This window comes from Tunturiibacter gelidiferens (assembly GCF_014201335.1).
Classification (GTDB): Bacteria; Acidobacteriota; Terriglobia; order Terriglobales; family Acidobacteriaceae; genus Edaphobacter; species Edaphobacter lichenicola_E.
In genome coordinates this window covers 228,118-343,460 of record NZ_JACHEB010000004.1, presented here as the reverse complement: position 1 = coordinate 343,460, position 115,343 = coordinate 228,118, and the positions used below count along the sequence as shown (strand labels likewise).

General features: G+C 56.5%; 98 protein-coding genes, 3 tRNA genes and 1 pseudogene (2 of these 102 only partly in view). 50 read left to right on the top strand and 52 right to left on the bottom strand.

Annotation, left to right across the window (positions count from 1 at the left end):
- A protein-coding gene (locus tag HDF14_RS10290; protein ID WP_183976135.1) for a S41 family peptidase crosses the window boundary here: on the top strand, window positions 1–1,222 show its 3' portion. 392 nt of this gene lie to the left of the window's left edge; 1,222 of the gene's 1,614 nt are visible here — the last part of the coding sequence; its start codon lies off the left edge, out of view; it ends in the stop codon at window positions 1,220–1,222.
- A gap of 72 nt (window positions 1,223–1,294) precedes the next feature.
- Here HDF14_RS10290 and HDF14_RS10285 read toward each other — a convergent pair.
- Window positions 1,295–1,369: transfer RNA gene (locus HDF14_RS10285), tRNA-Gly, on the bottom strand.
- A 101-nt stretch (window positions 1,370–1,470) separates the two neighbouring features.
- Between HDF14_RS10285 and dinB the strand changes: the two genes are divergently transcribed.
- The 9 genes from dinB to HDF14_RS10240 all read left to right on the top strand — a co-directional run bounded on the left by dinB (window position 1,471) and on the right by HDF14_RS10240 (window position 10,970).
- Window positions 1,471–2,538, top strand: coding sequence for a DNA polymerase IV (gene dinB, locus HDF14_RS10280; protein WP_183976133.1), 1,068 nt, complete (start codon window positions 1,471–1,473; stop codon window positions 2,536–2,538).
- A 269-nt stretch (window positions 2,539–2,807) separates the two neighbouring features.
- The gene (coxB, locus tag HDF14_RS10275; protein WP_183976124.1) at window positions 2,808–3,800 is read left to right on the top strand and encodes a cytochrome c oxidase subunit II; all 993 of its coding nucleotides are present in this window, start codon (window positions 2,808–2,810) and stop codon (window positions 3,798–3,800) included.
- A 24-nt stretch (window positions 3,801–3,824) separates the two neighbouring features.
- Window positions 3,825–5,507: a cytochrome c oxidase subunit I gene (gene ctaD / locus HDF14_RS10270; RefSeq protein WP_183976122.1), complete on the top strand. Its 1,683-nt coding sequence runs from the start codon at window positions 3,825–3,827 to the stop codon at window positions 5,505–5,507.
- On the top strand, window positions 5,508–6,119 hold the full coding sequence (locus tag HDF14_RS10265) for a cytochrome c oxidase subunit 3 (RefSeq protein ID WP_183976120.1): 612 nt from the start codon (window positions 5,508–5,510) through the stop codon (window positions 6,117–6,119).
- A gap of 21 nt (window positions 6,120–6,140) precedes the next feature.
- On the top strand, window positions 6,141–7,001 hold the full coding sequence (locus HDF14_RS10260) for a hypothetical protein (RefSeq protein ID WP_183976118.1): 861 nt from the start codon (window positions 6,141–6,143) through the stop codon (window positions 6,999–7,001).
- A gap of 10 nt (window positions 7,002–7,011) precedes the next feature.
- Entirely contained in the window at window positions 7,012–7,767 is a 756-nt protein-coding gene (locus HDF14_RS10255) for a c-type cytochrome (RefSeq protein ID WP_260698165.1), read from the top strand.
- 81 nt (window positions 7,768–7,848) lie between these two features.
- Window positions 7,849–8,499 carry a ubiquinol-cytochrome c reductase iron-sulfur subunit gene (locus HDF14_RS10250; protein ID WP_260698164.1) on the top strand — a complete coding sequence of 217 codons (651 nt, stop codon included), beginning with the start codon at window positions 7,849–7,851 and terminating at the stop codon, window positions 8,497–8,499.
- A complete protein-coding gene (locus HDF14_RS10245; protein ID WP_183976112.1) occupies window positions 8,487–9,983 on the top strand; it encodes a cytochrome b N-terminal domain-containing protein in 1,497 nt (498 codons plus the stop codon). Before HDF14_RS10250 ends, HDF14_RS10245 begins: the two co-directional genes overlap by 13 nt.
- Window positions 9,984–10,139: 156 nt before the next feature.
- Window positions 10,140–10,970, top strand: coding sequence for a cytochrome c oxidase assembly protein (locus HDF14_RS10240; RefSeq protein WP_183976110.1), 831 nt, complete (start codon window positions 10,140–10,142; stop codon window positions 10,968–10,970).
- Between the two features lie 126 nt (window positions 10,971–11,096).
- Here the strand turns inward: HDF14_RS10240 and HDF14_RS10235 are convergent, their stop codons facing one another.
- Together HDF14_RS10235 and HDF14_RS10230 are read right to left on the bottom strand one after the other, a co-directional pair.
- Entirely contained in the window at window positions 11,097–11,435 is a 339-nt protein-coding gene (locus tag HDF14_RS10235) for a hypothetical protein (protein WP_183976108.1), read from the bottom strand.
- A gap of 978 nt (window positions 11,436–12,413) precedes the next feature.
- The gene (locus HDF14_RS10230; protein WP_183976106.1) at window positions 12,414–13,154 is read right to left on the bottom strand and encodes a hypothetical protein; all 741 of its coding nucleotides are present in this window, start codon (window positions 13,152–13,154) and stop codon (window positions 12,414–12,416) included.
- Between the two features lie 958 nt (window positions 13,155–14,112).
- Here HDF14_RS10230 and HDF14_RS10225 point away from each other — a divergent pair.
- On the top strand, window positions 14,113–15,801 hold the full coding sequence (locus HDF14_RS10225; protein ID WP_183976104.1) for a hypothetical protein: 1,689 nt from the start codon (window positions 14,113–14,115) through the stop codon (window positions 15,799–15,801).
- A gap of 131 nt (window positions 15,802–15,932) precedes the next feature.
- A complete protein-coding gene (locus HDF14_RS10220; protein WP_183976102.1) occupies window positions 15,933–16,769 on the top strand; it encodes a Ku protein in 837 nt (278 codons plus the stop codon).
- Window positions 16,770–17,102: 333 nt separating this feature from the next.
- Here HDF14_RS10220 and HDF14_RS10215 read toward each other — a convergent pair whose 3' ends face one another.
- Genes HDF14_RS10215 through HDF14_RS10205 form a run of 3 tightly spaced genes read right to left on the bottom strand, consistent with a single transcriptional unit; the run spans window position 17,103 to window position 19,243 of the window.
- Window positions 17,103–17,984: a hypothetical protein gene (locus tag HDF14_RS10215; protein WP_183976094.1), complete on the bottom strand. Its 882-nt coding sequence runs from the start codon at window positions 17,982–17,984 to the stop codon at window positions 17,103–17,105.
- Between the two features lie 15 nt (window positions 17,985–17,999).
- Window positions 18,000–18,893, bottom strand: coding sequence for a DUF2092 domain-containing protein (locus HDF14_RS10210; protein WP_183976092.1), 894 nt, complete (start codon window positions 18,891–18,893; stop codon window positions 18,000–18,002).
- 44 nt (window positions 18,894–18,937) lie between these two features.
- Window positions 18,938–19,243, bottom strand: coding sequence for a hypothetical protein (locus HDF14_RS10205; protein WP_183976090.1), 306 nt, complete (start codon window positions 19,241–19,243; stop codon window positions 18,938–18,940).
- A 599-nt stretch (window positions 19,244–19,842) separates the two neighbouring features.
- Here HDF14_RS10205 and HDF14_RS10200 point away from each other — a divergent pair.
- Window positions 19,843–20,139, top strand: coding sequence for a hypothetical protein (locus HDF14_RS10200; protein ID WP_183976088.1), 297 nt, complete (start codon window positions 19,843–19,845; stop codon window positions 20,137–20,139).
- A 171-nt stretch (window positions 20,140–20,310) separates the two neighbouring features.
- Here HDF14_RS10200 and HDF14_RS10195 read toward each other — a convergent pair whose 3' ends face one another.
- The 5 genes from HDF14_RS10195 to HDF14_RS10175 all read right to left on the bottom strand — a co-directional run bounded on the left by HDF14_RS10195 (window position 20,311) and on the right by HDF14_RS10175 (window position 27,399).
- Complete coding sequence (locus HDF14_RS10195; RefSeq protein WP_183976086.1) at window positions 20,311–21,510, bottom strand: hypothetical protein; 1,200 nt, start codon at window positions 21,508–21,510, stop codon at window positions 20,311–20,313.
- Complete coding sequence (locus HDF14_RS10190; RefSeq protein ID WP_183976084.1) at window positions 21,462–23,003, bottom strand: Dyp-type peroxidase; 1,542 nt, start codon at window positions 23,001–23,003, stop codon at window positions 21,462–21,464. The genes HDF14_RS10195 and HDF14_RS10190 overlap by 49 nt, the downstream gene beginning before the upstream one ends.
- A gap of 11 nt (window positions 23,004–23,014) precedes the next feature.
- A complete protein-coding gene (locus tag HDF14_RS10185) occupies window positions 23,015–23,875 on the bottom strand; it encodes a hypothetical protein (protein ID WP_183976082.1) in 861 nt (286 codons plus the stop codon).
- Window positions 23,876–23,946: 71 nt separating this feature from the next.
- Window positions 23,947–24,615, bottom strand: coding sequence for a flavodoxin family protein (locus tag HDF14_RS10180; protein WP_183976080.1), 669 nt, complete (start codon window positions 24,613–24,615; stop codon window positions 23,947–23,949).
- Window positions 24,616–24,687: 72 nt separating this feature from the next.
- Window positions 24,688–27,399 (bottom strand): sulfatase-like hydrolase/transferase, encoded by a 2,712-nt coding sequence (locus tag HDF14_RS10175; RefSeq protein ID WP_260698163.1) that lies wholly within the window; start codon window positions 27,397–27,399, stop codon window positions 24,688–24,690.
- Window positions 27,400–28,755: 1,356 nt separating this feature from the next.
- Between HDF14_RS10175 and HDF14_RS10170 the strand changes: the two genes are divergently transcribed.
- From HDF14_RS10170 to HDF14_RS10155, 4 genes are all read left to right on the top strand, one after another.
- Complete coding sequence (locus HDF14_RS10170; RefSeq protein WP_183976079.1) at window positions 28,756–29,997, top strand: PP2C family protein-serine/threonine phosphatase; 1,242 nt, start codon at window positions 28,756–28,758, stop codon at window positions 29,995–29,997.
- Window positions 29,998–30,025: 28 nt separating this feature from the next.
- The gene (locus HDF14_RS10165) at window positions 30,026–30,895 is read left to right on the top strand and encodes a 5'-3' exonuclease (RefSeq protein ID WP_183976078.1); all 870 of its coding nucleotides are present in this window, start codon (window positions 30,026–30,028) and stop codon (window positions 30,893–30,895) included.
- 67 nt (window positions 30,896–30,962) lie between these two features.
- Complete coding sequence (locus HDF14_RS27530; protein WP_183976077.1) at window positions 30,963–31,076, top strand: SOS response-associated peptidase family protein; 114 nt, start codon at window positions 30,963–30,965, stop codon at window positions 31,074–31,076.
- Between the two features lie 377 nt (window positions 31,077–31,453).
- Complete coding sequence (locus HDF14_RS10155) at window positions 31,454–31,921, top strand: hypothetical protein (protein ID WP_183976076.1); 468 nt, start codon at window positions 31,454–31,456, stop codon at window positions 31,919–31,921.
- Window positions 31,922–32,303: 382 nt separating this feature from the next.
- Here HDF14_RS10155 and HDF14_RS27185 read toward each other — a convergent pair whose 3' ends face one another.
- From HDF14_RS27185 to HDF14_RS10140, 3 genes are read right to left on the bottom strand one after another with little or no spacing between them, the layout of a single operon-like run.
- Window positions 32,304–33,473, bottom strand: a complete 1,170-nt coding sequence (locus tag HDF14_RS27185) for a DUF3631 domain-containing protein (protein ID WP_183976075.1) — start codon at window positions 33,471–33,473, stop codon at window positions 32,304–32,306.
- A 31-nt stretch (window positions 33,474–33,504) separates the two neighbouring features.
- Complete coding sequence (locus HDF14_RS27525) at window positions 33,505–33,666, bottom strand: helix-turn-helix domain-containing protein (RefSeq protein WP_183976074.1); 162 nt, start codon at window positions 33,664–33,666, stop codon at window positions 33,505–33,507.
- A complete protein-coding gene (locus HDF14_RS10140; protein WP_183976073.1) occupies window positions 33,663–33,839 on the bottom strand; it encodes a helix-turn-helix domain-containing protein in 177 nt (58 codons plus the stop codon). Before HDF14_RS10140 ends, HDF14_RS27525 begins: the two co-directional genes overlap by 4 nt.
- Before the next feature lie 61 nt (window positions 33,840–33,900).
- On the opposite strand from HDF14_RS10140, the gene HDF14_RS10135 reads away from it, so the two are divergent.
- Both HDF14_RS10135 and HDF14_RS27520 read left to right on the top strand, forming a co-directional pair.
- The gene (locus HDF14_RS10135; RefSeq protein WP_183976072.1) at window positions 33,901–34,587 is read left to right on the top strand and encodes a hypothetical protein; all 687 of its coding nucleotides are present in this window, start codon (window positions 33,901–33,903) and stop codon (window positions 34,585–34,587) included.
- Window positions 34,565–35,593 (top strand): annotated as a pseudogene (locus HDF14_RS27520) (tyrosine-type recombinase/integrase); the annotation flags it as partial. The gene HDF14_RS10135 and the pseudogene HDF14_RS27520, both read left to right, overlap by 23 nt.
- 209 nt (window positions 35,594–35,802) lie before the next feature.
- On the opposite strand, the gene HDF14_RS10125 reads toward HDF14_RS27520, so the two are convergent.
- The 3 genes from HDF14_RS10125 to fbp all read right to left on the bottom strand — a co-directional run bounded on the left by HDF14_RS10125 (window position 35,803) and on the right by fbp (window position 37,274).
- A tRNA-Ala gene (locus tag HDF14_RS10125) sits at window positions 35,803–35,878 on the bottom strand.
- A 119-nt stretch (window positions 35,879–35,997) separates the two neighbouring features.
- A complete protein-coding gene (locus HDF14_RS10120) occupies window positions 35,998–36,261 on the bottom strand; it encodes a hypothetical protein (protein WP_183976071.1) in 264 nt (87 codons plus the stop codon).
- Window positions 36,258–37,274 (bottom strand): class 1 fructose-bisphosphatase, encoded by a 1,017-nt coding sequence (gene fbp / locus HDF14_RS10115; protein ID WP_183976070.1) that lies wholly within the window; start codon window positions 37,272–37,274, stop codon window positions 36,258–36,260. The genes HDF14_RS10120 and fbp overlap by 4 nt, the downstream gene beginning before the upstream one ends.
- 65 nt (window positions 37,275–37,339) lie before the next feature.
- Between fbp and HDF14_RS10110 the strand changes: the two genes are divergently transcribed.
- Window positions 37,340–38,638: a M24 family metallopeptidase gene (locus HDF14_RS10110; RefSeq protein ID WP_183976069.1), complete on the top strand. Its 1,299-nt coding sequence runs from the start codon at window positions 37,340–37,342 to the stop codon at window positions 38,636–38,638.
- Window positions 38,639–38,662: 24 nt separating this feature from the next.
- On the opposite strand, the gene HDF14_RS10105 is transcribed toward HDF14_RS10110, so the two are convergent.
- Window positions 38,663–39,256 (bottom strand): TetR/AcrR family transcriptional regulator, encoded by a 594-nt coding sequence (locus tag HDF14_RS10105; protein WP_260698161.1) that lies wholly within the window; start codon window positions 39,254–39,256, stop codon window positions 38,663–38,665.
- A 131-nt stretch (window positions 39,257–39,387) separates the two neighbouring features.
- Between HDF14_RS10105 and HDF14_RS10100 the strand changes: the two genes are divergently transcribed.
- Window positions 39,388–40,161, top strand: coding sequence for an SDR family oxidoreductase (locus tag HDF14_RS10100; protein WP_183976068.1), 774 nt, complete (start codon window positions 39,388–39,390; stop codon window positions 40,159–40,161).
- A 61-nt stretch (window positions 40,162–40,222) separates the two neighbouring features.
- On the opposite strand, the gene HDF14_RS10095 is transcribed toward HDF14_RS10100, so the two are convergent.
- The 3 genes from HDF14_RS10095 to HDF14_RS10085 form a co-directional block, all read right to left on the bottom strand.
- Window positions 40,223–42,139 (bottom strand): CocE/NonD family hydrolase, encoded by a 1,917-nt coding sequence (locus HDF14_RS10095; RefSeq protein ID WP_183976067.1) that lies wholly within the window; start codon window positions 42,137–42,139, stop codon window positions 40,223–40,225.
- Window positions 42,140–42,249: 110 nt separating this feature from the next.
- Entirely contained in the window at window positions 42,250–42,681 is a 432-nt protein-coding gene (locus tag HDF14_RS10090) for a hypothetical protein (protein WP_183976066.1), read from the bottom strand.
- 48 nt (window positions 42,682–42,729) lie between these two features.
- Entirely contained in the window at window positions 42,730–44,595 is a 1,866-nt protein-coding gene (locus tag HDF14_RS10085; RefSeq protein WP_183976065.1) for a M14 family metallopeptidase, read from the bottom strand.
- 147 nt (window positions 44,596–44,742) lie between these two features.
- Between HDF14_RS10085 and HDF14_RS10080 the strand changes: the two genes are divergently transcribed.
- Window positions 44,743–45,420 (top strand): O-methyltransferase, encoded by a 678-nt coding sequence (locus tag HDF14_RS10080; RefSeq protein ID WP_183976064.1) that lies wholly within the window; start codon window positions 44,743–44,745, stop codon window positions 45,418–45,420.
- Between the two features lie 79 nt (window positions 45,421–45,499).
- Here HDF14_RS10080 and ispF read toward each other — a convergent pair whose 3' ends face one another.
- Together ispF and ispD are read right to left on the bottom strand one after the other, a co-directional pair.
- Window positions 45,500–46,111 (bottom strand): 2-C-methyl-D-erythritol 2,4-cyclodiphosphate synthase, encoded by a 612-nt coding sequence (ispF, locus tag HDF14_RS10075; protein WP_183976062.1) that lies wholly within the window; start codon window positions 46,109–46,111, stop codon window positions 45,500–45,502.
- A 43-nt stretch (window positions 46,112–46,154) separates the two neighbouring features.
- Entirely contained in the window at window positions 46,155–46,871 is a 717-nt protein-coding gene (gene ispD, locus HDF14_RS10070; protein ID WP_183976574.1) for a 2-C-methyl-D-erythritol 4-phosphate cytidylyltransferase, read from the bottom strand.
- A gap of 99 nt (window positions 46,872–46,970) precedes the next feature.
- On the opposite strand from ispD, the gene tilS reads away from it, so the two are divergent.
- Window positions 46,971–48,014 carry a tRNA lysidine(34) synthetase TilS gene (tilS, locus tag HDF14_RS10065; protein ID WP_183976060.1) on the top strand — a complete coding sequence of 348 codons (1,044 nt, stop codon included), beginning with the start codon at window positions 46,971–46,973 and terminating at the stop codon, window positions 48,012–48,014.
- Between the two features lie 360 nt (window positions 48,015–48,374).
- Entirely contained in the window at window positions 48,375–50,297 is a 1,923-nt protein-coding gene (gene ftsH, locus HDF14_RS10060) for an ATP-dependent zinc metalloprotease FtsH (protein WP_183976051.1), read from the top strand.
- Window positions 50,298–50,437: 140 nt separating this feature from the next.
- Here the strand turns inward: ftsH and HDF14_RS10055 are convergent, their stop codons facing one another.
- The gene (locus tag HDF14_RS10055; RefSeq protein WP_183976049.1) at window positions 50,438–51,319 is read right to left on the bottom strand and encodes a manganese catalase family protein; all 882 of its coding nucleotides are present in this window, start codon (window positions 51,317–51,319) and stop codon (window positions 50,438–50,440) included.
- Window positions 51,320–51,432: 113 nt separating this feature from the next.
- Here HDF14_RS10055 and HDF14_RS10050 point away from each other — a divergent pair, with 113 nt between their 5' ends.
- The gene (locus tag HDF14_RS10050; protein ID WP_183976048.1) at window positions 51,433–51,798 is read left to right on the top strand and encodes a DUF4260 domain-containing protein; all 366 of its coding nucleotides are present in this window, start codon (window positions 51,433–51,435) and stop codon (window positions 51,796–51,798) included.
- A gap of 14 nt (window positions 51,799–51,812) precedes the next feature.
- Here HDF14_RS10050 and HDF14_RS10045 read toward each other — a convergent pair whose 3' ends face one another.
- Window positions 51,813–51,956, bottom strand: coding sequence for a hypothetical protein (locus HDF14_RS10045; protein WP_183976047.1), 144 nt, complete (start codon window positions 51,954–51,956; stop codon window positions 51,813–51,815).
- 57 nt (window positions 51,957–52,013) lie between these two features.
- Between HDF14_RS10045 and lptE the strand changes: the two genes are divergently transcribed.
- Both lptE and holA read left to right on the top strand, forming a co-directional pair.
- Entirely contained in the window at window positions 52,014–52,523 is a 510-nt protein-coding gene (gene lptE, locus HDF14_RS10040) for an LptE family protein (RefSeq protein ID WP_183976046.1), read from the top strand.
- Window positions 52,523–53,668, top strand: a complete 1,146-nt coding sequence (gene holA / locus HDF14_RS10035) for a DNA polymerase III subunit delta (protein WP_183976045.1) — start codon at window positions 52,523–52,525, stop codon at window positions 53,666–53,668. The genes lptE and holA overlap by 1 nt, the downstream gene beginning before the upstream one ends.
- A gap of 85 nt (window positions 53,669–53,753) precedes the next feature.
- Here the strand turns inward: holA and HDF14_RS10030 are convergent, their stop codons facing one another.
- Window positions 53,754–54,311, bottom strand: a complete 558-nt coding sequence (locus HDF14_RS10030) for a PEP-CTERM sorting domain-containing protein (RefSeq protein ID WP_183976044.1) — start codon at window positions 54,309–54,311, stop codon at window positions 53,754–53,756.
- Window positions 54,312–54,599: 288 nt separating this feature from the next.
- Here HDF14_RS10030 and sseA point away from each other — a divergent pair, with 288 nt between their 5' ends.
- Both sseA and HDF14_RS10020 read left to right on the top strand, forming a co-directional pair.
- The gene (sseA, locus tag HDF14_RS10025) at window positions 54,600–55,439 is read left to right on the top strand and encodes a 3-mercaptopyruvate sulfurtransferase (protein WP_183976043.1); all 840 of its coding nucleotides are present in this window, start codon (window positions 54,600–54,602) and stop codon (window positions 55,437–55,439) included.
- A 33-nt stretch (window positions 55,440–55,472) separates the two neighbouring features.
- Complete coding sequence (locus HDF14_RS10020) at window positions 55,473–56,372, top strand: Fpg/Nei family DNA glycosylase (protein ID WP_183976042.1); 900 nt, start codon at window positions 55,473–55,475, stop codon at window positions 56,370–56,372.
- 167 nt (window positions 56,373–56,539) lie between these two features.
- Here HDF14_RS10020 and HDF14_RS10015 read toward each other — a convergent pair whose 3' ends face one another.
- Window positions 56,540–56,821: a hypothetical protein gene (locus tag HDF14_RS10015; protein WP_183976040.1), complete on the bottom strand. Its 282-nt coding sequence runs from the start codon at window positions 56,819–56,821 to the stop codon at window positions 56,540–56,542.
- A 113-nt stretch (window positions 56,822–56,934) separates the two neighbouring features.
- On the opposite strand from HDF14_RS10015, the gene HDF14_RS10010 reads away from it, so the two are divergent.
- On the top strand, window positions 56,935–58,002 hold the full coding sequence (locus HDF14_RS10010) for an AI-2E family transporter (protein ID WP_183976038.1): 1,068 nt from the start codon (window positions 56,935–56,937) through the stop codon (window positions 58,000–58,002).
- Window positions 58,003–58,488: 486 nt separating this feature from the next.
- On the opposite strand, the gene HDF14_RS10005 is transcribed toward HDF14_RS10010, so the two are convergent.
- From HDF14_RS10005 to HDF14_RS09990, 4 genes are all read right to left on the bottom strand, one after another.
- Window positions 58,489–60,828, bottom strand: coding sequence for a Tex family protein (locus HDF14_RS10005; protein WP_183976036.1), 2,340 nt, complete (start codon window positions 60,826–60,828; stop codon window positions 58,489–58,491).
- A 175-nt stretch (window positions 60,829–61,003) separates the two neighbouring features.
- On the bottom strand, window positions 61,004–63,847 hold the full coding sequence (gene polA, locus HDF14_RS10000; RefSeq protein WP_183976034.1) for a DNA polymerase I: 2,844 nt from the start codon (window positions 63,845–63,847) through the stop codon (window positions 61,004–61,006).
- 73 nt (window positions 63,848–63,920) lie between these two features.
- Window positions 63,921–65,015, bottom strand: coding sequence for a tRNA preQ1(34) S-adenosylmethionine ribosyltransferase-isomerase QueA (gene queA, locus HDF14_RS09995; protein WP_183976032.1), 1,095 nt, complete (start codon window positions 65,013–65,015; stop codon window positions 63,921–63,923).
- 108 nt (window positions 65,016–65,123) lie between these two features.
- Window positions 65,124–65,774 (bottom strand): lysophospholipid acyltransferase family protein, encoded by a 651-nt coding sequence (locus HDF14_RS09990; protein WP_183976030.1) that lies wholly within the window; start codon window positions 65,772–65,774, stop codon window positions 65,124–65,126.
- 137 nt (window positions 65,775–65,911) lie between these two features.
- Between HDF14_RS09990 and HDF14_RS09985 the strand changes: the two genes are divergently transcribed.
- Window positions 65,912–67,408 (top strand): outer membrane beta-barrel protein, encoded by a 1,497-nt coding sequence (locus tag HDF14_RS09985; protein WP_183976028.1) that lies wholly within the window; start codon window positions 65,912–65,914, stop codon window positions 67,406–67,408.
- A 32-nt stretch (window positions 67,409–67,440) separates the two neighbouring features.
- On the opposite strand, the gene HDF14_RS09980 is transcribed toward HDF14_RS09985, so the two are convergent.
- The 4 genes from HDF14_RS09980 to HDF14_RS09965 form a co-directional block, all read right to left on the bottom strand.
- Entirely contained in the window at window positions 67,441–68,682 is a 1,242-nt protein-coding gene (locus HDF14_RS09980; RefSeq protein WP_183976026.1) for an ABC transporter permease, read from the bottom strand.
- Window positions 68,675–69,607, bottom strand: a complete 933-nt coding sequence (locus HDF14_RS09975) for an ABC transporter ATP-binding protein (RefSeq protein ID WP_183976024.1) — start codon at window positions 69,605–69,607, stop codon at window positions 68,675–68,677. Before HDF14_RS09975 ends, HDF14_RS09980 begins: the two co-directional genes overlap by 8 nt.
- Window positions 69,608–69,724: 117 nt before the next feature.
- Window positions 69,725–70,123 (bottom strand): ester cyclase, encoded by a 399-nt coding sequence (locus tag HDF14_RS09970; RefSeq protein WP_183976008.1) that lies wholly within the window; start codon window positions 70,121–70,123, stop codon window positions 69,725–69,727.
- Window positions 70,124–70,197: 74 nt separating this feature from the next.
- Window positions 70,198–71,430, bottom strand: coding sequence for an MFS transporter (locus tag HDF14_RS09965; RefSeq protein ID WP_260698160.1), 1,233 nt, complete (start codon window positions 71,428–71,430; stop codon window positions 70,198–70,200).
- A gap of 101 nt (window positions 71,431–71,531) precedes the next feature.
- On the opposite strand from HDF14_RS09965, the gene recG reads away from it, so the two are divergent.
- Window positions 71,532–73,928, top strand: a complete 2,397-nt coding sequence (gene recG / locus HDF14_RS09960) for an ATP-dependent DNA helicase RecG (RefSeq protein WP_183976006.1) — start codon at window positions 71,532–71,534, stop codon at window positions 73,926–73,928.
- 52 nt (window positions 73,929–73,980) lie between these two features.
- Here the strand turns inward: recG and HDF14_RS09955 are convergent, their stop codons facing one another.
- Together HDF14_RS09955 and HDF14_RS09950 are read right to left on the bottom strand one after the other, a co-directional pair.
- A complete protein-coding gene (locus tag HDF14_RS09955) occupies window positions 73,981–74,427 on the bottom strand; it encodes a response regulator (RefSeq protein ID WP_183976004.1) in 447 nt (148 codons plus the stop codon).
- A gap of 656 nt (window positions 74,428–75,083) precedes the next feature.
- Window positions 75,084–76,058 carry a PhzF family phenazine biosynthesis protein gene (locus HDF14_RS09950; RefSeq protein ID WP_183976002.1) on the bottom strand — a complete coding sequence of 325 codons (975 nt, stop codon included), beginning with the start codon at window positions 76,056–76,058 and terminating at the stop codon, window positions 75,084–75,086.
- A gap of 325 nt (window positions 76,059–76,383) precedes the next feature.
- On the opposite strand from HDF14_RS09950, the gene HDF14_RS09945 reads away from it, so the two are divergent.
- The 3 genes from HDF14_RS09945 to HDF14_RS09935 all read left to right on the top strand — a co-directional run bounded on the left by HDF14_RS09945 (window position 76,384) and on the right by HDF14_RS09935 (window position 77,793).
- On the top strand, window positions 76,384–77,040 hold the full coding sequence (locus tag HDF14_RS09945) for a peroxiredoxin (protein ID WP_183976000.1): 657 nt from the start codon (window positions 76,384–76,386) through the stop codon (window positions 77,038–77,040).
- 46 nt (window positions 77,041–77,086) lie between these two features.
- Window positions 77,087–77,162, top strand: a tRNA-Cys gene (locus HDF14_RS09940).
- A gap of 451 nt (window positions 77,163–77,613) precedes the next feature.
- Window positions 77,614–77,793, top strand: a complete 180-nt coding sequence (locus HDF14_RS09935; protein ID WP_183975998.1) for a hypothetical protein — start codon at window positions 77,614–77,616, stop codon at window positions 77,791–77,793.
- A 142-nt stretch (window positions 77,794–77,935) separates the two neighbouring features.
- Here the strand turns inward: HDF14_RS09935 and HDF14_RS09930 are convergent, their stop codons facing one another.
- From HDF14_RS09930 to HDF14_RS09920, 3 genes are read right to left on the bottom strand one after another with little or no spacing between them, the layout of a single operon-like run.
- Entirely contained in the window at window positions 77,936–78,751 is an 816-nt protein-coding gene (locus HDF14_RS09930; protein WP_183975996.1) for a YsnF/AvaK domain-containing protein, read from the bottom strand.
- A 42-nt stretch (window positions 78,752–78,793) separates the two neighbouring features.
- Complete coding sequence (locus tag HDF14_RS09925) at window positions 78,794–79,234, bottom strand: YsnF/AvaK domain-containing protein (protein WP_183975994.1); 441 nt, start codon at window positions 79,232–79,234, stop codon at window positions 78,794–78,796.
- Between the two features lie 46 nt (window positions 79,235–79,280).
- On the bottom strand, window positions 79,281–80,489 hold the full coding sequence (locus HDF14_RS09920) for an OmpA family protein (protein ID WP_183975992.1): 1,209 nt from the start codon (window positions 80,487–80,489) through the stop codon (window positions 79,281–79,283).
- A 427-nt stretch (window positions 80,490–80,916) separates the two neighbouring features.
- Between HDF14_RS09920 and HDF14_RS09915 the strand changes: the two genes are divergently transcribed.
- The 5 genes from HDF14_RS09915 to HDF14_RS09895 all read left to right on the top strand — a co-directional run bounded on the left by HDF14_RS09915 (window position 80,917) and on the right by HDF14_RS09895 (window position 87,320).
- Window positions 80,917–81,393, top strand: a complete 477-nt coding sequence (locus HDF14_RS09915) for a DUF1348 family protein (RefSeq protein ID WP_183975990.1) — start codon at window positions 80,917–80,919, stop codon at window positions 81,391–81,393.
- A 59-nt stretch (window positions 81,394–81,452) separates the two neighbouring features.
- Window positions 81,453–81,917, top strand: coding sequence for a DUF4126 domain-containing protein (locus HDF14_RS09910; RefSeq protein ID WP_183975988.1), 465 nt, complete (start codon window positions 81,453–81,455; stop codon window positions 81,915–81,917).
- Window positions 81,914–83,320, top strand: a complete 1,407-nt coding sequence (locus tag HDF14_RS09905; RefSeq protein WP_183975986.1) for an FAD-containing oxidoreductase — start codon at window positions 81,914–81,916, stop codon at window positions 83,318–83,320. The genes HDF14_RS09910 and HDF14_RS09905 overlap by 4 nt, the downstream gene beginning before the upstream one ends.
- A 61-nt stretch (window positions 83,321–83,381) precedes the next feature.
- Window positions 83,382–83,807 carry a helix-turn-helix transcriptional regulator gene (locus HDF14_RS09900; protein WP_260698159.1) on the top strand — a complete coding sequence of 142 codons (426 nt, stop codon included), beginning with the start codon at window positions 83,382–83,384 and terminating at the stop codon, window positions 83,805–83,807.
- A gap of 180 nt (window positions 83,808–83,987) precedes the next feature.
- On the top strand, window positions 83,988–87,320 hold the full coding sequence (locus tag HDF14_RS09895) for a TonB-dependent receptor (RefSeq protein WP_183975984.1): 3,333 nt from the start codon (window positions 83,988–83,990) through the stop codon (window positions 87,318–87,320).
- A gap of 37 nt (window positions 87,321–87,357) precedes the next feature.
- Here HDF14_RS09895 and HDF14_RS09890 read toward each other — a convergent pair whose 3' ends face one another.
- From HDF14_RS09890 to HDF14_RS09865, 6 genes are all read right to left on the bottom strand, one after another.
- Complete coding sequence (locus HDF14_RS09890; RefSeq protein ID WP_260698158.1) at window positions 87,358–88,371, bottom strand: tetratricopeptide repeat protein; 1,014 nt, start codon at window positions 88,369–88,371, stop codon at window positions 87,358–87,360.
- A gap of 74 nt (window positions 88,372–88,445) precedes the next feature.
- Window positions 88,446–89,066, bottom strand: a complete 621-nt coding sequence (locus HDF14_RS09885; protein ID WP_183975980.1) for a hypothetical protein — start codon at window positions 89,064–89,066, stop codon at window positions 88,446–88,448.
- Complete coding sequence (locus tag HDF14_RS09880; RefSeq protein WP_260698157.1) at window positions 89,032–91,332, bottom strand: tetratricopeptide repeat protein; 2,301 nt, start codon at window positions 91,330–91,332, stop codon at window positions 89,032–89,034. The genes HDF14_RS09885 and HDF14_RS09880 overlap by 35 nt, the downstream gene beginning before the upstream one ends.
- 63 nt (window positions 91,333–91,395) lie before the next feature.
- On the bottom strand, window positions 91,396–93,312 hold the full coding sequence (locus HDF14_RS09875) for a CRTAC1 family protein (protein ID WP_183975979.1): 1,917 nt from the start codon (window positions 93,310–93,312) through the stop codon (window positions 91,396–91,398).
- 378 nt (window positions 93,313–93,690) lie between these two features.
- Window positions 93,691–93,918: a hypothetical protein gene (locus tag HDF14_RS09870; RefSeq protein WP_183975978.1), complete on the bottom strand. Its 228-nt coding sequence runs from the start codon at window positions 93,916–93,918 to the stop codon at window positions 93,691–93,693.
- Window positions 93,915–94,121: a hypothetical protein gene (locus HDF14_RS09865; RefSeq protein ID WP_183975977.1), complete on the bottom strand. Its 207-nt coding sequence runs from the start codon at window positions 94,119–94,121 to the stop codon at window positions 93,915–93,917. Before HDF14_RS09865 ends, HDF14_RS09870 begins: the two co-directional genes overlap by 4 nt.
- A gap of 308 nt (window positions 94,122–94,429) precedes the next feature.
- Between HDF14_RS09865 and HDF14_RS09860 the strand changes: the two genes are divergently transcribed.
- The 4 genes from HDF14_RS09860 (at window position 94,430) to fdhD (ending at window position 99,850) form a co-directional block, all read left to right on the top strand.
- The gene (locus HDF14_RS09860) at window positions 94,430–96,640 is read left to right on the top strand and encodes an alpha-N-acetylglucosaminidase (RefSeq protein WP_183975976.1); all 2,211 of its coding nucleotides are present in this window, start codon (window positions 94,430–94,432) and stop codon (window positions 96,638–96,640) included.
- Between the two features lie 3 nt (window positions 96,641–96,643).
- Window positions 96,644–97,831 (top strand): acyltransferase family protein, encoded by a 1,188-nt coding sequence (locus tag HDF14_RS09855; protein WP_260698156.1) that lies wholly within the window; start codon window positions 96,644–96,646, stop codon window positions 97,829–97,831.
- A 99-nt stretch (window positions 97,832–97,930) separates the two neighbouring features.
- Entirely contained in the window at window positions 97,931–98,875 is a 945-nt protein-coding gene (locus HDF14_RS09850; protein ID WP_183975975.1) for a carbohydrate kinase family protein, read from the top strand.
- 33 nt (window positions 98,876–98,908) lie between these two features.
- On the top strand, window positions 98,909–99,850 hold the full coding sequence (gene fdhD, locus HDF14_RS09845; protein ID WP_183975974.1) for a formate dehydrogenase accessory sulfurtransferase FdhD: 942 nt from the start codon (window positions 98,909–98,911) through the stop codon (window positions 99,848–99,850).
- A 73-nt stretch (window positions 99,851–99,923) separates the two neighbouring features.
- Here fdhD and HDF14_RS09840 read toward each other — a convergent pair whose 3' ends face one another.
- The 3 genes from HDF14_RS09840 to HDF14_RS09830 are packed head-to-tail and all read right to left on the bottom strand — an operon-like array spanning window position 99,924 to window position 103,325.
- On the bottom strand, window positions 99,924–101,519 hold the full coding sequence (locus tag HDF14_RS09840; RefSeq protein WP_183975973.1) for a Do family serine endopeptidase: 1,596 nt from the start codon (window positions 101,517–101,519) through the stop codon (window positions 99,924–99,926).
- A 34-nt stretch (window positions 101,520–101,553) separates the two neighbouring features.
- Window positions 101,554–102,930: a M56 family metallopeptidase gene (locus tag HDF14_RS09835; RefSeq protein WP_183975971.1), complete on the bottom strand. Its 1,377-nt coding sequence runs from the start codon at window positions 102,928–102,930 to the stop codon at window positions 101,554–101,556.
- Window positions 102,930–103,325 carry a BlaI/MecI/CopY family transcriptional regulator gene (locus tag HDF14_RS09830; protein WP_183975969.1) on the bottom strand — a complete coding sequence of 132 codons (396 nt, stop codon included), beginning with the start codon at window positions 103,323–103,325 and terminating at the stop codon, window positions 102,930–102,932. The genes HDF14_RS09835 and HDF14_RS09830 overlap by 1 nt, the downstream gene beginning before the upstream one ends.
- Window positions 103,326–103,512: 187 nt before the next feature.
- On the opposite strand from HDF14_RS09830, the gene HDF14_RS09825 reads away from it, so the two are divergent.
- The 5 genes from HDF14_RS09825 (at window position 103,513) to HDF14_RS09805 (ending at window position 109,144) form a co-directional block, all read left to right on the top strand.
- Window positions 103,513–104,025: an SRPBCC family protein gene (locus HDF14_RS09825; protein ID WP_183975967.1), complete on the top strand. Its 513-nt coding sequence runs from the start codon at window positions 103,513–103,515 to the stop codon at window positions 104,023–104,025.
- Window positions 104,022–104,981, top strand: a complete 960-nt coding sequence (locus HDF14_RS09820; RefSeq protein ID WP_183975965.1) for a TIGR01777 family oxidoreductase — start codon at window positions 104,022–104,024, stop codon at window positions 104,979–104,981. Before HDF14_RS09825 ends, HDF14_RS09820 begins: the two co-directional genes overlap by 4 nt.
- Window positions 104,982–105,012: 31 nt before the next feature.
- Window positions 105,013–107,076, top strand: coding sequence for an EAL domain-containing protein (locus HDF14_RS09815; RefSeq protein ID WP_183975963.1), 2,064 nt, complete (start codon window positions 105,013–105,015; stop codon window positions 107,074–107,076).
- 160 nt (window positions 107,077–107,236) lie between these two features.
- Window positions 107,237–108,598 carry an ethanolamine ammonia-lyase subunit EutB gene (locus HDF14_RS09810; RefSeq protein ID WP_183975961.1) on the top strand — a complete coding sequence of 454 codons (1,362 nt, stop codon included), beginning with the start codon at window positions 107,237–107,239 and terminating at the stop codon, window positions 108,596–108,598.
- Window positions 108,599–108,688: 90 nt separating this feature from the next.
- Window positions 108,689–109,144 carry a hypothetical protein gene (locus HDF14_RS09805; RefSeq protein ID WP_183975959.1) on the top strand — a complete coding sequence of 152 codons (456 nt, stop codon included), beginning with the start codon at window positions 108,689–108,691 and terminating at the stop codon, window positions 109,142–109,144.
- 22 nt (window positions 109,145–109,166) lie between these two features.
- On the opposite strand, the gene HDF14_RS09800 is transcribed toward HDF14_RS09805, so the two are convergent.
- Window positions 109,167–110,171 carry a phospholipase D-like domain-containing protein gene (locus HDF14_RS09800; RefSeq protein WP_183975957.1) on the bottom strand — a complete coding sequence of 335 codons (1,005 nt, stop codon included), beginning with the start codon at window positions 110,169–110,171 and terminating at the stop codon, window positions 109,167–109,169.
- A gap of 86 nt (window positions 110,172–110,257) precedes the next feature.
- Complete coding sequence (locus tag HDF14_RS09795; RefSeq protein ID WP_221304625.1) at window positions 110,258–112,087, bottom strand: ABC transporter ATP-binding protein; 1,830 nt, start codon at window positions 112,085–112,087, stop codon at window positions 110,258–110,260.
- A 204-nt stretch (window positions 112,088–112,291) separates the two neighbouring features.
- On the opposite strand from HDF14_RS09795, the gene eutC reads away from it, so the two are divergent.
- Entirely contained in the window at window positions 112,292–113,083 is a 792-nt protein-coding gene (eutC, locus tag HDF14_RS09790; protein ID WP_183975955.1) for an ethanolamine ammonia-lyase subunit EutC, read from the top strand.
- Between the two features lie 73 nt (window positions 113,084–113,156).
- On the opposite strand, the gene HDF14_RS09785 is transcribed toward eutC, so the two are convergent.
- On the bottom strand, window positions 113,157–115,343 hold the 3' portion of the coding sequence (locus tag HDF14_RS09785; RefSeq protein WP_183975953.1) for a carboxypeptidase-like regulatory domain-containing protein. Its footprint extends 1,743 nt past the window's final position; only the last 2,187 of its 3,930 coding nucleotides appear in the window; its start codon lies beyond the right edge, outside the window — the gene reads right to left on this strand; its stop codon occupies window positions 113,157–113,159.

The window sequence follows — 115,343 nt, the reverse complement described above, 5'->3', positions numbered from 1 at the left end:
CTTTGAAGGAACACCCTCCTACAAAGCCGGCATTCGTCCCGGTGACGAGATCCTCACTGTCGACGGCAAATCGACTGAAGGCATGGACTCCGCGGCAGTCGCCACCCTCCTCAAAGGCTCGCGCGGCACCCACGTCTCGGTCACAATGGTTCGCGAAGGCGCTGCCCGTCCCCTGGTCTTCGATCTCGTTCGCGACGAAATTCCTCGCCCCTCGGTCGATCTCGCCTTCCTGATTAGCCCCGGCGTCGGCTACATCCACGTCTCCAGCTTCATCGAAACCACCAGCCATGAAGTCGGCGACGCCCTCGATAAGTTCGGCGACATCCACGGCCTCGTCCTCGATCTGCGAGGTAACCCCGGTGGCCTGCTGAATGAAGCCGTCAATATGTCCGACAAATTCCTGCAAAAGGGACAGATCGTCGTCTCCCAACGCGGTCGCGCCTTCCCTGACCAAGTCTATCGGGCAACTCGCGGCGAAGAGGGACCGAAGTTCCCCATCGTTGTTCTGGTTAACCGCAATACTGCCTCAGCCGCCGAGATCGTCTCTGGAGCCCTGCAGGATCACGACCGCGCCCTCATCGCCGGCGAAACCACTTTCGGCAAAGGCCTCGTCCAGACCGTCTTTCAGATCACCGAGAACACGGGTCTCGCCCTCACCACCTACCACTACTACACGCCTTCAGGCCGCCTCATTCAACGCAACTACGACCACGTCTCGCTCTACGACTACTACTACGTGCGCGATGACTCCGCCAAGGCCAAGGACAAGAGCAATCTCGAGGTCAAACTAACCGATTCCGGTCGCACCGTCTACGGCGGCGGTGGCATCACCCCCGACGAGAAGATCGACAACCTCAAGTCCAACCACTTTCAGGACAGTCTCCTCATCAAATACGCCTTCTTCAACTTCAGTAAGCACTACCTGGCCAGCCACACCGTCACCAAGGACTTCCAGGTTGACGACGCGGTCATGCAGCAGTTCAAAGCCTTCCTGAAGGACAACCAGATCGATTACACCGACTCGGACATCGCCGGCGTCAGCGACTGGATCAAGCAGAGCATCAAGAGCGAGCTCTTCACCTCGCAGTTCGGACAACTGGAAGGCCTCAAGGTCCGCGCCGAATGGGATCCCCAGATTGCCAAAGCGGTTACCTTCCTGCCCGAAGCCCAGACCCTGGAAGATCACTCCAAACTGGCGCAAAAGAACACCGCCAGCCGCTAACTTCAACTCATCTTCAACAGAAAAGGCGTTCAAGCAGATAGCTTGAACGCCTTTTCTATGTCTCAAAGATTCTGGAGCGGGAGACCGGGATCGAACCGGCGACATTCAGCTTGGGAAGCTGACGTTCTGCCACTGAACTACTCCCGCATCGAGTCTCATTATACGCAAAAAAATCAGCCCAGACTTTCACTCGTCCGTGGTCCGCGCTCTTCGAGATCAACCCCTGGGCCTATCATTGGGGCTGGATCATGGTTCGCAAAATCGTTCACGTAGATATGGATGCGTTCTATGCCTCGGTCGAGCAGCGGGATGATCCGGGGCTGCGCGGACGACCGGTCGTCGTCGCATGGCGCGGCAACCGCTCCGTGGTTTGTGCTGCCTCCTACGAGGCGCGACGCTTCGGTGTGCACTCTGCAATGCCGGCCACCCGCGCCGAACGGCTGTGTCCCGAAGCGATCTTCGTGCCTCCAGACTTCACCCGCTACCGCGCCGTCTCCCGAGCAGTCCGAGAGATCTTCCAACGACACACCGATCTGATTGAGCCGCTCTCGCTCGACGAAGCCTATCTTGACGTCACCGAAAACAAAACCGGCCTGCCCACGGCTACGCGAGTCGCCATCACCATCCGGCAGCAGATTCGCGACGAACTAAACCTGACCGCGTCCGCAGGAGTAGCACAAAACAAATTCCTCGCCAAGATCGCCTCTGACTGGCGCAAACCGAACGGTCTCTTCGTCATTCAACCCGATGACGTCCAAACCTTCCTTCCTCCACTCCCTGTCGCACGCATTCCCGGCGTAGGAAAGGTCACCGAAAGCCGGCTAAAACAGATCGGCGTTCAAACAATCGCTGATCTGCAAGCCCTCGAGCTAACTCACCTCGAAGCGCAGTTTGGCCGTTACGGAATGCGCCTCTACGAGCTCGCTCGCGGTATCGATCACAACAAGGTAGTTCCCGACAGGCCCACCAAATCCATCTCCGCCGAAGATACCTTTGAACGCGACATCCTGCTCTCAGAGACCGAGGAGTTGATCCGCCGCCTCGCTGGAAAGGTATGGACGGCCTCCCGCAAAGACACCCGCGTCGCACGCACCGTGGTTCTGAAGCTGAAGACGAGCGCCTTCATCATTCTCACGCGCAGCCTCACCCCCTCGATCCCCCCCGGGTCATGCGAAGAACTCACCGCAATTGCTCTACTACTGAGAGAGCGCATCACCCTCGAACCCGCCCAGCGCTTTCGTTTAGTTGGGGTCGGCCTCAGTAACTTTCGAGACGCGGAAAGCCTCCAACCGCCCCTGTTCGAGGACGGCGAATGACCTCCAAAATTTCTTTTATAAAGCTGCCGCCATTTTGGGGCCTCCCCCATCTAACGCGGTGAAAGTAATAAACAAAACAAAATGTTCGCTGGTTCTGATCAATATCGACCCGATTGGTTTAATATCATTTCAGACCCTTGGCTTTAGTTATGCTCCTCCAACCTGTTGCGTATAGAGGTCTTACTGCCGTGTCTCTTTCCACCAGACGTTCGCCCGCAGACATCAGCAGAACCAACTCAAGGTCTGCACGTATCTGGCGCAGTGCGGTCATGTCTTTGATTGCGGGCACGGCTTCCGCACAATCTCCCACGAACATCTTTGACCCAGCCGGCACTCCTGCGCATACAGCCTTCGGCCTTTCGATCTTGGTCCTTTCCGTCACACTGGTCATCTTTCTCATCGTCGCTGGCTTGTTGCTCTATGCCCTCATCCGCTTCCGGCATCGGCCGACTGACTCCAATCGGGAACCCGCTCAAATCTACGGCAGCAATCAGATCGAACTCTCCTGGACCGTCATCCCGATTCTCATTGTGGTAACGCTCTTTCTCACCACCACGCGCGTCATCCTTGTCACCGAGGCAATTCCCAAGCCTCCAAGCGCGATGGACGTAACCGCCATCGGCCATCAATTCTGGTGGGAATATAACTACCCCAAACTCGGCGTCGTCACAGCCAACGAGCTGCACGTTCCCATCAGCGATCCATCATCGCCAACGCCAACTTATCTGACGATGTCCTCAGCCGACGTCTCCCACAGCTTCTGGGTGCCTCGTCTCGCTGGCAAAATGGACCTGATTCCAAATCGCGTCAACACCATGTGGATCGATCCCCAGGCCACAGGCCTCTATCTTGGCCAGTGTGCGCAATACTGCGGAACCCAGCACGCAAAGATGCTCCTCCGTGTCTACGCGCAAACCCCACAAGACTTCGCCACCTGGATCGAGCAGCAGAAGAAGCCCGCGGTACAGGACTTCCCTGGAAACGCCGCTGCAGCAGAGGGCCAGACCGTCTTCATGAAGAACGCATGCATCAACTGCCACGCCATCAAAGGAACAGTCGCCACCGGCCGCTTCGGACCTGACCTGACTCACCTTGCCAGCCGCGACACCATCGCCTCCGGACCGATCCAGAACACCCCCGAAAATCTTAGGAAGTGGGTCAACGATCCAAACACCCTGAAACCCGGTTCGTTGATGCCGGCAATGCATTTGAACGATCACGATCTCGACGTCATCACCGCTTATCTCACTCAGCTTCACTAACCCATTACCGGAAAGAAGCGAAGTATGACCACAACTCCTGTATTGGAAGCAGTCGACGAGACACTGGAGACCCAGGGTAAGCCGCCCCTCAATGTCATCTACGAGTGGCTGACGACCGTCGATCACAAAAAAATCGGGCTGATGTACATCTGCTACGCGCTCCTATTTCTGGTCATCGGTGGCTTCGAAGCGGTCCTGATGCGGATTCAGCTCGCCATTCCCAACAATCACTTTGTATCGCCTCAGGTCTTCAATCAGCTCTTCACCATGCACGGCACCACCATGGTCTTCTTCATGGGAATGCCGATCCTCTTCGGCATGGGAAACTATCTCGTCCCCCTCATGATCGGCGCGCGCGACATGGCCTTCCCGCGGCTGAACGCCTTCAGCTTCTGGGTCTCCGCCTTCGCTGGCTTCCTTCTCTACTTTAGCTACATCGGCGGCAGCGGACTCTACGCCGCAGGTTCTGCGCCTGATGTCGGGTGGTTCGCCTACGCTCCTCTCACCTCAAAGGTCTTCTCACCCGGCCACAGCACCGACTACTGGACCCTCGCCGTCTTTCTCAGCGGCATAGGAAGCATCGGCACCGCGCTCAACATCGTCACCACAATCCTCTGCATGCGCTGCAAGGGCATGAAGATGAGCCGCATGCCTCTGCTCCCCTGGCTCTATCTCGTCATGTCCGGCCTCGTCTTCGTTGCCGTCAGCCCGCTCACCGCCGCGCAGATCATGCTCACCTTCGATCGCTACCTCGGCGCACATTTCTTCGATACCCAGGCCGGCGGCTCGGCCATCTTATGGATGCACTTCTTCTGGATCTTCGGCCACCCCGAGGTCTACGTACTCGTCCTTCCAGCCTTCGCCTTCGCCAACGAGATCATTCCCGTCTTCTCCCGCAAAGCCATGTTCGGATATCCCGCCATGGTTGCGGCATCAGTTGCGATCGGGTTCATCAGCCTCAGCGTGTGGGCGCACCATATGTTCACCGCGGGCCTCGGTCCAGCCGGCAACACCTTCTTCGTCTTCGCAACCATGGTCATCTCGGTGCCAACTGGGATCAAAATCTTCAATTGGCTAGCGACTATATGGGGCGGCAAGATTATCTTCGCCGTCCCTATGATGTTCATGGTCGGTTTTCTCTTCCAATTCCTCATCGCTGGTCTTACCGGCATCATGCTCGCAGCAGCTCCCTTCAACTGGCAGCTCAGCGCGTCCTACTTTGTCGTCGCTCACTTCCACTATGTTCTGGTGGGAGCAATCGTCTTCTCTCTCTTCGGCGCCTTTTACTATTGGTACCCCAAGGTCACCGGCAAGATGATGGACGAAACGCTCGGCAAGTGGCACTTCTGGCTCTTCCTCATCGGCTTCCATCTCACCTTCGACTTCATGCACATCCCCGGCATCCTCGGCATGCCGCGGCGTATCTACACCTACGAAGATGGACGCGGCTGGAACACCTTGAACCTAATCGTCGGTATCGGAGCGATCTTCCAGTCCGTAGGCACCCTGATTTTGGTCTACAACATGATCCGCTCCTACTACAAAGGCAAAGAGGCCGGCCACGATCCGTGGGATGCCTGGACGCTGGAATGGTCCGTACCTTCTCCACCGCCGTCCTACAACTTCGCCATCGAGCCCACCGTCAACAGCCGCCGGCCACTATGGGATCTGAAGCACCCTGAAGATCCAGACACGGACTACGAATAAATGACAACCATCACGACAGCAAGCAGAATCCCAATCGATGGACCCGTCGAAACTCCGTGGAAGCTGCCTTATCGCGGCAACGTTGGCATGGCCTGCCTGATCATCGCCGAGTCCGCGATCTTCATCATCTTTGTCGTCGCCTACATCTACTACATCGGCAAGAGCCTCAGCGGCCCAACCCCCGCCCAGGTACTCGAGCTTCCCATCTTCGGCACCATCTGTCTGCTCTCGAGCAGTATCTTCGTTCACCTTGCCGTCAGCTCTCTGCGCAAAGAGAACTACCGCGCCACCACGCTCCATCTCGCGATCACCGTTCTGCTGGGAACCATCTTTCTGGCCACCACCGCCAAAGAGTGGTATCACCTCATTCACGACGAAGGCCTTACCATCAAGACCAACCTCTTCGGCACGACCTATTACTCTCTGGTCGGCCTTCACGCGACTCACGTAGTAGTTGGCCTTATCATGCTCTCTCTCACTCTCGCATTTTCTCTTGCAGGTCGCGTCAAGGAAGAGCATTCGGAAAAACTCGAAGTTCTCTCCCTCTACTGGCACTTCGTCGACGCTGTCTGGGTCGTCGTATTTCTCGTCGTCTACGTTTTGGGCAGATAACTTCAGCAAAGGAGGAGCACGATGCAGGAAGGACAGTCCACGCAAGGCCACGAACACGAGCACCGATCCGACACCGTCATCCTCCCGGCTCCGACACCCTGGCCCTTGGTGCTCGCGCTCGGTCTCGCCTTGCTAATCACCGGCATGGTCACACACTGGGTGATCAGCTTGCTAGGACTGCTCCTTACACTCCGGGCAATCGTCGGATGGTTCTTCGACATATTCCCGCACGAACTTCACGTCGCCGTCCCCGTTCAGACCGGCGTCATGAAGATCTCGAGCACCCGCACCACCCGCGAGCAGCTCCCCGTCAGCGCTGAGCATCGCCAGATCCTTCCAGTTGAAACCTTCAGCGTCGTCTCCGGCATCAAGGGCGGCATCGTCGGCGGCTTAGCAATGATCGTTCCCGCTGCCCTCTTCGGCCTCCTCAAATATCACAGCATCTGGTACGCAGTAAATCTCCTGGCGGCGGGTGGCTTCGTCAGCTGGGCATCTGCCAGCACCGCCTTCCTCTGCCAGTTTCATCTCGAAGGGCTCCTCGCGGCCACCGGCATTCACGCCTTCACCTCGGTCCTCATCGGTCTCCTCTACGGAGCCATGCTGCCGATGTTCCCGAGAAAGCCAATCCTCACCGCCGGCTTCGTCGCTCCGTTACTCTGGACTGGCATCCTCTACTCGGCACTCGGAATCATCAGCCCTGTCCTCAACGCCCGCATTAACTGGCTGTGGTTTGTCATCTCACAGATCGCCTTCGGCCTTGTCTGCGGCTTCATCGTAAACCTGCAGGTCAAGGTCCGCACTCCGCAGTTTCGAGCTCTGCCGTTCGCCGTTCGCGCCGGACTTCACAGCGATGTACCTCTCACGAAAGACGAAGACCTATGAGCGAAAACAAATGAGATCAGCCCCTCACAGACTCGCAGTGTTCGGCACCCTCATGCTATCGGCTGCCTGTATTGCGACCATCGGCTGCAGTCGCATCCACGGTCGCCCCGGACCCGGCCCCGAAGTCATTCGTCCCGACGAGGTTCTCGACTTCCCCACTCTCTATAAAGAGAACTGCGCGGCCTGCCATGGAGCCAACGGCAAAAATGGCTCAGCCATCTCTCTCGCCAACCCCGTCTACCTCGCGATTGCCGGAGAGCAGACCATACAACAGACCGCCGCAAAGGGTGTCCCCGGTGGCCTGATGCCCGCCTTCGCCAAAAGCTCCGGCGGTTCCCTAACCGATCGCCAGGTCTCCATCATCGCCCAAGGCCTCCTCCAGCAATGGGGCACACCAGACCTTCTCGCCGGAGCAAATCCTCCGCCCTACTCAGCCACGTTATCCCCTAACGCCGACCACGGTCAGCAAGCCTACACAGCAGCTTGCGCACGTTGCCACGGAGCAGACGGAGAAGGCTCCACGGGCGATCTCAAAACCGGCGCCGGTAAACTGGGCTCCATCGTCAATCCGTCCTACCTCGCTCTCATTAGCAATCAGGATCTTCGCAGCATCACCATCGCTGGCCGTCCTGACGAAGGCATGCCCGACTGGCGCTCAGTCACCACGCAGCCCCTCACCGACCAGCAGATCACCGACATTGTTGCCTGGCTCGCCTCCAAACGAATCGCCGAACCAGGCCAGCCGTATCACTCATACCAACCATGAAAGACAAAGAGAGAATGAAGTGCACCGCAGGAGCAGGAAGCCATGATACCCAGTGAACAGCTCCCACAAACCGATCGCACAATGACCGAGCCCACAGCAGAACCGGTGAAAGACCCGAGCATTGCCGCAGGCCACTCGCGTCGCACCTTCCTCTTCAAGCTCGCTCTCGTGGTCAACGGAGCGGTAGGCGTCGTCCTCGCCATCCCAATCGTTGGCTACCTCCTCGGCCCTGCGTTGAAAAAGACCTCCGCCGACAACTCCTGGATTAACCTCGGCCCGCTCTCGAACTTCCCTGAAGGGGAAACCCGCCTAGTCAGCTATCGAAACCCCATCACGACAGACTGGGACGGTCAGACCGGCGACATCCCCGCCTGGGTCCGCCGCGTCTCCGGCGACACCTTCCAGGTCTTCGCCATCAACTGCGCCCACCTCGGCTGCCCCGTCCGCTGGTTCGCCCAGTCCAAACTCTTCCTCTGCCCCTGCCACGGCGGCGCCTACTACGCCGACGGCTCCCGCGCCTCCGGCCCACCCGAACGCGGCCTCTTCGAGTACCAGCACAAAGTCTCGAACGGCACCCTTATGATCAGCGCAGGCAGAATGCCGACCCTCGCAAACGAGGCAAAGAACGTTACTCCTCTAACCCAGATTGAGACACACATCCAAGGCAGTCCCGCAGGCAAGCTCTCCGCGATCGATCAACCCCAGCCGAGGTGCAGCTCATGCCAGACCTAAAGCAACGCGGCCTCGATCTCTACAACTGGTTCGAAGCGCGCCTCGGACTCGGCACTCCCCTCATCGAAGTGGCCGAACACGAGGTCCCGAACAACACCGCCAGTTGGTGGTACGTCTTCGGCAGCGCCGCAACCGTAATCTTCGTCCTCCAGGTCATGACCGGCGTTCTTCTCGCGCTCGTGTACGCACCGACCGCCAGCAACGCTTGGAACAGCCTCCAGTTCCTCGACCATAACGTCCACCTCGGCTGGTTCCTCCGTGCCATGCACGGCTGGGGCTCGGACTTCATGGTCGCCATCGTCCTCATCCACATGGTGCAGGTCTTCCTCTTCGGCGCCTATAAATTCCCCCGCGAACTCACTTGGATCATCGGCGTCTTTCTCCTCCTCCTCACGCTCGGTATGGCCTTCACCGGCCAGGTTCTGCGCTTCGATCAAGACGCTTACTGGGGTCTCGGTATCGGCGCATCCATTCTCAGCCGCGTCCCACTCATAGGCGGCCCTCTCGTAGGTCTCATGCTCGGCGGACCCATCATCGCCGGCAACACACTCTCCCGCTTCTTCGCCCTCCACGTCTTCGTTATCCCTGGCATCCTGATCGCCATGGTCGGCATGCACGTCTGGATGGTCCTGCGTCTCGGCATCAACGACTATCCCATGCCCGGCCGCCTCGTCAACAAAAAGACCTATCTCGCTGACTATAAGGAGATGGAAAAGAAGACCGGCATCCCCTTTGTCCCCGATGCCGCCTGGAAGGACGCCGCCTTCGCCGCAGCGATCATGCTCGCCGTCATCGCCTGTGCACTTTGGTTCGGTCCCTTCGGCCCCTCCGGCCAACCAGACCCAACCATCATCGAGACCGCGCCCAAGCCCGACTACTTCTTCCTCTGGCTCTACGCCGTTCTCGCCTATCTCCCGCCTGCCCTCGAAACTCCCGTACTCTTCATCATGCCGGTCATCGGTATCGCGGCTCTCATTCTGCTCCCACTCCTCTCAGGGGAAGGCGAAAAGCATGTATCACGCCGCCCCGCCGCCGTCCTCATCGTCAGTGTCATCGCCGTCTCCCTCGGCGTCTTCACGCACCTCGGCACCTACACGCCGTGGAGTCCCATCATGAACGCCTGGAGCAGCGATCCCATCCCTGTGTCCTACCTCCACAACCGCACCCCGCTCGAACGCGAAGGCGCAATCGTCCTCCAGAACAAGCAGTGTCGCAATTGCCACTCCATCGGTGGTGAAGGCGGCCTCCGCGGTCCCGCACTCGACACCGTCGCCACCCACATGACCGAAGACCAGATCATTCGTCAGGTCCTGCAAGGCGGCGGCAACATGCCCGCCTACGGCAACGCCCTCAACCCCTCCGAGACCACCGCGCTCGTCAAGTTCCTTACCACCCTGCACGGCCACGACCTCCAACCCGCCGTCGATGCTTCGCGCCGCGTCGTCTCAGCCGCTACAGCCACGCCTCCAACGAATAAGCAATAACCTCAGCCACAAACAAGACCCGACCCGTCGTCCCGAACGAAGCGATTCACAGTCTCATCGTGAATCGCCTGGTCGAACGATCCCCTGTTCCTCGAACCACCAATCTCAACCGACCGCACACAGCACGCGTCCCCGCTTCGATCTATCCTTACCCTAATGTCTCCTGAATACCGGACCATCTTCAACGACTGGTCCCTTCCGATCTTCCTCACCACGGCGCTGTTGCTCACGGCCATCCTCTACACGCGTGGCTGGTTCGCCATCCGCAAGACAAGACCCGCGCTCTTCCCCACCTGGCGCCTCGTCACGTTCAACCTCGGCATCGCCACCATCTGGGTCTCCATCGCCTCACCAATGGACGGCTTCGCCGACGCCCTTCTCAGCGCCCACATGGTCGAGCATCTCCTCCTGATGTCCTTCGTCCCGCCGCTTCTCCTCCTCGGCTACCCGCAGGTTCCTCTCCTCCGCGGGATCCCTCACGTCATCACCGTGCGCCTGCTCGCTCCATTCCTGCGGATGAAATGGCTCCGCACCCTCGGCCACTTCCTCACGAAACCCGTCGTCGCGTGGCTCGCGATGAACCTCACCTTCCTCGTCTGGCACATCCCCACCGCTTACGACTTCGCCCTCGAGCACGAACACTGGCACGAGTTCGAACACATCTGCTTCCTCGCAACGTCGATCCTCTTCTGGTGGCCGCTCATCCGTCCCTGGCCCACCACGTCCCGCTACCCTGGCTGGATCATGCTTCCCTACTTGGTCCTGGCAGACATCGTCAACACGGCACTCTCCGCCTTCCTCGCCTTCTGCGACCGCCCCGTCTACACCTACTACCTCGAGCGCCCAAACCCCTTCCACATCGATCCAATCGCCGACCAGCGTGCAGGAGCCGTCATCATGTGGGTGCTGGGTTCGCTCATCTTCCTCGTTCCCGCGATCTTCGTCACCTTCCGCCTTCTGCATCAGGAGAAGACCCGCAGGGCATAGATGCGAGCCCCGCAGATGCGGCAACTCAGACGCTGACGATAAGGATCAGAAAGAACCGAAGACCTGACGACAAACCGTCACATTAGAAAGAAAAGCCCCCTTCGCGGAAGGGCTTTCTTGCAACACCTACTGCAGCTTCTGTAGGGCCTCCACACGAACGATTTTGCACTCCACCTCTTTATTCTGTGGCGTCTTAATCTTTGCCTTGTTGCCGTCAATCTTGTAAGTCACGTCTGTGCCAACCACAAAGTCGGTTGCGTTCATAGATTTACTCGGGTCAGTCCGACAGGTATAACTTTTGCCCTTGGCGTCAAAAGCAAGATCATAGCCCTGATGTTTGTGCTCCGTATCTTTGACCCCATAGGGTTGGGAATCTTTGAGAGTCGTCGTACCTTCGAGTTTATTTCCGGCAAACGCGGACAGGCTGGTTGCGAAGAGAAGGGCAGCCGCTAGACGTTTTTGCATGATTCACCTCGAAGACATTGTAAGCAGTTGTCATGGAGATTGAGAAAAAGCGGCCAGAGAACCCGATCGCAATTTCGTGCCTTATTGCCTCAAATTTTATTTTGGGATTGGTTTCTATGGTGGAGCTGAGCGGGATCGAACCGCTGACCTCCTCGTTGCGAATTCAGGCTCCCCACCGACAGCGAACGAGACCGAGCAAGATGAAGTGACATAAAGAGGCTGTGTTCACTAGGATTTCAGGCATAAACGGTTAAGTCTCGGGCGCTCAAACGATGCTGAGAGACACTGACCGATACCGGTAGGGACGACACGGTTACGACACAAAGAACGACACAATCTTGGCTGACTCAATTTTGCAATTGACCCCAGCGCGTCGAAAGGGGGATCTGCTGGCTAGTCTTGCCACCTCACCGAAACAACATCGAGAAAACGATTCGCCCGTATTCGGCAATGGCGTCTTAGTTGTCCGACCGGGAGCTGTAATGAGGCAATGACTAGTTTTTAGCGGCCAAAATTTTTTGGGGGAAAGGCTCGCCTCGGAGTCAACACGAACTCCATAGAGAGCGTCTGGGCCGTATTGAAGTGTGGCCTAGATGATGTCTATCATCACGCTAGCCCGAGCACCTTGACCGCTATGTTCAAGAGTTTGCCTTCCGCCTGAACGATGGCAATGTGAAACGTCACACGATGGACAGACTCGATAGCTTCATCACGGCAACATCTGGAATGCGTCTCACTTATGAGAGGTTGATGGTATGAAAGACAACCCAGACACGCCAGAGGTCCCAGACGAGCTAAACAAGATCGTGGACAACGTACTAGCTATCGCCCCAAGCCTAAAAGCAAGGGTGCTAAGAAACGAACGCGCAAGAAAAAAGCGTTCGAGAAGCAAGCAAAACCCACCTGATAACGGTGGGTTTCTTATTGGAGAGGTGGGGTCATGGAGACAACAATCAGTATGGAGTTGAATTGCTTTGTTTAGCGTATTTCGTTGTGATGTGGGCATCTAATTGTGGCGGCTGGTTGACCGGGCATCGCGTAAAAGCACTCGTCAGTCCAATAACGATTCCCAGCGTCATCAAAGTATTCGTACCGCATAGCAACAACAAATTGCCCGGCAAAACCTTGGGGAGCTTCTTCGCGGCTAACGATCACCTTCGAGTCTGGCTGACCCTGCATGATGATGCTCTCATTCAGTTGGTCTCCTTCTAGATCGGCTTGATCCAAGGGTCTGTTTCCAAGGTTTACTTTGAACCACTTATTGATCTGCTCGAAGGAGCCATCGTTCAAGAAAATCCGTCCGGTTTCTTTCAGGCGCAGCGCGGGAGATTTTCCATAGTTCCAGAACGACACCGCGGTAGCCAATCTCCCACCTACAACGGAAACTGAATTGATTTTCGTAGGGGTAGTGGCGACGTAGGGCCTTTCATCGGCCAGAAATTGCTTGCGCGTGAGCTTGGCTATCGTTTGATTGGAGCAAGCCTGCCAGAAGGTCAATCCCGCGTAAATGATCACAAAGAAGAGGGTAAATACCTCTATTCGGACCTTCAGATTCTCTCGGGTGGAACTCTCTTTCTTTTCGGTGGCTGCGGCGTCCTTTACTTCTGGTGGAGAATCCACGACTATCTCTCCACGAACATGCAAATCACCAGAGACTTTACGTTTCTGATCCTTTCCGCCGTCTTGGTTTGGGCCGGAATTGCCGTGATGATTGCTCATTTATGTCCAATGCTCTGACATTGGACGCCCTTGAATCTCAGCATAGGTAATGTCTCCTAAGCCAAATCGTATCAGCGATCTAGCGGCCAAGGGAGTCAAGTATATAAATCCCCAATTTTGGAGCGCCAAATATGTTTGATGCTTTTCGCCAGTTATGGATAAATAAGGACAAATAGCCACTTCGGCATGCCAACACTTCCTATAACATTTTCCAGGTATATTCGTCTTCTGTTCGTCTATACTCTTTCCATTAAACGGATCTGGAAACTCCCAACCGAGCAAAGTCTCGCGGATCAATGCTCATCATGCAAGAGGCTGATCCGACCAACAGACAAAATGCGTTGACCTCGGATTACTCACGATGCCTTCATTGTGGTGCCGTTTACGCCACAGTAGACATGTGGGGAAAGAGTAGAGCCGTGGCCACCAGGTGAGCCTATGCCCATCGTGAGGATGTTCTTCCAAGAAACGATGATGCGATATAGCGTGTGCTTCCTCCAGGGAAACACGCTCATCGACAACCATTGGAAGTTCCCTGACCCAGAGAAGATCATCGGTCTTATGGAATCAGCCAACTGCCGGTTCAAAGACATTCAGTTGGTGAGGCAGCAACTGAAAGAGCGGAAGCCAGGATCAATTGATATCGAGTTGAGCCAGGAACAGTTCGATAGGCTTAGGAGTCGCAAACAGAGAGTTCAAAAGTAAGCACTGAACATGAGAGGACAGCGAGTGCCAAGCAAGATCAAAACTCCGAAGCAATACAAGCCAATGGGATTTGGTGACAGAGACGACAAAGGATCTGTTGAGGCTCATCTCAGAGCCAAGGCTGAGGCAAGAGAGATGCGTCAGTACAACACACGGATCAAGGAGCTTGAGGCGGAAGACGGGTATATCCTGAGTGTCCAACTGCACATGCCCGACGACGATTTCCTTACTCTAAAGAGAGCCTCACAATATTATGAAGAAGATTCTCTTATTCATCGCCAGCCTTCTATTCGTTGCGCACATCTACGCCCAGGCGACGACCTACACAGACACGATCAAAGCCCCGTCGAGGAATGTCGTGACTTCTCGACAGAGCAATGTGCTGGAAGCCAGCCTCTTTCCAGGATCAGACATTGGCGCCCAGGTAAACAACGCAATCCATGCCCTCCCGGTACCGTGCGGGAAGATCACGGTTGCACCGGGAAATTACTCGCTATCGACCAAAATCCAAAAGCCACGATGCGTTGTTCTGGACTTTAATGGATCCACTTTAACCTCAACCATCACCAGTGGGGCGAGCATCTCCACCGGCAGCAATTTCGGGACGGACACAACCATTTATGCGTGGGGAAGTATCAAAAACCTCAAGCTGTATGGACCAGGACTGATCGCCGGGACAGTAGGAATTTGGCTTGGCGGGGATCGTAATGGTGTATATGCGCCGACCGGGAATAACGACTTCCTGGATTCCTACGAGAACATTAACATTGAAAACTTTGAATCTGGCATGGACGCTGGAGTGGCTTTTCAAGATGCTTTCTATTCGGACTCTTTGAGTGCCAACAAGTACGGATACAAAGTAGACGGACAGTTCGGCGGCGAGAACATGAATATGTTCGGGATGCAGATTCTGAACAACGGCACCTATGGCTTCTATGCCCCGAATATGCCAGCCAGTGAATACGTCTGCATGTCATGTTCGATTGACTATAACGGCACCGGCCAATCTGGGCAGGCTGGTATCTATATTCTGAATGGTCGCTTGACGTTGCTGGGCGGACACATGGAGCAATGCGGCGGGTACTTTATTGATGGCCCAACTTCTACCACGGTTCAACAGCAGCTCAGCATCAGCGGAATGACGTTCGTTGCCAGTGGGAAATCAACTCCCAGCGAGAGCGGCTGCCCCGCTTTTACTGCGGCTGATCCTGCCTACATTCACGTAACGGGATACAATTCCGGAATTAATATCGGGCAAGGCGTAGAGATAATCCGCAATCACACGTATACCTCGTTCATCAACTGGCAAGCAACTGGAGCAGCTAACGAGCTTCACGTCGAGCCTTACTCTGATCCGCTCACTCCCACTGGAGTCGGCCTCCAGACTATTGGCCCAGGACAGAATACCGCTATTGGTGGCCTTCAGATACCGATCTATGCCCAGTACATCTCAACAAGCCAATACTTTAGTTCGATTACAGTCGGATCGGCAGTAGGAGGTGCTTTTCCCGCAACTGGCGACATCTTCGCTAGTGGGTTGCTCGGCACGAATATCAATACAGGCGGCAGAGTACCTGGCACGTCAGCCTTTCCCTTTAGTGGCGGGTACATGGGCTTTAACTCAGCAAATAACGGCGACGTGGATTTCTACAGCCCATACTCAAACCCCGCTACCTCTGGAGAGGCTTACGACTTCTTTCTGAACTACAGAACCTCGTTCTCAAAGATACTCAGTATCGACCGTTCAGGATCAATAACAGCCAACGGAGCCATCTTCCAGAAGGGCAGTATCCAGATAGGCGTTCCAGGTGCAGCATCCACAGTCTTCTCCTTCGCCACAGCACCATCTGGCAGATGTACTGCTGGCGATATTGGCATGAATCGTGCTGGCATCCCTAACTCCCTGTATATCTGTCAAGCAGGCACTTGGGTAGGTAAGTAACCGTAAGCAACGAGCATCATGCAAGCTGGCAGGCTGCTGTGGAGCGCATTGAGGAATTGATGGGGGATCAGTCCGTGTGACGCGGGCTTAACTCTCCGCATCATATTCTCAACTATTTGCTAGGAGATGCGATGCCAACTCGTCCCACATGGTCTGGATCGATTCAGATTTCTCTTGTTTCCATCTCGGTCAATATCTTTCCTGCCACCAATCCTGGACGACAGGTCGAATTTCACCAGATTGACCGCAAGACGCATAAGCGCGTCCACCATCAGATCATTGATGAGAGTGGTGAAGTTGAGAAGGCTGACATCGTCAAAGGGTTTGAGTACGCGAAAGACAAGTACATCGAAATAGACCCTGATGAACTGAAGGCCCTGCGTATCCCAACCGCGACCACAATGCAGATAAAGCAGTTTGTCAAAGCCGACGAGATCTCTTCTGCTCTTTATGATCGACCCTACTTCGTCACACCTAAGGATGAAGTTCAGGCGAAGGCCCTGAGCATTATGCGAAAGGCTCTTGCTCAAACAGACACCTTGGGCATCGGAGAAATTGCCTTCAGCGGACGTGAGCATCTGGTGGCTATAGCCGCCCCGCTTGATCCTAAACAAAAGGGGCTTATGCTCTACATGCTTCGCTATGATGATGAATTGCGTGACCCCAAATTAACCCTTTCAGGCGTGAAGGAAGCTTCTGTAGATGCCGATGAACTTGCACTGGCAAAACAGCTGATCGCCAAAAGCACATCAAAGTTCGATTTGTCCGCATATCAAAACGACTATGAGTCAGCCGTCAAGAAATTGGTCGATGCAAAACGGAAAGGGAGGTCACTTCCCGAGCCAGAACCGGTGACGACCAAGACTAAGGTGGTCAACATTATGGACGCGCTTCGGAGCAGTCTGGCTAAAGATAAACCCACAAAGGCGACCTCAAAGGTTGCACGTAAGAAGAGAAAAGTTGCCTAGTATTACTGGTGAGAGCAATGTGCGGACGATACGAAGCTGGACAGAAACAGAGATCGCTGAGGCGCTCCATGTCTCCGCTACGCTTGAAGATCATTACTTCGGCCCGAATGTCGAATGCGCTCCGGGCTCGATTCAGCCTGCATCTGTGTTAAGGATGGTGAGCGTCAGATAATCGAGAAGCGTTGGGGATTCAAATTCCCCGACCGACTCGCCTTCAATGCGGTTCGTGTTCCCAAAAATCAGTTTGCGACAAGCCGGTTACGATGCGCAGTCTCTGAGGCTGAGCATGCCCGTCTAGATGACCAGATTGCGGGGCTCGGCGCGAGTCTCAATTTATGGAGCGGAAACCACGCGATAGTAGACACCGTTTGCGCCGTAGGCTGGTTGTAGCCATGTATTGCCACATAGGTAGTAGGTGTTACCACCTACATTGGGCGTTGCGCAACCAGTTGGCGCTGCCGCAACGATCTCTCCCATTGAATAAGCGTTTGCGGCTCCTGCCGCAACACCAGCGTTGTAGGCATTGCTCGTCGCAGCGGCGTTGTTCGCCGAAGCAACTGTCGCGCCTGTCGCCACGCCGGCGGCATAAGCGTTGGATGCTGCCGCACTGGAATTTGCAGAAGCGACCGCCGCTCCAGCAACTGCACCGACAGCCACTCCAACGGCTACTGCACCAGCGGTTGACCAGCCGCCGCAGTTGTAGCAACCAGTCGAGTAAGAGTTGACGACTACCGGCGGATGGTACGCCGCGGTCGACCCCCCATAATAATGATCACTTGCGTATACAGTTGAACCCGACGAGGTGGTCCCCACAGTTCCAACGCCAGCATAGTGCGTTGCCGAGCCACCATAACCATTCGTGGCAGTCGTAGTACCAGACCCCTCGGCATGATATGCGCTGCCGCCATAACCATTTGACGCAGTCGTTCCCTGCCCAGCATAGTGAGTTGCGCTGCCACCGTAAGCGTTGCTCCCACTCGTTGTGCCTGACCCTTCGGCATGATATGCAGAGTCGCCTTCTTTGTTTTGGTACGAGGTGCCCTGTCCGGCTGTATGAGTCGCCTCTCCGCCGTATCCACTTGTGCGGGTCGTTGTATCCCCAGCATGTGCAGTTGAGCCACTGCCATATGCATTCGCATGAGCCCAGGCAAAAGCTGGCTCACATGGCATCAAGGTGATCGTTGCGCATAATAGACCTGCTATTAGGTTCTTCATGAAGTCGCTCCTGCCTTACGGATTTGTCGGTGCAGTCACGGGCTTAACGGCATTATTTGAGCTCGGGCTGCCCGGCAATATGTTCGGACTGGCGAACGGAATGCGTTTGGCACTTGCGGCCGTCGAACTGCTGAATGCGTCATTTGGGACAGTCACATCAAGCTTCCAGTCGCTGAACACAAGCACATGTCGCAAATGCAACGGATCATCATCATAGATTGCGCGCAGCAGTCGCGGCAATTTATCTTCGGCCCCGATCCACGCTTCGATAAAGACTCCTCCACTGTCGTAGGCGACAATGTCCGTGGTTGTCCCGCCCACAATGTGGGACTGCCCAACGTAGAACGCCACACTCAGGCCCTGCGCGATGTCCTTGTACGGGTCCGTCACGATCACGTCATCGAACGGAAAGTAGACAGCGGCGGAATGGTATGCCGTCTCGAGCATTGCGTCCACCGTGGCCGGCGCTGCAGCGACGGCGACAAGGTTCTCTTTCGGTGCAAAAGCCATCATCGTCTTGCCGTTGTAATAGAACTCTGAAGCAGGGCCGTCAAAGAGGGTCAACACGCGAAGCTTGTCAGGGCGCTGAAGAAGTACCTCCGATTTGGTGCCATAAGCCAGGGGAAATCCTAAGCGACTCGGGTTTTCATAAGTCACGATCGCAGTGAATGACATTGAGTGGGCCGCAGCAAGTCGGGCGCTGGCAGCCTTCAGAATGTCGAGCGCCTTGGGTTCGAGTGACGGTGTTGTTTGTGCCTTTGAGGACAACGGGGGTGGCGATACGCTATCTGTAGCGGACTGAAGCGCCAAATTGCGTAGAGCCTGGGCATCCGCGATGCGCGTCGTTACGGCTACCACGCCAAATGCGAAAACAAGCCGAATTGAACGGCTGAGTGATAACGTGGTCATACTGTCCCCTCTAGAGTCTGTGTGCGAAGGCCGAAGCGGTTGTGTTACGGAATCATTCCGCACTCGAACATCTTGTTGGCAATCGGAGCTGCAACTTTGTTAATAAATATCGTCCGCATCTGCGGATCACTCTTAAGAAACTGAATTGCGCGTTGTTCTGCCGGTGTCGGGGGCGCCTTTTGCTCCTTCTGCACCCACAATTGTTGGCACGTAGAATTCTGGTATTTCGCAATAACCTTGTTTGCAACCTGATCCAGAATGGGGTGCTGGTCTTGAGCCCGTCCTTCTATCCGAACGGCACACGTAAAGAGTAGACAAATTAATGGCATGAAAATCAATTTTTCTTTCATTTCTTTCCTCTCTAACTCGCTCTAGTAACTAATTGTTTGACCACTGTGCTTTGGTTCGCCAATGGGATCGGTGTGGTGTGCAGCTAGAATTCTTTAGGCTGACCGGAGGACCGCTAGGGCGCTTCGCGAATATGTCGACGGTGACCTCGACTAGGTTGAGTGATCATTCTCAGACTTATCCGGAACATGCCACAGGTAGAAGCAATCAGTAAGCCAATCCGACTCCCATTCGCGTTGCACGGCTTAGCCGCTGCAACATATGGAGTTACCGAAATGCGGGATATGCGCGAACACCATCTCCGTTGCCTAAGCTCCGACCTGTCGGAGGAGACTCCGAGGGGTCGGAGGCTGTGACGAGGTCGGAACCGGGCAGCCGCTTCAGATAATACTTCCCGTGTGCTGAAGTGACTTGGCATGAACTTGGATAAAGTGCTTCGCTTACAGTAAGACGGTCGGCGCTCGGCCCGAATCTCGAATCGACGTGCAAACCGATAAATGTCTTTCATTGATATCGCGCGGGTCTAGGTTGGTATAGCCTCTGATCAGACGACTCGGCTAGATTCTGATCGAGAGGTCAATCGTCTTCCTGGAGAACGGAAATGAAATCTGTTTTGGTGACGATGTCGATTTGTCTCGCACTGGGTCTATCTGCGAACGCACAGTGCGTCAAAAATGCGCGTGGCAAGACCGTTTGCAGCGACGGCACGACGGCGGCGGCTGCCAACCCAAACACCGGTAAGGCTGCGGTGGCTCAGAAAAATCAGAACGGTGTAACGACCACAAAAACGACTACAGGCGGTACAGCCAAAACGAAAAACGGAACAGGCGTAGCTCAAGGCCCCGGCGGCACGACGTGCGCTAAGACTAAGAACAACGCAGCCTGTAAACCCAACTGAAATTAGAAGCGTTACAACATCACCAAGAGATGGTTTATCTCCGTGTATGTCTCATCGGCGGAATATTGCGATGATTTCCTGAATATGTGCGCAACGGATCTCATTTGCTTCCATGTGCTCGTGACCCTCTTCATCGTCCCCATTGTGCCGTAACGAAAGCACCATTTACCTTCAATTTTGACTTCCTGTGCCGGCCGCCCGCCAGCGGGCTTCCTTGCTCGCAGCCTCAGCACGCCAACGAGCGCGATTAATGCTCCCGACTGGGCGGCTATCCGAAGTTGAGTGTCCTGTCACATCGAAGTATGTCGCGTGGCTTGCAGCCTGAGGAAGTTGCGAGTTGGGGATGAGAGTAAGCCTTGCGACTCTATGGAAAGGAGCCTCAGATTCATTCCACACCAGGCTTGCATTCTCAATCCAGAAGTTTGCGTCATAACGCTTGCCCCAGTAGGTCATCCTTTGGGAATCGAGAAATTGAACCCCAAAATCGAAGCTACTCATGTTGCTATCTTCCTTTAGATGACGAATAAGCTCGTCCTGGAGAGCTTTCGGATTGCTCTTCTGTAAGGGATTCGCTGAGTTGGTTTGAGATGGTGTCGCCGAATATTCCACAACGTCAATCGGTCCGTGGCGAAACGGCACGTTGCTCCAATAGCGAAGTTGTTGGTATGCCTTGATGGCTTGGTGCGATTGTATTTGTGCCAACATAATCGCCCTCAATGCTCTCAGCTTGTCCTTGAGCGAGAGAGACCATAGGCCAACGCCCGGGTTCGATGCCGTCAGTACCTTCATGACCGCAAGAAATGCTTTTGAGTCATTGATGGGCAACGGACGCGCGTTTTGTAGTGAAAAATCTTGACGGCCGGCGGTCGTGGAAAGAGCTGTGCCACCCTGCGTAAGGTCGACCGAAAACGATAGCGACCGAACGTCAGGCTTGAAATCGGAGTTGATCTTGGGATCAGCGTTTCCGAAACGTACAATGGCGGGATACACACCGGGCTTTGCAAAGATGCCTTTCGCAAGCCGTGCAGCTAAAGCAGGCTCATTTCCTAGGGCATGGTCCAACACTTCAAACTCAGCACCTACGCAGATACCTTTTGGATGAGTTCCTCGACCGAGCGGTCGATTTTGTTGGGCCGCGGACTTTGCCTGCAGTGAGAGAACTCTTTGAGTGATCTCGTCGATGATCGCCTGTTCTTCACCAGGATCGCGCTCAGCGTCGCTGCCTGTCACTCCGAAACATCTGGTTAAGAACAACATTGACATCTCCTTTCGCAAACCACCGCGGTGTCCTCGCCCTTTTTTAGAAAAGTAACCGGTGAACCTTACAAACTGGATATGAACTTGAGGGCGGTGACGCTGGGGAGAAAGCAATATGCTGCAGCCTTGGTCGAAACGAAGGTTGAAAGCCCCGTCACTTTGATCGGAGGCAAGCCGTTTTTCTGAGGGATAACGAAGATGCTCTCCTCCGGGTCTTGAGTCCCAACCATGGGGTCTTTCGACTTGGGATTCAGCCGCACCGACCCGGCAAACTCCGCTTTGTTAACCCATTCGCCAAGCACAAACTCATATTGGTTCTCAATGTTGGAGTTAATGAAATATCCGAGCAGTCCGCGCTTGATGCCGTCGTATGGCTGAGAGGGGTCGAACATCGGTCCGTAGGGCAGACCACGACGAATTAGCCGGTGAGTATTATTGCTGCCGCCCGGCTGGCCTTGGCCTGTGACCGGCTGGCCGCGGGGATTGATTCGTCGCATATGTGCGCCAATAGGGCAGTGCAGCCCTTTGGGGTCTCCCGAACCATCGGGGTTCACATATTCGAAGTTATTAAATTGATCCGCAGCGATGCCTTCAGGAGGTCTGTCCGTGTCGGGTGACAGCGCAAGCGGCACCCCGTTGCGCCACCTGCCGCACATCTTGGCGGCGAGGAGCTCCGGATCAATCTTTTCCTTATTTGATTGCAAGAATTCCTCGAAGCCGACCACGTCTGTCTCGATCATCTTGAACACCGCAAAACTGCCGTTCAATCCAAGTTCGTGCGGCTCCGGCACGAAGTAATTTTCAGATTCGTTCATCAGCACAAACAGCCAAGGTTCGCAGGGCTGCTGATGGTCAAGAGAGTATCGTTCAGGACCGCCGCGAATGGTGGTCATACTGATTCCGTCGGTATAGCCGAAGTGCACCTTGGCAGTAGGGACAGGTTGACCGTCTTTCATCTCCATCAATGCCGCGCCGTCCTGCCGCCATACCTCCCTGAAGGCATCACCTTTTGAAAATAGGGCGGCGAGCTGGTCGCTGTAGGTGGCCATCGCTTCGGGACTGATGGCGTGAAGGGTGACGAGAACATGATCCGTGCCTGTACCAAAGCCTCCGACCCAGTGCTCTGGAGCGCTTGGCCCAATGTCACCTACCAGCGCGGCACGTTGAGCGGCACCGGCAGTGAATGCTCCGAAGGATTTGAAGGAGAGTGTTGGCACTCTGTCTCTGATCTCCAAGGCAATCATTCCCGGCCACGTTATTCCGACGTTGAGGCAGTAGTCGGGTTTGCGACGAGGTTTTTCTTCAGGATCGTCCTGTGGTCCCGGTTCAAAGCCTATATGCCAGTCCCGCGCGGTTGTGATCTGTGGCGCGTCCGACTCGTCGCCACTGATGAAGCGGCCAAACAGTTTACGTGCAGCAGCCGGATCGCCGACCTCCAACAAAAAGTGCCTCACCATTGGCATTCGATAGCCGCGCAGGATAAGTCCCTGGACATCGGGAAGATTCAGCGCGGACGCAGGTGGAACGGCATGGTTCTTCTCCTCGTTTTTCGCAAAGAGATTATGCAGGAAGCCGCCTCCCGCTTTCGTGTGCACAGGATTGTCCATAGTGTCCTTCTTTAATGTGTAGTGCCGACTTTAGCCGTTGGATCGCTCTGTCTATCCGCAACCAGAGCATGAATATCTTGCACGCTGAGCCCAGGATAGGCTTTGTAAAACCCAATAGGATTGAGATTAATCCCTTTCCCAAAGTCAATGAATTCCTGAACATACTTTCTGCACGGAGACGGTGGTGGGTCTTTGGTGAATTTGAATACGAGATCGAAGACGGGTCCTATAAATTTAGTGAAATCGGCGATGTATGTGTCAAAGGAGCCGTCGTATACGGTAAAGAAACCTACCTCGAGGTTCCCTAAAGGAACGAATTGGGCGAAGTGAGGTGTACCAACGGCGGCGAGATCCTTTTGGGTCTTGTGCGATCTCGCACGCAGGAGCAACTCTACCTCCACGTAGGCAAGCTTCGACTTGATGGGAAGGATCAACAGAAATGGGTTGATTACTCCAGCCGCTTCGACAGCAGCGTCCGACGCCAAGGCTTTAATCTCCTTGACGGTCGCATCTGGATACGCGCTGAAGAGCGTTGCAGCACCGAGAAGGTGTTCTGCGGCCCATTCAACAAACGCATTTGAATTAGCGGAGACTGGACTAGGTGGAGGATTCGATACATGCTGGAAGATCGTATCGAATAAAGAACCCGAGTGCGTGGCGAAATCCGTCATGAGCTGACCGAATTCGCCGTCGAAGTCGCCGAGAAAAAAAAGCCTGTCTCTAAGTACCGTGAAGCGCGAATAGTGGACAGTGCCGATCGCATCTTCAACTTTGAACAGATCCGTCATCAACGGCGGCAACTCTTCTGACACAGCTTTCGCATCTGCAGGCGACTTTAGGGGAAAGCTGAGGGTGAAGTGGTTCTGACTCATCGCTTGATCTCCATTTCTGATGTGCATCATGTTCTTGCCTGTCTGATTCCCGAGAAAGCGGGTGACCGCCGCTAGGAAGCAGTAACGAACAACTGGCTTGCCAACTCGTTCGCGAAAGCCCTGGCGTCTTCAAGCTGGAACTCCCGAAGATTCGTTGGCTTGATCTTCACGCCTAAATATCGAGACCGATACTCGCCCGATCCGAAATAACTGAGAAGCGAAAGCATCGACCGTACCTGGCCACCTTGATAGACAAAGTGGATGCCGCCTTTAAACAGACCGCCGCGCTTAGTTGCCAATCTTTTTACACTATTGAAGTTGTGCCGCCAATAGCGTCGACATAGAACCGCTATGGCGAATGGTTTTCCCGCCAGGACCCTGGCTGCCGCATCGGACTCCAAAAACGAGCGGACCGGTACGCTCATGGACATCCACCATGTGGGTGAACCGATGCAGACAAGATCGTACTCCCGCTCCGTGGTTCCGTCCGGAATACGGATGGACCCTGTCGCCCGGCGGAGTGTGGCCGGTATCATTTTAAAGACGTCGAGGTAAGGGTCAGGCATGGGGAATTTATCGAACCGATGTGCGTAGCGGCGATCTGTAAATTCAATCTGTGCCACAGTGACCTCAACATTTCGATCGCGCAACGCCCCGGCCATGGCTTCGACGACTCTGTGGGTTTGGCGCGTAAAGCTGTAATAGACGAACAGAACCGACGGTTTTTTATCCTGGTCCATCTGATTCCTTCCATGCTTCACGCCGTCTTCAGCAGTTGCCCGCAAACCTCGAACAAGCGGGACATTGCGACTTTAGTCTGAATCCTTTTGGATAGTTTCTGCAGCTGTAACTTTCTCCGGCTCCGAAAGTTGCGACGGGCCAACTCTGATAGTGAGTTTGTCGATCTTGCCGGTGAAGCGGAACGGGAGCTCGTAGCTTGGATCAATCGGGGTACGAGTATCCACGCCGACGTCGAAAGTTTCAAAGAATGTCACCACAAGAGGAATTGTGTGTGGAATTGTCTTTCGATCGAGGACCTTGCCATCAACCGATAACACGCCGGTGCCTCCCTTCCCTGGACCTGGCCCATCGTATTTGAAGTCAAACACAAGTTGGTGTTTGCCGGCACTTATGGTGCTGCCTTGCCAGAGGTAGCGCTTCAGATCCAGCAAATTATAAACAAACACTGGTCGGCCCTTACCTATCCCCAGGATCGCAATCGCAAAGACCGCAAGAACAGCAAGCGCCCCAAACGCCATGATGGTCTGACCGAATCGTAGTGCAGAGATCGACCACTTTCTTCTCATGGCAAGCCATGTCAGAAATAGTCCGATGAGGAATAGCAGAACTCCTCCGGCCTTGATGAATCTTCCAACGTTCCACCAATTGAAGCTTCTGCACAGGTAAAGGCCGTAGCCACCGAAGCGTCCGCCCATAGTGACGATCATTCCCTCTGCACCACCTTCGGGAATGGTCAAGTCTGCAGTCATGGTGTAGTCCCGGTCCAGAATGCTCGGCGCATTTCCAGGTGGAATGCCGGAGACCTCACCTGTGTACGTGAACTCCGTCTTGCCGGCTACCGTGCTTGGACGTGGTGTGACGATACGACTGAACGCTCTGTTGTCCATCGGGAACACGTTATATTTCGCAGCCTCGCTCAGGAAGAGCGCCTGCATCTCTTTGAGCTTGTCGGGATATTGGGCAGCTACGTCGTTGAATTGAGAATAATCCTGGCTGATGTTGTAAAGCTCCCATTTATAACCGTTGACGACATCGGGTAGTTTGCCTAGTCCCATTTCCCACGGGCCCGCAGGCGGCGTCGTACTAGCGATCCATCCGTCGTGATAAATTGCGCGGTTTCCTGCCAACTCAAAGTATTGGGTGTCGCGCTTCGATGGCGCCTCAGCATTTGCCTGGTCGAAGGTATAGGCCAAGCTCACGCCTTCGATGGGCTTCTGCTTTATTCCGTCGACTTCTTCAGGCGCTTGGATGCCAGTGGCTTCAAGGATCGTTGGCACGATGTCGATGACATGATGAAACTGTGTGCGAATCCCGCCAACGTCATTGATGTGGCCGGGCCATGAGATCGCCATACCTTGCCTGGTGCCGCCGAAGTGCGAGGCGATCTGCTTGGTCCACTTGAAGGGAGTATCAAACGCCCAGGCCCACGGCGCGGCCATGTGCGCGTAAGTCTTGTCAGAACCCCAGTCCCGATAGCTCAGCGCCTGTACGACTTCAGGAAGACTGAGGATCCCGTTATACGCAGTCATCACATTGGGTGTGCCCTGGAGACTGCCTTCAGCGCTGGTCCCATTGTCTCCGTCGATGTAGATAATCAGGGTGTTATCGAGCTTGCCTTCGTCTTGAACTTCCTGGATGACACGACCAGCTTCATAGTCTGTGTATGCGGTGTAAGCGGCAAACGCCTCTGCCTGCCGCGCGTAGATTTTCTTTTGTATGGCGGTAAGCGAATCCCATCTCGGTAAACTATCGGGCCATGGCGTGAGCTGAGCACCTGCCGGGATTACACCCAATCGCTTCTGGTTGGCGAAGATCTGTTCTCGCATCTTCTCCCAACCCATGTCGAACTTGCCCTTGAATTTATCGAGCCATTCCTTCGTCGGTTGGTGTGGGGCGTGCGAGCCGCCGGGCACGTAGTACATAAAAAACGGCTTGTCGGGCGCCGACGAATTCAGATCGCGCATGTGCTTGATCGCTTCATCCGCCAAGTCGGTGGTCAGGTTGTAACCCGGCTTATTCACCCACGGGAAGACCTGAGTGTGATCCCGAAACAAAAATGGAGTCCATTGATCGGTCTCCCCGCCCATAAACCCATAGAAGTATTCGAAACCCAGACCCGATGGCCATTGGTCGAACGGGCCCGCAGGGCTCTCTTCGAAGACAGGGGTATTGTGATTCTTGCCGAACCAGGAGGTGGAGTAGCCGTTTCCCTTGAGAATCGTACCGATGGTTGCGGCGTCTTTCGGAATAATGGTGTTGTAACCAGGGAATCCCGTGGAGAGCTCGCCAATGATGCCGGTGCCTACCGAGTGATGGTTGCGGCCTGTAATTAGCGCGGCACGGGTCGGGGAACAAAGAGCTGTGGAATGAAACTGCGTATAGCGCAGCCCCGCTCTTGCGACGCGGTCAAGTGAAGGAGTGGGGATTACACCGCCGAATGTCCCCGAGACCCCGTACCCTTGGTCGTCCGTCATGATCAGCAGGATATTGGGCGCACCCTTAGGCGGCACGATACGCGGTGCCCACCAGGGTGTCGACTCCACAGCGCTCTGCTTGATCACCCCGCCGAACGGCGGATCTGGCCGCGGCAACTGCTTTCCGTCGATTGTCGTTGTAGCGCTGGGCGAGCCCAAATCGCCAGTGACTTGCTGGCCTGAAGCCATCGCAGCCGGAAATATGGCTGCGAATGCGGCGAGCTTAGAAATAGTTCGTATCGCCTTAAATACTCGGTTTGACCATTTTGGTGAATCGAGCACGGGAACTTCGCTGCGACGCACGAACATGTTTGTCTCCTAGCTTTAGCCCCTAAATCTCCTTGCAGTTTTTAGCAAAAACATGCACGGGGGTCGCCGTTCTCATGTGACAGAGAGAATATTTCATGAGAACAGCACGTAGAAGACCAATTCACCGATGCCTCCAATGAAATGCGTAAGCGCCTAGTGGCCTCTATTTAGAGGTGTTCGGGTGCGGCCAAAGAGCGTCCGTCATTTTCATCAACTCCGATAGATCGGAGTTGACTCCGACCTGTCGGAGGGAAGAGTTTCTAGAGGAGTGTTTTGTCTCATGCCAATTGACGCCAAATCGCCGAGTCACTCATTGAGCCGTGATTGGCAACCAGAAGTGAGCTTCGTGTCAATGAAAAAGCTGTTCGACACCATTCCAAGCTAAACCCGCCGTCGCCCCTCGGCCCGGGGACTAAAGGATTGATCATCCTCGTCGTCTCTTTCCTGACTGGAAAGCAAATTCTGCAGATGTCTCTTCTTATCGGGTTAGCAGGTGTACCATTCATTCAAAATCCTGCTAAATATCGGGGAGTCATCATCGTGCGACGATCAAATCGCGTTGCTTTTCTTCTGGTGAGTCTTTTGTTTTCCCGATTTGCTCGCCCTCAGGTGCTTCACAAAACACAGCCTTCAGGCAAGGCAGTTCAGATCACACTAGGTGAATCCGAGGTGCCGCTCTATGGGCCGTGGAAGTTTACGGTTGGCGATTCGCCGGTAGATCCGACCGCCGGCCAGATGTTGTGGGCTCGGCCTGATTTCGACGACTCGAAGTGGGAGACGGTCGACCTGGCGCCTGCCAACGGGCGCGTCGACGTGATGCGGCTAGGATTTTCCGGCACTGTAAAAGGGTGGACTGATCGCGGCCACCGCGGATACTTCGGATATGCCTGGTACCGTATCCGGGTCCGAGTGACCAACAGCAATTTCAGCAGCCCGCTCGCGCTGTCGGGACCGAGTTACGTAGATGACGCCTACGAACTCTTTACTGACGGCACTCTTCTAGGCAGCTTTGGCGATTTTAGCGGCAGATACCCAAAGATCCTTGCAAGCCGACCGATATTTTTCAACCTGCCTTGGACTCCAGCAGCTCTTGCGGACTCCCCGTCAGAACACACCCTCGCTTTTCGTGTATGGATGGCATCGTTTACGGGCGCAACTCAGCCAGACGCGGGAGGTATTCATACAGCACCGGTCATCGGCACTACGGGAGCGGTTTCAGCAGCAAATCACTTGGGCTGGCTCCAACTATTCCGGGCGTACGTCTCGACTATGGTCGAGGGATCTCTCTTCCTGCTTTTAGCGGTAATAGCCTTCAGCCTCTCAAGATTTGATCGCTCCGATTTGGTCTACAGGTGGATGGGAACGATCTTTTTGTTGATCTTTCTGAATTCGGTGATCATTGTCGCCGAAGCATTTGGTCAGCACCTGGGCGCACTGACTGGCGAGTTTCTGATTGACGTCGTGGTCGGCCCGCTGATCATAGGTGGATGGGCGATCGTCTGGTGGATTTGGTTTCGCCTGGAGCATGATTGGGTTCCCAAAGCTGTCGCACTTCTCACCCTTGCTTACATGCTCTCTGCGGCGATAGGAGAGAGCTTTCTATATCCCTACGTATCAATTCATGCGGCCCAGTGGTTTTCGTGGTCCTCTATTGCCGTGAAGCTGGCCCTGTTTGGATTGATGCTTTTTATTGTTCTTTGGGGAATTCGTCGCCGCTCAGCGGGAGCCTGGCTCGTGCTCCCAGCCGTTCTTTTGTTGATGATTGGCCGCTTCGGATTTGAGCTTCAACAGTTACACATCGCGGTTCGATACATGATCTTTGGCGTCAGGATTGGATTGAGTCAGATTTCAAGCCTGCTCATGATGGTGGTGTTGTTTATCCTTCTTTTTCGCAGACTAAGGCAGTCAATACAGCGTCAGCAAGAACTCGCACTTGATGTAAAGCAAGCTCAAGAGGTTCAACGCGTTCTCCTGCCAGAGACAGTCCGACTGCCAGGCTTATCGATCGAAAGCGATTATCGTCCAGCACGCGAAGTCGGTGGCGATTTCTTTCAGGTCATTCCGAATACGCAAGATGGCTCCGTACTTATCGTCGTCGGGGATGTTGCAGGGAAAGGGCTACAGGCGGGTATGCTGGTAGCGATGATAGTTGGCACGATCCGCACAGCCACGGAAACGAGTGTAGAACCGATCAACGTCCTAAATGCTCTTAATCGTCGTCTCTTTGGTCGAGGAGGCGCGAATGCTACTTGTATCGCACTGTCTATCGAATCTACGGGTGAGGTGACCTTGGTCAACGCGGGAGGAGTGCCTCCCTATCTCAACGGCAAAGAGCTTCCGCTGGAGGGAGCTTTCCCACTTGGAATGATTGCCGCACCGGAGTTCACGGTGTCTCACCTCAAACTCGGGCAGGGCGATTCATTGATGCTCATCTCTGATGGGATCACAGAAGCTCGCAACGAAGAAGGTGAACTGTTCGGATTTGGGCGGGTATCGGCGCTATTACAGAAACGTGTTTCAGCCGCGGTCCTTGCAAGTGAAGCCCAAAGCTTTGGACAAGAAGATGACATAAGCGCCGTAACGATCACATGTGCCTAATGGTTCCTTATGAATTTAAAGGAGCGTTATGGAAGTACACCTGATTGATGGAACCTACGAGCTCTTCAGGCATTTTTATGCACTTCCATCTGCTAGAGATAGCGAAGATCGCGAAGTAGCCGCCGTGCGCGGCGTCATTGGTTCAATTTTAGGCATGATGCAGGCCGGTCGGACGTACATCGGCGTCGCGACGGACCATGTGATTGAATCATTCCGAAACCGAATGTGGCCCGGATATAAGACCGGGCAGGGTGTGGACCCCGAGCTGTTATCTCAATTCCCGTTGCTGGAAGAAACCCTGTGCGCGCTCGGAGTGACGGTGTGGCCGATGGAAGAGTATGAGGCCGACGACGCGCTGGCGTCGGCAGCCTTCCTCGCACGGGAAGACATTCGAGTTGAGCGTGTCGTCATCAGTACCCCGGATAAAGATCTTGCTCAGTGCGTTCAGGGAACGCGGGTTGTTCAACTTGACCGCCGCCGGCGTCTAGAGCGGGATGAACAGGGAGTCATACAGAAGTTCGGAGTCAAACCAAGCTCTATTCCAGACTACCTCGCCTTGGTGGGCGATACAGCGGACGGCTATCCTGGGTTGCCAGGATGGGGTGCAAAGTCCGCTGCAGCCGTCCTATCGCGATTTGGCAAGCTGGAAGCCATCCCACCTTGCGCCCAGGATTGGCATGTGACCGTCTCTAATCAAAGAAGCCTATCCGACGTTTTCAACAGTAAGCGTGAGCTGGCCCTTCTCTTCCGAGACCTTGCTACACTTCGGACTGATCTTCCCCTCTATGCAACCGTTGACGAGCTGCTTTGGAGGGGACCAACGTCAGCCTTTCCTTCCATGGCAGACCGCCTGGATAAGGCTAAGTTCTCGATGAAGCATGTTAAGCGTTCGCGGTGAGACTATAAGCCCTAAGCTCCTAAGGTCACGTCCAGAGGATTGGTAGGAAGGAAAGTAAAGCCTTGAAATGGCTGGCCTGTGGGGACCGTGGAAGAATCCGAAGACTGGACAGTGGGAAGATACGCTCGCAATCATCACTGATGATCCTAATGCGAAGATGTCTGAGATTCATGACCGTTAGGCCGTCATCCTGGAGCCGCGTGAATACCCCGAGTGGTTGAATGAGAGCGAGAGAACACCTCTTCAGCCATCGAAGCTCGCCACAACCCACTGTCATCATCAACAACACAAATGGGACCGATAGTGGAAATCCGGGGTTCCAGGAAGGCGCGCGAAATGCTCAGGCACGAGCCTCTGCTCGTGGGTCGACCAGCTCCAGTATGTCGGTGATCGACGCCCATTCTTCACAAATCGTCTTCGCCTATGCCGTCGGCAAGGCTGGGAGCGCACCAACCAGATCCAGAGCACCGCCGAGGCGTGCGCGAAACACTTGAAGGAGTTCATCGAAAAAGCCGAAAAAGTGAGCGCCCGATATCCGAGGGACTAGAGGTGTGCGGAATGGCTCTCCTATTTCAAAAAACGGATGAAGTTGATAAACGAGTCAGGGAGGAAGTAAGACGCGTATCGCGGAGTGGAGGCGTTCTTCTCATCCTTTATTTATCCGTGACCGGAACAATAGCATTCGTTTCCGGTGACAGTCTCGCCTCTTATGGGAAGGACCATCTTTTTACTATTGGTCTGGTATTCGCGGTTTGGTCGTGTTTTCCCTTTTTTCAAGAATTCCGTATCCGCACGAAAGAGATCAACTGCAAGGTGTCGGCGGTCGAAGACGCGGTAATTGCGTCGAGGGAACGTGCGTCGGAAATGCTAGAAATGCTTCGCGCAACGGATAGCAAGTTATATGATGTCTCGGGCAAGCTTCAGGGATTGGATGTGCCCGATGACGTCACATATTCGACAGGCTGCATACGAAAAGGATTGCGGGCCATCGACGAGAGATTGGGTCGTACTCAATCTACTAAATGAAGCCCCTTGGTCAATCGCTTTTTGCAGCTAGTTTTACTTTTCATCGGTCACGGTGTTGTTGCCGAACATGCCTGAGCCTCAAAACGCCAGAGAACACCTTTTCCACATTCTTGATGTCTGGAATCGTGCTCTCCCATTTCACGCCCATGTATTGAAGACCCAAGAACCAGAAATCGAGAGTCTGCCACATATCAGTTCCGCAATTCGCAGAGAACTGAGCAAAATCAGAGGCTTAGATATCCGAGTTGGCCAAAAACAGGCTCTAGGTGGAAACACTCCCATCGCATTGGCATACAGGACAAGGTTTGAAGGTACAGAACTGCCGTCCGCGAAATGGGGTTACAGCCGTCACAACCGTCACTTTTAATTGGATAGAGTGTGTTTACTGCGATAGATCATGCGTCTCATGACTATCCTGACGGAGCAAAGGGTTTGTGACGATTGTGACCCCTGTGACCCCTGTGACCCCATTAGCAACCCGCGGGCAGTAACTATCCCAGGACTGTATAAACGCGTCACGCTCGTAACCCTTACGCGTATCTGTCCCAATACGTATCGTCCCATGAGGTGTAATGTGATACTTCTTCAGTTCCCGCGCCAACGATTGCGCGTCCATTTCACTCCCTTTAAAATCAGCCCAGGGATGGCCTTCCATCTCGCATAAAGCTGAAGCGAGATCAGCGGAAAAGATCTTCGAAATGCTCCCCTCTTCAAACACATCACGAATGTCTAGGAGTAGTTGGACCCCGATGGAATTGTCCCGGGACTCGGTTGAACTGAAGAGAATTTCCAAGGCGGTCCGTGTCTCCATAGGCCATTCGCCTCCTGCATAGTCGGCAATTGCAAGAAGAGACTCGCTTATGTCCTGTTGACGATCAGTCAGGCATTCTGGAAAGAGTGGTCGAGCATTTCTCAATTCTTCCACTATGACAGCCGTTGCCCATTCCTCAAGGGCGCGCTCGATCTCGTTAGCGGGTGACTTCACCTCACGCTCTCGGAATCTTTGGACGGTCTGAGAAGCACCTTTACGTCGCATAGAGATCACAATGGAACGGCTTGCGACTGTATCCGGTATTTCCCCGATTCCAGCGATAGCTTTCGCACAAAAGACTCGAAATTCCTGCAAGTCAAAATTAGCCCCGCTGCATTTAGGGAAGTTTCCACCTCGTCTGAATCCCTCATTCAGAATTCCTCGAACAACCTCCGCCATTTCTTTGTTACCTTGAAACACAACGTCTATCTCGTCGAGCAGGAGCGTGGGTTTCTCCTTGTCCACGGTCCTTACCAATGCTGGAGCGGTCATCCCTCCCGTCTTGCAAGGTTTGGAAACCACACTTTCGAGAACTTCCAGCAGGCGGCTCCTGCCGCAGCCTTTTTCCGGGGCGGTGATGTGGAGGTATGGGGTGTAATCGGCCGCCTCAATCGCCCAAGTGTGCACTATCCAAACTGCTAGAACAGTTTCTTGGGCCCTATTTATCATGACGTATTTACGCAACCATTCCCTGCACTTATTCAACAAATTCTCCGTACTCAGCTGGCTTTGTTCGATCACAGAGCCCCCAGCGTGGGATAGCGCGAAGCTTCTAAAGGCGCTGTATATCAGAAGGCTCAAAGAGCAATCGACGGCAGACTCTCAACGGATGGAGCTTGCCATCTCTTACCCATTTCCGAACCGTATGTGGCGATACAGCCATTTGCTCCGCCACAGATGCAAGATTGAGCAGTTTCGGCGAATTTTCGTTCATTTCGCTACCATCTTCGCCAACCTAGCATTAACAACTTGATCTGGAATTTGCCATCGGCCGTCGTATTTTTTGGCTTCGATTGCACCAGAATAGAGAAGATCGTAGACATATTTGGTCGTGCATTTGAGACGTTTTGCGGTCTCAGGAACTGTCAAATAAATTTGATTTTTCATTGTGGTGCCTCCTCTGATTGCTGTTATATTTTCCTTCTTGGCTAGATACAACAACAACTTTATGAATCTAGATACACGCTTGACCATTTCGCGATTCTTAACTCTAGCCAAGCCCGGCCAAGCAAGGCTTGTGGCTGAGGAGGTGCGGGGGAAGATCGCGAAAGGGTATGTGATCGTTGATAATCCGTCGCTGATGGCTGAGAGGTTTGCGAATTGGCCAAACACGCCCTCCGGAGTGCTCAAGTTCACCCAAAAGTTCGGCCCCTTGTTGAGTACCTCCATAGTCAAAGGAGAATTCGTAATCGAACTCAAGAAATGGTATGGGTGGCATCGACTTTTTCGAGACACGTGGAATATGACCACTCCTGCCAAGCTTCCTACCCTCGAATCGATGGGCATCAGCGATATTGGTGAATTGGGTCGGTCAGTTCGATTAGGCGAACAGAGCTTCCTCACCTTCAATTCTGGGAGTGCGGAACTTCTTGTAAAGGACATGTGGACGCTGCTGGACGTCTGCCTTGCCACTATCCCAATGGAACGGCTCCGCATTTGCAAAGCTCCCGAATGCCAAAATCCCTATTTTGTCGCCCATCACATGAAGCAGACGTTGTGCAACGCAGTTGTCTGTAAGCGATGGAACATAAATCGCCTCAAGTTGGAATATTGGGATCGTGAGAAAGATACGATCTTGTCCGAACGTCAACGGAAGCGAAAGGAAGAAAAAAATGTCCCTAAAAAAGCGCGGTAAAACATGGCACACGCATTTCTTTGTTGACGGGCAACGATTCCGGCAGTCGCTTGAAACAAGTGATTGGCGCGAGGCACAAGCGAAGGAGAAAGTCCTCATCTCCGCTGCGCAGTCCGGTAAACTCTCAGCAACCAAGAATGCCGTGGCCCAACTTACCTTTGCCGACGCCGCAATTCAGTTTCTTGAGGACAGGCTGTCCCACCTCGCCCCTTGCAGCATTCAAACCGAGCGCGAGAGAGCGAAGGCAATCAATCGCCATTTGGGGAAAATTCAGGTCAGCCGAATCACGGTTGCGGAAGTACAGTCATATATTCGCGACCGGAAGACGGCAGGGATCGCGAACGCGACCGTGAACCGCGAACTGGATATTATCCGGGGTGTGCTGAAGAAGGCGAAGCGGTGGCATCATTTCTCTGACGATATTCACCCTCTCCCTGTACGTCAGAACATCGGCCGCGCCCTGACGCACGATGAAAAATTGCATCTTCTCAAGGTCGCCGCTGCTCGCCCTGAGTGGCAAAATGCGGCCTGGGCCGCCACACTCGCGCTAAATACCACGATGCGCGAATGCGAGATAAAACAATTGCGCTGGCGTGACATTGACTTGATCGAGCGCACCTTGACTGTTCGGCGAAGCAAGACGGATGCCGGGGAGCGCATGATCCCTTTGAATGCGGACGCTTGGAACGTGGTTCTCGCGCTCTATCGGCGTGCCCAAACCCTCCGTGTTCTCCAGGCGAACCATTACGTCTTCCCCGCCTGTGAAACCGCCCAGATCGACGCGACACGTCCTCAGAAGAGCTGGCGCACGTCATGGAGACACCTCACCCAAGTGATTTTCTGTCCCTCTTGCAAACGACTCCAGAAACCCGCCGACGTTTGCTCCAATCAAGAGTGCAACACAGCTATCAAAGGTTCGAAAAGCCCTTTGGCAGGTTTGCGCTTCCATGACCTTTGCCACCACGCCATTACAGAGCTTGCGGAGTCCCAGGCCAGCGATGCCACCGCAATGTCGATTGCGGGGCACGTCTCCCCAAAGATGCTTCAGCACTACTCGCACGTTCGTCTTCAGGAGAAACGAACCGCGCTCGATTCCCTGTCGATGGCTAACCCGATAGCAAATGATTTTGGGGGCAAAAGGGAGGGTTACAACACAAACAACGACACAAATGAATCGGTAAACTTTCTACCCATGCGGCAGGTTATTGGTTTCTATGGTGGAGCTGAGCGGGATCGAACCGCTGACCTCCTCGTTGCGAACGAGGCGCTCTCCCAACTGAGCTACAGCCCCCCACCAAACCCGCATCGCACACCGCTTTCGCAGGCACAACACGGCCGAAACAACATCTCCGAGTGTATCAGCAACAACCCTTACGACTCAACCGCGCGTCCTGGCCGAAACGCCCGGCATCACTCTACTGACACGCCCACCCGCCCTGTTACGGCCGTACCCGCAGCCAGTGGCTTCTCCACCACATGCCACACCTCACCCGCTTCGATCACCACGCCAAGCACCGGCACCACCAGCTTAGCTCCGCTACGAGCCACGGCCTCCAACACACCCACATTGCCAGCCCCAAACTCCGTCCTATTCAGCGCCATCTGCCATCGCTGCCGTCCCGCCACACGCGACTCCTCACGAATATCAATCACCTCTGCGACAAAGAGTTTCACTTCACCCCCACCGGACTCACCGCCGCCACCAGCGCCTCCATCTCGCGCTTGCTCCCTACACAAAACGGCGTCCGCTGATGAATCCCCTCCGGCTTGATATCCAGAATCCTCCCAGCACCACTTGTCGCCATCCCACCCGCCTGCTCCGCGATAAACGCCAGCGGATTCGCCTCATACAACAACCGCAGCTTGCCCTTCGGCTGCTTCAACGTTGGCGGATACAAAAACACTCCCCCCTTCAGCAGCGTCCGGTGAAAATCCGCCACCAGGCTCCCGATATAGCGCGAGCTGTACTCCTTCTGCAATCCCCCCGTCCGCAGCATATCCACATACCCGCGATACTCCTCCGGCCAGCCCGCAGCATTCGCCTCATTCACCGAGTAGTAACTCCCTTGCTCCGGCATCGTCATCTTCTCGTTGCTCAACACAAATGCCCCGATCGTCGGATCGAGCGTGAACCCATGCACGCCGTTCCCAGTCGTATACACCAACACCGTCGAAGGCCCATACACCACATACCCCGCCGCCACCTGCCGAAACCCCGGCTGCAGAATCGACTCCTCGAGCGTGCCCAGCTCTGCCGGCATCCTCCGCAACACGCTGAAGATCGTCCCCACATTCACATTCACATCGATATTGCTCGAACCATCCAGCGGATCGAACACGATAATGTACTTCCCAGTCTCCGCATCCCGGTTGAACGTCACCGGCTCCTCATCCTCTTCACTCACCAGCGCGGCAACGCTATCGCGCAGCCCCAGGCAATGCAGCAGCGCCTGATTCGCGTACACATCCAGCTTCTGCTGCTGCTCCCCCTGCACATTCTCCGCGCCAAACGCACCCAGCACATCGCTCAACCCCGCCGAGCGAATCTTCGCCTCGACCATCTTCGCAGCCAGCGTAATCCCACTCAGCAACCAGCTGAACGTCCCCGACGCCTCCCGCCCCGTAGCCTTCAGGGCAGCTTGCTGTTGCTGCAAAATATGCTGTTGCACCGTCGTAATCATCGCCATCGCGCCAATTCCTCACCATCAATCTTAGTTCAGCCCACTAACTCTCCCGTACACTATTCCCACCGATGCCCACACGCCGCCGCTTCCTCCTAGCCGCCGCAGCAGCCACTCCCGCCCTCACGCTCACCGCACAAGCTCAGCAATCAGAGAAACTCCCTCCCGCCATCGCCGCCCTGACAAACCGCCGCGCCGAAGCCGTCCCCATCACCCTCGCCGAGCGCGAGCAGCGCCTCGACCGCGCACGCGCCCTCATGCACCAGAACAAAATCGACGCCATCGTCATCACCACCGGCACGTCGCTCACCTACTTCACCGGCCTCCGCTGGGGCCAGTCCGAGCGCTTCTTCGCATGGACCCTCCCCGCAACTGGCGCTCCCTTCATCGTCTGCCCCGTCTTTGAAGAAGGCCGCGTACGCGAACGCATGGAAGCCAAACCCGCCACCCTACCCTCCGCCTCCACCACCCGTGTCTACACCTGGAACGAAGACGAGGACCCCTACCAACTCCTCGCCAAAGCCCTTAAGGAATCGGGCCTCGCCTCCGGGAAGATCGGCATCGAAGAACGCACCCAATTCGTCTTCGCCGACGGCATCGCCCACACCAGCCCCACCCTCACCACCACCAGCGCCACCCCCATCACCTACGGCTGCCGCAGCATCAAAACCCCCGCCGAGCTAGCTCTCATGCAGCTCGCCAACAACATCACCCTCTCCGTCTACAAAGCCTGCTACGAATCCGCACAACCCGGCATGACCAACCGCCAGTTCTCGCAACTCGTCGACACCGCCTACACCCGTTGCGGTGTCACCGGCGACGCCAGTTGCCAGGTTGGCGAGTACTCCGCGCTCCCCCACGGCTCCCTGCAACCGCAGATCATCCGCGAAGGCGAGATCATCCTCATCGACGACGGCTGCACTGTCGAAGGCTATCAATCCGACATCTCTCGCACCTTCGTCCTCGGTGACCCGACAATCGCCAAACTCGACAAAGCTCGCAAGGTCTTCGAAATCGTTCTCGAAGCCCAATCCGCCGCGCTCGCCACTGCACGTCCCGGCGTCCAATGCCAGGCCATCGATGCCGCCGCGCGCGACCTCATCACCGCCGCCGGCTACGGCCCCGACTACAGACACTTCACCCATCGCGTCGGCCACGGCATTGGGATGGACGGCCACGAATGGCCTTACCTCGTTCGCGGCAACGCCACGCCCCTCGCTCCCGGTATGTGCTTCTCCGACGAACCTGGCATCTACCTTCCCGGCGAATTCGGCGTCCGACTCGAAGACGACTGGCACCTGACCGAAGAAGGCGGCAAGATGTTCACCGCACAAAGCCCGTCCCTAGAACATCCCTTCGCCAACGCCTGACTCTTCGAAGCTAAACGGAAGCGGTCACACCAAGCCCTTCCGCACTTCGTTTAAGATCTCCTCCGCAAACGGACCATCCTCCACAGCACGAGCGAGAATCAGTGCCCCCACCATCGCCGAAAGTGCCCGAATCGAATCGCCCCGCGCCGCCCGCTTAGAACTCCACGGAAAGTGCGATGCCATGGCCTCCACGATCGCCTTCAACCGCAGCGTAAAGGGCCCCTTCACTTGCGGCTCGCGACGAATCTCAGACGCGAGTGCAGCCATAGTGCACTCTCCGCCGCCTGCATTCATGTGAGCCTTACTCAAATAGCGCCGCACATACTCAGCCTTGCCCTTAGCCGATGCCTCAGTCCCCTCCAGTCCATCGAGTGTCTTCTGCATCCCATGCAGCACGCTATCTGCCATCAACGCTTCCTTCGAATCGAAGTGGTTATAGAAAGGCCCATGCGTCAAACCCGTCGCCTTCATGATTTCGCTCACGCTCACACCTGAAAATCCGTGCTCGCGAAATAGCCGCGCCGCTTCATTCAAAATCCTCTCGTGTTTCTCTGCCGTCTCGGCCGCCGGATATCTCATCACACCACCTCCAAAATCCTCACTCTTGACATTATTCATGATAAGCATCATGCTTACAAGAACGTTATGCATGACAATCATCATGTATAAAATATTAGCTCTGAGTCGCCACCAACTCAAACGGCCCATACTCAAATTCAGTGACCTCGAAGGTAAAGGAGTAGGAACCAATGAAACTCGCAGGAAAGAAAGCTCTCATCACAGGCGGAAACAGCGGCATCGGCCTCGCCACCGCTCAGCTCTTCATAAAAGAAGGCGCAGAAGTCGCCATCACAGGCCGTGACCAGAAGACTCTCGACGAAGCCGTCAAGCTGCTCGGGCCAAAAGCGAAAGCCTACCGCGCCGACGTCACCGACTCGGCTGCTCGCAAAGACCTCTTCGCCAAAATCGCCAAAGACTTCGGCCATCTCGACATCGTCTTCGCCAATGCAGGAATCGCGGGACAGACCAAAACTGGCAGCACCGACGAAGCCGTCTTCGAAAACATCATCCGCATCAATCTCACCGGAGCCTTCTTCACCGTCGAAGCAGCGGTCCCACTCCTCAACGATGGCGCCTCAATCATCTTCAACGGCTCCGTCATCGGCACCCTGGGCCAACCCGGCTACGCCGCCTACGCTGCCAGCAAAGCCGGACTCCGCGGCATGGCCCGCTCCATCGCCGGCGATCTAGCCCCACGAAATATCCGCGTCAACGTCGTCGCACCCGGCGCTACGGAAACCCCCATCTGGAGCCGCAACGAACGCTCCGCAGAAGAAGCCGGTGAGCTCGCAAAGCGTATCGCCTCCACCATTCCCCTGGGTCGCTTCGGCAAAGTAGAAGAGCTCGCAAAAGCAATCCTCTTTCTCGCCTCCGATGACTCCTCCTACGTCAACGCTGTCGAGTTTTTCGTAGACGGTGGATCCGTAGGCACGCCCTTCGGTGGACCAGCGTTCCGCGGTTAAACACAACGGGCGATCGCGAAAACTCTCACGATCGCCCGTCAGTTCTACGACTTCCCAGCAATCAGTGCTGCGGCACCACCAGCACCTCAACTCCACTCGCCGCGCCAGCATTGCGATAAACACTCTCCGTCGCCTTCACAAACTGCCCCGGCTTCGCGAAGGGTATATCGACGAACGTCTGCGGATTCCGATCGACCAACGGAAACCACGAGCTCTGCACCTGCACCATAATTCGGTGCCCCGTGCGGAACGTGTGGTTAACATCCGGCATCTCCGAGTTCACCTCCACCATCTTCCCTGGCGTCAGTGCCGTTGGCTTCTCCCAGCTATCGCGAAACTTCGCGCGCATCGGCTCGCCCCGCACTAACTGCTCATATCCGCCCATCAAAATCGGAGCCGCTCCCAACACTCGCTTGCCGACAGCATCGGCAGGCGGATCGGGATAATCATTCGGATAGACATCAATCAGCTTCACCACAAAATCCGCATCGGTCCCGGTAGAAGCCACCTTCAACTTAGGCCGCACCGGCCCCGCGATCGTCACGTCTTCGGTCAGCGGCTCGGTCTCGTAGGTCAACACATCCGGCCGCCGCGAAGCGAACCGCTGATCGTCGTCCATATACCGTTGCGGCACCGTATCCGTTGTGTAACCCACAAACGGCACCGGATGCGCCGGATCGCTCACATACTCATCCACTCCTGTGTTCTCTGAAGGAGCCTCGAAGCTCAACTTGCCGCCATCACGAAAGTAAAGTGTCTTCGCCGACGCAGACTTAGGTGGCCACGCATCATATTTTTTCCAGACATTACTGCCCGTCTCAAATACATAAGCCTTCGGCAATACCCCGCCGTCGTGCCCCTTCAGATAGTGTTCGAAGAACGGAAACTGAATCTGCTCCCTGAAAAACAGAGACGTCTTCGAATTAAAAGTCACATCTCCAAGACGATCACCGTCTGCTCGAGCCCATCCACCATGCGTCCAGGGACCAACCACCAGCGTATTCACTGACCCCGGATTGAACTCATCGATCGCATGAAACGTCTTGAATGGCCCCGAAAGATCCTCCGCGTCAAACCAACCGCCGACAGTCATCACCGCTGCATGAACATTCTTCATATGTACAGACAGATCGCGCTTCTTCCAGTAATCGTCATACGTCATATGCACCAGCTGGTCGTGGAATAAAAAGTTCGATCCATCGAACCTCTTATCCAGATTTTCCAACGGTCCTGCCTTCAAATAAAACTTGTAACTGTCAGGTCCACTAGGCTCCGAATACTCTCCCTTATCGGGTAATGTCGGATTTTTCTGCGGCTTGAAGAAAACATAAAACCCATAGTTGGCCGACAACATAAACGTGCCGCCATGGTACGCATCATCGTTGAAGAACAGATTCGTCATCGGAGCCTGTGGACTCGCTGCCTTGATCGCCGGATGCGAATCGATGATGCTCGCCGACGTATAGAAACCCGGATAGCTGATCCCCGTAATCCCCACCTTGCCGTTATTGTTCTCCACATGCTTCAGCAAAAACTCAACGGTGTCGTACATATCCGTCGACTCATCCACATCCTTGTTCGACTTCTTATCGTCGATATGCGGATTCATCTCCTGAAACACGCCCTCACTCTCAAACCGCCCGCGCGCATCTCCACAGACGAAGATATAGCCCGACTCCAGAAGCTCCCCGCTCGGCCCCAAACGCTTCGGCAGCTGATCTTCGCCATACGGTGCGCAGCTATACGGCGTCCGCGTCATCAGAAACGGATACGGCCCCGCGTCCTTAAACGCGCCAGCCAGCGGCGTATACACCGACACGAACAACTTCACCCCATCCCGCATCGGAATCCGATATTCAAACTTTGCGTAGTGGGTCTTGATGAACTCCTCTTGACTCGACGCCGGAGCAGCCTGCCCAAGCACTCCTCGACCAACCATCATCAACAAACAAAGCACCAGCACGATCTTGCTTCTCATCAATCCCTCAAAGGAAAAAACAGAATAGAGAGAGTCTATAGCGACCACCCACTTCTGACATACGATATTTCATATCAGCGGAGTCACCCCAATGTTGTCTTGCTTCACGGTCAAGACATTCGATTCGCCGCAGACAACGCCTCAAATGCCGTTCCCGAAGCGATCGTCGCAGCTGCTTCGCTATCGGCCGACTTCCCCGCAGCAACCGCCGCCGTTTTACGAAAAACCGTACTCTCAGTCTCCGACTTGAACCACCGCGCCCCGCCGAAACCAACAATAATCGCCGTGCTCAACTCAGAAAGCCTCAGCACAACCGGCGGTGACGGCGTCATGTTGCCCGTCAGAGCAGCCGTCTGCGTCGCAAGCCAGGCGCCAACGGCGGCAACCAATCCAACCAGCACAACACCGATGTATCCGGGGCGAAAGATACCCTGTTCGATTGTCGGCAGATGAAGCCCGGAGTCGCCAATGAACACATTCACGAAGCCGCCCAGCGCTCCGCACACCGCAATAATCACAAGATCGACCACAAGATCGTGCATAGCTCACCTCGTCCTCAAAGGCCACCATCTTAGAACATCAACCAGCAATCACCGCGCCACTGGCACTCCATCAAGACTCAGCAACCGCCCCACCGGATATTGCCCAACCCGGTTCGCTGCAAACCACGGTGTGCGGTCATAAAAAAACTCCAGCCGCGCATACGAGTTCCCCGCAAACGCCGGATCGCTCGCCACCTTCTTCTCAAACTCCGCCTTCAGCTTCGGATCCTTCGCCATCATCTCCCGCGCCAGCGACTCCAGCACGTAAGCCTCGCCATACTCCTTCTGTTCGAAGATCGAATCGAAGAATCCCCACTGCAGTGCAGAGTCAGGCGCCGCCGGCTCCAACCACTCCAGCGCCACCTTCGACAGCCGCTGATTCAGCTTCACCACCGCCGACCCCGCAGGAAAACTCATCTTCTCCCGCACCACCACGCAGCTTCCATACTTCCCTGGATCGTGCGCCGCTTCGCCATTGAACGTCGGATGCCGTCCTTCAAACGGAGGCTCCTGCCACGCCATCCCCGCACACTGATACGTCTCCACATCCCCCGTCCACGCTGCGGTCGTGCGCTCCATCTCCACCTGGTGCGCGGCCAACACATCAATCACCTTCGTCCACTGCACCGGAATAATGTAGGCGGCGGGCACCTTAGTATCCACCGTCACCTTGAAGCCCTTCTGGAACGGCAGCGAAACATTCCACGGCTCATGCGAATACTCCACCCGCATCGCGCCCGAAATCGCACTCAACTCCCGCGTGTACTTGTAACCGCGAAACAAAAACGGCGTCGTCTCCCCACCCCAACCCAGAGCCAACGGGTACCTCACATTACTCAACGGATGAGCCCCCAAATCCTCAGCTTCCTTATCCGCCGCGGCATTCAGCGCGATCACCTTATCCGCATCGCGATTCATCAACTCCATCAGCCCCGCAAGAATCTCGTAGTTCCCCGTCACACGAGTCTTGTAATCCTTCAACATATGTAACTCGACCAGCATCCCTGGCCGGCCTTCCAAAATCACATATCCCGTCGAAAACCGAGGCGGATCATCATTGAACCCGAGCCCATCTGCCGGATCGTTGTCGTTCACAAGATTGATGTACGTCGGCGAAGCCAGATGTCCATGCGCATCCACATACTTCTCAAGCATCGGCGTCGCTACTTCATCCACCCACTTCACCGTGCCGCTCGGCACATTCGGCCCATCGTCGATCGTGAACGTCACGTCGTACTGGTAGTCCGCGCCGTCGGTCACATGGTCATCTACAAAAAAATCCGGCAACCAGCGATGAAACATCGCCATAAACGCTCTCGTCTCCGGCGTGTCTGCCTTCAGATAGTCGCGGTTCAAATTCAGGTTCGTCCCATTCCCCCGCCACCCCATCTCCGCCGGCCCGTCCTGATTGATCCGGTTGTACGCGCTCCTTCGTTCATGTCCATCCGCGTTGTAGATCGGAATAAACACAAACACTGCCCGCTCCAACAGGTTAGCCTTCGTCTTCGCGATCACCATATCCCGCAACACCGCGAGACAAGCATCCTTCCCGTCCATCTCCCCTGCATGAATCGAGTTCTGCACCAGCACAATCGGCCTTTTAGCCGCATGAATCGCCGCCGGATCGAACACTCCATCTCGCGAGACCACCACCACATCAAGCTCTCGCCCCTCGCCTGTCTTCCCAAAAGGCTCAATCCGCACCTGCCCCGGCGCGGCCGCCTGCACACGCTTCAGATACGTCATCGTCTCCGCGTAATCCGGCGTAGTCGCATAGCAGGTCTTCTCAGCCGGCGTAAGCCACTCCGCATCGCCACCAGGCAAGCAACTCGCAACCTTACTCGCACGAGGCTGCAAACTCGCATCGCTCACCGTCTGCCCGTTCGCCGCTCCACTCAAAGCCAAAGCTGCCATCAAACCCAAACCGCATCCCGAACAAATTCGCATCCTGACTCCCCGTGCTAACAACTCTCTACGAACACGCTAGCATCTCCACGAGCCCAAGCCGACCGTCAAAACACAATTTGCCCGCACGGCCGCTCGCCCTTATCCTCACACCATATGAATCAGGATCTCTGGACCTCCGTCGAACGCTACCTCACAAACACTCTCGTCCATCCCGATCTAGCACTCAACGAGGCAGTCGCGGCCAACACACGCACCGGGCTTCCCGCCATCGACGTCTCTCCCAACGAGGGCAAGCTCCTTCATCTGCTGGCGCGCATTCAGGGCGCGAAGCGAATTCTCGAAATCGGAACCCTCGGCGGATACAGCACCATCTGGCTGGCCCGCGCTCTCCCGCCCTTCGGCCGTCTCATCACACTCGAGCTCGACCCAACACACGCCAGAGTTGCCGCCGAAAACATCGAGCGCGCCGGCCTATCCTTACTCGTAGAAATCAGGGTCGGCAGCGCACTCGAATCCCTCGCCCGCCTCTACGCCGACAAGACCGATCCCTTCGACCTTATCTTCCTCGACGCCGACAAGCCCAACAACCCAAACTATCTCGAATGGGCACTCAAACTTTCACGTCCCGGCACCCTCATCATCGGAGACAACGTCATTCGCGATGGCCAAATCCTCGACGCCACCAGTACTGACGCCAGCGTTACCGGAACTCGAACTTTTCTCGAACACCTCGGCAGTCACCCAGGCCTCGACGCAACCGCGCTCCAGACCGTCGGCAGCAAAGGCTACGATGGATTCGCTCTCGCCATCGTAAAAGCCGGGCAGCAATAAGAGAAAACCGGACAGCTTAGCCAGCTAGCAAGCCGGGTGAAGCAAGTTGGCCGCTGCACTCGCTCAATCAACCATCAGGCTAAGTCAGATCATCCGTATCAAACGGAGTCACCTTCCGCCCCAACGCCGAAACACTTCGCGTCTCCCCAACCAGCGTCTTCACCACCACATCGATCTCATTCTCAGCCGTAGCAGCCATCGCGCCCACGGGCTCCGGAATCCCTAAGCTCTCCAAAAGCACCGTCGCATGCGCCACCGCGACGTGGTCCTGGTCCAATCCCTCAGGCGTCTTAGCCTTGATCCCAACCTCACCCGGCTTAACACCCAGCAGCGTCGCCACGCTCTCCCGCAACTCCCCTGCAATCGGCACGATCTTCGGCTTCGCCATCACCAGCACCGTATCGACGTTCACAATTTTGTATCCGGCTGTCGCCACCTCTTCCAGAGCCGTCTGCAAAAACACACTCGACGCAGCGCCCTTCCATCGCGGATCGCTCGGCGGAAAGAACGTCCCGATGTCCCCCGCACTCACCGCGCCCAGCAGCGCATCCGTAATCGCATGCAGCAACACATCTCCATCCGAATGGCCAGCCAACCCCTCGGGATGCTCAATCGCCAGCCCGCCAATTACCAGCGGCACGCCTGCCTTGAACGCATGCGAGTCATATCCGTAACCAATCCTCATGCCCATAAGCTATCTTCCCACGTTCTGCGAGCGCCATCACGCAGATCTATCAAGCCTTCGCCAACCCCAGATAAAACTCCGCCAGTTCGATATCTCCCGGCTGCGTAATCTTGAAGTTCCTCGCCGCACCCTGCACCACAGCCACCTCAACTCCAGCCCGCTCCAGCAGACTCGCCTCATCGGTGCCCGAAAACCCATCCACCTCGGCCTCCGCAAACGCCGCCCGCAACAACCCGAACCGAGCACCCTGCGGCGTCTGCGCCTGCACAATTCGCTCCCTCGGAATCGTCGCCGTCACAATCGCTCCATCTGCCGTCCGCTCCACCTGCTTGATCGTGTCCACCGCCGGCAGCCCAACGATGGCCGCGCCATGCTTCACCACCGCGTCAATCGTCCGTTCAATCGTCGCCGGATCGATCAGCGGCCTCACCGCATCATGCACCAGCACCACGTCGTCCGCATCGCACTCCAGCGCAGCCAGCGCATTCGCCACGGAATGTTGACGGTTATCCCCACCCTCCACCATGTGCACACGAGGCCCCAGCTTGTACTCCTCCATCTGCGCTTGTACTCGCTCGCGCTCATGCGCCCGCACCGCCAGGCAAACCGCATCCACTCTTGGTACCGCAAGAAACGCCCGCACAGACCGAACCAGCACCGGCACCCCACAAATCTCAAGAAACTGTTTCGGCGCCGCACTCGACGCACCACCCGCGGCCATCCGCGTCCCAATCCCTGCTGCCGGAAGAATCACAAATACTCGCATAACCTGCGAAGTATACAAGATGCTCGCGAACTTCTACGCGTTGTGGCCCACTCGCAACATCATCCCCGCTGTAAGTTTTCGACGGTAAGATGAAGTCGAATGCCTGCCAAGCCCACCCTGCCCTTCGACCGCACCAACATCCAACCCGGCGACCGCCTCTGCGTAGCCATCTCTGGAGGAGCAGACTCCGTAGCCCTCCTCCTCACCCTCCACACAGCCCGCGAGTCGCTCGGCATCGGCCTCTCCGCCGTGCACATCCACCACGGTCTACGCGGCGAAGAGGCCGACGCCGACCAACGCTTCGTCGAAGACCTCTGCATCGCCCACGACATCCCCCTCCATCTCCACCAAGCCAGCGTCCCGCAACGCGTCTCCGAAACCCGCGAGACCATCGAAGAGGCCGCCCGCAACTTACGCTACGACTTCTTCACCACCCTCCTCACCTCCGGCCACGCAGACACGATCCTCACCGCCCACACCCTCGACGACCAGGCCGAGACCGTCCTCATGAAGATCCTCCGCGGAGCCTGGACCGAAGGCCTCAGCGCCATTCACCCCATCATCACCCTCGCAAAAGGAAAGATCCTCCGCCCCTTCCTGCAAATCCGCCGCGCCGACATCGAGGCCTACCTCGCCCAACTCAACCAACCCTGGCGCACCGACTCCACCAACACCGACACCGCCTACACCCGCAACAAGATCCGTCACGAGCTCCTCCCCCAACTCCGCACCTACAATCCCAACCTCGACCAGACCCTCGCCAACATGGCCGAGCTGGCTCGCGAAGAGGAATCTCGCTGGCAATCAGAACTCAGCCGCATCCTCCCCCAGCTCCTCCTCCCTGGCAAGCCCATCCGAGGCGGTGGCCGAGCTGTCAGCACCACCCCAAGCCAATCCGCCGTCTCCATCGAACTCGATCGCCTCCGCACCCTCGACCCCGCCCTCCGCCGTCGCGTCCTCCGCGCCGCTGCCCGCCAACTCGGCGCCCGCCTCACCTTCGACGAGACCTCCCGCCTCCTCGCCCTCAGCGGTTTCCGCCCCGACCCCACCGTCGCCGCCCGCACCGGCTCCGTCCTGCACCTGCCCAGCGGACTCCGCGCCGACCGCTCCCCCCGCGAACTTCGCCTCTACCGCGAGAAATAACTCCCTTCAAATCATCACCAACAAGCAAAGCGCGCAATCGGCTCTCAACCCCCATCATCGCCGCCAAGAAAATCCCGCCACCCGAGCACGAACACCCCCAAACCAGCTCAACCCCCATCACCCTAAAGTCACATCATTATTTCCCGCATCAGACCCACGAATCGTTCTGTCAAGAGTAGAATCTAAATACTTGACCGAGGCAGGGTTTTTGCTGACAATCAGGAATACCCCACCAGCACAGGACCTTCCCTCACAGCCGCCGTCTAACCGTAGTACGTCTTCGCTAGCGAAGACTCTGTCTGACAAGTGCCAGTCGATTTCGAGGCAGCTGCAGACTAGAAAAAAAATGAGGAAATTCGCTTGAACTCGACTGTCAAACAAATTCTGATCTGGGTCTTCATGATCACCTGCCTAGTCTTCCTGTGGCAGGTTGTCGTCAAAACAACCGGCGGCACCCAGGAAAAGAACATCAGCCTCACCACCCTCCTCAACGACGCCGACCAGGGCAAGATCCAGGACGTCATCGTCAACGGAGCTGAGGTCACTGGACACTACCGCGACGACGCGAAGAATCTCTTTCACACCACCATCCCGGGCAACTACCCCGACATGTATAAGACGCTCCGCGATCACGGCGTCAACATCACCATCAAGGACCAGAGCCCCAACCAGTGGCTTAGCCTCCTGATCTCAATCGCGCCCTTCGCCCTTCTCCTTGGCCTCTGGTTCTTCCTCCTCCGCCAGATGCAGTCCGGCGGAAACAAGGCCATGAGCTTCGGCAAGTCGCGCGCCCGTCTGCTCTCCATGCAGCAGAAGAAGATCACCTTCAAGGATGTTGCGGGTGTCGATGAAGCCAAGGAAGAACTCAAAGAGATCATCGAGTTCCTCCGCGAAGCACAGAAGTTCCAGCGCCTCGGTGGCCGCATCCCCAAGGGCGTGCTCCTCGTCGGACCTCCCGGCACGGGCAAGACCCTCCTCGCCCGCGCAGTAGCCGGCGAAGCCAACGTTCCCTTCTTCTCCATCTCCGGTTCTGACTTCGTCGAGATGTTCGTAGGCGTCGGCGCATCCCGCGTTCGCGACCTCTTCGAGCAGGGCAAGAAGAACGCCCCCTGCATCATCTTCATCGACGAAATCGACGCAGTTGGCCGTCACCGTGGCGCAGGCCTCGGCGGCGGACACGACGAGCGTGAGCAGACCCTCAACCAGCTCCTCGTTGAGATGGACGGTTTCGAGTCCAATGACGGTGTCATCCTCGTCGCCGCAACCAACCGCCCCGACGTTCTCGACCCCGCCCTCCTCCGCCCCGGCCGCTTCGATCGTCGCGTCATCGTAGATCGTCCCGACATCCGTGGCCGCGAAGAGGTCCTCAAGGTCCACTCCAAGAAGGTCCCCATGGCAGAAGATGTGAACCTCAACATCCTCGCTCGTGGAACCCCGGGCTTCTCCGGTGCCGACCTCGCCAACATGGTCAACGAAGCTGCCCTCACGGCCGCCCGCTACAACAGAAAGTCAGTCCACATGTATGACTTCGAAGTAGCCAAGGACAAGGTCATGATGGGTGCCGAGCGTAAGTCCATGCTCCTTACCGATGAGGAGAAGCGCGTCACCGCTTATCACGAGGCCGGTCACACGCTGGTCTCCGCGTTGCGTGAGCACTCTGACCCGCTCCACAAGGTCACCATCATCCCCCGCGGCATGGCTCTCGGTGTAACGGTCTACCTCCCCGAGGAAGACCAGCACACCGTCACCAAGGACTATCTCGAAACCCGCATGGCCACCCTCATGGGCGGACGCTGCGCGGAAGAGATCTTCCTCAAGCAGATGACCACCGGAGCAGGCAACGACATCGAGCGCGCCACAGAGCTGGCCCGCAAGATGGTCTGCGAGTTCGGTATGTCCAAGATGGGTCCAATGACCTTCGGCAAGAAGGAAGAGCAGATCTTCCTCGGCCGCGAGATCGCTCAGCACCGCGACTTCTCTGACGACACCGCCAAGCAGATCGACGCTGAGGTTCGCTTCTTCGTTGATGCCGGCTACAAGTCGGCCTACACCATCCTTGAGTCCAACCAGGACATCATGCACCGCATGGCAGCAGCCTTGTTGGAGCGCGAGACCCTGGATGCCGCCGAGATCAAGTTGATCATCGAAGGCAAGGAACTCCCCGCCGCCAAGTCCGCGCTCTCCGGCGTAGACCCAGGTAACGGTGGCGAAACCCAGAAGATCCTCAAGCCAGAAAGCGGACGCAAGCCCGGCTTCGGCGAAGGCCAACCAAGCCCCGCATAACAAACTCGAAAACAAACAATCAACCAAGAAATGGCAGCCACAAAGGCTGCCATTTCCTTTTCCTCAACTCCACCAAAAGGCGCCGAAGGCGCGCCAGCCTCGATGGCAGATCGCGCCGTGCGCGCAGCACGCCGTTGCCTTTACTCCCGAGTCCGCGAACTCCGGCTCGATCCATGCCCATTACTTCCAACGCCGGCAAGCTGCTTACCAAGAGCTTCATCAGCCACTGAGGTCGTAGCCTTCTGTGCCTCATCCTGCTTGCCTCTGTCTTCGCCATTGATCTTCCCGTCGATATCGCCAACCGAAAGACCCTTGCCACCGTTCATCTGCGACTCCACCGGATGCAGGCCAAACGACGAGGTCCACGGTCCATGCATATCCGTCTCCCCCTCACTGCCATCACCAGTGGATCCGTTGAAGTACTCGTCCACAATCCCCGGCGTCGGCTTCAACAACCCTACCGAGAAAGGAGTCTTCTCGATGCTATCCAGCGCCGCCTGAAACGCCTTCATGTGTGTAATCTCGCGAGTCATCAAGAACTGCAGCGTATCAATCGATCCTGGATCGTCGGTATGGTCGATCAACCGCTCATACACAATCTTCGCTCGAGCCTCGGCCGCGATGTTGCTTCGCAGATCTACATCCAGCTCACCGGTAATCTTCAGGTAGTTCGCGGTCCAAGCGTTCCCCATCGAATCGAACAGCCCAACGCCGCCACCGCCTGCGATCGTCACCAGCGGATCAGCCTCCGCAGCCTCACGATTCGTCTTCAGAGGTGCCAGGTGCATTCGAATCAACGCACCGACAACCTCCAGATGGCTCAACTCCTCCGTCCCGATATCCAACAGCAGATCTCTCCGCCCTAGATCGTCGACACAGTTCCACCCCTGAATCGTATATTGCATCGCTGCTGCAAGCTCGCCGTTCGCTCCGCCAAACTGCTCCAGCAACATGTTGCCGAAACGAACATCCGGCTCCCCGATATTGACCGTATACATCAGCTTCTTTACATGGTGATACATAGGAAGTCCTTAAAAACTGGTTTGTCGTTCTTCCGTTCTGCGTACTGCCCGTATGATGCAATCCGTCCATCCCTGCACCACCGAATCCCTGGTGATCACGTATAAAATCTCGTATGCTCACCCAGCCCCCTGTCCTCCTGCGAATCGAGGAAGCCGCCCTCCTCATCCTCCCCATCGTCGCCTACCAGCATCTCCACTACAGCTGGCCTCTCTTCGCCATCCTCTTCCTTACCCCCGACCTCTTCATGCTAGGCTACCTGGCCAACGTTCGCCTCGGAGCCGCAACTTACAACCTCGTACACACCCTAACCCTGCCCTTGATCTTGCTCCTAATCGGTTACATCAAGCACTGGCATCTCCCCTCAGCGATCGCGCTCATCTGGATCGCCCACATTGCGATCGACCGCCTCCTCGGCTTCGGACTCAAATATCCGACCTTCTTCAAAGACACTCACCTCCAGCACATCCCCTCAAAATAAAGTTCAAAATCGTGTCACATTTTTCTTGCCTCAAAACTCACCATCCAAAACACCACAGTCACCACGCACTCCACCACGTTCTCACCACCAAAACACCACGTTTTGGAGACGTCTTTTCCAAAAACTCCCAATAAAAACAACCCTTTTCCACCGTTCAACTTTTTTCCGCAGAAAAACCCCGCCACCGCACCAATGCGACAATAGAAACAAGACGCATGCGCCTCCTAACCCCGATCCTTCTCCTCACGCTCGCCGGCTGCGGCTACCACCAGGCTGGCTCTGCGACCAACATCCCCGCCAGCGTCCGCACCCTCGCCGTCCCGGTCTTCGCCACCAACGCGCAAGCCTTCCACACTGAGATGGCCTTCACCCAGGCCACCATCCGCGAGCTCAACACCCGCACCAAGTACCGCATTCTCACCTCAGACTCGGACTCCGCTGACGCCACCCTCAAGGGCACCATCGTCAGCCAGACCGTCGCGCCGCTCACCTACGACGGGGCCACGGGCCAGTCCTCCAGCTACCTCATCACCATCACCGCCAGAGTTCTCCTCACCGCCCATGACGGTCACGTCCTCTATCGCAACGACGGCTTCATCTATCACGAGCAGTACCAGTCCACCCAGGACCTCAGCGGTTTCATCCAGGAAGATAACAAAGCCGTTTACCGCGTCGCAAAAGACTTCGCCCAGGCCGTCGTAAGCGATATGCTGGAGTCGTTCTAATGGCCTCTCTCAAGTCCTTCGCCTCCGTCGACCGATTCATCGCAGAGATCGCCTCCCCAGCTACCCTCCGCCCCGCCTACGTCCTCCTCGGCGACGAAGTCTTCCTCTACGACCGCTGCCGCAAAGCCGTCCTCGCCACCCTCGCCCCCGAAGACACCCGCGACTTCTGCCTCCACGACCTCGACCTCGCCGAAACCAGCATCTTTGAAGTCCTCGACCGCGCCCAGACTCCTTCCCTCATGGCACCTTTCCAGGTCCTCTTCGTCCGCAACCTCAAAATTCTCTACGGTCGCGGCAGCAAAAAAGAAGAATTCTCCGCCATCGACGCCTACTTCCGATCGCCCAATCCTTCGGCCCTCATTCTCTTCGTCGCCGACCATCTTCGCATCCCCACCGACCTCCGCAAGATGGACTATCAAGACAAAGAACGCTTCGAAAAGATCCGCGAGACGTTAGGCGACTGGTGCGGCACTGTCGAGCTCGCCCGCGTCGATGAAAACGACGCCATAAAATGGGTCACCACGTCCGCCGAATCCCGCAATGTAAAGTTTGACCCCGACGCCGCCCGCGAACTTGTCGACTCCCTCGGCGCCGACATGATGCTTATCGCGAGCGAGTTCGAAAAGCTCCTCCTCTACGTCGAAGGGAAAAACCGCGTTACCCTCGGCGACGTAGAAACCATGGTCCTCGCCGCGAAGCAGCGCTCTCTTTACGAACTCACCGACGCCATCTCCGCCAAGGACCGCCCCCGCGCGCTCCTCCTCCTCCACGGTCTCCTCAACGCCTCCGACGGTGGCGAAGACGCGGCCATCGGCCACCTCTACATGCTCGCGCGCACCTTCCGCCAGATGCTCATCATCTCGGAAAAAAACGTGCGCGATCCCCGAGCCATCTGGCAGGTCCTCTGGCAGGGCTTCCGCATGCCTCCCTTCGCCGCCGAAGACCTCATCAAGCAGGCACGCCGCTACAAATCCCGCCGCGAGCTCACCCGCGCCATCCGGCTCGTAGCCCGCGCAGACCTCGAACTCCGCAGCAGTCCCGCCAACAAACTGCTCGTGCTCGAGCGTCTCATCCTCGACCTCTCCACCGAACCCAAACCCAACGCCTACGACCCCACCCAACAATTCGCAATGGAACTGTCCTAGCAGCTCTCAGTGGAGCTACGTCGACCTGGACAAAAGAGGCCGGACTTCGCCACCCGGCTCCTCCCCATAATTTGGTCACGCGAGACTAAGCAAACAATCTTTTGCGGACAACGCCCGCAGCTGCGAGCATCCCGGTTCCCAGCAGAGCCAACGTCCCGGGCTCTGGAGTCACGCCGGTTTGATTGAGAGCATAGGACAGCACAGTCGTTTCTTTACCCGTGAAATCCCCACCAGCGAACTTGACCGTCAGCGTATCTCCCGCAAACGAAAAATTCACACCCAGACCATTCGATATCAGCGAAAAGTCCTTAAAGTCGGTGTCTGTAAATTTCATTTCAAACGGAGCCTGGCCGTCACGAAATCCCGTGTCCGTGAGAGTGAGGGTCGAGCCAGTAAAATTCGCGGTATCCAAATTAGCCGCGTCGCTATATCCGAATTCAGTCTCGGAGCCTATGGCCACCTTTGTCCCCGCATGGTTGCCAAAGCCATTAGGAACCCCCCCGTTTGCAGCATCAAAGAAGTTGATCGGCATTCCACTGAACGCAAGAGACCCGGTGACCGATGTACCGATGCCGTCAGCGAGAACCGTATGCGCAGATAGAGAAAGCACTCCCACCGCAAAGATAGACAAAATTCTTTTCATCGTTTTACCTCGAGAGTCACGTCGAACGACCTTCTAAAGGCAATTAGCCAGCCAAAGAAAATCCACCGACGCGAACGAGCGCCAACCAGTGCAACTCGCTGCGTCGAAATGGCTTCATGCATTCGAATGCATAATTGCAAAGCGAATCACGCAGGCTTCCCTGCACACAGTTGCATGCAAATGTGCAAAGACATTCCAAGATACTCCTCCAACCGCTGACCCACATTCACATAGCCAGCCCCACCACCTCGCTCATTTCCTCTCTGGCGCACACAGTAATCTATCTTCATGAACCCTTTCGTCGCCCCCTCCTGGCTCGCCGCCCGCCTCGAAGACCCCTCGATCGTCGTCCTCGACGCCACCCTCCCACCCGTCGGCGTCACCCCCCCGGTTGACACCCGCGCCCGTTACCTCGAGCATCACATCCCCGGCGCACTCTTCTTCGACATCGAAGCTCTCTCCGACCACACCACACCACTCCCGCACATGCTCCCCACACCCGAGAACTTCTCCCGCAGCATGTCCGCCCTCGGCGTCTCCGACACCAGCACCATCGTCATCTACGAGCAGCACGGCGTCTTCTCCGCCCCCCGCGCCTGGTGGATGCTCCGCACCTTCGGCGCCCAACACGTTTACGTCCTCAACGGCAGCCTCCGCACATGGATAGACTCCGGCCTCCCCACCGATTCCGGCCCCGTCCATCGCACCCCAGCCGCCTTCCACGCCAACCTCAACCGCAACGCCGTAGCAGACCTTCCCCAACTCAAAGACCGACTCGCCCACCACCAGCAAGTCCTCGACGCCCGATCCGCCGCACGCTTCAACGGCACCGCACCCGAGCCCCGTCCCGGCCTAAGCTCCGGTCACATGCCCGGCGCCACCAGCACGCCCTTCACCGACCTCGTCGAAGACAGCCACCTCAAACCAGCCGAAAAACTCCGCGAATACTTCGCCGCCAAAAACGTAGACCTACAGCAGCCAATCACCACCACGTGCGGCTCCGGCGTCACCGCGGCAGTCGTCGCCCTAAGCCTTGAAGTAGCCGGCGCACAAAACGTAACCCTCTACGACGGCTCCTGGGCCGAGTACGCCCAACACCCCGACTCAGTCATAGAAAAAAGCAGCTAATCCCGCCGCAATCGTTATCATCTCTCCAAACACATGCCGGAACTACCCGACATCACCGCCTACCTCTCCGCCCTCGCCCCGCGCATCGTAAGCCAGCCGCTAACCCACCTTCGCATCGCCAGCCCCTTCCTCCTCCGCACCGTCCAGCCCCGCATCGAAGAGATCGAAAACCACACCATCCGCGCCCTGCACCGCATCGGCAAGCGTATCGTCTTCGAGTTCGATAACGGCCTCTGGCTCGTCCTTCACCTCATGATCGCCGGCCGCCTCCACTGGCGCCCTCTCGGCGCAAAGCTCGGAGGCCGCAACAACCTCGCCGCCTTCGACTTCCCCAACGGCTCCCTCGTCCTCACCGAAGCAGGCTCCAAGCGCCGAGCCTCCCTCCATCTCTTCGCCAACGAAGCCGCCGGACAAGAAATAGACCCCGGCGGAATCGACGTCTTCGCCACCGACCTCGAAGGCTTCCGCACCGCCCTTACCACCGAAAACCGCACCCTGAAGCGAGCTCTCACCGACCCGCGCATTCTCTCTGGCATCGGCAACGCCTACTCCGACGAGATCCTCCACGCCGCCCAGCTCTCACCGATCCAGCAAACCGCGAAGATGGATCCTGCCCAATGGCAGCGCCTCTTCACCGCCACCCGCGATACGCTTACTCTCTGGATCGATCGCCTCAATGCCGAAGCCGCCCAGGCCTTCCCCGAAAAAGTCACAGCCTTCCGCAAAGACATGGCCGTCCACGGTCGCTTCGGACAACCCTGCTCCACCTGCGGCCAGCCCATCCAGCGCATCCGCTACGCCGACAACGAAACCAACTACTGCGCCCAATGCCAGACCAACGGCAAGGTCCTCGCCGACCGCAGTCTCTCCCGCCTCCTGGGCAAAGACTGGCCTCGCACACTCGACGAACTCGAAGCGCTCAAAAAACGCTAGCCAGCTAGCCATTCCCATCGCTTTTTCAGTTGTCTTTGCCGTCGCCGTTGCTTTTCTTGCTGTCATCCCCGAAGGGGATCTGCTGTTGTCGTTACTCTTGCCGTTGCCTGTCCATTTGTCGTTCCGCCCTGCAGCGGAGGAACCTACGGTTTCAACACATCCACAAATCAAACAGCCTCTGGCCCCCGAGGCCCTTTAGCCCGCCGCAACACCGTCATCGACACATAAGCCCCAATCCACGACCCCACAGCAGCAAAGCAAACATACACCCAGTTCTTCGTATAACTGATCACCGCAAATGCCGACAACAAATACCAGACACTACTCCAGGTAGCCGCCGGCAACCGTCTCTGCGACGACACCGCCGCATTGAACATCACATAAACCGCGTCCGTAGCCGCAGTGGACACCAACACACCCACCGCAAGCCACGGTTCCAGATGCACCATAGGCCGAACCTCCTCATCGATTCACAGAACAAAATCAACCAGCGAGCACGTATTCTAGTCTCGCCCCATAACAGACACGCATCGAACAAAGACCATCGGAGAGCACTACCCACATGCAAGTAGGCCGAGAAGACAGAAGAAAAGATCGAGAAGACCCACCCTGGAGGCAGATCACTCTCTTCCTTCTCACCATCGGCATTCTGATCCTCTGCGGCTTCATCCTCCAGCCCTTCTTCACCGCCATCGTCGGAGCCATCGTCCTCGCCGTCGTCACAGAAGTCCCCTACAACTGGCTCTCCGCCCGCATTCCCAACCGCACCCTCTGCGCCGTCGTCGCCCTCATCCTCGTCATCCTCGCGGTCATCGTCCCCGGCTTCTTTCTCATGCAGGAACTGAGTGAACATGCCCTCAAAGCCATCGTCTCTCTTCGCAACCCCAACGCGCAAAATCTAATCACCGACTACATCGGCAACCATCCCGCCCTCGCCAACCGCATCGAAGCCTTCTCCGCCTCCATCGACGTCAACACCGCCGCCCGCACCACCGCCACCTATGTGGGCGGGAAAGCCGCAGTGATCCTCACAAACTCCATCCATTTCATCACCGAGCTTGTCGTCATGCTCTTCCTTCTTTTCTTCCTCTTTCGCGACCGCCAGGTCGCGCTCGATGGCCTCCGCGCCCTTATCCCCCTCCGCGAAGACGAGACCGCGGAACTCCTCAATCGCGTCGACGACACCATCTACGCCACCTTCCTCGGCCGCCTCGTCATCGCTCTCGTCCAGGGAGTTCTCGCCGGTCTAGCCTTCTGGGTGCTCGGCGTCCCCGGTGTCCTACTCTGGGCCACCACCCTCACCGCCTTCGCCATGATCCCCGCCTTCGGCGCCTTCCTCGTCTGGGGACCCATCGCCACCTACCTCGGCCTCAACGGCCATTGGGGCAAGGCTGCTCTCCTCGTCATATGGGGCGGACTCATCGTCAGCACCATCGACAATATTCTCTACCCCATCCTCATCGGCGGCCACCTGCGCGCACACACCGCCATCATTCTCATCACCATCCTCGGCGGCATCGCGGTCTTCGGCCCCCTCGGCATCATCCTTGGTCCGGTCATCTTCAGCATCGCCACCAGCCTTCTCGACATCTGGCACGCCCGCACCAACCAATCTCTAGGGCAAATTTAGCCCCTAAGAAAATTTGCCATTCTGATTGAGGAGGAAGAACTCCCGATCTGCATTTGCGGCTGCATTTGCATTTGCCGTTGCATTTCTTGTTGTCATCCCCGGAAGGGATCTGTGGTTGCTGTTGCTGTAGCTCTCGCCTCGGGCTTTCACCCTTCATTAAAAAAGCGAATCTCAACCGCAAATTTCCCAGCAAAAACGCATGTCAAGCCCTAAACTTACCAAAACCCGCGCCAATCAAGGGAATTAGCATTGCGCATCAGTTCCATCCAATCCGCTAGACTAGAACTAGTGAGCAGAGGAAGGCCCCGCGAATCCGCGGGGCCTTCTTTTGTAACCGAAGATGAACATAACTCATTTGGAATGATGAATTTGCGGCTAACCCTTTTGTTAAGACGATTTTGCAGACATCGACAACTCGCAACCAACTGATTCAAAACAACTTATCCGCAGGCAATAGGGGGGGGTACCCCCTTACCAAACGGACGGCTAACGTCCCTTCCACTTGGAGGACAGCATCGCCAACTTGTCATCAAGAGAAACCGGAGCCTTCACAGGCTCGGGTGCAGCCGTCTTCACGCGGACCTGTGTCTTCAACATCGGCCCTCCTTGCCCCTTCGCCGGAGCCTGCGAATTCGGTGCATTTTGCCGCGGCCCTCTAGGCCCCGCCTCATGCAGCGCCTTGATCGACAACGCAATACGCTTCGTCTTCGCATCGGCAGCGAGCACCTTCACCTTCACGATCTGCCCCGCCTTCACCGCCTCAGATGGATCCTTGATGAACTTCACCGACAGCTCGCTGATATGGACCAGCCCATCCTGGTGCACCCCAATATCGACGAACGCACCAAACTTCGTCACGTTCGTCACCACACCTTCAAGCACCATGTCCGGCATCACATCCGACAACTCCCGGACACTTTCATTGAAGCTCGGCGCTACAAACTTCTCGCGCGGATCCCGCCCCGGCTTCTTCAACTCCTCCAGAATGTCATTCAGCGTAAAACTCCCCGCCGAAACTGCGCTCTTATCCACCTTCTCCAGCAACTGCGGACTCTTGATCAACTCCTCAACCGGAGCCTTCAACGAAGCCGCAATCTGCTCCACAACCGCGTACGACTCAGGATGAACTGCAGTCATATCCAGCAGATTCTCACCATCCCGAATCCGCAGAAATCCCGCAGCCTGCTCAAACGTCTTCGCCCCAATCCCAGGAACCTTCATCAGCTGAGTCCGCGAGCGAAACCGTCCATGCTCGTTCCGATAGCTGACAATGTTCAACGCAGTTCTCTCCGTCACACCTGAAACATACCGTAGCAAAGTCCACGACGAAGTATTCAGGTCAACACCAACCCGATTCACGCAACTCTCGATCACCGTCTCGAGCGACTGCTGCAACTGTCTCTGATCCACATCATGCTGATACTGACCGACACCAATCGACTTCGGATCGACCTTCACCAGCTCCGACAACGGATCCTGCAACCGCCGCGCGATCGAGATCGCTCCACGCACCGTAAGATCCAGATCCGGAAACTCCTGCCTCGCTACATCCGAAGCCGAATAGATACTCGCTCCCGACTCGCTCACCGTCACCGAGAAGATATTCTCCAGGCCACGCTCACGCAGGAACTCTCGCACAAACGCATCCGTCTCCCGCGAAGCCGTTCCATTCCCAATAGCAATTGCCCGAACCTGATGCTTTACCACAAGAGCCTCAAGCGTCTTCCCAGCCGCCTCCGCGGCGCCCTTCGAAGTATGCAGATACAGCACATCATTCGCCAGGAACTTCCCGGTCTCATCCACCACCGCAACCTTGCACCCGGTCCTCTGCCCCGGATCAATCCCCAGCACCGAGATCGGCCCAGCCGGCGGAGCCAGCAGCAGATGGTGCAGATTATCTCGGAACACCTGAATCGCATCCAGATCCGAGCGCTTCTTCAACTCCAGCCGCAGTTCACCCTGAATGGAAGAGTTCAGCAGCCGTGACCAGCAATCCTCAATCGCCAACTCCAGCTGCGGCGTCCAATCCCCCTGCTCCCGCAACACCCCGCGACGCAGCACATTCACCGCCCGTGCAGCCTCCAACTCAATCAAAAAATAAAGTACATTCGCACTCTCACCTCGACGAATCGCCAACATCCGGTGCGAGGGAATCGTCTCCACCGGTTCGCGATAGTCGTAGTACATCTTGAACTTTTCCTGCTCATCCACTGCATCCAGCGCCTTGCGACTCACCACCACGCCCTCATCAAACATCAACGCACGCGCCACCTTCCGCAAGTCCGCACTCTCGCTGATCATCTCCGCCACGATGTGTCTCGCACCCTCAAGTGCTTCCTCAGCGGAGGCAACTCCCTTCTCACCATCGACAAATCTGGTAGCCATCGCGCTCAGCGGTTCATCCGAGATTCTTTGCTCCCACAGATACAGCGCCAGTGGTTCCAGTCCTTTCTCACGAGCAATTGTCGCCTTCGTCCTTCGCTTCGGCCGATATGGTAGATACAGATCTTCCAGCTCACTCTTATCTAGAGTCGCGTCAATCCTCGCCTTTAAATCGTCCGTCATCTTGCCCTGCTCCGCAATCGAAGCGAGAATTGTCGCCCGCCGCACCTCGAGATCGCGAAAGTAAGCGACCTTTTCCTCAATGTCACGAATCTGCACCTCATCGAAATTTCCAGTAGCCTCCTTGCGATACCGGGCGATGAAGGGGACAGTCCCACCCTCGTCCAGCAACGCAATCACTGCGACCAAGCCTTGCATTGGGAGGTTGAGAATTTGGGCGATGTGCAGCAAAACTGGGGGAGGGAGAGTGCGTGCGTCAGTCATATGCTTGTTTAGCAATCCTACCGCCAACAGCCTAGGAAAACTCGCCCTGACATCTTTCCACGTGCTGTCGATTCCTGGATTCACACTCAATAGGCAGATGGCGCATAAAGAAGTATGTCGGACAATTACCAAGGCGGTAGAAGTTCTCAAAAGCATGTCGAAAATCGAAGAGGCCCTATTTCATATCGCGCCAGTTTTTGCCAACCCCCACCTCGGCGACGATTGGGATCGAAAACTCAGCGACATGTTCCATCTCTTGCTTAACAAGCAGCTGCAGTTCTTCGACTTCTTCAGGAACAACATCGAAGAGTAGTTCGTCGTGAACCTGTAGAGTCATCTGCGATCTGAGTTTGCGGTCGCGGATAAGCTGATCGATTCTGAGCATCGCCAGTTTGATGAGGTCGGCGGCGGTACCTTGTAGTGGGGTATTGATTGCAGTCCGCTCCGCAAATCCGCGCATGTTGGGATTGCGGGATTGAATATCCGGGATTGGTCGAATGCGGCCGAAATACGTCTTTACCGACTGATCTCGACGCACGCTTTCGAGCGTCTCCTTGATGAAGCGTTCAACGCCTTTGTAGCGGTCGAAATAAATCTCGATGTAGGTCTTCGCGGTTTTCTGGTCGATGTTAAGTTGTGCAGCCAGGCCGAATGGACTAATGCCGTATACGATGCCGAAGTTAACGGCCTTGGCTCGGGCGCGAGTCTCTTTATCCATTGTGGCCATGTCGACACCGAAGACCTCACTAGCGGTCAATGCGTGAATGTCTTTGCCTGTGCGGTAGGCATCGAGCAGCAAAGGGTCCTGTGAGAAGTGTGCCATCAAACGCAACTCTATCTGCGAGTAGTCCGCGGACAGCAAAACATTGCCCTGCGCTGGGATAAATGCGGCGCGAATCTCCCGGCCGAGAGCTGTACGGATGGGAATGTTTTGTAGGTTTGGGTTGGTACTGGAAAGTCGGCCAGTCGCGGTGCCTACTTGGTTGAAGGTAGTATGGATGCGCCCCATGGCATCAGTGAGATGTGGCAGAGAATCGATGTAGGTGGATTTCAGCTTTGCTAGCTGACGATATTCGAGCACGAGCGCGGGAACGGCATGATGTTCCGCGAGTTCGTCAAGCACATCCTGAGCAGTAGAGACGACTTTGCCCTTGCCGTACTTCATCGGCTTGGGAAGGAGCATCTTGTTGAAGAGGACGTCGCCGAGTTGCTTAGGCGAGTTGATATTGAAACGATGTCCAGAATCCCTATAAATGCGCTCCGCGAGATTATCTATATCCACAGCAAGTCGAGTGGACATCTCGCCGAGAACGGCAGAATTGATCCGAACACCAGCTTGCTCCATGCGTAATAGGACAGGGACCAACGGGAGATCCATCGTCTCGTAGATTTGCGTGAGGTGAGCTGATTCGATCTGGCTCCGAAGAACCTCGGAGAGGCGATGTACAGCGTTGGCAGCTTCAGGCAGGAGATTTGCAATCTCGGCGTCACTGGGCGTCTTGGAGGGGCGGGGTAAGGCACGGTCGGTAAAGCGAGCCGTGACATCAGGAAGAACGTGAGAGCCATGCGTCGGGTTGACGAGGTAGCTATAGAGCATCACATCGTCGCGGACTCCAGCCAATACGGTCTGATGTGGTTCAAGTGCACGGAGTACGGCTTTGAGATCATGCACATGCTTTGGAAGTGTTGGGTCTTCAAGCGCCTCTTTTAGGCCGAGCGCTTGGAGCGATACGACCATCGCGGAGTCAACTGAGGTCGTGAGACCAATTTGTAGAGTGGTCGAAACGTTCGGCACGCGCTGGTTCTGCGGCTCCGGCTCCTGAGTCCCGAAGAGAGACATAGACATGGACGGCAGCGGTTCGGGCTCTGCCTCTTCTTCGGCAGACACGTCCGTGGAGACTTCTTCTGCGAGAGCTCGGGCATCTTCAAAGACGGCTAGTGTCAACCCCTTGATGTTTCCCGCAACATCTACCGATCTGGCGTCGGTCAGCAATTCACTTACTTGTTCCGACGTCGGTGACAAATTGAATGACATGGGGGTGTTTGCGATGGAGGGCGCCAGTTCCTTTAGCAGAGTTGTGAATTCAAGCTCCGAGAAGAGTTCGCGACACGCTGCATTATCGGGTGGCTGGGTAAGCATATCGTCTAGCTCGTAATCGATAGGCACGCTTGTATGAATCGTAACGAGCTCTTTTGAAAGAAGAATGTTGTCGCGATTATTTTGTAATGATTCCCGATACGTTTTGCGTTTCACCTCATCAGCGCGATCGAGCGCGGCCTCGACGGTACCAAACTGCTGGATAAGCTCGACGGAACCTTTATCACCGATGCCTGGCGCACCGGGAATATTGTCGATGGAATCGCCGCGGAGCGCCATCACGTCAATCACGCGCTCGGGCGGGACACCAAGCGCAGCTTCAACCCCGGGAGGATCAAGAATCAGATTGTCTTTGGTTGGATTGAGAATGAACACGTCATCATTGACGAGCTGCATCATATCCTTGTCAGACGAAACGACATAGACTTTGTGGCCCAGAGCAGAAAGCTTACAGGAAAGCGTTCCTATAACGTCGTCCGCCTCAAATCCCTCGTAACTAAGAATCGGGATGCGAAATGCCTCCAGGGCGCGGCGGATGAAAGGGAGCTGCTGGGTAAGATCGGCGGGCATTTCAGTTCGATTGGCCTTGTAGCCGAGGTAGTCGATCTCCTCGAACTGCTGGGTCGTGATGTTGAACTTCTTGACCGCCTTCATCTCGCGTGCGCGCTCGTCGCGAAAGACGGGACCGGACAGGTCGTAGATCGCCGCGAGATAGTGCGGAGAAAAGTCTTTGCGTAACTTGTTGATCATGTTCACGAAGACATAGGTCGCCGCAGTAGGAATTCCGGTCCGCGTAGACATCGGGCGCTGACGCTGCATTGCGTGATAGGCGCGGAAGATAAAAGCCATGCTGTCAAGCAGGTAGATAGGAGGCTTGGCAGACGATGCGGTTGGATTTTCTTGATTCGTTATGTTCGACATGACTTGTTAGATGGTAGCGCGGACCGACTAATAAGACCTCGGCCACTAGAGTGGGTGCCGGTCAAATCGCGCCCTAGAGAAGCAGCATGCAGTCACCATAGCTAAAGAATCGGTACTTTTCCTGGATAGCGTGTTCATAGGCCGCCCTTATCAGTTCTCTTCCAGTCTGACTTCCTGCGAAAGCGCTTACCAACATAAGCAACGTCGATTCTGGAAGATGGAAATTTGTGAGGAGGCCGGTGACGATCTTGAACTCGTGGCCGGGGCTGATGAAGATGCTGGTCTGGCCGGAGTGCGGCATAAGAATCTTCCCTGCGGATGTCCGGGCGCAGTGTTCAAGTGTACGGGTCGTAGTGGTACCAGCCGCAATGACCCGGCGGCCCTCTCGGAGTGCTGTGTTGATGGCTGTAGCCGTAGCCAGAGGAAGCGTGTAGTGCTCGGAGTGGAGGCGGATGTCTTCGAGTTTTTTGGCGCGAACCGACTGGAAGGTGCCGAGACCAACGTGCAGGGTAATGGTCTCAATCTGGATACCGTTTTGTTTAAGCTGAGCGATAATTTCCGGCGTAAAGTGCAGGCCGGCAGTCGGGGCGGCGGCACTTCCAGAGTGTTGAGAGAACACCGTTTGGTAACGGTCGCGATCGGCCTCGCTATCCTCGCGGTGGATATAGGGCGGTAGAGGCATGTGGCCTATTTTGTTGAGGACGGCGAGGAAGTCTGGCACTGGGGAGAAGCGGAGGGAGCGTTCGCCGAAGTCGGAAGCGGAGAGAACTTCGGCTTCCAGCGCGGGTCCGACTTCGTTAGGAGCATGAAAGAGGAGGCGTTCGCCTTGTTGAATCTTTCGACTGGGGCGGACCAGTGCGGTCCATTCGTTAGTGGTAAGTTGCTGGGTTAATAGGACTTCGATGCGGCCTGAGGGATCGGGGGAGTTGTGCTGGGTTTGGGAGCCGCGGGCGCGGGTGGCGTAGAGGCGGGCGGGTAAAACACGGCTATCGTTGAGGATAAGCAGGTCGCCGGGTTGGAGAATTTGGGGTAGATTGCGAAAAAAATTGTCGTGGTAGCGGCCGGTGTTTCGGTCGAAGAGGAGCATGCGGCTGGAGCCGCGAATCTCCGGTGGGGACTGGGCTATCAGCTCTTCTGGGAGGTCGAAATGGAAGTCGGATACGAGCAATCTATGTCAATTTTAGCGGTGAAAACGTGGTGAGTTGTATGGTGAAACGTGGTGAAGAGATGGTGTTTTGCATGGTGAATTTCGTCTTCGAAAAATACGCCAACTTCCCTAACTTTTTTTTTGGGAATTATTCTTTCGGGACTCGGCCAGTTCGACGGAGCGATCGAGGGCGGCTTGGACGGAGGACTCGTCGGCGGTGGTTAGTAGGGGCCAGCCTATGAAGACTCGGGAGAAGGGCTTGGGGATGAGGAAGCGGTCCCAGGAGCGAAGCTGCCAGGCGCGCTCGGGCAGGACATAGAAGGTTCCGACCGGGCTGTCGACGAGCTGGGCCAGTTGTGTGACTCCGGGTTTGGCGACCATGGCGGGACCCCGAGGGCCGTCCGCGGTGATGGCGCAGTACTGACCTGCCAGATAGGCGCGGTGCATATTGCGCAGGCCAAGAGAGCCCGACCGTGAGCTTGAGCCGCGGATGGCCACGTAGCCGAGGCGTTGTACCGTGCGAGCTATGAGTTCCCCGTCGAAGCTGGGGCTGATGAGGATGGCGATGTTGTGGTTGCGGAAGTGCCAGGCGCTGGTAAGCAGGCAGCGGTGCCAAAAGGCATAGACGGCCGGCGGCGGCGCGTCGAAGCCTAGCGGGGCGCCGGGGTCGCGAACATCTTCGAACCGGAGGGTCACGCCGAGGAGACAGATCGCAGCGCTCGCCAGGCGCGGGACGATGACGAGGGCAAGCCGTTGCTTCAGGGTGTAGGTGGAGGCCACTTCGTCCAGTTTACCTGCGCGCCCTGCTCGCAGAAGTTATGGAAGAGATTCGGGGAAAGTCGGGAAAACTGTTGCTCCCTTTACGATCAATTTACTGCGACCGTGGTTTGATTCTCATGTTCGCCAGAGGCCTCCCTATGCGCCGCTTCAATCGACTCATCCTTTTCTCTCTTTTCGTCGCTCTGTTTTCCGGGATTGTCGGAAACGCACAGACCGCAGTCGCTCCGCCCTCAAATGCCGACGTTGAGGAGCTAAAGCAGACGGTGCGTGATCTCGCCTTGCGGGTAAGTGCGCTCGAGGCGGAGTCGCAGAAGCAACGAACTGTCGGGACGACAGAGATGGCGTCGCTGAGACCAGCGGTGCTAACGTCTGCTCCGGCCGCAGACATTCGCAGAAGTGTCGAAACTGTGTCCAGCAGCGGCGCAGCTCCTGTGCCGGTAACAGTGACAGCAAACCCTCAAACTCCGGCGGCGCAAAGTTCGCCAGCTGCCGCCATCCTGCCGACGGAGCTACCCGGGGGCGCCACGCTGAACTATATGTTCGATGGGTATTACGGCTACGACTTCGATCATCCGATCGGGCGGGTGTTGTATTTGAGGGCCTACGATGTGCTGAGCAATGCGTTCAGCGTCAACCAGGCCGATGTGGTGTTCGCGCTTGACCCTGATGTCGCGAATGGACGGCGGTATGGAGTTCGAGTGGATCTGCAGTTTGGACAAGCTACCTCAACCTTGCAGGGAAATCCGGCGAACGAAGCACGGCCGGATATTTACAGGAATATCTTTCAGGCTTACGGGACTTATGTTGTTCCCTTAGGTAAGGGCCTTACGGTGGACTTTGGCAAGTGGTCAAGTTCGCTAGGCATCGAGGGGAACTATACGAAAGACCAGGTCAACTACTCACGGTCGTTCTTTTTTAATTACTTGCCTTTCTATCAGGCGGGTCTTCGAACCAGCTTCAAGGTAAACGACAAGCTTGCGCTGAACTATTGGGTGGTGAATGGAACCAATCAGACCGAGCCGAATAACTCATTCAAAGACGAGCTGTTTGGGTTTACGGCACAGCCTACGAAGAAGATCTTGTGGAACTTTAACTATTACCTGGGACAAGATCATCCTGATAGTCAGCCTGCTACAAATTGCACGGCGCCCGTGCAGCCGGGACTGTGCCTGCAGGCTATCAACCCTGCGCCGGATGGGAAGATACACATCTTCGACAGCTATGTGACCTGGAACGCGACGCCGAAGCTGACGTTTTCGCTGGAGGGCGACTACGTGATTGAGCGGCAGTGGGCGCATGCGGAACCGGGCGAGTCTTCGGCTCCATCGCATGTGGATGGCGGCGCGGCCTATGCCCGTTACCAACTGACACCGAAGATGGCGTTGGGAGGGCGAACGGAGTATCTGTCGGATCGCGGCGGCTTGTTTAGTGGGACGACTCAGGCACTGAAGGAGTTTACCGGGACCTATGAGTACAAATTTGGCGAGGGCTTCCTGACGCGTGTGGAGTATCGAAGAGACTGGAGCAATGTTCCTTACTTTTTGACGAACAAGCCTGGGGTGTTATCGGCTGATCAGCCTACCTTGACCGTCGGTATGGTGTGGTGGGTTGGAGGCAAGCAAGGGGCCTGGTGAGTTTTACGCTTCACAATCAGCCCGGGCGCAGTTTAGCTGTATTTGAGCCAGCGGAGGAGTTCTGAAAGGTTGGGCTTTTTGCCGTACATCAGAATCCCGACGCGATAGATGCGGCTGGCGACCCAGAGAATGCTGACTATGGTGAGGCTCATCAGAACAAAGGAGAGGCCAATTTGCCAGGGTGGCACGGTGGTGAGCGAGATGCGGAAGTTCATTAGCAAAGGACTGCAGAATGGGATCAGTGACACGATCTGCGCGAGGGTCGAATCAGGGGCGCGAGTGATGACAAAGATCATCAGGAAGCAAAAAGCCAGAGGCAGGACGAGGAACATGTTCAGTTGCTGCAACTCTTGTTCGGAGTTGGTTATCGCGCCCAGGGCGGCCGCGATGCTCGAGTAGACCAGAAACCCGAAGATGAAATAGATGACGAAGAAGAAGATCTGCGTGGCGCTAATGGGAGCGTGGCCTCCACCGATCAGGTTGGTCGCGAAGGGGGTTGCGCCGAGGGCGGCCGCAGCGAGCATCCACACCGCGATCTGAGTGAGGCCTACTGAGCCGACGCCAAGAATCTTTCCGGCGAGCATCTCGTCGGGCTTAATCGTCGAAAGCATCACCTCGAAGACGCGGCTGGTCTTCTCTTCGATGATGGAGCGTGCCGTGTTCATGCCGTAGAGCATGATGACCATGTACATGAGGAAGAAGAGGAGATAGGCGGCGCCGAAGGCAGTGCGGCTGTCCCCGGTTTTGCTCGTGTCGATGACAACTGGTGCCATGAGCGCGTCGATATCGGAGGCGCCCATTCCCTGTCGGGTGAGCCCTTCGCGAGTGATGACGTTTTTGATGGCGGCCGAAAGATCGTCTTCTGTCGTGACGTCGCCTGCCGAGCGTGGAACGTATGTGAAAGCCGGGCGCGTGTTGCTCTGCGAGGGCGGGGTGATCCAGAGATAGCCGGTAAGATCGCCGTGCTTGCTCGTCAGATTCTGATCGAGGGTGGCGCGAGTGTCGTCACCGTTTGAGGTTGATGGGGCGAGGAGGTCGACCGTCATGCTGCTGCTTTTCCCGGTCAGAAGCTCATGCTTGAGATCAGCAGCAAAGTTGGCATCGGACGAGACGACGACGATGTGTGCGGAGGATTTTGTTCGCGATGCGAGATAGCCGCTGCCGAAGACAAAGCCACCCATGAGGAGCGGAATAAGGATGGTAGCAACAAGGAACGCCTTGGTGCGAATGCGCTCCAGATACTCGCGCCTGGCGATGAGCCAGATGTTATGCATTGACGTGAACTCCTGCAGACTGCGGGGTCTGCGATGTTTCGGTTACTTTTTCGATAAAGATCTCTTCAAGCGTCGGTTCCATCACTTCGAAGCGAGTGACGCGGGCTTTGACGATTGCCGCGGCAAGAAGCGCCTGTGCGTCGGCACCTTCCTTGAGACGGATCTCGGCGTGTCCACCGTAATTCTTTGCCGAATGGATGGTGGAGTGATTGAGGAAGGAGTCGTCGCCGGTGAAGTTGATGAGAACGCGGTTGACCGGGTATCGGGACTTAATCTCACGCATGGAGCCCGAAAGTACGAGATGGCTGTTGTGAATGAGGCAGATGTTGTCGCAGAGCTTTTCGACCTGATCCATGCGGTGAGTGGAGAAGAGGATGGTGCGGCCTTGTTTGCGAAGGTCAACGAGGGTGTCCATGAGAAGGACGGCGTTGACTGGGTCCAGGCCGCTGAATGGCTCGTCCATGATGATGAGCTCAGGCTCGTGCAGGAGGGTGGAGATGAACTGGATCTTTTGCTGCATCCCCTTGGAGAGCTCTTCGGTCTTCTTGTGGATCGCTTCCGTGATCTGCAGCTTTTCGCACCAAACATGTGCGCGCTTCGAAGCAGTAGTGGCGCTGAGGCCGTGGAGCTGGCCGAGGAAGGTGAGTTGATCCATCACCTTCATCTTCTTGTAGAGGCCGCGCTCTTCGGGCAGATAGCCGACGCGTTTGAGAAGGCTGCGATGAAACGGTTGGCCGAAGAGGCTGATGGTTCCGGAGTCGGGGACCGTGATGCCGATGATCATGCGGATGGAAGAGGTTTTGCCCGAGCCATTGGGGCCGAGGAGACCGAACATGCTGCCGGGTTCTATGGTGAAGCTGAGGTCGGCTACGGCGATCTTGGTGTCGTAGGCTTTGCGGACATGTTGCAGTTCTACGATGGACATGGGTTCTCTTCTAAGCTGAGTTTATCAGGCGATTCTGCAGCCGGGCGCTGGTGCACGCAGCGACATTGTGGCTTCGCGGAGGCAAGCCCGTGAGAATCTACTTCTGTGCAGGGGCAATTATTCGAGCTGTTTGTACATCGTGGTGAAATCGAAGTTATTCCACGACTCGACAATCTTTCCGTCTATTACGCGGAACATCGTCATGCCATGGAACTTGATAGGTTTGCCTGTGGCGAGCTTGCCGGCGAGGGCTTCCCCGGTGTGCGTGCCAGTGACGAGGCAGCGTGCCGCCGTCCTGTCTCCGTCGATGATGGATTCTTCCACGTTGATGTGAAGGTCCGGAAAGGCGGAACGGAATGACTTGTGGAAGGAGCGGAAGGCGGTCAGTCCGTCCACCTCCCTTCCTTCGGGATGCGTGAGGCCGTGGCCTACGGTGTGAGGAGACATCATCTCGTCGATGGCATCTTCGCGGCCTTTGTTCCAGACTTCTTCAAACCAGCGCTCTGCGAATGTCATTAGGTTCTCCGCTCCCTCGAGGCGTTTAGTTACGCTCCAGAGGTGACGGAATTATAGGCTCTGGTCGGTACCAGCTAGAGGACAGAAAGCTTTTCGGCGATTTGGGTGTCGCGGTGTTTGCGGTCTAACTTCGCCGAGATGAGGGCGAGCAAAAGAGTGAGAATGGTGACGAGAATGCTGGCGATTGGGAGTTGGCGGTAGGTGTAGCCAGCGGTGAGCATCATGCCGCCGAGGGAGGCTCCGGTTGCGTTTCCGAAGTTGAAGGCTCCTTGATTGAGGGTCGATGCCAGGTTGGGCGCGGCGGCAGCCTGGTCGACGATGCGGGACTGAAGCGGAGCTCCGGCGGCGAACTGAATGGCTCCCCAGAGGAGGATCATCGCAATGGCAGGAACGACGTGGGGTTCGGCGTAGTAGAGGGCGATAAGGGATGCTATGAGGGTCAGAAGTGCGCCGATGAGGAAGGTCATGGGACGCCAATCGCTGAGCGTGCCACCGAGAAAGTTGCCGACGGTGATGCCGACCCCGAAGAGCAAAAGCGTAAGCGTAACGGTGTGTGGGGAGACCAATGTGACGGCTTCGAGCGCGGGGGCAATGTAGGTAAGGACGCAGAAAAGCGAGGCCGAGGTGAGAACGCTCATGGCCAGAACCAGCAGAACCTGTGGTTTGCGGAGGACTCGGAACTCATGGAGCAGGCCGCCGGAGCCTGGGGCTTGTTTGGGGACGAAGAAGAAGACCGCCGTGGCCGCGAGAAGGCCGATTGGGACGATAGCCCAGAAGGCGAATCTCCAGCCGTAAGCCTGGCCTAGGGCCGTTCCGACGGGAACTCCCAGGACATTGGCCAGGGTGAGGCCAGAGAACATCAAGGCGATCGCCTGGGCGCGTTGATTGCGGGGGACGAGACCCGCGGCGACTACACTACCAATGCCGAAGAAAGCTCCGTGGCAGAGGGCAGTGAGGACGCGGGCGGCGAAGAGGAGGTTATAGGTGGGGGCGATGGCGCAGGCCAGGTTACCGAGTGTGAAGACGCCCATGAGGAGGAGAAGCGCGAGCTTGCGCTCCAGACGAGCGGTGGCGATGGCTACGATGGGCGCGCCAATGGTGACAGAGAGCGCGTAGCCGGTGACCAGGACGCCGGCCTTGGGGATGCTGACGTGAAAGTCGTCGGCAAGGTTGGGCAACAGGCCCATGATGATGAACTCGGAGGTGCCGATGCCGAAGGCAGCTATGGCCAGCGCCATCAGAGGCGTATGCAGCAGGATGTTTTTGCGCTCCGCCGTCGTTTCTGGATTCGCTTCAAAGCCTGGCATTCTTTTATTCCAACATATCTCCTGTCAATACGTGTCAAAACGAAGAAATTGTTGGAAGAGTCCAGGATTTGGTCGCGCCCGGTTCTTGGTAGCATCGGTCTGTGCTGGAACTTTCTACACCTATCAAATTTGTGAAGCTCGTGGGGGAGCGCATTGCCGTCGAGCTTGCCAAGCGCGGCGTTGAAACAGTGGAGGATCTGCTCTATCACCTGCCGTTTCGGTATGAGGACCGACTGAACCCGGTGCCGATGAGTGCGCTGCAGGCGGGGACGATGGCCTCGGTGATTGGCGAGGTGCGGGGGGCGGTGCTCCTGCAAACACGGCATATGCCGTTGTTCGAGATGACCGTAGGACAGGGTCTAAGCACCGTAAAGTGCATGTGGTTTCGCGGCACGTATCTTCGGGATAAGTTTCATGTGGGGCAGATGGTTGCGCTCTACGGAAAGCTTGAGCCGTCGCGAAGCAGCGCAGGCAAGTTCAAGATGATTCAGCCGCAATTTGAGATCCTACCTTCTGGTGGCGGCGCAGATGCCGAGTTTTCGATGCTCGAGGTCGGGCGAATCGTGCCAGTGTACGAGTCGTTGGGAGGAACTACCGCGTGGGGTGCAAAGCTGGGCTCGAAGTGGTTGAGGCGCGTTATCTGGGCGCTATTCGAGGAACTGGGGAAGCAACAAGTCAGCGAGCCGACGGCCCATCAACAGGTCGAAACTTTGCCGGGAGCAATGCGTGCAAGACTCTCGTTTCCGGATCGGTTGAAGGCTCTGAAGGCGGTGCACTTCCCTGAGGCAGGCACGCCTATGGTAGAGCTCATGTCGGCGACAACTCCGGGACATCGGCGTCTGATCTTCGAGGAGTTGTTTTATCTCGAGTTGGGCTTGGAGTTGAAGCGACGGCGGATGCGAGAGCGCGAAGGGACCGCGTTTGTGACGAATGTGAAGGTGCGGGAAGCGATCAAGCAGGTGCTTCCCTTCCACCCTACCGCGGCGCAAAAACGAGTACTGGGTGAGATTGCCAGCGACATGCGCCGGCCACAGCCAATGCGAAGGCTATTGCAGGGAGATGTTGGCTCGGGTAAGACAATCGTCGCGATGCAGGCGGCGCTGGTCGCGATTGAGAATGGCTACCAAACGGCCTTGATGGCGCCCACCGAGATTCTGGCGACACAACATTATCTTTCCGCGAGGAAGTTGTTGGGAGAGGTGCTGTCGCCGCGAACTGGAAGACCTTATCGTGTGACGCTGCTGACCGGATCGCTCGATGAGGCGACAAAGCGGGAGGCGCGTGGAAGAATCTTTCGCGGTGAGACCGATCTCGCAATTGGGACCCATGCGCTCATCGAAGATAAAGTTGACTTCGACAAACTTGGTCTCGTGATCGTCGATGAACAGCATCGGTTCGGCGTGCAGCAGCGGTTTCGTTTGATGAAGAAGCCGGGGGCGCTTGATCCGGATGTGCTGGTCATGACGGCGACGCCGATTCCGCGAACGCTTGCGTTGACGCTGTACGGCGATCTCGATGCAAGTGTGATCGATGAGCTGCCCCTTGGGCGCACTCCGATCGTGACCAGACGGACAACAGAGGAGCGAGCAGAGGACGTCTGGAAGTTCGTCCGCAAACAAGTTGAAGCTGGACGACAGGCTTATATCGTCTATCCCGTAATTGAAGGGGCAAAAGATGATCAACCGGAGTTGGACTTTCCGCGGGATCCTGAACCCGATGCGGCTGAGGCAAGCCTGAAGGCTGGAGCAACGTCCTCCGCCGCGTTGCGGAATGGCAGCGAAAAATCAACGACGGGCAAGAAGGCCAAAGCTATGAAGTCCAGCAGTACGAGGGTCAAAAGCTCAAAAACCTCATCGAAGACGGAGAAGTTATTCGAACCGAAGAAAGCGCTTCGTGCCGCAACGGATATGTATGAGGAGTTGCGCCTCGGTCCATTGAGTGGACTTCGCCTTGGGCTGCTGCATGGACGTCTCAGCGCAGACGACAAGGATGTAACCATGCGTCGCTTTCAGCGAGGTGATCTCGACGTGCTGATTGCGACGACGGTTATTGAAGTAGGCGTGGATGTTCCAAATGCTTCGGTGATGGTGATCGAACACGCAGAGCGGTTCGGCTTGGCGCAGATGCATCAACTGCGGGGACGTGTTGGCCGTGGAGCGGCGAAGAGTTTCTGCGTGTTGATGACAGCCGGAAGAGTGAGTGAGCAGGCCGAGGCGCGACTGGATGCGATGGCACGCACCCAAAATGGCTTTGAGCTTGCTGAGCTGGACTTGCAGCAGCGCGGCCCCGGTGAGTTTTTTGGAACGCGCCAGGCGGGTATGCCGGAGTTTCGCGTTGCCAACCTGATACGCGACCGGGCGCTGCTTGAGTTGGCCAAGATAGAAGCCGCGCGGTTTGCGTCAGAGCCGGACCCAGCCGTTTCGAGCCAAGAAAAAGATGCGGTGTGGGCGCGGCTCAAGATGCAGTGGCAGCGGAAGTACGGTTTAGTTGAAGCCTGAACCTCCCGCTGCTTGCGCAAGTTCTGACGATGCGCCCACGCACGAAAGAGCGTCAGCTTGCAGTGGCGTGGGTGAATGCGCCAAGCGACGCAGACTGCGAGGGAGCCGGGACAGCCTTTTTGGGTCCACGCTTGCGGGCTACCAGAACGCGGATTCTCTCGATCATCTCCGCCGGCGAAGAGGCACCCTTCGGAAGAAAGACGTCGGCATGAAGAGCACGATCGAAGGCATTGACGGTGCCGGAGACGATCATTGCTGGCAAGCCGGGATGAAGTTGTTTGGCGCGACGGACCAATTCGTTGCCGTCCATCTGCGGCATGATGAGGTCACAAAGGATCAGATCCAGTGTGCCGGGAAGATATTGATCGAGAACGGTCAGGGCCTCCTGCGCGCTGTGAGCGGCGACTACGCGGTAGCCACGGGTTTCGAGAAGGAAGGTGCGAACTGAGAGAATTTGTTCATTGTCATCTACACAGAGAATCGTCTTCTTGGGGCGCATGCAGTCTCGCTTCTGCCGGATGCCACCTTGTGGTGGTCGCGGCTGATGAGCCAGCCTGACGCGTCTGCTGGTTTGCAGGCGTGCCGGTCTGGTGTTCAAGGTGACCCGTGGTTCGGCCGATGTAGCTCTTCGGCGCGTAGTGGGTCCGCTGGTCCGGAAGAGGAAGAACGGAATGAGCAAAGCTCTTCCGTCTGCTCCACAAGGGGATCAGGGCCCATTGTCCAGCGAGCTTAAGCTGCCGAACCTCGGGGTGCGAGAGAGGCCGTAGGCCAGCACAGGTTGCCACGCGGTTCCAGAAGCGCAGAAGGTCCCTCTGCTGCGGATACAGTGAGTGTCGATGCCAAAGATGCTGGCATCGAACTCACTGCGCGTGCAGACAGTAGGAGTGCGCTGGGGAGTCGCGACTGCGGGGCAGTCGGGCTTCTCTCAACTCAAATTGTCAGAAAACAGGCGAAAGCAATCATCTCCAACGACGCTTCATATTGCAATGTCACGTCGTCGTCAACGCTTTCCAACAGTACGAATGAGTCGCTCACTTGGCAAGCGGCGAAGTTTGAGCGAAGACGTCAAATATTAGAGCTTGCACATCCACCGGTCGCATAAAAGGTGCGTATTCATTGAGGATTAATGATGTGCTCCTGTTGAAATCTGGTGCATCACGGCAGGAAAAGGCGTCCGCTTGCAACAGGAATGGTGCGCCCACCGACGAACACTTTTGTCACGCGGTTGTCTTCAAGGGACGCGCTGAGATGAATTCGGCTGGGGCGAAGCATCTCGATTCCCTGCTCCAGGATGATCTGCTGCCCGCTGGCGACGCGGCCGTGACGCACGAGGTAGGCAATCGTGCAGCCTGAGGCAGAGCCGGTCGCAGGATCTTCGCCTGAATCAAACTGCATCCGGGCGTGCCATTGCGCTCCTGAGTTTGCATTAGCAGAAGCAATGCAGAAGAAAAACTTCGCGCCTACGCGGTCAAGAAATTGCCGAGAGTTTTGCGCGTTGATGCGGAGGCGGGTCGCAACCTTCATTGATCGCAAGGGCACGATGCAGAACGCCATCCCCGTGGAGACGATCTGCGCGGGTAGAGTTGGATCGAGATCTTCGACGGGGATATTGAGTGCGTTGGCCAAGGCTGCGCGCTCGTCGGAGCTGTTGAGAGCCTCTCCGAAGGTAGGTTCGTTTTGTCGCATAGTGCCGAAGACGCCGATCTCCCTGGGCTGCGGCGGACGGAAGCGAACCCTGATCGGCCCGACACCAAGATCGAGTGTGATCTCCTCCGCGCCGCGGAAAATTGGATGATTCAAATAGAGCCAACTGGCGGTACCCAGAGTTGGATGGCCAGCGAAAGGGACTTCTTCGGTAGTGAGGAAGATACGGACATGGACACCGCGTTCGCGTTCGATCTCCGGAGCGCGCGGGAGGATGAAGGTGGTTTCACTTAGATTGGTCTCGCGAGCCAACGCTTGCATCTCGCCGGAAGAGAGGCCTCGAGCGTCGGTGAAGATAGCCAGCGCGTTGCCTTCGAGCGCGCGTTCGGCGAAGACGTCCACCTGGGCGAAGTCGTAAGTGCGAGAGGCCGAAGTTTGGTATGCGGCAAGAGGCGCAGGGGCGACAGCAGGATCGTCATTTGACATGGAAGCTCCTCGGAAGTATGGTTTGGAAAGACTGCTGTGAGGCAAACCAGCCTCATGCTAGCTTAGCTGGCAGCGGGACAAAACATTTAGCCATGACGACGATGTCCAACACGATCACCACACTCTGCTGCTGCTGTTGCTGTAGCCCAGTGTGGGTGTGTGGATGAGCGAATCGAAGCAGGCATCTTCGAGCAGCACAGAAACCCACCCAAAGCAAATGAGCCGGGTGGTTTTTTACGTTTAGGCCCCAGCAACCAGAATCATATGTGGCGAGTAATCAATTAGAGAATGACAAATTGGGAGAACCCAAAGAAAGCGAATCGACATGTCACTCCGTATCAACGATATTGCTCCTGACTTCACTGCAGAAACGACTCATGGCACGATTCAGTTCCATGAGTGGATCGGCGACAGTTGGGCAGTTCTCTTCTCGCACCCAAAGGACTTTACTCCGGTGTGCACGACCGAGCTCGGCGCAGTAGCGAATCTTGAGAGCGACTTCGCCAGGCGTGGCGCCAAGGTAATCGGCCTTAGCGTGGACCCGGTCGGGAACCACCACAAGTGGGCTCTCGATATTGAAGAGATCGGTGGATCGAAGGTGAACTATCCGTTGATCGGCGACCCGGAGCTGAAGATTGCGAAGCTCTATGACATGCTCGCGGCCGATGCGGGTGACACGTTCGAAGGACGAACACCGGCCAACAATGCACCGGTGCGAACGGTTTTTGTAATTGGACCGGATAAGAGAATCAAGCTCACGCTCGCTTATCCCATGACGACTGGTCGCAACTTCGACGAGATCATTCGTGTGCTCGATTCGATTCAGTTGACGGCCCAGCACAAGGTGGCGACGCCCGCAAACTGGAAGCAGGGCGATGACGTTATCATTACCGCAGCAGTCTCGAATGAAGATGCCGATAAGATCTTTCCCGGTTACAAAACGGTAAAGCCGTACCTACGGACGGTGGCACAACCGAAGTAGAGGAAGACTTGCCTCGCCACGACGCTTCGTTGGCGTGGCGAACAGGGCACCGATGGCGAAGTGGCTAACGCGCTGGTCTGCAAAACCAGTATTCATGGGTTCAAATCCCATTCGGTGCTCCAATTAGCTCGATCGGGTTCATTCCCTTCGAGATCCACCCCAAAATACACATCCGCAGGGAACTGAGGATACTCTTCATTCATCCGCCTTTGGCGGTTATTACATGAACTGAGGAATCGCAGACGCGTCGACTCTGGATGCAGGAGGCGCTATCCCGAATGTTCTCGGATGGCCAACTGTTGGAGGGTAGGTGCGCTGCGAGGCAGTAGCTCGCCAGAGCACCACGACAGCAGCGCGACTGGGATACTCTCCCGGCCTCAAAGGCTGCTCTTTGGTTGGGTTCGTCGATTCGCCGGCTGTCACGTCGAATACGAGTGTAGTCCTCCAAAATTTTATTGCACCACTTTATATGCAACTTCTGTATGATAGCCAAAATTAACACTGCGTTGATGATGTATCTACATTCCTCGGTTTTGCGGAATGGCCCACTCTCTTGGTTGGAGCAGGTACCCTATGGCAGATGAATTGAAGAGCAGATTTATGAGGGCCAGGCTGGCCGCAATCGTCGAGCATGAGCTCCGCGAAGGCGGAAGCGATGAGGCGCGTTCTCACGTTGCAATCGTTCCACGGTTGGGTTACCTGGTGACGATCGGCAATGGGGAGTCAACGACGATTCGGCTGGTCCAGGACTGAGAGCCGAGTAGAGGCTGTCGATACGCGAAAGAGCGTGGAAACCGGAGCTTCCGCGTGCGATGAGTTGAGATCCGCTCGCCTTCGAAATGGGCCCTGCCCGGTGCCGGGGTGTTTTCCGGTCCGGGCAGGCCATCTGCGAGAACTACGTCCTGGCTGCTGGTGGGTTCTTTCCTGGAACGCGTTCAACTTCGACCTGTTGACGGCGCACTGTATCGTGCACTGTCTCGACCCGATCGGAGCCGGTCTTCCCAACGACAACCTCTTCCGCAACACGCGCCGTCTTGGAGACGACTGCCTGTTCGGAGGTCTCCAGCACTTCGATCGTCTGATCGGACCAGTCGATATCCTTCACGAAGTCTGGGTCGCTGACAGCGCGACGAACAACCTCCGCATGCTCCTCGTGCAGGGTCACCTGTTTTTCGACGGGCGTCTCGGTAACGAAGCGTCGGATACGCGTAGTTCCCTCTTCGACCAGACGCTTACCCACTTCCAGGTGCTCTTCGGCGAGGCGAATCACCTCGTTCTTCCCAAGGTCCGAGGTGACGGGCTTGGTGGGCACCGCAGCGGCAATCGCGGCGGGAACCGCGAGAGTTGCGGCGGACGCCTTCGAGATGACGCCCGTATCGACGGCACGGTCGGTTACGTCGACCAACTTGTGCTGGTTCAGGATCGCCATCGCTTTGGGAACATCTTCCTCCGCCGCGCGCAGAGTCAACACAACTCCGCCGGACTCAACTGCTTTTGCGTAGACTGTCGCTTCGTGCTGTGCGATATCGCTGCCAAACATGCGATGCCAGAGGCCAGGCTCGCGCAGGGCATCGCCGGCTTTGGGGAGATCCGAGCCGCTAAGAATGCTGATGTCGCCATCAGAAAAGCCCGCATGCTGAAGGTTCGCTTCGGCCGCTTGGGCATGTTCCGCTGTGTCAAATAGAGTCACGATCTTTTCGAAGTTGCTCATGAGTGTTTCCTTTCGCGGGTTAACTGCAACGGTTTGAGTCTCCTAATCGGGGACTTCAGAGTGTTCTATTGGAGTGCGGGCGACAAGGACTTCCTGCTTGCGCAGCGTCACCTGCTCTTGATGCCTTTCGGTCGTCTTAATGCGCCGAATATGCACCTCTTCCTTGAGCACCAGGCAGCGTTCCACTTTCAAAACTTCCTCAACGACAGGGATGATCGTGACGTCGCCTTCCTGACGTATGGATGGCATAGTCTCGATTGGTCGGTCGACCGGAACGTGCTCGACCTCCACCTTCTCGTGATTCAGCAGCTCATCGACCAACTGTTGATGGTCATGAGTGACTCGCGATACACGGACCCGTGCTGTTTCTACAACACGTTTGGCAACGGAGAATTGTTCTTCCAAAAGCGGGATAACGGTCTCCCGTTCGGCGTGCACGGCTGTCGTGTCGACCGCGCCCAATTTATCAAGGGACGGATTCATAGGTAGAACCTCGATGGGAAAGCAAGCGTCGAGGAACGCTCGCTCGCTATTTAGCGGTTACTAGAACGGAGATCCGCCGATTGCGTGCGCGGCCTTCTTCGGTAGAGTTGTCCCCTACAGGGTTGTGATCGCCATATCCCTTGGCAACCAGACGATTGGACGCAATCCCCATGGTCTCCAACTGGGCGACCACGGTATTGGCGCGGTCTTGAGAGAGCTTCTGGTTATGTGCGGCGTCACCGGTGTTATCGGTGTAGCCGCCGACGGTAAGGTGGACGTCGGGGCAAGCTTTGAGCGTCGCCGCGAAGTTGTTGAGTTGATCCGTCGACTGTGGCTGCAAAGTAGCCGAGTCCGTATCGAAGAGCAGACGGTCAAAGTCGACCCAGGAAGTTTTATCAGGTTTGTGAGCAGGGTCTTCAATAAACGTGACCACCTTCGCCTCCATGCCACGTTCTGGAACCCGTATGACACTTCCATCGCAAAGCTTGACATCGACCAACGAGCCCAGATCGACTCCATTGGAAGATGTGATTTTCGGAGCAACGGGAGCAACGACTGGCGCTGGGGTAGCAACCGCTACCGGCTCCGCTCGAGAGTGGAGCCACCAATAGCCCAGCAAAAGTGCAGCTACTAACAGACCCAGCAACCAGGGCAAGAAAGAGCGGCTTTTTTCTACCTGTACCGTCTGTGCGACTACGGGGTTGACGTCTACTTTGTGCGTAGTAACTGCAGCTGGACCGGCGGTAAATCCTACCGGGAGATGCCCTTGCAGCGCAGCACTCTCCTTTTGCAGGAACCCTGGAAGACTGCCCGCGTTCAAGCTGCCGTCACGGAATTTGTTCCCAAGCATGCTCAGAACCGTCGTACCGCCTAGCGACAGCAGAGTGGAAATTGCCGTTGAGCGCAGCCCACTCTGGCTGCTCAGTGCTTCGGTAATGGAGCCAAGTTTGCCGCCGAACACGCTGGAGAGCAATTGGTTTGCCCCGGAAAGAGAGGAGGAGTTTGGGTTGGTGAGAGCGTCGTGTGCGAGCGCGGAGGTGGCAGCGTTTTCCGGGGTCGACGTTGCCAGTTGAACAACTTGGCCGATGAAACCCTTATCGTTAGATTTCTGTGCGAGACCACTGACTACAGCAGCAATCGATGATTGAATGCCGCTGAGAACGGTTCGCTCTGACGCCCCGAAGTGGCTGGCAATGCTCTGGACCGCCGAGCTGGGGAATAAGTTGGAGAGAGATGAGAAGTAGGAATCTGGCATGGTTACTGCCTCCTCTAACTGAGAAAAGCCTGGCCCGCAATCCAATTCCGCAACCGATACTAGACGATCGACATCAAAAAAGCGAACGCTGGTAGCCATCTATTTGAATTCTTTTTTTTCAAAAGATATGCCCCATTTCAAAGACTCCAAAACTCTAACTAAGCGACGAGACATGGTCCCCAATAGTTTCAACTAACTCTAGTTTGCACATTAAGAGATGCAAACATATAGGCCGGCCAGTCATACGTCCGCCAAATCGAAGGCCGTAACATTAGGGACAGAAAAGCGGTCTGGGAGATCCACCACTCATAAGTTTATCGTCGTGGCTTTCTCAATACGTTTGATAGCTATTTGGTTGTCCACCGTTGTTCTCACTTGTTCTCTTTCACAGAGAATTTACGACCCATAGCCAGAAGGAGTTTCAGAAATGAGTAGTGAATCGAAGGTCTCTCTCGTCCCGCCGTTCACAAAAGAGACAGCAATCCTGAAGGTTCGTAAGGCCGAAGACGGCTGGAATACGCGCAACCCTGAGCACTGCTGCCTCGCTTATTCCCTCGACAGCAAGTGGCGTAATCGCTCCGAATTCGCCACCGGGCGAGAGGAGATCATTCAGTTTCTCACTCGCAAGTGGCAAAAAGAGTTGGATTATCGGCTCATCAAAGAGTTGTGGGCCTTTGGAGGCTCCCGCATCGCGGTCCGTTTCGCCTACGAGTCGCATGATGCAGCTGGACAATGGTACCGCTCTTACGGAAATGAAAACTGGGAGTTCGCGGAGGACGGACTGATGCATCATCGCTATGCCTGCATTAACGATCTTCCAATTAAGGAGAGCGAGCGCCTCTTTCATTGGCCGCTCGGCCGGCGTCCAGACGATCACCCAAGCCTTACTGAGCTCGGCCTCTAAGATCCGCGAGCAATGGTATTTTTCTTTCAAACTAAGTAACCTCCCACGACAGGAGCTTCATGTTCATACTTGTGCTTGCGTTTTTGATCGGTATTGTTGCGGGGCTTCGCGCTTTGACTGCACCCGCGGCAGTAAGTTGGGCGGCTCGCCTCGGTCTTCTGCCCCTTCAAGGCACCGCCCTCGCTTTTTTAAGTTATGCAGCGACGCCCTACATCTTCACGTTGCTGGCTATCGGAGAGTTGATCAACGATAAACTGCCGAAGACACCCAGTCGCAAAGTGCCCCCTCAATTCATCACCCGGATCATTACCGGCGCCTTCTCTGGAGCAGCCGTGGGAGCTGCACGTCAATCGTTAGCGATCGGCCTCGTCGGCGGCGCTGTCGGTGCAGTTGCCGGTACACTTGGAGGCGCAGCGGTGCGCACTAAACTCGCTGATGTGTTTGGAAGGGACCTTCCTGCGGCTTTGCTGGAAGATGCCGTAGCGATCATTCTTGCTATCGTGGTAGTCGCGAGACTCGGATGAGACAAGACTTCGACGCAATTGTCATCGGTGCCGGACAGGCTGGACCTTCGTTGGCGGGCCGACTCACTCAGGCCGGCTGGACGGTCGCCATGGTCGAGCGCAAGCTCTTCGGCGGAACATGCGTGAACGTCGGATGCACCCCCACCAAGGCAATGGTCGCGAGCGCACACGCAGCCCAAATCGCACGTCGCGGGAGCGACTTCGGAGTAGTCCGCAAAGAGCCGGTCGTCGTCGATATGAAACAAGTGCTGGCTCGCAAGAACGCGATCGTAATGAAGTCTCGCACCGGCGTTGAAAACTGGCTACGCGGTATGGAGCGATGCACCGTCTTTACGGGAGCAGCGAGCTTCGAGTCTCCTGACGAGATTCGCGTTGGTGACCAGGTTCTTCACGCAAAAAATATCTTTCTCAACGTCGGTGCGAGGCCTGCTGTTCCAGATATGCCCGGCGTTCGAGAGGTCCCTTTTCTTACCAGCACAACCATCCTCGACCTTGACGAGCTTCCGAAACATCTCATCGTCGTGGGAGGCAGCTACGTCGGGCTTGAGTTCGCTCAGATGTACCGACGCTTCGGGGCTGAGGTGACCGTCGTCGAGCGCAAGTCGCGACTCGTCCCCAACGAGGATGAAGACATCTCTCTCGGTGTCCAGGAGATCCTTCAATCCGAGGGGATTCAGCTTCGCCTTGACGCGAACTGTATCCGACTCGAGAACGAAGGCGGAGAAGTAGCGGTCGGCCTCGATTGCCTTGACGGTCACCCTCGGGTCGTCGGATCGCGCATTCTTCTCGCCGTTGGAAGGTCGCCAAACACAGACGATCTCGGACTAACAGCGGCCGGCATCAAGTCTGATAAGCATGGATTTGTAACTGTAGATAATCAGCTCCAAACTTCTGTCCCAGGGATCTGGGCGCTCGGAGATTGCAACGGAAGAGGTGCCTTTACTCACACCTCGTACAACGACTTTGAGATCGTAGCGGACAATCTCCTCGACAAAGCCTCCCGCCGCGTCAGCGACCGCATTCCTGTGAGTGCCCTTTACATCGATCCTCCGCTGGCACAGGTTGGTCTTACCGAAACCCAGGTACGTGAGAGTGGACGCGCTGCCCTGGTCGGAACTCGCCCGATGACGAAAGTCGGACGCGCTGTAGAAAAGGGCGAAACGCAGGGCTTCATGAAAGTGTTGGTGGACGCAGAAAGCAAAAGGGTTTTGGGAGCCGCCATTCTCGGAACAGGCGGAGACGAAGCAATTCACTGTATCTTGAGCACCATGTACGCGGGCGCCCCTTATACTACTCTTTCTCACGCCGTTCACATTCATCCCACCGTGTCCGAACTTATTCCCACCATGCTCCAATCGATGAAGCCGCTCGATACTACCGCGAAAGAGGAGAGTCGTCGTTGACTCGCAAACGCGAGCGGTTCAGGATGCCTCAGCTTCGCAAAAAGTGCTAAAACTATAGGCCATGCCGACTACCAAGCAAATGCTGACGCCTCGAGAAGCCTCTCGCATGTTGGGCGTGAGCTATCCGACCATCAAACAATGGATTCTGAGCGGTAAGCTGAAGACCGTTCAGACTCCGGGCGGACATCATCGACTGTCGGAGGAGGCCTTGAAGCCCTTTCTGATGAAAGACAAATTGAAGCCTATCGCAGAGTCGCGGCACCGCTATCGTCGTGTCAGCGGCAGAAATCAACTTGCCGGCAAAGTTGTAAGCATCAAGATACAAGGCCTTCTTGCCGAAGTGATTCTTTCGGTAGCCGACACACATGTCACGGCGATCATCACCTCAAACGCTGTGCGCGAGCTTCAATTGAAAAAGGGTGATTCTGCAGCTGCTCTTATCAAGTCGACTGACGTGATGATTGAGCGCCTCGACGATCCCTCTTAGCTACAATCTGTGGCTCAGCCGACCGATCTGCGAATCGTTTGACTATACGATTTAAATCGCATAACTTCATATTATTCAGTGGAACACGTGCGGGGAGGCCAGTCTTCAGCTCGACTGTTCGCGCTAATCCTTGTCATCACCGAGCGCACCTCAACCCTGCGTTTCCAGGAGCGGATTCCCATGAAGCTTCACCGCCTTTCTTGCGCCTTCTTCGTCTTCTCCCTGCTCAATGCGATAGCCTCCGCTCAGATCGCCGCCGATTTGAAAGGCCGCGTGCTCGATTCCTCTGGCGCTTCCATCGCAAATGCAGCGGTGGAGTTAACCGAATCTTCAACGAAACTGCATCGCTCTACAACCACCTCCAGTTCCGGCGATTATCTTTTCATCCATCTCAATCCGGGATCTTATAGTGTCGCGGTGAAGGCGCCAGGCTTTATGACTCTAAATCGTGAAGGCGTTTCACTCTTCATCGGACAGACCGTGAGTCTCGATCTCAGTCTCAGCCCAGGAGGCGATCAGCAGGTTGTAACCGTCAATAGCGATGCTCCCCTCCTGCAGGCGGAAACCAGCACCATTCAGACCACAATCCCCGGCATCATCATCACCTCCACACCGCTGAACACGCGAAACTTCATTCAGCTCACGACATTGGCTCCAGGTGTGGAGTTGCCTCCAGGCACCCTGCTTCCTCGTATCAACGGTGGCCGTCCCCGCACCAACGAATACATCTACGACGGCATCTCGGCACTGCAGCCCGAACCCGGTCAGGTCGCCTACTTCCCCATCCTTGATGACATTGCGCAATTCACCATCGAAGCCAACAACGTGCCCGCTGAGTTCGGTCGCTTCAACGGTGGCGTAGTCAACGTCGCCACTCGCTCGGGCACCAACACCGTACACGGCAGCATTTTCGAGTATCTTCGCAATGAAGACCTCAACGCCCGTAACTACTTCGCCCCGACGGGACCCAAACCCGAGTATCGACGCAACCTATACGGCGCCACCCTTGGCGCACCCATCCTCCACGACCGCCTCTTTTTCTTCGGAGACTACCAAGGGGTCAAGCAATACATCGGCCGCACCCTTACCTCTACAATTCCAACCGTCAACGAGCGTAACGGAATCTTCACTGGCGTCTCGAAGATCTACAATCCCGCTACGACAACTATCGTTAACGGGAAAAATGTCCGTCAGGAGTTTCCCGGCGACGTCATTAACATTCCTTTCGATCCCGCTGCGGAGGCTCTCCTCGCCCGCTACCCTACCCCAACCAACGGCAAAGCCGCCAATAACTACACCCGCACGGCGAATGACGCCGACCATCAGAACCAATTCGACGTTCGCATCGATGGAGCTTACGGGACTCGCGACCACGCCTTTGGCCGCTACTCCTACTACAACGAGGTAGAGGCGCCGGTGACCCCATTGCCTGATGGCAGCGGTCTAATCAGTGGTGCAGCTCTCGGCACCGGCGGCGTTCCGGGTCTGTCCAATGTACGGGGACAACAAGCTGTCGCCAACGAGAACCACGTCTTTTCCCCTCGCCTGGTCAACAACCTCACCGGCGGCTACACGCGTCGCAGCAACAATATTATTGGCCCCGAACTCGACAACACAGCATCCGACGCGCTCGGTATTCCCGGCATTCCCACCAATGCTGCTTTCAACAATGCACTTCCTCTCTTTACCTTAACTGGCCTCCAGCAGCTTGGCCCATCTGCAAGCACCTTCGCAGACTTTCAAACCTCCGTCTGGCAGATGGTTGACACCGTCGTCTACACTCGCGGCGCACATGCGATCAAAGCAGGTATCGATTTCCGGTGGTATCAGCTCAACACGGTCTCGCCGCCCAACCCCACAGGCTCCTTCGCCTTTACAACCACCGGTACCAACCAACAGGGAATCACCAATAGTGGTAACTCCGTCGCCAGCTTCCTTCTCGGTCAAGTCGACACCTTCCAGATCGACCTTCAACAAGCCACGATCCGTCCTCGCGACTATATTGAAGAATACTTCTTACAAGATGACTGGAAGGCCACTAATCGTCTGACGCTCAACATTGGAGCACGTTGGACCCTCCACCATCCATCAACTGAAAAGAACAATCAGGGAGCTGTCTTCAATCTCGGCACCCAGCTGCTTGACTACGTCGGCGTCGATGGAAACCCTCGCAGTGCCCGCGAACTTCACTACGACAACGTAGCTCCTCGCGTCGGTTTCACCTACATGCTCGACGAAAAGACCGTAGTCCGCTCTGGCTTCGGCGTTGTCTTCATCGACCAGTCCGGCATCACGACTCCCTTCACTGTCCCACAGTTCCCATTCATCCAGAGCGTCACACAGAAGACCCAAGACAGCGTCAACGCAGCATTCGCGCTCTCGCACGGTCCCTCAGTCGCCCCCATCCCACTCAACCAAAACGCCGGCCTTGGACAGAGTGTCTATACTGCTGATCGCGGCGCTGGTTCCGGATATGTCCAGCAGTGGAATCTCGCCGTCCAGCATGCCGTGACCAACAATCTCTCCGTTGAGGTCGCGTACGTAGGCTCGAACATCATTCACGTCGGCATTCCCGACTCCAACCTGAACCAGCTCACAGCCACTCAGCTCGCAGAGGGGCCATCCCTCCTGACTCCAGTCTCGAATCCTTACTTCGGCCAGCTTCCCCCTTCGAGTTCGCTTGATACGAAGACCATCGCCTCCGCGCAGCTCGTCAAGCCTTATCCTCGCTTCCAGAACGTCGCTACCTATCGCCACAACTCCGGCACCACTAACTACAACGCGATTCAGGCCAAAGCCGAGCAGCGCTTCTCTCATGGCATCTCGTTCCTCTTCGCCTACACTCACTCCAAACTCATCGACGACGCGTCCTCGGTCTTCTCCTCCACCGTTCTCTCCTCGCCCAACACAAGTTCACTCATCGCAGCAGATACTTTTCGCCCCTATCTGGAACGTGACTCGTCCAGCGGCGACATGCCCAACGTCACCTCTTTCAGCGGCATCTACGATCTGCCTGCAGGTCGTGGCCATCGCTTCGCATCGAGCGGTATCGGCAATGCGATTCTCGGTGGATGGAGCCTAAACACAATTCTGTCGCTGCAATCGGGAATGCCGGTCACGGTCACCCAGGCCACTAATAACAACTCTTTTGCCGGCTTCTCTCTTCAACGCCCAAACATCGTCGGAAATCCGAGACTAGCCGCTAATCTGCGTTCCCCTGCACACTACTTCAACACCTCTGCCTTCGCGACCGCCCCACAGTTCGTCATTGGCAGCGCATCCCGCAATCCAGTCCGCGGCCCGGCCTATCGTGACCTCGATCTCTCCCTCATCAAACGGACGCGACTCGTTGAAAAGGTCGACATCGAATTCCGCGCCGAGATGTTCAACGTCACCAACACGCCGGAGTTCTCGCAGCCCAACGGCAGCTTCGGGTCCGCCGCGTTCGGCACCATCACGTCGACTACAACCGACCCTCGTGTGGTGCAGTTTGCGATTCGAATTAGCAGATAGTCAGGCGTCCTTTGCTCTGCGTTGTATGACGCCAAAGCTATTTTGGATTTTCGACAGAGTTCTGGATGCTCTCCGCGCTTTTGTATTCACGCGTCGCGTCTTCTTTGCGTCCTAAAGCACGATAAGCCTGACCAAGCAGCAGATGAGTGAGATGGTTATTTGAATCCATGCGCTCTGCACGCAACAGATAATTAAGCGCCGTCAAAGCATCGTCGCGCTTCAACAAAACCTGCCCCAGCAGGATATATGGCGCAGTTGAATTCGGCTCCAAGAGAAGGGCACAGTTCAAAGCCTGCTGGGCATCTTCATATCGTAATGCTCGCAAGTAGGAATCTCCCAGACGTTCATAAACTTCTCCGTCCATCGGATTGATCTTTCGTTCGGCTTCAAACTCGACAACAGCTTCAGCCGCCTGCGACCGCGATAGTGCAAGCTGTCCCAGCAACAGATGCGCCAGAGGCAACTTCGGTTCAAGTTCGAGCGCTTTGCGTGTCATCTTCTCGGACTCGACCGGATAGTTGCGGCGGAGCAGCATACGTCCCATGAACAAATACGATGCAGCCGAGTCGGCTGGGAGCTTGTACTGTTGAGCAAAGATGCGGCGCGCGTCGTCATAACGATGGACATCGAGATAACAGACCGCCAAAACATAGGTTCCATCGGCGTTCTCGCTTGCGATGGGAGTATTCGCACGTTCAAGAAGAGGAATTGCCGCTGCCGGCTGTCCCATCCGATAGAGCGTCACGCCACGCATCTGCGTTGCTTGCAGATCTTTAGGATCTTGTACGATCGCTTTTTCAAAGGCCGAATTCGCGGCTGCAAATTCATTGCGCTGGTAGTGAATCATCCCGCGCATACGCTCTACTCCCGCTGGTTCCGGCTGCTGACTAGCCAACGCATCTAGCCGTGTCTCCGCTTCACTCAACTGACCACGAGAGATCAGCCGCTGCGTCTCCTCTATCGGACCACTACTCTCGGCAGAGCGCGTTGAACTCTCTAATCCGTTTGTGCCAGGGTTCTGCTGAGCGTTCGAATGAACGATGGAAACCATTCCCACATAGCAGGAAAAGCAAACCTTCATCAATCTAAGGTAGACGTCAGAACGACAAGCGATAGGCGACATGTCTAAAAGAGCGCTCCGGCTACTTGTTCGGCCACATTTCTCGCCTCCTCACTCAAGCCGTTCGCGCTCGAGATAGGCTGCCTGGTTGAGCTTCTCTTGAGATCAATGACAAACGCCCGGTCTCGTACCCGGCCGATGATCTGCTCCCCTCCATTGCTCGAGCCATTACTCGGAACACACTGAATCGCCTCATTGCCAATTGCCTTCAGAGAGACCTGAGTACCGCTACATCGAGTCAAGTACGTGGCAAAGTCCTTCGAGGGGACAGCCATCGTATGCACGGCGATCGTCAACGCATAAACAGCAGAGTGATCTGTGCGTTTGAATTCACAGGTGGTATCGCCTTGCGGGGTCAGAGGAGTGGCGTTCGCCTGGACTTCACCACCCAAAACTCCGGCAGCCGTTGCGGCATTCAACCATGGACACTGCACTTCAGCCATACATCGCGGCGGCGAGACGAACGTTCCGACTATCACCGAAAACACAACTGCCATCCAACACTTTTTGCTCACGACTTCTCCACTCACCGCTACTCCCACCCGTTGAGAACGTATCTTATCGTAGAGCGCTTCTGTGCCGAGCCATGCCTTAGTGCTCTCCGCCGGCAACAACAGCCTCGGCATGCGGCGCGTCCCTGTGCACGTGCCAGGGCGAACTTTCGATCGAGATCTCCGGATGCTTGCGGAGAAAATCAAGTGAGTAAGTGGGAGCACCAGGATCAATCTTTTTCGTGACAAACTTCGCGGATTGTTCCTTGGCCTTCTCCTTCATTCCGGCACGACGGTACAGTAGCGCGAGATTGTAATGCGCCGCCAGGTCGTCCGGGTCGATTGCCTGCAATGCCTCAAACTGCTCCATTGCCTCCTGAGGCTTGCGTTGTTGATAGTAAGAGATCCCGAGCTCTCGACGAGCGTCCCGTGATTGAGGATATTGTGCTAAAACCTTCTTCAAATCTTCTACTTCAGCGTCGGAATTTCCTGCCCGTCGCTCCACTAACGCGAGGTAATAAAGAGCCCGCGCGTTATTGGGGTTTAGCTCCAGAGCTTTTTCAAGACCTCCGCGAGCCGAAGCATATTTCTCCCATTCAATATTCGTAAGGCCAATATTGGTGTAGCCGTCTGCATAGTCCGGCCGCAACTTAACGACCTGGGAAAAGGCCTGGATCGCATCGCTATACTGCAATTGATCGAGATAGGAAATACCAAGGTTATTCCAACGCATCCAGTCAGCATTATCTTTCGGATCGGGTGCGCTCACGGGATTTTCCCCAAGATTGAGTGTCCGGGATCGTGAAGCCAACTCAACAATCGGGTATGCAACGTGATCCTCGCCGAAAACGTTGTTGAGATAGCTCTGACGAAGATGTCGATAGTTAACCTTCGCAGTCATCGTTAGTGTTCCCTTCGCATCCGAAGGAACGCGAAACTCATAGCGAATGAGGGTAGACCTGCCTGCCTGAATGCTGTTGTCATAAGCAACAGAATGGATCGTCCATACCTTGTGATTGTCGACGAACACTCCGTCCGTGTTGACCGGACGATTCGTAAAGCTGTGTGCCCGTTCGTCCAGCTTTCCATCTGGTTTGATGAAGCCGCTGTGATAGATCTCCTTGCCATTAGAGTCGGTGACTACAAACTCCACCCAGGCCTCATACAGGTCGCGCACCTCTGGAATTAGCGAATGACCGATGTTCTTGTTTTGAATCACCGCCATCGCCTGCACGACTTCACCCGGCGCAAGAGTGAACGCAGTCGAACCTAAGGGTGCGATCAACTTGTCATCGTTCGACTTACGAATTCCGAACAGATCGACATTCAGATAGTTTCCCGTCTTCAAGAATTCGACTGTCTTCTCTAGCTGCTCATCAAACCCATAGTAGAAAGGAACAGCAGTGTTGCCTGCGGCCCAGCGGTGCGAGGCGAAGGTACCGTTCTTTGCGCCAGGCTCCGGCAGCGCATTCGACGCGCGCTTCATGTGACAACCTTGGCAGCTGGTGAAATCGGCTTGATAAAAAGTGAGCGGATTTCGTTGCGAGAACTTAGAGTTCTGCCACTCGTCGTACGCCGTGAACGCGCGAATAAACTTGTAATCGTTAAGCGGGTTGGGCAAGTTAGCCTTATGGCATGCGGAGCAAAACTCGGGCGTCCGGTAGAAGGTTTGCATCACAGCCTTCGAGTGCCGATCAAGGTGCGCCAAAATCTCTGAATCAGGTACCAACCCCGGAATGCGTGTGCCGTTTTCGTCGACCAGGACGGCAGGTACACCCATAACATAGCCGCCGTTGCCAAGCGTCGACTGCAGTTTCTGCACCGAATGGCACGTAGTGCAAGTCAATCCATCCTGATCGAACTTGCGATCCACGATCGAACTCTGCGTCAGTCCCCCGCCGAGCACCGCAATCGGATTGTGACAGCTGTCGCAGTGGCGTGAAAACTCAATTCCTTTAGTTCTGATAAGGATATTGACGCTTGTCCGATAAAACGGCGTACGAAATGAGTTGGAATGTAACGATTGTCTCCACTGGTGGTACGCCTCTTTATGACAATGGCCGCAGTAGTCGGCCGTAGGAAACGCATCGGGCTCCAGGAAAGTGTCTCCCTGTACTGCAGCGTTTCCTGGCGTTGAAATGTTCCCTTTCCCGAAGGCAAAGTTGTAGGTCTTACTAACCTTGTCCGCATACTCCTTACGAACAGCAGCTTCATCTGCGATCGTTTGCTGCGTCTCACTTTTATCTGAGTGCGCCTGAATTCGAGGAAGAAAGGCAAACACACTCGCCGCCAGCAGCACGCAAACCAGAGAGACGTACGTTACCCTTACGACAGCGAGGCGCCGTCGATTCCCGACCACCCACTCCCTCCGCGTCTTGGCCCACTTCGAAAACATCAGCATCGATTCCCAGCCTTCCTTTCGTCGGCTTACGAACTAAGTAGGTGCGAAAGGTTGATCCGAATTCTACTTATCTAGAGCACCCTTTGTCTGCTGATTTCTATGGCCGGTTTCGCCCTTCCCGTCCGGAGGGCCGGGCACAACACCCTTCCCCTCCTGAATCGTGAAAAATCGGTCAACCGATGGGATGACTATCTGTTCCACCAATCCGCTAGGCCAATGAATCTCAACGGCATCCACCTTGGTCGCATCGCCAATCCCGAAGTGCGGTCGCTGATCGTTGGAAGACTCATAGCTGCCACCACTTAGAACGTCAGCTCGTTGACGGATCCCGCCCGCCGTTAGGTAGACAGCAGCGCCCACAGCATCTCGCGGACTCTTTGGACCTCCGATCAACTTCAATCCAACCCAGTGATGGTTATCCGGATTGACGTTCCTCATCAGCGAAGGCACGTGGTCCATCGAATTGATGACAACGTCCACCTTACCGTCGTTGAACAGGTCTCCGAACGCGGCTCCCCGTCCCGGAATCACCTCTGCCAACCCGCTTCCAATCACCGCAGGAATCACCTCAAACTTCTTTCCCTTGTCGATGTTATGAAACAGGAGCGGACGCTGCGCGTAGGAGGTTCCCCAGTCGTACTTGTCAACCTGCGGATAGACATGCCCGTTGACCAGAAAAATATCCTTCCAGCCATCATTGTCGTAGTCGATAAATTCAGTCGCCCAAGTCAAAAAGGGATAAGTGACCTCCGCGATACCCATCTCCGGGCTTATCTCCGTAAATCCCTGATCCCCGCCATTTCTAAATAGAGGTTTGTAATCATCAGAAAATGTTCCAGTGTAGAGATCGATCCATCCATTGTTAAGATAGTCACCAACCGCCAGGCCCATGCCGGCCTGATCCCGTCCCTGTTGGTTCAATGCGAAGCCAGAGTAGTAGCTGGCATCTTCAAAGGTTCCATCTCCATTATTCATATAGAGATAGTTCGGCGACGAATCGTCGGTAACTACGAGATCGACTTTGCCATCGTTATTGATATCAACAAACACCGCCGTAAAGCCGTAATAGCGAGCTTTATCTGACACACCAGCCTTCTCACTCACATCGGTAAACGTCCCATCGCCGTTGTTGTGAAAGAGATGATCGCCCTCCCCTTGTAACCCACGCGGGCCGCACAAAGTATTCACACCACGAAATTGGCAGTAGCTCATTCCAACAGCCTCCGTGCCAGGATCGGGCGGATGGCTGATGTCGTAGTGAACATACCCGGGAACAAAGAGGTCGAGCCGACCGTCCCCGTCGTAGTCTCCAAACGTCGCTCCGGTAGACCAATTCCCCAGCGTGACTCCTGCCTTTTCCGCTACGTCAGTGAACGTTCCGTCGTGGTTGTTGTGATACAGCCGATTCTTGCCGAAGTTGGAGACATAGATATCCGGCCAGCCATCGTTGTCGTAATCTCCCACCGCGACGCCATACCCCCAACGATCGTTTGTCACTCCGGCCTTGACGGAAACATCGGTAAATGTTCCATCGTGGTTGTTATGAAACAGCGCAGCATGTGGCGGATCCGCCGTTCCCTTCATCGCATCATAGGTAGAACCGTTCACCAGGTAGATATCGAGCCAGCCGTCATTGTCATAGTCCAGTAACGCGACACCCGATCCGGTCGTCTCCAGAATGTACTTCTTTTCCGGCGTTCCCATCACGTGATGCCAGCCAGTCAGACCAGCTTGTTTCGCAACATCTTTGAAGATCACCGGCCCGTCTTTAACAAATCCTCCCGCAGTGATCGGGCGCAACTCCGAATCCTTTACGGCAGCGAATACGCCCGCCGTCGCAGATCCGCTCTTGGGCACAGTTGGGGCAGGCAGATCCGGAGCCGGGCTTGGTTTAGCTCTCTCCTGCGCCGCTCCAAATGGTCCCGCAAAGACCTCGCCCACCAACGCACCCAGGAGAATTATTTTTCGAAGATCTTTCATAACGTCTTTTTCTCACCCTCTGATTCAAAAACTAGATCGGAGTCGAAACGAGCCAAAACGCATGACCCGCAACTAGCCAATGTGCCCGCGAGCTACCTTGTAAATCGCCTGCCCCCAAAATCATCAGCTTTGTAATCGTTCGTGTCTATCTCTATTTCGTACGTCTGGTGTTGTGCTGAACATCTAAGCCGCAAGCCGACAGGAGTGAAATCCTATGGGCATTCCAGTGTGCACCACACGGTCATATCCCGCATTAATCCAAGGATTGAGAACCAAACCAACAGTTCGAAGCAATAACCCACGAAACATCTTCAGTGCCGGCCACGTTCCGTCAAGCACCCCAAAGAGTGTTGTAGATCTAATCGCAAAAGTAAGCCCTCAGTTGAATCGCGTCCTCCGCCAAAGGCTCCAGCCTCCCATCGCCAAACTCGCAATCAACACCGCACTCAGAATCACGACCCAACGAAGGTCCATTGTCAGCGGGGGCACCGCGGCTCTAGCTCCCAACGTGACAAAGACCGCAGTCGCAGTCAGAACAATGACGTAATCCCACCAGCGACGCCTCTCTTTCCTTCCGCCAAACTCCTCTCCAGCCTGTGCCATCATCGTTCGTTGATAGTCCAGGCCGTACCGCCTGCACTCCCGCAACCATGCACAACGAGATCGCAAAACGGCGAAAACCCTGCATTCACCAACTTCGTTGGAGCCTCGGCCGCTCCCAACCAAACCCCAGCCGACAACCCGCAGACGGCACCCAGGCCATGCAGCGACAAGCCCATCTTTCCTGTCTTCTCTACCGCCAATGCCATCCGACTCCCTCGATGCTTCCCTTCAGACCCGCCATACTTACCGACTAATGCAACACCGCCAGCAGAGTAATCCCCAACACAAGCACAAAGAGCGGAACCAGGAAATGGCTGTCGGTAGGAATCGTCTTTATCTCTTTCGCAAAATTCAAAACAACCTCCAATCACCTGTCCATACTAAGCGGTTCCATCGAGCAAAGCCCTGCATCCCCCTTACAACACGCGATAAACCAAATAGACCAACACTTCCGATTCCTCCCGTTCAAAGTCTTCCAGAGCGCTATCCTCCAAATTTCGCTACATTGGTGTGCATGCTCCCGAAGCAGTTCTTCGCGATCCCGCTCCTCGCTGCCAGTCTGGTGACAGCGTCCACGCGCGCCGAATCGCCAACCGCACCTGCCCAAGCGGTCCTTCAACGTCTTATGCCGAATCTCGCACCGCAGTTTCAACTGGCTCTTATTCCGAAGCCTGGTCGCAAAGATTACTTCCGCATCACCGGCATCCAAGGCCACATCCGCGTCGAAGCAGCCACCCAACCCACTCTCTTATACGGCGTCAACTGGTATTTGAAGTTCGTCGCCCATCTACAAATCTCTCCAAACGGCTCTCAACTCGGCGCTCCCAACCTGACGCTACCCGCGCCTGACGCCCCAATCGAAAAGCCAGCCCTCTACCCCTGGCGCTACGCCCTCAACGAGAACGTCGACGGCTACTCCGCACCTTACTGGGACCAACAGCGCTGGCAACATGAGATCGACATCCTCGCCTTAAGCGGCACCAACGCCATCCTCATCGAGCGCGGCATGGACCTCGTCCTGTACCAGACCTTCCGCGACGCCGGCTACTCCGACCAGGCCATCCGCAACTGGATCGTCCAGCCTGCACATCAGAACTGGCAGCTCATGGGCAACATGTGTTGCTTCCAGGGTACCATCTCCATGGAGCTTCTCGAGAAACGATCCCGCTCCGCGCAACAACTCATCGCCTCACTCCGCAGCCTCGGCATCACTCCCGTTCTCCCCGGCTACTACGGTATCGTCCCCGCCGACTTCGCCTCTCTTCACCCCGGCGCTCACGTCATCACGCAAGGAGATTGGAACGGATTCACCCGCCCAGGCTGGCTGGATCCACGCGATCCAAACTTCGACAAACTCGCAGCGTCCTTCTATCGTCATCAGCACGCTCTCTACGGCGACTCCGCAATTTACGATATGGAAATCTTCCAGGAGGGTGGCGCCGCCGGCGATGTCCCTGTCGCCGAAGCCGCAAAAAAAGTACAGCAAGCCCTGATGCGCGACCATCCCAACGCCCTGTGGATGCTCCTCGGCTGGCAGCAGAATCCAACCCAGGAGCTCCTCTCCTCCCTCGACACCAGCCATGTCCTCATCGCCGAAATCGAACAAGGTCGCATCCCACGCGAAGACCGTGACCGCGAGTTCCGCGGCGCCTCCTGGCTCTACGGAGGCCTATGGGAGTTCGGCGGACGCACCACCATGGGAGCGCCACTCTACGACTACGCCGTCCGTCTCCCCAAGATGTCCGCAAAACCCAACAGCCGCATCGTAGGCACCGCCATCTTTACCGAAGGCATGGACACCAACCCATTCGCCTTTGATCTCTATACAGAGATGGCCTGGCACGCCAATCCAGTCACCCTCACGGAGTGGACCGATGCCTACGCAATCCGCCGCTACGGAGCGAACGACCCACACGCTCAAAGCGCCTGGCAGATTCTCCTCAAAACCGCCTACGGCTATCGCGCCGACGGCAACACGCAACACGGCGAGCGCGACGCCTCACAGGACTCCATCTTCAACGCCCAACCATCCCTAACGGCAACGCGCGCAGCCACATGGTCACCCGACGTCCTGCGATACAACCCATCCGACCTCGCCCCCGCCCTCACCGAGCTTTTGCAGGTCGCACCGACACTCCGCTCCACCGAAACCTATCAATACGATTTGGTGGACGTAGCCCGACAGACAATGGCCAACGAAGGCCGTCGCCTCCTGCCTCTCATCAAGCAGGCCTACGACACCAAAGACAAGATCACCTTCGCCAAACTCACAAAGGAGTGGCTCCGCGACATGGAGCTACAAAACCAACTCCTACAAACCAGTCCCTTCTTCCTCCTCGGCAAGTGGCTCTCCTTCGTCCCACCGTGGGCCTCGTCCCCCGAAGAGCTTGACCGTCTCAACTACGACGCCCGTTCCATCCTCACCACCTGGGGCGACCGCAAAGCCAGCGAATACGGCCTTCACGAGTACGGCAACCGCGACTGGGCCGGCCTGACAAGCGATTACTACATGGTCCGCTGGCAGATGTACTTCGACTCGCTCTCCACCGCGCTCGACACCGTCGAAACTCCGAAAGCCATCGACTGGTATGCCTTCGGGGACCAGTGGAACCACAGCCAGAAAACCTACGCTGCCACACCGCATGGCGACTCATACGATTCCGCCCTGGCCATCGCGCATACACTTCATCTAGCTCCCAATCAACAATCCGAGGCGCACCAGTAAACTATGACAACGATGAGCGCACCCTCCGAAACCCCCTGGCCCTCCTTAACTGCCGCACGGCCCGCACGCCTCCTCTCGCTCGACTTCCTGCGCGGCCTCACCATCGCCTTCATGATCCTCGTCAACAACAACGGCGATGAACAGCTGGCCTACTGGCCACTCAAACACGCGGCCTGGAACGGCTTCACCCCAACCGACCTCGTCTTCCCCACCTTCCTCTTCCTCGTCGGCATCTCGACCGTCTTCTCCACTGCTTCGAGGCTCGCCCAGGGTGCCACGAAACAATCGCTCTTCCTCCACGTCCTGCGCCGCTCCATCACGCTCTACGTACTCGGCCTCCTGATACACGGCTTCCCTTTCTTCAATCTCCACACCATGCGCTTCTACGGCGTACTTCCTCGCATCGCCATCTGCTACTTCATCATTGCCTCGCTCTACATCCTGAGTCCCGGCTGGCGTAGCAAAGCAGCTCTCGCGATCGGCGCCCTCGCCGCTTATTGGATCCTCATGCGCTTCGTTCCCGTCCCTGGATACGGCGTCCCCACCCACGACATTCCCTTGCTCGATCGGGACGCGAACCTCACCGCATGGATCGATCGCCAGTTATTTTCAGCGTCTCATCTCTACGAGCATACCCGTGACCCCGAGGGCCTCCTCAGCACGATCCCCGCACTCGCCACCGCACTCTTCGGCGTCCTCACCGGCATCTGGCTGCGCACCCAGCACACGCTGAACCAGAAAATAACAGGCATCGCCATCGCTGGCATCAGCGGCATTCTCCTGGGCGGCCTCTGGAACATTACTTTCCCCATCAACAAAAAACTTTGGACCAGCTCCTACGCACTCTTCGCCGCAGGCCTCAGTCTCTCCCTCCTCGCACTAAGCCTCTTCATCGTCGATCTACGACGAAAAACACCCGCCAAACAAGATCACTCGGGCGTTCTCAAACCTTTCTTCATCTTCGGAACCAACGCCATCGTCGCCTACGCCTTCTCGGAGATGCTTGCGTCCGTCCTCTATAGCATTCACACGCATCCGGGCGTCAGTCTGCAGCAATCAATCTTTCGCTCAATCCAGCAGGTAGTCCCGAATGTGCCCTTCGCTTCCCTGCTCTACTCCATCGCATTCGTAGCCGTCTGCTGGCTCTTCGTCGCCGTACTCTACCGCCGCAAAATCTTTATCAAGATCTAACCCGCATGAGGCGCTCCAGCACAAAAAAACAATTCGCGCAGCGACAGCATCCCAAGCCTCCGATATCGCGGACACCGCCATTCCATTTACAGTGAAAAGATGACGAAACCGTCAAAGGTCGATCTGGTAGGCGTCGGGCTCAACGCCACAGACACCGTCATCCCTCTCACTGACTACCCCTCCCGAGGTTCCAAAGTCGAGTACCGCACCGCAACCGTACTACCAGGCGGACAAGTCGCGTCCACAGTCGTCGCCTGTCAGCGCTGGGGTATGAGCACTCGATACGTAGGAAAGCTAGGCGATGACGCAGCCGCAGCGCTCCACCGCGAAGCCTTCGCTCACGCAGGCGTTGAGACACAACTCATCACAGCCGCAGGGGCCGCCAGCCCACAATCCTTAATCCTCGTCGACGCCGGCGGCGAGCGAACCGTCCTGTGCAGACGGGACGAGCGCCTCATCCTTCAGCCCGCCGATCTTAACCAAGAATGGATCGTCAACGCCCGAGCTCTTCACGTCGACGGCCACGACACCGCGGCCGCAACTCTCGCAGCCACATGGGCCCGCGCCGCCGACATCCCGGTCATCGCCGATCTCGATGAACTCTATCCAGGCGTCGAAGAACTCATCGCAAACGTCGACTACCTCGTCGTCAGCAGAGACTTCCCACGCCGTCTTACCACCGAGCCCAACCTGGAAAAAGCACTGCAAAAAATCCAACATCGTTACGGATGCACTCTGGTAGCCGCCACACTAGGAGAAGAAGGCGTCGTAGCGTGGGACGGCAAACAGCTTCACCACGCACCGGCCTATTGTGTCTCGGTAGTCGATACCACCGGAGCAGGCGATATATTCCACGCCGGATTCATCTACGGCCTCCTTCAAAATTGGCCTCTCAAGCGACAACTCGACTTCGCATGCGCCTCTGCCGCCTTGAACTGTACAGCCGTCGGAGCCAGAGGCGGCATTCAGTCGGTCGACAAAATCGAAAACCTGATGGCAACAGGCACCAGGCACCTCACAGCGCATGCTGAGTCATTTCGCTAATCACGAAACAAGACTCAAGAGACATCCCAGCTCATGAACGACTCCGATCCCACCCTCGCTCTGCAGCCAGAAACACCGGAAACCAACCGAGCCGCACACCAGGTCGCGATCGAAAAAGTCACCGGCCTCAACTCACATCACGCTGAAGACACACTCGCCGTCGAAGAGCCACTTGAAATTCAACTAGCACACGGTCCACTCAACGCACGATCCCTAAAATCCATCTCCGTAACCATGCGCACCCCAGGCCACGACTTCGCCCTGGCAGCAGGCTTCCTCATGACCGAGGGCGTCGTGCGCGACCCAAACGACATCGTTCGGATCGTCTACGCCGCCGGAAGCCTCAGCGAAGTCCATGCAGCAACCCCAACACAAACCTCGCTCCCCTATCAGCCCACCAAAAACGTAGTCCGCGTCGAACTCGCACCCGAGGTCGTCGTAAGCCTCGCCAATCTTGAGCGCAACTTCTACACAACCTCAAGCTGCGGCATCTGCGGCAAAGCCTCTCTTCTCGCACTTCAAACGGTCTGCCCACCGCGGCGAAAAAACATCTTCAACATCGACGCCGAGATTCTCTACAAACTACCCGAACGCCTGCGTGAAGCCCAAACCCTCTTCAATCGAACCGGAGGAATCCACGGCGCGGCCCTCTTCAACGCCGCGGGCAATCTCCTCGCCGTACGCGAAGACGTAGGTCGCCACAACGCAGTCGACAAACTCCTCGGCGCCGAATTTCTCGCCGACCGAACTCCCCTCCGCAACGCACTGCTCCTGCTCTCCGGACGAGCCAGCTTCGAACTCCTGCAAAAGGCACTCATGGGCGGAGTTCCCATGGTCGTCGCCGTAGGTGCCCCCTCCAGCCTTGCCGTACAAGTCGCAAAAGACTTCGATATCACCCTCATCGGCTTCCTTCGCGACAATCACTTCAACATCTACAACGGCGCAGAGCAAATCCTCGGACACTCCTCTAACTAAACGCCACACCTCTAACTAAGCGCAAAAAAAGAGGGCCGCTGCGATCGTCTGCAGCGGCCCCAAAGCTTGCGCACTACATACCGCTCTGGTTCCCCGAATCAGGATGAACCACGCGATAACTTGCTCCGCCTCGCGACCAGACCAACAGCAGCAAATCCTTCCCATCCGGATTCGCATGCGCCGCATTCACGAACTGGTCCGCCGAAGTCACCGGATGACGATCGACCTCAAGGATCACGTCACCAGGAGCAAGGCTCGCATCATCGGCGGGGCTGCCCGGGCGAACACTCTGAATTGCAACTCCCTGCACCTGCGAAGGAATATGCAGCTGCTGCCGCACATCCGGTGTCAGCTCAGCCACAGCCAGCCCAAGCTTCGCTTTCTGTGGTGTCGCGCTATCGTTATCGTTCGCGACCTCGGCTTCTTTATGGAATTCGCCGACCTGCAGCTTGACCGTCTGCTGTGAACCGCTTCGAATAATACCGAGATCGACCGTAGTTCCGGGAGTATCCTGGCTCACCGCAACCTGCAGCGCGCCACCGTTCAAAATCTTCTGGCCATTCAACTCAACGATCACGTCGCCGTTCTTCAGCCCCGCACGTGCCGCAGGAGAATCAGGCGTCACCTGCGCCACAATCGCGCCCGTTGCCTCCTTCAGGTTGAAGAAGCTGGCATTCTCAGGCGTCACGTCATTCATAGTGATCCCGAGATAACCATGATGCACAGCGCCCGTCTTGATCAGCTGCTCCGCTGTCGATCGCACAATCTGCGAAGGAATCGCAAACCCAGCGCCGGCAAACGAACCACCGTTCGAGATGATGAACGTATTGATCCCGACGAGTTCACCGCGAGCATTCACCAGCGGTCCACCGGAGTTGCCCGGATTGATTGCAGCATCGGTCTGGATATATCCGCCAGGCTTCCGCGCATCATCGCGATAAGGGTTCTGCCGATCGACTGCGCTGACAATTCCACGCGTCACCGAAAATTGGAAATATCCAAACGGACTGCCGAACGCCAACACCGTCTGTCCCGGCTTCAGCTTGGTTGAATCACCCCACGCGATGCTCGGCAGATCATGTGCATCTACCTTGATCACCGCTAGGTCCGTCAGCGGATCATGTCCTACCAGCTTCGCCTTCAACACGCGACGATCGTGCAGCGTCACACGCATCTCCACCGCACCATCGACCACGTGATTGTTCGTCACAATATAACCATCGGGCGAAATAATAATTCCGCTGCCAATCCCATGCTCGAGCTGCGGCTGTTGCGGACGCTGCTGTTGCATCATCCCCGGAGGCAGTTGCCCAAAGAACTGCTGAAGTCCCGGCGGCAGACTCTGTCCCTGCTGTCCCTGCTCCTGACCATCCTCCTGATCCTCACCCACCTGGTGCTCCGCCGAGCCACGCGAAGTGACCGCAACGTTTACCACCGCAGGCGTAACCCGCGCCGCAACCGCCTCAACGGCATTATCCAGAGCAACCAGCGACGAAACACTGTTGTCATCCATCGGTGCCGGCGACGAGATTGGCGATGAGACCATAGCCGCATGAACCCCATTGTGATGAACCAACATCCCAGCTGCCAACACGAGAGCCGCGGCAGCGCCTGCAGGAACGGCAACCCGTCCCGCTTTACCTACTAATTTATTAGTTTCAAACGACATGATCGATCCTCACAAACGGGTTGAACAGCTTTAGTTAGAGTTTAATGACCAGCCAGCCGCCCTCGGTAGGCACGGCTGCAAACGAAGAAGAAAACACTCGCTCACCCGACACGGTAAGCACCATCCTTGGCCGCGACGACTCCTCCCACGATGTCAGCACCACCCATCGCTCCATCTGCTGGGTCTGTTGCATCGCGCGATCCTGCTTCACACGCATCAACGACGTCGCATGCACCGGCCGATGCCGCTTAGCAGTTGGTTGAGTCTTGTGCTGCGGAATCTGTACAGCCGTTTCCACCGGCATAGAAGCCTTCAGCAAAGTCTCGTGGACCATGCCCGTTGCCGGAACAGACGCTCTAGAGGGATGAAACGCGACAGGCTGATATCTCGTAGCGTCAGTAGAAAAGCTCTGAGCCTCTTCATGCATCGGCACCGCGCCACCAGCGAATGAAACAACCTGTGGGAGACGCGAAAGTTCCGCCGCGCCACCAACGAGCCCTAGCACAAGAACACTCATCACCAAGCTAGCCTGCGCCTTGCTCATCCCTTCGCTCCGCCGCAAAATGCTGTGCACCCGCCGTGCCAGCTCCGACCGCCTCTCCCACGCACCCAGCGAAAGCGCAGCCGGCCTACGCCCCAGCCTCTGCTCCGCTAGATTCGTCAGGCAGGTCGCATAAGCTTTCGGAGCCTTCGTAAACCGGAGCACCGCATCATCACAAGCCAGCTCGCGCTCGAAGCAGAGCCTCCGTTCAATCCACAACAGCACCGGGTTTAGCGGCACCATCACCAGGCTGATCTTCTGCAACAGATTGATCCAGTCATCGGCCCGCCGCAGATGCCCCATCTCATGCAGCACAATCTGTTCCAACTCACTCGTAGTGAGCCGCTCAAACATCTCTCCCGGAATCAGAATTCGCGGAGAAAAAAATCCGATCACGCTAGGCCGATCTACATCCGCCGACGTGCATACGGTCGCTCCACGCCATTCCGCCGCAGCCAACGCAGAATCCCAACATAGGCTCATCTTAACCGGCGTCGCACGCTTCCATATGACGCGTAGTTGCACAGCGCCGATCGCCAGCTTCACCGCCCGCACCATCGAGACGCCGAGCCACAACGCCACAATCGCAAGACTCCATCTCACATCTACCTGCACGAACGCGCCATGCCCTGACGCTTCGCCACCAGCCCGTAGTCCATACGCATGTAACAGCGGTAGCAACGCAAGAACCACAAACACCGCCGTCCAAACTGCAAACCGGATCGCAGCCGTCGTCTTCGGCATCAACCGCAAACATATCCATACTGCAGCAGTCAACACAAGCCCCTGCCACAATCCCGACACCACCGAGCCGGCCGCCACCCGCGACAAACCTTCAACACTATGCAACAGGTTCAAATCAATCCACATTACAGTTCGTCTCCCGCGCGGTCGTCCTCTGCCGCTGCAATCGCTTCTTTCAGCCGTTGCAACTCCTCCGCCGTCACCTCGTCATCTCCAAGCAGCGAAAGCAACAACTTCTCCCGCGAGTTGCCGAAGAACCGCTGCATCATATGACGGACCTCCGACCGGCTAGCTTCCTGCTCGGCAACGCACGGTATATAGAGAAACGCCCGCCCCTCCTGCCGGTGCCGCACGTAGCCTTTCTGCTCCAAAATCCGAATCGTCGTGAGCACTGAGTTATACGCCAGTGCCTCCGGCATGGCCGCCACCAGCTCCCCCACAGCCGACTCGCCGCGCGCCCACAGAATCTTCATGAGCCGTAACTCAGCCTCTGTCAACGTGATGGACTTCTTTGGCGGCATATCCCCTCAATATTCCGACTCCCCAAACCTGACGAGGAGACAGAACCTACTCACAGGAAAGACGAACAACTAATCGATTAGTTAGCAAGACCTCAAAATAATTGCGCGAACAAACATTACCCTCCCACCAACCGAAAACCGTCACCCGGCACATACTCTTAACCAGGGAGGAAAGCTCGCCACAACGATGATCCGAATCGACGAGACCACGACGATCAAAGCACCCATTCAACGCTGCTTCGACCTCTCCCGCAGCGTAGAAGTTCATCTCCTCAGGAACGTTCACTCCGGCGAACAGGCTCTCGCAATAAGTGGCCTCACCTCCGGCCTCCAGGGCCTCTCTGACCGCGTCACCTGGCGAGCCAAACACTTTGGCTTCTGGCACAACCTCACCAACGAAGTCACGGCCATCGAACCGCCTACCTACTTCCAGGTGACCATGAACAAAGGGATCTTCCGCTCCATGCAGGCCGACCACTACTTCCACACGCTCCCCTCCGGCGCGACCGAGATGACAGATCACTTCCGAATAGCCTCTCCGCCTCGCATCCTTGGCCTCCCGGCCGAAAAACTCTTCCTCCGCCGATACATGCTTGCGCTCATTCGCGAGCGCAACGCCGTCATCAAGCAACTTGCCGAATCATCAGACTGGAAGTTCTACCTCCCAATGGAAGCAAACGGGAAACACAGGTCATCATGAAGATCGTCATCCCCGGCGGCACCGGACAAGTAGGCCACCTTCTCGCCCGTCACTTTCACTCTAAGGGCCACAATGTCATCGTGTTCAGCCGCACCCCGCAAGCCGCGCCATGGCGCATCGTGCCATGGGACGGCCTCACCCTCGGCCCATGGGTCGCCGACCTCGAGCAGAGCGACATCTGCATCAACCTCGCCGGCCGCAGCGTCAACTGTCGCTACACCCCGGCCAACCGCCGTGCCATCTTCGACTCCCGCGTCCTCTCCACAAAAATCCTTGGCGAAGCCATCGCCTCCCTGCGCCACCCACCCGCCATCTGGCTCAACGCCAGCACCGCCACCATCTATCGCCACTCGCTCGGCCGCCCCATGGACGAAGCCACCGGCGAGTTCGGCGGCAACGAACTCGGCGCACCTGACACCTGGAACTTCTCAATCGACGTAGCCAAAGCCTGGGAGTCCGCCTTCTTCTCCACGCAAACACCCCGCACCCGCAAGGTCGCCCTCCGCAGCGCTATGACCTTCAGTCCCGATCCCGGCGGAGTCTTCGATGTCTTCCTCAGCCTCGTTCGACACGGCCTGGGCGGCACCAACCACCCAGGCACCCAATTCGTCTCATGGATCCACGCGGTCGACTTCATCCGCGCCATCGAGTTCATCATCTCCACCCCAACCATCACCGGCCCAATCAACCTCGCCTCGCCAAATCCTCTTCCCAACCGAGACTTCCTTCGCATCCTCCGTGAAGCCTGGGGCACTCCCATCGGTCTGCCAACCACATCATGGATGATCGAGATTGGCACCTTCCTCATGCGCACCGAATCCGAACTCATCATAAAAAGCCGTCAGGTCATCCCCGGTCGTCTCCTCTCCGCTGGCTTCCAGTTCACCTTTCCCGACTGGCCCTCCGCCGCCCGGGATCTCGTCGCTAGCTGGAGAAGCCAAAAATTCCCTATGTAACTTACATCCGGGCCGTAGTATCGTCTTTGCCATGGCTGCTGAAGACGCGAACGATCTGCGTAGAGCGCTCGAGAAGAACGAAATCATCCCGTACTTCCAACCGCTGGTGGAACTTCGAACGGGCCTCCTCAGCGGATTCGAAGTTCTCGCGCGCTGGCAGCATCCCGTCCGCGGCCTCATTCCCCCTAACGAATTCATTCCATTAGCTGAAGACACCGGCCTCAACGGTCAACTCACCGGAAACCTCCTCCGAGCCGTCTTCGCCGCCGCAAAAAACATCCCAGATCACCTCACCCTCTCGGTCAACATCTCCCTCACCCAGCTCACCGACTTCTCCCTCCCCAAACACATCCGCACCGCCGCCGAGCAAGCCAGCTTCCCCCTCAACCGTCTCATCCTCGAGATCACCGAGAGCGCCCTCGCCAGCAACACCGAGCACGCCTACCGCATTGCCACCGAGCTCAAAGAACAGGGCTCCCGCCTCGCTCTCGACGACTTCGGAACCGGCTACTCCAGCCTCCGCCACCTCCAGTCCCTCCCCTTCGACGAGCTCAAAATCGATGCCAGCTTCGTCCGCTCCATGGGCCACACCCGCGACAGCCGCAAGATCGCCGCTGCCATCGTCGGTCTCGGCAACAGCCTCAGCCTCACTACCGTCGCAGAAGGCGTAGAAAATCAAACCATCGCCGACATGCTCCTATGGCTAGGCTGCGATCTCGGCCAGGGGTGGCTCTACGGCCGCGCCGTCCCACCCGAACAGCTACCCGACGTCCTCGCCGCCAGAATCGACCCGCCACCCGTCCCCGCCGAACACCGCTCGCCCATCGCCAACTCCACGCTCCCCCTCCGCCTCGAAGCGCTTCCCACCCAGCGCCTCGCCCAACTCAACGCCATCTACGATGGCGTCCCCGTCGGCCTCTGCTTCATCGACCGCAATCTCCGATACGTCAGCGTCAACCGCCGTCTCGCCGAAATGCATCACCTGCCCGTAGCCGCCCACCTCGGCCGTTATGTCTCCGAGGTCATGCCCTCCGTCTTCCCGCTCTGCGAGCCCTACCTCCTGCGCGCTCTCAACGGAGAGGCCAGCAACAACCTGGAAATCTGCTATCCCGATCCCAACCCACTCAACGAAAAACGCACCCATCTCATCTCCTTCCATCCTGCTCGCGACGAGGCCGACGAGGTCATCGGAGTCTCCGTCTCTGTCGTCGATATCACCCGACGCAAGAAGGCCGAGCAAGCCCTCGCCGAAAGCGAAGACCACTACCGACATACCGTCGAACTCAACCCGCAGGTCCCTTGGACCGCCGATCCCGAAGGCATGATCCTCGACGCCAGTCAGAGATGGGAGAGCCTCACAGGCCTCACCATTCAGGAATCCCTCGGCACTGGTTGGATTCGCGCTCTCCATCCCGACGACGTCGCACCTACCTCCCGCATCTGGGCAGAAGCCCGCCGCACCGGCAATCCTCTCGACGTCCTCTACCGAGTTCTGCGCGTCGACGGAACCTGGCGCTGGATGCGCGCCCGCGCCGCCCCGCGCCGCGGAAAAGATGGTGAAATTATCCGCTGGTACGGCACCGTGGAAGATATCAACGACCAGAAACAGGCCGAGGAAGCTCTCCGTAGAAGCGAAGCCCGTCTCCAGGCAATCTTCGATGCCGTCCCCATCGGAATCGTCATCGCTGACGCACCCGACGGCCGGGTCGTCATGAGCAACCCACGAGCCGAGGAGATTCTTCGCAGCTCGGCTGTCTCCGCTACCGTCATCGACGACTACTGCAAAGAGTCGATCATGTCGATAGTCCCCGAAGCCATCGCAACAACCGCTCCCAACTCAACGCCGAATGGCGATCACCCTCTCGCCAGCGCCCTTATGGGCGGAAAATCCATCGGCCCTACCGAGTACCTCCGCTTCCACAGCGACGGTTCAAGCGCCTGGATAAGCCTCACCGCCGCACCCGTGATCGACTCCGACGGTAAAGTCTCCGGCGGTGTCGTAGCCATTCAGGACATCGACGAAGACAAGCGCGAAATGCAGCGACTCTCCGACCTCAACACCGTCCTGAAGATCAAACTAGAAACACATCGGTAGTCCCCGAAAAATCGTCATCTCGACCGGAGTCCGCGGTCTCATCGCGTAACGCAGCGGAGAGACCCCGTATTTCGCCTCTACACCCACCTTGCTCGCTATCCCCGCCAGAGCGAAACACAAACCCTCACCTAACCGATCCAACCTGCTAGCGTAGTACCCAATGGCCCACGCCCACACCGTAGCGAACGTCCGTTACACCTTCAACTCCCTGGCCGATCTACTCGCCAAAGCCACCCCCGCCCGCTCTGGTGACGAGCTAGCGGGCATCGCGGCAACCTCTGCCCAGCAACGCGTCGCAGCCCAGATGGCACTCGCCGATCTCCCCCTCACCCACTTCCTCAACGAACCCGTCATCCCTTACGAAACCGACGAAGTCACTCGACTCATCCAGGACACCTGTCGCACTCCCGCCGCCACCGCCGCATTCGCCCCCATCTCCAGCCTCACCGTAGGCGATCTCCGCGACCATCTCCTCTCCGACGCGGCCACCCCATCCACCCTTGCGGCCCTCGCCCCGGGCCTAACCCCAGAAATGGCAGCCGCTGTCTCCAAACTCATGCGCCTCCAGGACCTCATCCTCGTAGCTCGCAAAATAAACGTCATCACCAAATTCCGTACCACCGTAGGACTGCCCGGCCGACTCTCCACCCGTCTCCAGCCCAACCATCCCACCGACGACCCAGCCGGTATCGCCGCATCTATCCTCGACGGCCTGCTCCTCGGCTCCGGCGACGCCGTCATCGGCATCAACCCTGTCTCCGACAACGTAGCCGCTCTTACAACACTCCTTCATCTCGTCGATCACATCCGCCGCCGCTACGAGATCCCCACCCAGTCCTGCGTCCTCGCCCATCTCACGACGCAGATGCAGGCCATGCAGCAGGGCGCACCTCTCGACCTCCTCTTCCAATCCATCGGCGGCACCGAAGCCACCAACACAAGCTTCGGCATCAACCTCGCTCTCCTCGAAGAAGCCCACCAACAAGCCCGCAGCCTAAACCGCGCACCAGAAAACCCGTCCCCCAACATCATGTACTTCGAGACCGGCCAGGGCAGCAGCCTAAGCGCGACAGCTCATCAGGGTGTAGACCAGCAAACTCTCGAAGCCCGCGCCTACGCCGTAGCCCGCCACTTCAACCCCATGCTCGTCAACACAGTCGTAGGCTTCATCGGCCCCGAATACCTCTACGACGGCAAGCAAATCCTCCGCGCAGGCCTCGAAGACCACTTCTGCGGCAAACTCCTCGGCCTCCCCATGGGCTGCGACATCTGCTACACCAATCACGCCGAAGCCGACCAGGACGACATGGACGCACTCCTCACCATGCTCGGCGCCGCAGGCGTCAACTACATCATGGGTGTCCCCGGCGCAGACGACATCATGCTCAACTACCAGAGCACATCCTTCCACGACGCCCTCTACCTCCGCCGCCTCCTCAACCTCCGCCCCGCTCCCGAGTTCGAAGCCTGGCTCAACACGCAAGCTCCCCACCGCCTTACCCTGCCCGCCATGCTTCCATAGCCGTCATGCGCATAGCTGCATTCAATCGCAGCCGAACGCCAGCCCACCATGCAATGGAACAAATCAGATCGAACCGACGTAAATTTCTTCGTGAATCCAACGAATAGCATGGAGATCATCGCGCTCGCAGGCTTATTGGCTGGAGCTTTGGACATCACCGCAACCTCTACCCTCATGTCGCTGCAAGGTATGCCACTTGAAAGGCTATGGCAGGGCATAGCCAGCGGTACGCTGGGCACATCAGCGTTCAAAGGCGGCAAAAAAACTGCCACGCTCGGCCTGTTCTTTCACTTCGCAATTGCGTTCATCGTTGCTGCGATCTTCTACGCGATAAGCCGCCAACTCCCGATGCTCGCAGAAAGACCGATCCTCTGGGGCGCTCTCTACGGCGTTGTCGTTCATCTGGTCATGAGCCGCGTCGTAGTCCCGCTCTCACGAGCTCCCAAACGAGCGTTCTCCGCAAAAGCCTTCGTGATTCAACTGGTCATCCACATCTGCTTCGTGGGACTTCCAATCGCACTCACAGTCGCTCGCTTCACCCGATAGAAACCCGCGCGAGCCAAAAAAATCAGCACTTCTTCCCACTCTTGTGCGTTTCGAGCGCAAGATCCTCCGCGACATTCGGATCATATTCTTCCAACTCAGCCAGCAGCCCTGCATCGCTCAAATCCAGCAGCTTCGAGTTCTCCCAGTCATGTCGAACGGTCTTTCCCAGACGGTCAAGGATGTGGTCGTCCCTCACCTCAATCGCCAGCTCCCGCCTGCTGTCGAAGCTCCCCGGGGCAAGATTGATCGACCCAATGATCGCGCGGTCATCATCGGCCAACAGCAGCTTCGCATGAAGCTTAATATGCTTCAACTTGTGTATCTTGACGCCAATATCTTCGAGCACCCTGAGCCCGCTCACGCCTTCAATCAACTTGGCTTTCTTCAGCTTGTGCGGAGGCCGCGCCATGATATGAATCTTCACCCCACGCTGGTTCGCCCTCACCAGGTGTTCAATAATTGTCGGATCCTGGTACCGCTCATTCTGCAACCACAGCGAGTGCTTCGCCTCATCAATCAACTGCCCCAGCCGCTGCCTTCCGTTCCCAATACACCAGATCAAATGGGAGTGGTCGCCCGCCTTGAAATCCTTCCTTTGCCAGTCCGCGTCGAAGCACTCCATGACCTCCTCAACCTCGTGCTTGTGCGTCGTAACAATCGCATAATCCCGCGTCACCGTCAGGTTCTTCGTCTCCCAGTTCAGCGACTCGACAAACGCCGTCTTATCATCGATCACCATCGACTTCTCATGGGTCAGATCGAAGCAGGGGTTGCTGTCCAGCACCTCAACCCCCGCATCAGTCAACGCAAGCCGCGACTCGTCATTTTCTTTCTCGCCATCCCGCCTCTCCGGATTCAGCATCACCCGCACCTTCACCCCACGCTGGTGAGCGGCAACCACAGCCTGCAGCAGACTCGGATCCGAAAACAAAAACATCTTGATCCGGATCGAATCTTTCGCGCCATGAATGGCTTCCAGAATCGGCTTCGCAGAATCGTCCGGCAAAACAATTAAAGAGCGCGACATAATCCTCTTCCCTTGACCCCTTATTTCGAGAACTGGCGTTGATCTCTTTTACAGTCTCTCATCGCCCAATACAACTAGCCGTTCCTTTACGCCATCACCTTGTCCAACCCGGCGTCGAATTGCGTACGATGCAGTGCCGCATAGATACCATTCACCGCCATCAGTTCTTCATGCGTTCCATTCTCCGCCACAACCCCTTCATTAATCACAATGATCTGATTCGCATCCCGTATCGTGCTCAATCGATGAGCAATCGCAATTACGGTCCGTCCCTCCATCAGCTTCTCCAGCGCATCGATCACCAGCTTCTCCGACTCGCTATCGAGCGCTGCCGTCGGCTCATCCAGCAATAAAATCGGGCTGTTCCGCACCATCACCCGCGCAATCCCAATCCGCTGCCTCTGCCCACCCGACAGCGTCGATCCCCGCTCCCCCACCATCGTCTCGTACCCCAGCGGCATCTTCGAAATGAACTCATCCGCATTCGCCAGCTTCGCTGCCGCAATCACTTCTTCTCTCGTCGCCGCCGGCCGCCCAAACGCAATATTCTCTAAAATCGTCCCGCGAAACAGCACCGTATCCTGCAGCACGTACCCGATCTTGTCTCTCAGTGGCTTCAGTTTGTACTCGCGCACATCCTCGCCATCCATCTTTACGGACCCGGACTCCACATCATAAAATCGCGGGATCAAACTCACCACCGTCGATTTCCCGGCTCCCGTCGGCCCCACGATCCCCACAAACTGACCCGCCTCAATCTTGAAACTCACATCCGTCAAAATCAAATTCGCCGGGTCATATCCAAACGCGACGTGCTCGAACTCAATCGTCCCCGCCACCTTCTCCGGCGCCAACCCATCTGCCTTCTCCGGAATCACCGCATCCGTATCCAGAATCTCGCGAATTCGCTCAGTCCCAACCGCAGCCTGCGCCACTGCATTCGTCGTAGTTGCAAGATCCTTCACCGGCTTGAAGAACTTCGTCAGATAAGCCAAATAAACCGTCAGCTCTCCCACCGTCATCGCTTTCTCAAGAATCAACGCCGCTCCGCGCCATAACACCACCGCCGTGCACAACGACACCGTAATCGTCACCACCGGCGACAACAGCGCCTTCACACTCCTTGCCTTCAGCGCAGCGCTCACCGTCGCCTGGCTCACCAGCTGCAACTGAGCCTCTTCCGTCGCCTCCTGCCCAAACGCCTTCACAGCCTGCATCGACTCCAGCCCCTGCTGCACCACCGCGACAATCTCGCTCTGCTCCTTCCGAACCTCATGCGTCGCCTTCTTCACTGCCTTCTTAAATCTCGAAACAAACAGCAGCAGAAACGGCGTCACTCCCACAGCGATCAGCGTGAAATCCCAGTTCAGCCAGAACATCAACCCCAGCATGCAGACGATCGTCAGCAGGTCGACCAGAATATTCAACGTCGAAGACGAAGCAAACCCCTCGATCGTCTGAATATCCGCCGTAATCGTGCTCAGAATCGTTCCCGTCGCATGCGTGTTGTAGTACCCGAGTGAAAGCCGTTGCAGGTGCCCATACATCTTCATGCGCAGATCATGCGCCACCCACTGTCCCACGCTCTCGGTGTAATAGTTATCGATATAAGACGCCACCGCACCCAGCAGCGAGATCACCACAAACGCCATCGCCGCCAGACCCGCGACATGCAGCCTCGACTCGTGCGACCTCAAGCCTTCATCCACCATTGACCCAATCAGCCGATGCAGCCACGGAGTCATCTTGTGGTCGCCGACCACATTATCCAAAATGATCTTCAACGGCCACGGCGTCGCCAGGCTCATCACCGTCTCGACCAGCATAGCCAGAAAGATGCCCACCAGCGTGCCACGATAAGGGCGAATTAAACTTCCGATAAACCGCAACATAAGCAGGCCCTGTTCCCCGAACAACCACTTCAGATCCTTACGACCCTCTCACCAACGGTGCTTCAAGTAGAAATCAACAGCATCTCCCCAACAAGCTTTCTTTCATAGCAGTCAACGCAGACCATCATCTTACTCGCACCTCCATAAACACAACGCCACGCGCCACTTTTCCGTACACTGGCTAATCACGGTCCCACAAACTTCCTCCAACTCGCGACCCAACCAACTATGTCCGACAAGAAAATAAAAGAGCTACACATAGACCAGTCCGGAACACCCGCCACCACGCCATCAACCTCCCTCCGCAGCTACACGCCCGCCCGCATCGCCCTGCGCCGCACCGGCGTAAGTCTCGCCACCACAGAGATCCTCAACTTCCAGCTCGCCCACGCCCAGGCACGCGACGCCGTCCACGCCACGCTCGACCCACAACACCTCACCCACCGCCTGCGCATCGAAATCCCGTCCCTCACCGTACCCATCCTCACACTCGACAGCGCAGCCCCCGACCGCGCCACCTACCTCCGCCGCCCCGACCTCGGCCGCACCCTGGCCCCCGCCTCAGCCGGTCTCCTCCGCCCGTCCCCCTGCGACATCCTCCTCGTCATCGCCGACGGCCTCTCCGCCACAGCCATCGAGCACCACGCCGTCCCCCTCCTCGCCGCCCTCCTTCCCGCGCTGCCCCCAAACCAAACCCTCGGCCCCCTCTGCATCGCCACCCAGGCCCGCGTCGCCATCGCCGACCACATCGGCTCCCTCCTCCGCGCCCAACTCTCCATCGTCCTCATCGGCGAGCGCCCTGGCCTCAGCTCCCCAGACTCCCTCGGCGTCTACATCACCTGGAACCCCACTCCCAGCCGCACCGACGCCGACCGCAACTGCATCTCCAACATCCGCACTGCCGGCCTCGACTACATCACCGCCGCCGCCCGCATCGCCTTCTACTGCGCCGAAGCCAGACGCCTGCAACTCACCGGCACCGCCCTCAAAGAAGCAACTCCCCCTCTACTCAACACCTGACTCTCAGTTCAAAAAAAAATGGCCCACGCTCATCGCGCAGGCCACTACAGACACTCATCTGCAAACGCAATCTCTAGAAGAGGAACCGCAACGACATCTGTATCTGTCGCGGGCTCCCGATCGTATGTGTCACAGTACCCAACCCACTCGGGCAGTTGTAAAAGGTGTCGGTGCTTGGGCTGGTGCTGTTGCAACCGGTCGGGAGAACCGGCGTCCCGGCCGCTGGGAATCCGTTGTAGTTAACGTTCTGCGCCACCTCGTTCCCTGGCACATCGAAGCTGCTCGTATTCGTGAGGTTATAAACATCAAACGTATAAGTGAGACTGTACCGTTCCGTGAACTTCGTCACCTTCATCAACGACGCATCCGCACGCTTCTGGAAGGCCTGGCGGAAGATATTGCGCTGACCAGTCGTAAAGTCCGTCTCATAAGGATCGGAGGTCGGAACAGCGCTGCTCAGTCCGCCAGCCTGCAGTATTGGAATCGTGAAACACGACGCCTTCAACGCATTCAGATTCGGATCGCCATTTGGATTGAATGCCCCGGAGTGACCCGTCTTCGCAGACTTCGCAGTGCACCCTGGAGCCAGCGGAACGATCGGATTCGTAATTCCGTTGCTGACGCCGTAGTAAATACTACCCACGGCTCCGCTGAAGTCGATCACGCTATACGGCTGGCCACTCTGCAAAATCGTAAGCCCCACCAACGACCAGCCGTTCGCAAAATAGCCTTCGACAGTATGGTTGTGAACAAAATCGGGCAGCCTGTAAACATAGTTGAAGTTGATCACGTGCGTCCGGTCAAAGTCAGCCGAAGCATATCCATCGCGCAGGTTCAACGGGTTGTTGCCGTTATAGAAAAGACCCAGGCCACTCTGTTCATCGAGCGCGTGCGAGTAAGTGTACGAGGCAGCAATCTGGAATCCGTGACTCATCCGCTTCTCAACGTGCGCCGTCAGGGCATTGTAGGCATCCACACCCGCCGCCCTGTACGAGATCGACTCCGCCGCATAACCGACATAAGGAACGCGATGATCGATGTTGCCGCCCTCATAGTCGAAGTCGTAACCAGTCCCGTCGGGCAAATTGGCTCCCCCAACGTTATAACCATACGAATACTTCTGACCATGGATATTGGCACTAGGTGAAGCGATCCCAGGCTGGTTGAACGGAACCGGAATCACTTGATGCCTGCCCAAATTACCAACGTAGCCCAGCGTAATCGCAAGGTCATTGCGTGGTTGCCACTGAATATCGAGCGTGTAGTTGAAGGTATAAGGCAGTTTATTCGCGCGATCGTAGACACCAAGCGAAATCGGCTGCCCGCCATTCTCAATGCCAGCAATGTTCGGCAGGTAGTTGCTCAGGTCGGAAGACTGCGGATTCGTCGGCGGAGCATTCTGCACGTTGGTATACGGGTTCGCGAGATTGCCCGTCGCAGCCGTAGGCGCAGATGTCGGCGGATTTATACCGCCCCCCCCGCCGCACGTTGGAATGTAGTAGCTGTAAAGGCTCTGCACCGGGCAGGACTGCGCCGTCACAAACGGAAGCTGCTGATTGGCCCCGAATGGCCCACCAGTCACCGTACCGATCGCATAGCCAGGCGAGAAGTAGCTGAACAGTTCACCGCGGTCGTAGTACATCCCGAAGCCCGACCGCACCACCACCTTGCCTCCAAACTTCTCCGGCTGCCACGCCGCGCCCAGCCGCGGACCAATCCCCCACTGCCGCCCCGTCAATGTGGTCGGGCTTACACCTGTGGTTCCGTTTTTGTTGTTGCTGGCGATGATGAAGCCCGGATTGACGATCGTGTCCGACGCTTCGTTGTAGCTATAAAGTGTCGGATCGAAGTTAAAGATCCGCCCGTTCTTTTCAGACAGGCCTCCGTTCCAGTCATAGCGCAATCCCGCCGTAAGCGAAATCGTCGGCGTCACCTGAAACTTGTCCTGCACGTAGCTCCCCACCTGGTTCGCCCGGTAGTAACGGCTCGCATCGCCCTGCAGAAACGAGCTGACATAAAACTGCGTCGAAGAGCTGCCCGGCGTCACATACCCCTGCGCAAAAGCACTCAGATCGTCCGTAGCCACTGTGCCCGCGTTCGTCCGATGATCGATCGTATTGAGTTGCGTATAGCTATAACTCGTACCAAACGTGACCGTATGCTTGCCCAGCGTCCAGATCGCATTTCCAGACGGCTGCCATCGATTCTGGAAAGCTCCGGTATTAGGAGCCTGCCCCTCCGCGTTAGGCCCAATGTTCAG

Coding starts and splice junctions, on each gene's coding strand:
- dinB (WP_183976133.1), top strand. CDS start 1,471: ATGGTTCGCAAAATCGTTCACGTAGATATGGATGCGTTCTATGCCTCG.
- coxB (WP_183976124.1), top strand. CDS start 2,808: ATGTCTTTGATTGCGGGCACGGCTTCCGCACAATCTCCCACGAACATC.
- ctaD (WP_183976122.1), top strand. CDS start 3,825: ATGACCACAACTCCTGTATTGGAAGCAGTCGACGAGACACTGGAGACC.
- HDF14_RS10265 (WP_183976120.1), top strand. CDS start 5,508: ATGACAACCATCACGACAGCAAGCAGAATCCCAATCGATGGACCCGTC.
- HDF14_RS10260 (WP_183976118.1), top strand. CDS start 6,141: ATGCAGGAAGGACAGTCCACGCAAGGCCACGAACACGAGCACCGATCC.
- HDF14_RS10255 (WP_260698165.1), top strand. CDS start 7,012: ATGAGATCAGCCCCTCACAGACTCGCAGTGTTCGGCACCCTCATGCTA.
- HDF14_RS10250 (WP_260698164.1), top strand. CDS start 7,849: ATGACCGAGCCCACAGCAGAACCGGTGAAAGACCCGAGCATTGCCGCA.
- HDF14_RS10245 (WP_183976112.1), top strand. CDS start 8,487: ATGCCAGACCTAAAGCAACGCGGCCTCGATCTCTACAACTGGTTCGAA.
- HDF14_RS10240 (WP_183976110.1), top strand. CDS start 10,140: ATGTCTCCTGAATACCGGACCATCTTCAACGACTGGTCCCTTCCGATC.
- HDF14_RS10235 (WP_183976108.1), bottom strand. CDS start 11,435: ATGCAAAAACGTCTAGCGGCTGCCCTTCTCTTCGCAACCAGCCTGTCC.
- HDF14_RS10230 (WP_183976106.1), bottom strand. CDS start 13,154: ATGAGCAATCATCACGGCAATTCCGGCCCAAACCAAGACGGCGGAAAG.
- HDF14_RS10225 (WP_183976104.1), top strand. CDS start 14,113: ATGAAGAAGATTCTCTTATTCATCGCCAGCCTTCTATTCGTTGCGCAC.
- HDF14_RS10220 (WP_183976102.1), top strand. CDS start 15,933: ATGCCAACTCGTCCCACATGGTCTGGATCGATTCAGATTTCTCTTGTT.
- HDF14_RS10215 (WP_183976094.1), bottom strand. CDS start 17,984: ATGAAGAACCTAATAGCAGGTCTATTATGCGCAACGATCACCTTGATG.
- HDF14_RS10210 (WP_183976092.1), bottom strand. CDS start 18,893: ATGACCACGTTATCACTCAGCCGTTCAATTCGGCTTGTTTTCGCATTT.
- HDF14_RS10205 (WP_183976090.1), bottom strand. CDS start 19,243: ATGAAAGAAAAATTGATTTTCATGCCATTAATTTGTCTACTCTTTACG.
- HDF14_RS10200 (WP_183976088.1), top strand. CDS start 19,843: ATGAAATCTGTTTTGGTGACGATGTCGATTTGTCTCGCACTGGGTCTA.
- HDF14_RS10190 (WP_183976084.1), bottom strand. CDS start 23,003: ATGGACAATCCTGTGCACACGAAAGCGGGAGGCGGCTTCCTGCATAAT.
- HDF14_RS10185 (WP_183976082.1), bottom strand. CDS start 23,875: ATGAGTCAGAACCACTTCACCCTCAGCTTTCCCCTAAAGTCGCCTGCA.
- HDF14_RS10180 (WP_183976080.1), bottom strand. CDS start 24,615: ATGGACCAGGATAAAAAACCGTCGGTTCTGTTCGTCTATTACAGCTTT.
- HDF14_RS10175 (WP_260698163.1), bottom strand. CDS start 27,399: ATGTTCGTGCGTCGCAGCGAAGTTCCCGTGCTCGATTCACCAAAATGG.
- HDF14_RS10170 (WP_183976079.1), top strand. CDS start 28,756: ATGGGAACGATCTTTTTGTTGATCTTTCTGAATTCGGTGATCATTGTC.
- HDF14_RS10165 (WP_183976078.1), top strand. CDS start 30,026: ATGGAAGTACACCTGATTGATGGAACCTACGAGCTCTTCAGGCATTTT.
- HDF14_RS27530 (WP_183976077.1), top strand. CDS start 30,963: ATGGCTGGCCTGTGGGGACCGTGGAAGAATCCGAAGACTGGACAGTGG.
- HDF14_RS10155 (WP_183976076.1), top strand. CDS start 31,454: ATGGCTCTCCTATTTCAAAAAACGGATGAAGTTGATAAACGAGTCAGG.
- HDF14_RS27525 (WP_183976074.1), bottom strand. CDS start 33,666: ATGAACGAAAATTCGCCGAAACTGCTCAATCTTGCATCTGTGGCGGAG.
- HDF14_RS10140 (WP_183976073.1), bottom strand. CDS start 33,839: ATGAAAAATCAAATTTATTTGACAGTTCCTGAGACCGCAAAACGTCTC.
- HDF14_RS10135 (WP_183976072.1), top strand. CDS start 33,901: ATGAATCTAGATACACGCTTGACCATTTCGCGATTCTTAACTCTAGCC.
- fbp (WP_183976070.1), bottom strand. CDS start 37,274: ATGGCGATGATTACGACGGTGCAACAGCATATTTTGCAGCAACAGCAA.
- HDF14_RS10110 (WP_183976069.1), top strand. CDS start 37,340: ATGCCCACACGCCGCCGCTTCCTCCTAGCCGCCGCAGCAGCCACTCCC.
- HDF14_RS10105 (WP_260698161.1), bottom strand. CDS start 39,256: ATGAATAATGTCAAGAGTGAGGATTTTGGAGGTGGTGTGATGAGATAT.
- HDF14_RS10100 (WP_183976068.1), top strand. CDS start 39,388: ATGAAACTCGCAGGAAAGAAAGCTCTCATCACAGGCGGAAACAGCGGC.
- HDF14_RS10095 (WP_183976067.1), bottom strand. CDS start 42,139: ATGAGAAGCAAGATCGTGCTGGTGCTTTGTTTGTTGATGATGGTTGGT.
- HDF14_RS10090 (WP_183976066.1), bottom strand. CDS start 42,681: ATGCACGATCTTGTGGTCGATCTTGTGATTATTGCGGTGTGCGGAGCG.
- HDF14_RS10085 (WP_183976065.1), bottom strand. CDS start 44,595: ATGGCAGCTTTGGCTTTGAGTGGAGCGGCGAACGGGCAGACGGTGAGC.
- HDF14_RS10080 (WP_183976064.1), top strand. CDS start 44,743: ATGAATCAGGATCTCTGGACCTCCGTCGAACGCTACCTCACAAACACT.
- ispF (WP_183976062.1), bottom strand. CDS start 46,111: ATGGGCATGAGGATTGGTTACGGATATGACTCGCATGCGTTCAAGGCA.
- ispD (WP_183976574.1), bottom strand. CDS start 46,871: ATGCGAGTATTTGTGATTCTTCCGGCAGCAGGGATTGGGACGCGGATG.
- tilS (WP_183976060.1), top strand. CDS start 46,971: ATGCCTGCCAAGCCCACCCTGCCCTTCGACCGCACCAACATCCAACCC.
- HDF14_RS10055 (WP_183976049.1), bottom strand. CDS start 51,319: ATGTATCACCATGTAAAGAAGCTGATGTATACGGTCAATATCGGGGAG.
- HDF14_RS10050 (WP_183976048.1), top strand. CDS start 51,433: ATGCTCACCCAGCCCCCTGTCCTCCTGCGAATCGAGGAAGCCGCCCTC.
- lptE (WP_183976046.1), top strand. CDS start 52,014: ATGCGCCTCCTAACCCCGATCCTTCTCCTCACGCTCGCCGGCTGCGGC.
- holA (WP_183976045.1), top strand. CDS start 52,523: ATGGCCTCTCTCAAGTCCTTCGCCTCCGTCGACCGATTCATCGCAGAG.
- HDF14_RS10030 (WP_183976044.1), bottom strand. CDS start 54,311: ATGAAAAGAATTTTGTCTATCTTTGCGGTGGGAGTGCTTTCTCTATCT.
- sseA (WP_183976043.1), top strand. CDS start 54,600: ATGAACCCTTTCGTCGCCCCCTCCTGGCTCGCCGCCCGCCTCGAAGAC.
- HDF14_RS10020 (WP_183976042.1), top strand. CDS start 55,473: ATGCCGGAACTACCCGACATCACCGCCTACCTCTCCGCCCTCGCCCCG.
- HDF14_RS10015 (WP_183976040.1), bottom strand. CDS start 56,821: ATGGTGCATCTGGAACCGTGGCTTGCGGTGGGTGTGTTGGTGTCCACT.
- HDF14_RS10010 (WP_183976038.1), top strand. CDS start 56,935: ATGCAAGTAGGCCGAGAAGACAGAAGAAAAGATCGAGAAGACCCACCC.
- HDF14_RS10005 (WP_183976036.1), bottom strand. CDS start 60,828: ATGACTGACGCACGCACTCTCCCTCCCCCAGTTTTGCTGCACATCGCC.
- polA (WP_183976034.1), bottom strand. CDS start 63,847: ATGTCGAACATAACGAATCAAGAAAATCCAACCGCATCGTCTGCCAAG.
- HDF14_RS09985 (WP_183976028.1), top strand. CDS start 65,912: ATGCGCCGCTTCAATCGACTCATCCTTTTCTCTCTTTTCGTCGCTCTG.
- HDF14_RS09980 (WP_183976026.1), bottom strand. CDS start 68,682: ATGCATAACATCTGGCTCATCGCCAGGCGCGAGTATCTGGAGCGCATT.
- HDF14_RS09975 (WP_183976024.1), bottom strand. CDS start 69,607: ATGTCCATCGTAGAACTGCAACATGTCCGCAAAGCCTACGACACCAAG.
- HDF14_RS09970 (WP_183976008.1), bottom strand. CDS start 70,123: ATGACATTCGCAGAGCGCTGGTTTGAAGAAGTCTGGAACAAAGGCCGC.
- HDF14_RS09965 (WP_260698160.1), bottom strand. CDS start 71,430: ATGCCAGGCTTTGAAGCGAATCCAGAAACGACGGCGGAGCGCAAAAAC.
- HDF14_RS09955 (WP_183976004.1), bottom strand. CDS start 74,427: ATGCGCCCCAAGAAGACGATTCTCTGTGTAGATGACAATGAACAAATT.
- HDF14_RS09950 (WP_183976002.1), bottom strand. CDS start 76,058: ATGTCAAATGACGATCCTGCTGTCGCCCCTGCGCCTCTTGCCGCATAC.
- HDF14_RS09945 (WP_183976000.1), top strand. CDS start 76,384: ATGTCACTCCGTATCAACGATATTGCTCCTGACTTCACTGCAGAAACG.
- HDF14_RS09935 (WP_183975998.1), top strand. CDS start 77,614: ATGGCAGATGAATTGAAGAGCAGATTTATGAGGGCCAGGCTGGCCGCA.
- HDF14_RS09930 (WP_183975996.1), bottom strand. CDS start 78,751: ATGAGCAACTTCGAAAAGATCGTGACTCTATTTGACACAGCGGAACAT.
- HDF14_RS09925 (WP_183975994.1), bottom strand. CDS start 79,234: ATGAATCCGTCCCTTGATAAATTGGGCGCGGTCGACACGACAGCCGTG.
- HDF14_RS09920 (WP_183975992.1), bottom strand. CDS start 80,489: ATGCCAGATTCCTACTTCTCATCTCTCTCCAACTTATTCCCCAGCTCG.
- HDF14_RS09915 (WP_183975990.1), top strand. CDS start 80,917: ATGAGTAGTGAATCGAAGGTCTCTCTCGTCCCGCCGTTCACAAAAGAG.
- HDF14_RS09910 (WP_183975988.1), top strand. CDS start 81,453: ATGTTCATACTTGTGCTTGCGTTTTTGATCGGTATTGTTGCGGGGCTT.
- HDF14_RS09905 (WP_183975986.1), top strand. CDS start 81,914: ATGAGACAAGACTTCGACGCAATTGTCATCGGTGCCGGACAGGCTGGA.
- HDF14_RS09900 (WP_260698159.1), top strand. CDS start 83,382: ATGCCGACTACCAAGCAAATGCTGACGCCTCGAGAAGCCTCTCGCATG.
- HDF14_RS09895 (WP_183975984.1), top strand. CDS start 83,988: ATGAAGCTTCACCGCCTTTCTTGCGCCTTCTTCGTCTTCTCCCTGCTC.
- HDF14_RS09890 (WP_260698158.1), bottom strand. CDS start 88,371: ATGGTTTCCATCGTTCATTCGAACGCTCAGCAGAACCCTGGCACAAAC.
- HDF14_RS09885 (WP_183975980.1), bottom strand. CDS start 89,066: ATGCCGAGGCTGTTGTTGCCGGCGGAGAGCACTAAGGCATGGCTCGGC.
- HDF14_RS09880 (WP_260698157.1), bottom strand. CDS start 91,332: ATGCTGATGTTTTCGAAGTGGGCCAAGACGCGGAGGGAGTGGGTGGTC.
- HDF14_RS09875 (WP_183975979.1), bottom strand. CDS start 93,312: ATGAAAGATCTTCGAAAAATAATTCTCCTGGGTGCGTTGGTGGGCGAG.
- HDF14_RS09870 (WP_183975978.1), bottom strand. CDS start 93,918: ATGATGGCACAGGCTGGAGAGGAGTTTGGCGGAAGGAAAGAGAGGCGT.
- HDF14_RS09865 (WP_183975977.1), bottom strand. CDS start 94,121: ATGGCATTGGCGGTAGAGAAGACAGGAAAGATGGGCTTGTCGCTGCAT.
- HDF14_RS09860 (WP_183975976.1), top strand. CDS start 94,430: ATGCTCCCGAAGCAGTTCTTCGCGATCCCGCTCCTCGCTGCCAGTCTG.
- HDF14_RS09855 (WP_260698156.1), top strand. CDS start 96,644: ATGACAACGATGAGCGCACCCTCCGAAACCCCCTGGCCCTCCTTAACT.
- HDF14_RS09850 (WP_183975975.1), top strand. CDS start 97,931: ATGACGAAACCGTCAAAGGTCGATCTGGTAGGCGTCGGGCTCAACGCC.
- fdhD (WP_183975974.1), top strand. CDS start 98,909: ATGAACGACTCCGATCCCACCCTCGCTCTGCAGCCAGAAACACCGGAA.
- HDF14_RS09840 (WP_183975973.1), bottom strand. CDS start 101,519: ATGTCGTTTGAAACTAATAAATTAGTAGGTAAAGCGGGACGGGTTGCC.
- HDF14_RS09835 (WP_183975971.1), bottom strand. CDS start 102,930: ATGTGGATTGATTTGAACCTGTTGCATAGTGTTGAAGGTTTGTCGCGG.
- HDF14_RS09830 (WP_183975969.1), bottom strand. CDS start 103,325: ATGCCGCCAAAGAAGTCCATCACGTTGACAGAGGCTGAGTTACGGCTC.
- HDF14_RS09825 (WP_183975967.1), top strand. CDS start 103,513: ATGATCCGAATCGACGAGACCACGACGATCAAAGCACCCATTCAACGC.
- HDF14_RS09820 (WP_183975965.1), top strand. CDS start 104,022: ATGAAGATCGTCATCCCCGGCGGCACCGGACAAGTAGGCCACCTTCTC.
- HDF14_RS09815 (WP_183975963.1), top strand. CDS start 105,013: ATGGCTGCTGAAGACGCGAACGATCTGCGTAGAGCGCTCGAGAAGAAC.
- HDF14_RS09810 (WP_183975961.1), top strand. CDS start 107,237: ATGGCCCACGCCCACACCGTAGCGAACGTCCGTTACACCTTCAACTCC.
- HDF14_RS09800 (WP_183975957.1), bottom strand. CDS start 110,171: ATGTCGCGCTCTTTAATTGTTTTGCCGGACGATTCTGCGAAGCCGATT.
- eutC (WP_183975955.1), top strand. CDS start 112,292: ATGTCCGACAAGAAAATAAAAGAGCTACACATAGACCAGTCCGGAACA.